At 67.8% G+C, this 113,857-nt stretch carries 98 protein-coding genes and 1 tRNA gene (1 of these 99 only partly in view); 58 read left to right on the top strand and 41 right to left on the bottom strand.

The window, feature by feature from the left end:
* Together msrP and AAC979_RS10940 are read left to right on the top strand one after the other, a co-directional pair.
* The gene (gene msrP, locus AAC979_RS10945) at window positions 1-999 is read left to right on the top strand and encodes a protein-methionine-sulfoxide reductase catalytic subunit MsrP (protein WP_371346853.1); all 999 of its coding nucleotides are present in this window, start codon (window positions 1-3) and stop codon (window positions 997-999) included.
* A gap of 341 nt (window positions 1,000-1,340) precedes the next feature.
* On the top strand, window positions 1,341-1,850 hold the full coding sequence (locus AAC979_RS10940) for a DUF2380 domain-containing protein (RefSeq protein WP_371346852.1): 510 nt from the start codon (window positions 1,341-1,343) through the stop codon (window positions 1,848-1,850).
* A 19-nt stretch (window positions 1,851-1,869) separates the two neighbouring features.
* On the opposite strand, the gene AAC979_RS10935 is transcribed toward AAC979_RS10940, so the two are convergent.
* Both AAC979_RS10935 and trxB read right to left on the bottom strand, forming a co-directional pair.
* Entirely contained in the window at window positions 1,870-2,769 is a 900-nt protein-coding gene (locus AAC979_RS10935; RefSeq protein ID WP_371349041.1) for a LysR family transcriptional regulator, read from the bottom strand.
* Window positions 2,770-2,816: 47 nt separating this feature from the next.
* Window positions 2,817-3,797 (bottom strand): thioredoxin-disulfide reductase, encoded by a 981-nt coding sequence (gene trxB / locus AAC979_RS10930; RefSeq protein ID WP_371346851.1) that lies wholly within the window; start codon window positions 3,795-3,797, stop codon window positions 2,817-2,819.
* Between the two features lie 250 nt (window positions 3,798-4,047).
* Here trxB and AAC979_RS10925 point away from each other — a divergent pair, with 250 nt between their 5' ends.
* Genes AAC979_RS10925 through AAC979_RS10910 form a run of 4 tightly spaced genes read left to right on the top strand, consistent with a single transcriptional unit; the run spans window position 4,048 to window position 7,113 of the window.
* Complete coding sequence (locus tag AAC979_RS10925; RefSeq protein WP_371346850.1) at window positions 4,048-4,524, top strand: Lrp/AsnC family transcriptional regulator; 477 nt, start codon at window positions 4,048-4,050, stop codon at window positions 4,522-4,524.
* Window positions 4,521-5,417, top strand: coding sequence for a glycosyltransferase family 8 protein (locus AAC979_RS10920; protein WP_371346849.1), 897 nt, complete (start codon window positions 4,521-4,523; stop codon window positions 5,415-5,417). Before AAC979_RS10925 ends, AAC979_RS10920 begins: the two co-directional genes overlap by 4 nt.
* Before the next feature lie 2 nt (window positions 5,418-5,419).
* Window positions 5,420-6,058 (top strand): methyltransferase domain-containing protein, encoded by a 639-nt coding sequence (locus AAC979_RS10915; RefSeq protein WP_371346848.1) that lies wholly within the window; start codon window positions 5,420-5,422, stop codon window positions 6,056-6,058.
* On the top strand, window positions 6,055-7,113 hold the full coding sequence (locus AAC979_RS10910; RefSeq protein ID WP_371346847.1) for an ELM1/GtrOC1 family putative glycosyltransferase: 1,059 nt from the start codon (window positions 6,055-6,057) through the stop codon (window positions 7,111-7,113). Before AAC979_RS10915 ends, AAC979_RS10910 begins: the two co-directional genes overlap by 4 nt.
* On the opposite strand, the gene AAC979_RS10905 is transcribed toward AAC979_RS10910, so the two are convergent.
* The 8 genes from AAC979_RS10905 to carA form a co-directional block, all read right to left on the bottom strand.
* Window positions 7,086-8,162, bottom strand: coding sequence for a glycosyltransferase family 4 protein (locus tag AAC979_RS10905; protein ID WP_371346846.1), 1,077 nt, complete (start codon window positions 8,160-8,162; stop codon window positions 7,086-7,088). The genes AAC979_RS10910 and AAC979_RS10905 overlap by 28 nt on opposite strands.
* A gap of 18 nt (window positions 8,163-8,180) precedes the next feature.
* Window positions 8,181-8,654: a transcription elongation factor GreA gene (greA, locus tag AAC979_RS10900; RefSeq protein WP_371346845.1), complete on the bottom strand. Its 474-nt coding sequence runs from the start codon at window positions 8,652-8,654 to the stop codon at window positions 8,181-8,183.
* A 146-nt stretch (window positions 8,655-8,800) separates the two neighbouring features.
* On the bottom strand, window positions 8,801-12,121 hold the full coding sequence (gene carB, locus AAC979_RS10895) for a carbamoyl-phosphate synthase large subunit (protein ID WP_371346844.1): 3,321 nt from the start codon (window positions 12,119-12,121) through the stop codon (window positions 8,801-8,803).
* A gap of 191 nt (window positions 12,122-12,312) precedes the next feature.
* A complete protein-coding gene (locus tag AAC979_RS10890; protein ID WP_371346843.1) occupies window positions 12,313-12,810 on the bottom strand; it encodes a cupin in 498 nt (165 codons plus the stop codon).
* A 77-nt stretch (window positions 12,811-12,887) separates the two neighbouring features.
* Window positions 12,888-14,390, bottom strand: coding sequence for a UdgX family uracil-DNA binding protein (locus AAC979_RS10885; RefSeq protein ID WP_371346842.1), 1,503 nt, complete (start codon window positions 14,388-14,390; stop codon window positions 12,888-12,890).
* The gene (locus AAC979_RS10880; RefSeq protein ID WP_371346841.1) at window positions 14,387-15,601 is read right to left on the bottom strand and encodes a putative DNA modification/repair radical SAM protein; all 1,215 of its coding nucleotides are present in this window, start codon (window positions 15,599-15,601) and stop codon (window positions 14,387-14,389) included. Before AAC979_RS10880 ends, AAC979_RS10885 begins: the two co-directional genes overlap by 4 nt.
* 115 nt (window positions 15,602-15,716) lie before the next feature.
* The gene (locus AAC979_RS10875; RefSeq protein WP_371346840.1) at window positions 15,717-16,151 is read right to left on the bottom strand and encodes a hypothetical protein; all 435 of its coding nucleotides are present in this window, start codon (window positions 16,149-16,151) and stop codon (window positions 15,717-15,719) included.
* 169 nt (window positions 16,152-16,320) lie between these two features.
* Window positions 16,321-17,523 carry a glutamine-hydrolyzing carbamoyl-phosphate synthase small subunit gene (carA, locus tag AAC979_RS10870; protein WP_371346839.1) on the bottom strand — a complete coding sequence of 401 codons (1,203 nt, stop codon included), beginning with the start codon at window positions 17,521-17,523 and terminating at the stop codon, window positions 16,321-16,323.
* A 252-nt stretch (window positions 17,524-17,775) separates the two neighbouring features.
* Here carA and AAC979_RS10865 point away from each other — a divergent pair, with 252 nt between their 5' ends.
* From AAC979_RS10865 to rpoD, 5 genes are all read left to right on the top strand, one after another.
* A complete protein-coding gene (locus AAC979_RS10865) occupies window positions 17,776-18,231 on the top strand; it encodes a GatB/YqeY domain-containing protein (RefSeq protein WP_371346838.1) in 456 nt (151 codons plus the stop codon).
* A 39-nt stretch (window positions 18,232-18,270) separates the two neighbouring features.
* Window positions 18,271-18,987, top strand: coding sequence for an AzlC family ABC transporter permease (locus tag AAC979_RS10860; protein ID WP_371346837.1), 717 nt, complete (start codon window positions 18,271-18,273; stop codon window positions 18,985-18,987).
* A complete protein-coding gene (locus AAC979_RS10855; protein ID WP_371346836.1) occupies window positions 18,984-19,292 on the top strand; it encodes an AzlD family protein in 309 nt (102 codons plus the stop codon). The genes AAC979_RS10860 and AAC979_RS10855 overlap by 4 nt, the downstream gene beginning before the upstream one ends.
* A 106-nt stretch (window positions 19,293-19,398) precedes the next feature.
* On the top strand, window positions 19,399-21,342 hold the full coding sequence (dnaG, locus tag AAC979_RS10850) for a DNA primase (protein WP_371346835.1): 1,944 nt from the start codon (window positions 19,399-19,401) through the stop codon (window positions 21,340-21,342).
* A 175-nt stretch (window positions 21,343-21,517) separates the two neighbouring features.
* Window positions 21,518-23,518, top strand: coding sequence for an RNA polymerase sigma factor RpoD (rpoD, locus tag AAC979_RS10845; protein ID WP_371346834.1), 2,001 nt, complete (start codon window positions 21,518-21,520; stop codon window positions 23,516-23,518).
* A 57-nt stretch (window positions 23,519-23,575) separates the two neighbouring features.
* Here rpoD and AAC979_RS10840 read toward each other — a convergent pair whose 3' ends face one another.
* Window positions 23,576-23,839, bottom strand: coding sequence for a DUF2798 domain-containing protein (locus tag AAC979_RS10840; protein WP_371346833.1), 264 nt, complete (start codon window positions 23,837-23,839; stop codon window positions 23,576-23,578).
* Window positions 23,840-24,076: 237 nt separating this feature from the next.
* On the opposite strand from AAC979_RS10840, the gene AAC979_RS10835 reads away from it, so the two are divergent.
* Window positions 24,077-25,330 (top strand): glycosyl hydrolase 108 family protein, encoded by a 1,254-nt coding sequence (locus AAC979_RS10835; protein WP_371346832.1) that lies wholly within the window; start codon window positions 24,077-24,079, stop codon window positions 25,328-25,330.
* Between the two features lie 30 nt (window positions 25,331-25,360).
* On the opposite strand, the gene AAC979_RS10830 is transcribed toward AAC979_RS10835, so the two are convergent.
* The 3 genes from AAC979_RS10830 to AAC979_RS10820 form a co-directional block, all read right to left on the bottom strand.
* A complete protein-coding gene (locus AAC979_RS10830; RefSeq protein ID WP_371346831.1) occupies window positions 25,361-25,492 on the bottom strand; it encodes a hypothetical protein in 132 nt (43 codons plus the stop codon).
* 90 nt (window positions 25,493-25,582) lie between these two features.
* On the bottom strand, window positions 25,583-25,762 hold the full coding sequence (locus tag AAC979_RS10825) for a DUF1328 domain-containing protein (protein WP_371346830.1): 180 nt from the start codon (window positions 25,760-25,762) through the stop codon (window positions 25,583-25,585).
* A 71-nt stretch (window positions 25,763-25,833) separates the two neighbouring features.
* A complete protein-coding gene (locus AAC979_RS10820; RefSeq protein WP_371346829.1) occupies window positions 25,834-27,231 on the bottom strand; it encodes an MFS transporter in 1,398 nt (465 codons plus the stop codon).
* Window positions 27,232-27,329: 98 nt separating this feature from the next.
* Here AAC979_RS10820 and AAC979_RS10815 point away from each other — a divergent pair, with 98 nt between their 5' ends.
* Entirely contained in the window at window positions 27,330-28,244 is a 915-nt protein-coding gene (locus tag AAC979_RS10815) for an aldose 1-epimerase family protein (RefSeq protein WP_371346828.1), read from the top strand.
* A 20-nt stretch (window positions 28,245-28,264) separates the two neighbouring features.
* On the opposite strand, the gene otsA is transcribed toward AAC979_RS10815, so the two are convergent.
* From otsA to otsB, 3 genes are read right to left on the bottom strand one after another with little or no spacing between them, the layout of a single operon-like run.
* Window positions 28,265-29,686, bottom strand: coding sequence for an alpha,alpha-trehalose-phosphate synthase (UDP-forming) (otsA, locus tag AAC979_RS10810; protein WP_371346827.1), 1,422 nt, complete (start codon window positions 29,684-29,686; stop codon window positions 28,265-28,267).
* Entirely contained in the window at window positions 29,671-31,467 is a 1,797-nt protein-coding gene (locus AAC979_RS10805; protein WP_371346826.1) for a glycoside hydrolase family 15 protein, read from the bottom strand. Before AAC979_RS10805 ends, otsA begins: the two co-directional genes overlap by 16 nt.
* Window positions 31,464-32,234, bottom strand: coding sequence for a trehalose-phosphatase (otsB, locus tag AAC979_RS10800; protein ID WP_371346825.1), 771 nt, complete (start codon window positions 32,232-32,234; stop codon window positions 31,464-31,466). The genes AAC979_RS10805 and otsB overlap by 4 nt, the downstream gene beginning before the upstream one ends.
* A 286-nt stretch (window positions 32,235-32,520) precedes the next feature.
* Here otsB and ettA point away from each other — a divergent pair, with 286 nt between their 5' ends.
* Entirely contained in the window at window positions 32,521-34,173 is a 1,653-nt protein-coding gene (gene ettA / locus AAC979_RS10795; protein WP_371346824.1) for an energy-dependent translational throttle protein EttA, read from the top strand.
* Between the two features lie 25 nt (window positions 34,174-34,198).
* Window positions 34,199-34,966: a trans-aconitate 2-methyltransferase gene (tam, locus tag AAC979_RS10790; protein ID WP_371346823.1), complete on the top strand. Its 768-nt coding sequence runs from the start codon at window positions 34,199-34,201 to the stop codon at window positions 34,964-34,966.
* A 63-nt stretch (window positions 34,967-35,029) separates the two neighbouring features.
* Here the strand turns inward: tam and AAC979_RS10785 are convergent, their stop codons facing one another.
* Window positions 35,030-35,410, bottom strand: a complete 381-nt coding sequence (locus AAC979_RS10785) for a hypothetical protein (protein WP_371346822.1) — start codon at window positions 35,408-35,410, stop codon at window positions 35,030-35,032.
* A 211-nt stretch (window positions 35,411-35,621) separates the two neighbouring features.
* On the opposite strand from AAC979_RS10785, the gene AAC979_RS10780 reads away from it, so the two are divergent.
* Window positions 35,622-36,860 (top strand): lytic murein transglycosylase, encoded by a 1,239-nt coding sequence (locus AAC979_RS10780; protein ID WP_371346821.1) that lies wholly within the window; start codon window positions 35,622-35,624, stop codon window positions 36,858-36,860.
* Window positions 36,861-36,863: 3 nt separating this feature from the next.
* On the opposite strand, the gene prmB is transcribed toward AAC979_RS10780, so the two are convergent.
* Window positions 36,864-37,805 (bottom strand): 50S ribosomal protein L3 N(5)-glutamine methyltransferase, encoded by a 942-nt coding sequence (prmB, locus tag AAC979_RS10775; protein WP_371346820.1) that lies wholly within the window; start codon window positions 37,803-37,805, stop codon window positions 36,864-36,866.
* 132 nt (window positions 37,806-37,937) lie between these two features.
* Here prmB and AAC979_RS10770 point away from each other — a divergent pair, with 132 nt between their 5' ends.
* Window positions 37,938-38,222, top strand: coding sequence for a hypothetical protein (locus tag AAC979_RS10770; protein WP_371346819.1), 285 nt, complete (start codon window positions 37,938-37,940; stop codon window positions 38,220-38,222).
* Between the two features lie 7 nt (window positions 38,223-38,229).
* Here the strand turns inward: AAC979_RS10770 and AAC979_RS10765 are convergent, their stop codons facing one another.
* The 4 genes from AAC979_RS10765 to AAC979_RS10750 all read right to left on the bottom strand — a co-directional run bounded on the left by AAC979_RS10765 (window position 38,230) and on the right by AAC979_RS10750 (window position 41,693).
* Window positions 38,230-39,078 carry an SGNH/GDSL hydrolase family protein gene (locus AAC979_RS10765; protein WP_371346818.1) on the bottom strand — a complete coding sequence of 283 codons (849 nt, stop codon included), beginning with the start codon at window positions 39,076-39,078 and terminating at the stop codon, window positions 38,230-38,232.
* Window positions 39,079-39,840: an SGNH/GDSL hydrolase family protein gene (locus AAC979_RS10760; RefSeq protein WP_371346817.1), complete on the bottom strand. Its 762-nt coding sequence runs from the start codon at window positions 39,838-39,840 to the stop codon at window positions 39,079-39,081.
* Between the two features lie 71 nt (window positions 39,841-39,911).
* Window positions 39,912-41,084 (bottom strand): OpgC family protein, encoded by a 1,173-nt coding sequence (locus AAC979_RS10755; protein WP_371349040.1) that lies wholly within the window; start codon window positions 41,082-41,084, stop codon window positions 39,912-39,914.
* 30 nt (window positions 41,085-41,114) lie between these two features.
* Entirely contained in the window at window positions 41,115-41,693 is a 579-nt protein-coding gene (locus AAC979_RS10750) for an HdeD family acid-resistance protein (RefSeq protein WP_244375884.1), read from the bottom strand.
* 136 nt (window positions 41,694-41,829) lie between these two features.
* Between AAC979_RS10750 and AAC979_RS10745 the strand changes: the two genes are divergently transcribed.
* Window positions 41,830-42,453 carry an MOSC domain-containing protein gene (locus AAC979_RS10745; protein WP_371346816.1) on the top strand — a complete coding sequence of 208 codons (624 nt, stop codon included), beginning with the start codon at window positions 41,830-41,832 and terminating at the stop codon, window positions 42,451-42,453.
* Between the two features lie 61 nt (window positions 42,454-42,514).
* On the opposite strand, the gene AAC979_RS10740 is transcribed toward AAC979_RS10745, so the two are convergent.
* Window positions 42,515-43,702: a L,D-transpeptidase family protein gene (locus AAC979_RS10740; RefSeq protein ID WP_371346815.1), complete on the bottom strand. Its 1,188-nt coding sequence runs from the start codon at window positions 43,700-43,702 to the stop codon at window positions 42,515-42,517.
* A gap of 161 nt (window positions 43,703-43,863) precedes the next feature.
* A complete protein-coding gene (gene tsaA / locus AAC979_RS10735) occupies window positions 43,864-44,433 on the bottom strand; it encodes a tRNA (N6-threonylcarbamoyladenosine(37)-N6)-methyltransferase TrmO (protein ID WP_371346814.1) in 570 nt (189 codons plus the stop codon).
* Window positions 44,434-44,506: 73 nt separating this feature from the next.
* On the opposite strand from tsaA, the gene AAC979_RS10730 reads away from it, so the two are divergent.
* Genes AAC979_RS10730 through AAC979_RS10705 form a run of 6 tightly spaced genes read left to right on the top strand, consistent with a single transcriptional unit; the run spans window position 44,507 to window position 51,551 of the window.
* A complete protein-coding gene (locus tag AAC979_RS10730) occupies window positions 44,507-45,505 on the top strand; it encodes an ArsR/SmtB family transcription factor (protein ID WP_371346813.1) in 999 nt (332 codons plus the stop codon).
* Window positions 45,505-46,443: a methylenetetrahydrofolate reductase [NAD(P)H] gene (metF, locus tag AAC979_RS10725; protein ID WP_371346812.1), complete on the top strand. Its 939-nt coding sequence runs from the start codon at window positions 45,505-45,507 to the stop codon at window positions 46,441-46,443. Before AAC979_RS10730 ends, metF begins: the two co-directional genes overlap by 1 nt.
* 51 nt (window positions 46,444-46,494) lie before the next feature.
* Entirely contained in the window at window positions 46,495-46,698 is a 204-nt protein-coding gene (locus tag AAC979_RS10720; RefSeq protein WP_371349122.1) for a hypothetical protein, read from the top strand.
* On the top strand, window positions 46,607-46,996 hold the full coding sequence (locus AAC979_RS10715) for a DUF559 domain-containing protein (RefSeq protein ID WP_371349039.1): 390 nt from the start codon (window positions 46,607-46,609) through the stop codon (window positions 46,994-46,996). Before AAC979_RS10720 ends, AAC979_RS10715 begins: the two co-directional genes overlap by 92 nt.
* Window positions 46,997-47,001: 5 nt before the next feature.
* Window positions 47,002-50,736, top strand: a complete 3,735-nt coding sequence (gene metH, locus AAC979_RS10710; protein ID WP_371346811.1) for a methionine synthase — start codon at window positions 47,002-47,004, stop codon at window positions 50,734-50,736.
* A 5-nt stretch (window positions 50,737-50,741) separates the two neighbouring features.
* A complete protein-coding gene (locus tag AAC979_RS10705) occupies window positions 50,742-51,551 on the top strand; it encodes an LssY C-terminal domain-containing protein (protein WP_371346810.1) in 810 nt (269 codons plus the stop codon).
* Between the two features lie 88 nt (window positions 51,552-51,639).
* On the opposite strand, the gene AAC979_RS10700 is transcribed toward AAC979_RS10705, so the two are convergent.
* Window positions 51,640-52,404 carry an outer membrane protein gene (locus tag AAC979_RS10700; protein ID WP_371346809.1) on the bottom strand — a complete coding sequence of 255 codons (765 nt, stop codon included), beginning with the start codon at window positions 52,402-52,404 and terminating at the stop codon, window positions 51,640-51,642.
* A gap of 151 nt (window positions 52,405-52,555) precedes the next feature.
* Window positions 52,556-53,824, bottom strand: a complete 1,269-nt coding sequence (locus AAC979_RS10695) for an amidase (RefSeq protein WP_371346808.1) — start codon at window positions 53,822-53,824, stop codon at window positions 52,556-52,558.
* Window positions 53,825-53,982: 158 nt separating this feature from the next.
* On the opposite strand from AAC979_RS10695, the gene pdxY reads away from it, so the two are divergent.
* The 8 genes from pdxY to AAC979_RS10655 all read left to right on the top strand — a co-directional run bounded on the left by pdxY (window position 53,983) and on the right by AAC979_RS10655 (window position 62,775).
* Entirely contained in the window at window positions 53,983-54,831 is an 849-nt protein-coding gene (pdxY, locus tag AAC979_RS10690) for a pyridoxal kinase PdxY (RefSeq protein ID WP_371346807.1), read from the top strand.
* Between the two features lie 4 nt (window positions 54,832-54,835).
* On the top strand, window positions 54,836-55,732 hold the full coding sequence (locus tag AAC979_RS10685) for a PhzF family phenazine biosynthesis protein (RefSeq protein WP_371346806.1): 897 nt from the start codon (window positions 54,836-54,838) through the stop codon (window positions 55,730-55,732).
* Window positions 55,725-56,489 carry an NUDIX hydrolase gene (locus AAC979_RS10680; protein ID WP_371346805.1) on the top strand — a complete coding sequence of 255 codons (765 nt, stop codon included), beginning with the start codon at window positions 55,725-55,727 and terminating at the stop codon, window positions 56,487-56,489. The genes AAC979_RS10685 and AAC979_RS10680 overlap by 8 nt, the downstream gene beginning before the upstream one ends.
* Window positions 56,490-56,607: 118 nt before the next feature.
* Window positions 56,608-57,648: a BMP family protein gene (locus AAC979_RS10675; protein WP_371346804.1), complete on the top strand. Its 1,041-nt coding sequence runs from the start codon at window positions 56,608-56,610 to the stop codon at window positions 57,646-57,648.
* Window positions 57,649-57,854: 206 nt separating this feature from the next.
* Window positions 57,855-59,417: an ABC transporter ATP-binding protein gene (locus AAC979_RS10670; protein WP_371346803.1), complete on the top strand. Its 1,563-nt coding sequence runs from the start codon at window positions 57,855-57,857 to the stop codon at window positions 59,415-59,417.
* A gap of 37 nt (window positions 59,418-59,454) precedes the next feature.
* Window positions 59,455-60,522: an ABC transporter permease gene (locus AAC979_RS10665; protein ID WP_371346802.1), complete on the top strand. Its 1,068-nt coding sequence runs from the start codon at window positions 59,455-59,457 to the stop codon at window positions 60,520-60,522.
* Entirely contained in the window at window positions 60,522-61,466 is a 945-nt protein-coding gene (locus AAC979_RS10660; RefSeq protein ID WP_371346801.1) for an ABC transporter permease, read from the top strand. The genes AAC979_RS10665 and AAC979_RS10660 overlap by 1 nt, the downstream gene beginning before the upstream one ends.
* 13 nt (window positions 61,467-61,479) lie before the next feature.
* On the top strand, window positions 61,480-62,775 hold the full coding sequence (locus AAC979_RS10655; protein WP_371346800.1) for an amidohydrolase family protein: 1,296 nt from the start codon (window positions 61,480-61,482) through the stop codon (window positions 62,773-62,775).
* A gap of 10 nt (window positions 62,776-62,785) precedes the next feature.
* On the opposite strand, the gene AAC979_RS10650 is transcribed toward AAC979_RS10655, so the two are convergent.
* A complete protein-coding gene (locus AAC979_RS10650; RefSeq protein WP_371346799.1) occupies window positions 62,786-63,622 on the bottom strand; it encodes an MBL fold metallo-hydrolase in 837 nt (278 codons plus the stop codon).
* A gap of 228 nt (window positions 63,623-63,850) precedes the next feature.
* On the bottom strand, window positions 63,851-64,486 hold the full coding sequence (locus AAC979_RS10645; RefSeq protein WP_371346798.1) for an MBL fold metallo-hydrolase: 636 nt from the start codon (window positions 64,484-64,486) through the stop codon (window positions 63,851-63,853).
* A gap of 102 nt (window positions 64,487-64,588) precedes the next feature.
* Here AAC979_RS10645 and lepA point away from each other — a divergent pair, with 102 nt between their 5' ends.
* Both lepA and AAC979_RS10635 read left to right on the top strand, forming a co-directional pair.
* On the top strand, window positions 64,589-66,394 hold the full coding sequence (gene lepA, locus AAC979_RS10640; RefSeq protein WP_371346797.1) for a translation elongation factor 4: 1,806 nt from the start codon (window positions 64,589-64,591) through the stop codon (window positions 66,392-66,394).
* A gap of 72 nt (window positions 66,395-66,466) precedes the next feature.
* Window positions 66,467-66,661: a YegP family protein gene (locus AAC979_RS10635; RefSeq protein ID WP_371346796.1), complete on the top strand. Its 195-nt coding sequence runs from the start codon at window positions 66,467-66,469 to the stop codon at window positions 66,659-66,661.
* A 58-nt stretch (window positions 66,662-66,719) separates the two neighbouring features.
* On the opposite strand, the gene AAC979_RS10630 is transcribed toward AAC979_RS10635, so the two are convergent.
* Window positions 66,720-67,103 carry a PRC-barrel domain-containing protein gene (locus AAC979_RS10630; protein WP_371346795.1) on the bottom strand — a complete coding sequence of 128 codons (384 nt, stop codon included), beginning with the start codon at window positions 67,101-67,103 and terminating at the stop codon, window positions 66,720-66,722.
* Window positions 67,104-67,269: 166 nt separating this feature from the next.
* Between AAC979_RS10630 and AAC979_RS10625 the strand changes: the two genes are divergently transcribed.
* Together AAC979_RS10625 and mepA are read left to right on the top strand one after the other, a co-directional pair.
* Window positions 67,270-68,283: a L,D-transpeptidase gene (locus AAC979_RS10625; RefSeq protein ID WP_371346794.1), complete on the top strand. Its 1,014-nt coding sequence runs from the start codon at window positions 67,270-67,272 to the stop codon at window positions 68,281-68,283.
* Window positions 68,280-69,182: a penicillin-insensitive murein endopeptidase gene (gene mepA, locus AAC979_RS10620; RefSeq protein WP_371346793.1), complete on the top strand. Its 903-nt coding sequence runs from the start codon at window positions 68,280-68,282 to the stop codon at window positions 69,180-69,182. Before AAC979_RS10625 ends, mepA begins: the two co-directional genes overlap by 4 nt.
* Window positions 69,183-69,298: 116 nt before the next feature.
* Here the strand turns inward: mepA and AAC979_RS10615 are convergent, their stop codons facing one another.
* From AAC979_RS10615 to AAC979_RS10605, 3 genes are all read right to left on the bottom strand, one after another.
* Window positions 69,299-70,939 carry a GMC family oxidoreductase gene (locus AAC979_RS10615; RefSeq protein ID WP_371346792.1) on the bottom strand — a complete coding sequence of 547 codons (1,641 nt, stop codon included), beginning with the start codon at window positions 70,937-70,939 and terminating at the stop codon, window positions 69,299-69,301.
* Between the two features lie 253 nt (window positions 70,940-71,192).
* The gene (locus AAC979_RS10610) at window positions 71,193-72,005 is read right to left on the bottom strand and encodes a lytic transglycosylase domain-containing protein (RefSeq protein WP_371346791.1); all 813 of its coding nucleotides are present in this window, start codon (window positions 72,003-72,005) and stop codon (window positions 71,193-71,195) included.
* Window positions 72,006-72,066: 61 nt separating this feature from the next.
* The gene (locus tag AAC979_RS10605; protein ID WP_371346790.1) at window positions 72,067-72,810 is read right to left on the bottom strand and encodes a DUF3750 domain-containing protein; all 744 of its coding nucleotides are present in this window, start codon (window positions 72,808-72,810) and stop codon (window positions 72,067-72,069) included.
* 170 nt (window positions 72,811-72,980) lie between these two features.
* Here AAC979_RS10605 and AAC979_RS10600 point away from each other — a divergent pair, with 170 nt between their 5' ends.
* Window positions 72,981-74,363 carry a malonyl-CoA decarboxylase gene (locus tag AAC979_RS10600; protein WP_371346789.1) on the top strand — a complete coding sequence of 461 codons (1,383 nt, stop codon included), beginning with the start codon at window positions 72,981-72,983 and terminating at the stop codon, window positions 74,361-74,363.
* A gap of 98 nt (window positions 74,364-74,461) precedes the next feature.
* Window positions 74,462-75,703: a class I SAM-dependent methyltransferase gene (locus tag AAC979_RS10595; protein WP_371346788.1), complete on the top strand. Its 1,242-nt coding sequence runs from the start codon at window positions 74,462-74,464 to the stop codon at window positions 75,701-75,703.
* 9 nt (window positions 75,704-75,712) lie between these two features.
* Here AAC979_RS10595 and AAC979_RS10590 read toward each other — a convergent pair whose 3' ends face one another.
* Window positions 75,713-76,999: a hypothetical protein gene (locus AAC979_RS10590; RefSeq protein WP_371346787.1), complete on the bottom strand. Its 1,287-nt coding sequence runs from the start codon at window positions 76,997-76,999 to the stop codon at window positions 75,713-75,715.
* A 290-nt stretch (window positions 77,000-77,289) separates the two neighbouring features.
* Here AAC979_RS10590 and AAC979_RS10585 point away from each other — a divergent pair, with 290 nt between their 5' ends.
* On the top strand, window positions 77,290-79,842 hold the full coding sequence (locus AAC979_RS10585) for an HWE histidine kinase domain-containing protein (RefSeq protein WP_371346786.1): 2,553 nt from the start codon (window positions 77,290-77,292) through the stop codon (window positions 79,840-79,842).
* Between the two features lie 91 nt (window positions 79,843-79,933).
* Here AAC979_RS10585 and AAC979_RS10580 read toward each other — a convergent pair whose 3' ends face one another.
* A complete protein-coding gene (locus AAC979_RS10580; RefSeq protein ID WP_371346785.1) occupies window positions 79,934-80,605 on the bottom strand; it encodes a TetR/AcrR family transcriptional regulator in 672 nt (223 codons plus the stop codon).
* Between the two features lie 126 nt (window positions 80,606-80,731).
* Between AAC979_RS10580 and AAC979_RS10575 the strand changes: the two genes are divergently transcribed.
* From AAC979_RS10575 to AAC979_RS10560, 4 genes are all read left to right on the top strand, one after another.
* Complete coding sequence (locus AAC979_RS10575; RefSeq protein WP_371346784.1) at window positions 80,732-81,907, top strand: HlyD family secretion protein; 1,176 nt, start codon at window positions 80,732-80,734, stop codon at window positions 81,905-81,907.
* Between the two features lie 17 nt (window positions 81,908-81,924).
* Window positions 81,925-83,496 carry a DHA2 family efflux MFS transporter permease subunit gene (locus tag AAC979_RS10570; RefSeq protein WP_371346783.1) on the top strand — a complete coding sequence of 524 codons (1,572 nt, stop codon included), beginning with the start codon at window positions 81,925-81,927 and terminating at the stop codon, window positions 83,494-83,496.
* Window positions 83,497-84,038: 542 nt separating this feature from the next.
* Window positions 84,039-85,604: a 2-isopropylmalate synthase gene (locus AAC979_RS10565; protein ID WP_371346782.1), complete on the top strand. Its 1,566-nt coding sequence runs from the start codon at window positions 84,039-84,041 to the stop codon at window positions 85,602-85,604.
* Between the two features lie 181 nt (window positions 85,605-85,785).
* On the top strand, window positions 85,786-86,532 hold the full coding sequence (locus tag AAC979_RS10560) for a DUF930 domain-containing protein (RefSeq protein ID WP_371346781.1): 747 nt from the start codon (window positions 85,786-85,788) through the stop codon (window positions 86,530-86,532).
* Window positions 86,533-86,622: 90 nt separating this feature from the next.
* Here the strand turns inward: AAC979_RS10560 and AAC979_RS10555 are convergent, their stop codons facing one another.
* The 4 genes from AAC979_RS10555 to pabB form a co-directional block, all read right to left on the bottom strand.
* Window positions 86,623-88,635 carry a DUF6600 domain-containing protein gene (locus tag AAC979_RS10555; protein WP_371346780.1) on the bottom strand — a complete coding sequence of 671 codons (2,013 nt, stop codon included), beginning with the start codon at window positions 88,633-88,635 and terminating at the stop codon, window positions 86,623-86,625.
* 189 nt (window positions 88,636-88,824) lie between these two features.
* The gene (locus AAC979_RS10550) at window positions 88,825-89,613 is read right to left on the bottom strand and encodes an aminotransferase class IV (RefSeq protein WP_371346779.1); all 789 of its coding nucleotides are present in this window, start codon (window positions 89,611-89,613) and stop codon (window positions 88,825-88,827) included.
* On the bottom strand, window positions 89,610-90,194 hold the full coding sequence (locus tag AAC979_RS10545; protein ID WP_371346778.1) for an aminodeoxychorismate/anthranilate synthase component II: 585 nt from the start codon (window positions 90,192-90,194) through the stop codon (window positions 89,610-89,612). Before AAC979_RS10545 ends, AAC979_RS10550 begins: the two co-directional genes overlap by 4 nt.
* Window positions 90,191-91,606: an aminodeoxychorismate synthase component I gene (gene pabB, locus AAC979_RS10540; RefSeq protein ID WP_371346777.1), complete on the bottom strand. Its 1,416-nt coding sequence runs from the start codon at window positions 91,604-91,606 to the stop codon at window positions 90,191-90,193. The genes AAC979_RS10545 and pabB overlap by 4 nt, the downstream gene beginning before the upstream one ends.
* Before the next feature lie 122 nt (window positions 91,607-91,728).
* On the opposite strand from pabB, the gene AAC979_RS10535 reads away from it, so the two are divergent.
* From AAC979_RS10535 to AAC979_RS10500, 8 genes are all read left to right on the top strand, one after another.
* Complete coding sequence (locus AAC979_RS10535; protein ID WP_371346776.1) at window positions 91,729-93,015, top strand: DUF563 domain-containing protein; 1,287 nt, start codon at window positions 91,729-91,731, stop codon at window positions 93,013-93,015.
* 178 nt (window positions 93,016-93,193) lie between these two features.
* Window positions 93,194-94,180 carry a tripartite tricarboxylate transporter substrate binding protein BugD gene (locus AAC979_RS10530; RefSeq protein ID WP_371346775.1) on the top strand — a complete coding sequence of 329 codons (987 nt, stop codon included), beginning with the start codon at window positions 93,194-93,196 and terminating at the stop codon, window positions 94,178-94,180.
* 82 nt (window positions 94,181-94,262) lie between these two features.
* On the top strand, window positions 94,263-94,754 hold the full coding sequence (locus tag AAC979_RS10525) for a tripartite tricarboxylate transporter TctB family protein (protein WP_371346774.1): 492 nt from the start codon (window positions 94,263-94,265) through the stop codon (window positions 94,752-94,754).
* Between the two features lie 12 nt (window positions 94,755-94,766).
* On the top strand, window positions 94,767-96,266 hold the full coding sequence (locus AAC979_RS10520; protein ID WP_371346773.1) for a tripartite tricarboxylate transporter permease: 1,500 nt from the start codon (window positions 94,767-94,769) through the stop codon (window positions 96,264-96,266).
* 114 nt (window positions 96,267-96,380) lie between these two features.
* Window positions 96,381-96,456: transfer RNA gene (locus AAC979_RS10515), tRNA-Lys, on the top strand.
* A 214-nt stretch (window positions 96,457-96,670) separates the two neighbouring features.
* Window positions 96,671-96,883, top strand: coding sequence for a hypothetical protein (locus AAC979_RS10510; protein ID WP_371346772.1), 213 nt, complete (start codon window positions 96,671-96,673; stop codon window positions 96,881-96,883).
* 110 nt (window positions 96,884-96,993) lie between these two features.
* Entirely contained in the window at window positions 96,994-97,236 is a 243-nt protein-coding gene (locus AAC979_RS10505; RefSeq protein WP_371346771.1) for a hypothetical protein, read from the top strand.
* Window positions 97,237-97,282: 46 nt separating this feature from the next.
* Entirely contained in the window at window positions 97,283-98,179 is an 897-nt protein-coding gene (locus AAC979_RS10500) for a transglutaminase N-terminal domain-containing protein (protein ID WP_371346770.1), read from the top strand.
* 67 nt (window positions 98,180-98,246) lie between these two features.
* Here AAC979_RS10500 and AAC979_RS10495 read toward each other — a convergent pair whose 3' ends face one another.
* The gene (locus tag AAC979_RS10495; protein WP_371346769.1) at window positions 98,247-99,344 is read right to left on the bottom strand and encodes an alkene reductase; all 1,098 of its coding nucleotides are present in this window, start codon (window positions 99,342-99,344) and stop codon (window positions 98,247-98,249) included.
* 201 nt (window positions 99,345-99,545) lie between these two features.
* On the opposite strand from AAC979_RS10495, the gene pncB reads away from it, so the two are divergent.
* The 7 genes from pncB (at window position 99,546) to AAC979_RS10460 (ending at window position 110,990) form a co-directional block, all read left to right on the top strand.
* Window positions 99,546-100,838, top strand: a complete 1,293-nt coding sequence (gene pncB, locus AAC979_RS10490) for a nicotinate phosphoribosyltransferase (protein ID WP_371346768.1) — start codon at window positions 99,546-99,548, stop codon at window positions 100,836-100,838.
* A gap of 368 nt (window positions 100,839-101,206) precedes the next feature.
* Window positions 101,207-102,487 carry an SH3 domain-containing protein gene (locus AAC979_RS10485; RefSeq protein ID WP_371346767.1) on the top strand — a complete coding sequence of 427 codons (1,281 nt, stop codon included), beginning with the start codon at window positions 101,207-101,209 and terminating at the stop codon, window positions 102,485-102,487.
* 129 nt (window positions 102,488-102,616) lie between these two features.
* Complete coding sequence (locus tag AAC979_RS10480; protein WP_371346766.1) at window positions 102,617-103,621, top strand: Gfo/Idh/MocA family oxidoreductase; 1,005 nt, start codon at window positions 102,617-102,619, stop codon at window positions 103,619-103,621.
* 11 nt (window positions 103,622-103,632) lie between these two features.
* A complete protein-coding gene (locus AAC979_RS10475; protein ID WP_371346765.1) occupies window positions 103,633-104,787 on the top strand; it encodes a DegT/DnrJ/EryC1/StrS family aminotransferase in 1,155 nt (384 codons plus the stop codon).
* Window positions 104,788-104,875: 88 nt separating this feature from the next.
* Complete coding sequence (gene murJ, locus AAC979_RS10470) at window positions 104,876-106,411, top strand: murein biosynthesis integral membrane protein MurJ (protein WP_371346764.1); 1,536 nt, start codon at window positions 104,876-104,878, stop codon at window positions 106,409-106,411.
* Window positions 106,412-106,565: 154 nt separating this feature from the next.
* The gene (locus AAC979_RS10465) at window positions 106,566-107,798 is read left to right on the top strand and encodes an efflux RND transporter periplasmic adaptor subunit (protein ID WP_371346763.1); all 1,233 of its coding nucleotides are present in this window, start codon (window positions 106,566-106,568) and stop codon (window positions 107,796-107,798) included.
* Window positions 107,799-107,813: 15 nt separating this feature from the next.
* The gene (locus AAC979_RS10460) at window positions 107,814-110,990 is read left to right on the top strand and encodes an efflux RND transporter permease subunit (RefSeq protein ID WP_371346762.1); all 3,177 of its coding nucleotides are present in this window, start codon (window positions 107,814-107,816) and stop codon (window positions 110,988-110,990) included.
* A 544-nt stretch (window positions 110,991-111,534) separates the two neighbouring features.
* Here the strand turns inward: AAC979_RS10460 and AAC979_RS10455 are convergent.
* A protein-coding gene (locus AAC979_RS10455) for an apolipoprotein acyltransferase (protein WP_371346761.1) crosses the window boundary here: on the bottom strand, window positions 111,535-113,857 show its final stretch. It continues 3,338 nt past the right edge of the window; only the last 2,323 of its 5,661 coding nucleotides appear in the window; its start codon lies beyond the right edge, outside the window — the gene reads right to left on this strand; the stop codon is at window positions 111,535-111,537.

The raw sequence follows: 113,857 nt of genomic DNA, 5'->3' as shown, positions 1-113,857 counted from the left end.
ATGCACATACGCCGTCGCCGGTCCTGGGAACTGCCGGAGAGCGCCGTTACCCCTGAAGCCACCTATCTCTCCCGCCGCCATCTGCTCGGCGCCGGGGTGGGGCTTCTGGGCGTCGCCGGTCTGTCCGCCGCGCTGGCGCCATTCGCCGACGCCGCCCCGGCCCCGGGCGATCCCGCCAACGACCCTACGCGCGACCTTTACCCCGCGAAGAAGAACCCGGCCTTCACCGCTGGCGACCGGCCGATCACGCCGGAGGAGATTTCCGGCAATTACAATAATTTCTACGAGTTCGGCTCGGAGCGCTCGGCCTACCAGATCGCCGATGTGGCGGCGCGCATGCCGCGCCGGCCGTGGACGGTGAAGATCGACGGGATGGTGGAGCAGCCGCGCGAGGTCGGCATTGACGATCTCATCCGCGCCATGGCGCTGGAAGAGCGCATCTACCGCCACCGCTGCGTCGAGGCGTGGTCGATGACCGTGCCGTGGACGGGCTTCCCGGTGAAGGACCTCGTGGCCTATGCCAAGCCGCTCTCCGGCGCCAAATATGTGCGCTTCGAGACCTTCATGAACCCGGAAGTGGCGCTCGGGCAGCGGCGCTTCATCTATCCCTGGCCCTATATCGACGGGCTGACCATGGCCGAGGCCAATAATGACCTCGCCTTCCTTGTCACCGGCATCTACGGCAAGCCGGCACCGAACCAGTATGGCGCCCCGCTGCGGCTCGCTTTGCCGTGGAAGTACGGCTTCAAATCGGTGAAGTCGATCGTGCGCATCTCCTTCGTGGCGGAGCGGCCAGTCGGGCTGTGGGAGCAGGTGCAGGGCCGGGAATATGGCTTCTGGGCCAATGTGAACCCGCAAGTGCCGCATCCGCGCTGGAGCCAGGCCTCCGAGCGCGACATCGGCACCGGCGAGCGGCGGCCGACGCTGCTCTACAACGGCTATGCCGAGCAGGTCGCGGGTCTCTACAAGGGAATGTCGGGCGAGAAGCTGTTCATGTGAGGCGCGGAGGCGCGCCACCGTCCGAAAGAAAAATGGCCGGGTCCCAAAAGGGCCCGGCCAAAGTTTTCGCTGCAAAGCAGCGAACCTTCCAGAGGGGAACAGCCGAAACGCGAGGCGCCTCGGCGTCTGTCTCCATATGCTCACATCACGGGCATTCTGCAATAATGTATGCCTGCATAGAAGGCATGCGGAATTGCATGGGCGGTTTCGTACGTTTGTCATTGCCCGCGAATTGGGCGATTGCCTTACCTCCACGAGTCGGCCGGTATCGTGGAGAATGCAGGAATTGCGAGGCTTTGCGGCGCCCGGCGCCGCGGGGCCGCCCTGCTGGGAGACGCGCCATGACCGCCCGTTTTCGCCTCACACCGTGCCGGCTGCTCCTGCTCATGGGTGCGGCAGCGGGCCTTTCCACCCCCGCCCGCGCCGAGCCGGCGCCTTTGGCGATCGCCGATATCGGCTTTACCGATTCCTCCGGCGAGCCGGCCGACCAGCGTGCCGCGCATGAGCGGCGGCGTCTGGCGCTGACCGCGGATCTGCGCGGCGATCTCGGCCGCGCCGGCTGGGTCCGCAGCCTGCCGCTCATCTGCGACGGACCGTGCCGGCTCGATGCCCAGGGCGTCGAGGAACTGCGCCGGCGGGCGCGGGGGGAGGGCGCCAGCTTCCTGCTGGTGGGCAGCGTGCACAAGATGAGCACGCTGGTGCTGTCAATGCGGGTGGCGGTGCTCGATGCCGCGACGGGCAAGCTGGTGCTGGAGCGGCTGCTCAGCTTTCGCGGCGACAATGACGAGGGCTGGCGCCATGCCGGCGACTATGTCGCCCGCGAGGTGGCGCAGGCCCTGCCGCTGCCCTGACGGGGGCGTGGCGCGGCCTTCAGAAGCTCCAGCGCTGCGCCTTGGCGACGAGGAAGTCGCGGAACACCTGGATGCGGGCCACGGAACGCATTTCCTGCGGGTAGACGAAATAGGCTTCCAGCGTCGGCGTGGTGCGCTCGGGGAAGAGCTGCACCAGCGTGGCGGAATCCTCCAGCAGATAGTCCGGCACGATGCCGATGCCGACGCCGCGCTCGACGGCGCGCTTGAGGCCGAGCACGTTGTTGACGGAGAGCGAGGGCACGCGGCTTTCCTGGTCGTCCTCCAGCCCCGCCCGCTCCAGCCAGTTCAGGCCCTGGAAATAGGAGGGAATGGGCCCGCCGAGCAGGATGATGCGGTGCTTGTCCTTGTCGAGTTCATCCAGCGTGCGCGGATGCCCGTTGCGCTTGAGATATTCCGCCGAGGCGAAGGCATGGAAATGCACGGTGAACAGCTTGCGCTGGATCAGGTCCGGCTGCACCGGCTGGCGCAGGCGGATGGCGACATCCGCCTCGCGCATGGCGAGGTCGAGCTCGTCATCGGTGAGGATGAGGGTGATGCGGATATCGGGATAGAGTTCGAGGAACTCGCCGATCCGCGCCGTCAGCCAATGGGTGCCGAGGCCCATTGTGGTGGTGACGCGCAGCTCGCCATTCGGCTTCTCGCGCGAATCCGTGAGCTTGGCCCGCGCCGCTTCCAGCTTCATGAACACTTCATGCGCGGTGCGGTACAGCAGGTCGCCCTGCTCGGTCAGGATCAGCCCGCGCGCATGGCGGTGGAACAGCGGGATGTTGAGTTCCTGCTCCAGCGCCGAGACCTGCCGGCTCACCGCCGACTGTGACAGGCCGAGCGCTTCACCTGCATGGGTGAAGGAGCCGGCTTCCGCCGCGACGTGGAACACTTTCAGCTTGTCCCAGTCCATGTCACGGGCGCGATTGGCCTTGTTGTCCATCCGGCGGAGGCCCTCGTTCATTCGGCGGCGTGAGCGAGCGGCTCGCGGGCGGCGAGGAAGCGCTCGGCTTCCAGCGCCGCCATGCAGCCCATGCCGGCGGCGGTCACCGCCTGGCGGAAGATATCGTCGGCGACATCGCCGGCGGCGAACACGCCTTCCACCGAGGTCTGGGTGGAATGCGGCGCGGTCCAGACATAGCCGCTCGGCTTCAGGGTGAGCTGGCCCTGCACGAGATCAGTTGCCGGGGCATGGCCGATGGCGATGAACACACCATCGGCCGGCCGCTCGGACAGCGCGCCGCTGACCGTGTCCTTGAGCACCACGCCGGTGACGCGGGGCGGCTCGTGCTCGCCCTTCACCTCATGCAGCGCGGCGTTCCACACCACTTCCACCTTGGGATGGGCGAAGAGCCGCTCCTGCAGGATCTTCTCGGCGCGGAAGCTGTCGCGCCGGTGCACCACCGTGACCTTGGAGGCGAAATTGGTCAGGAACAGCGCTTCCTCGACTGCGGTATTGCCGCCGCCGATCACCATCACTTCCTTGCCGCGATAGAAAAAGCCGTCGCAGGTGGCGCAGGCGGAAACGCCGTGGCCGCGATAGGCCTGCTCGGAATCGAGGTCGAGCCAGCGCGCCTGGGCGCCGGTGGCGAGGATGACGGTCTCGGCGATCCACACCGCGCCGGAATCGGTCTCGGCACGGAACGGACGGGAGGACAGGTCAAGCCGCGTCACCAGATCATTGACGATGCGCGTGCCCATCTTCTCGGCCTGCGCCTGCATCTGCTCCATCAGCCACGGCCCCTGGATCGGGTCGGCGAAGCCGGGATAGTTCTCGACATCGGTGGTGATGGTGAGTTGGCCACCGGGCTGGATGCCCTGGATCAGCACCGGTTCGAGCATGGCGCGGGCCGCGTAGACGGCAGCGGTATAGCCTGCCGGGCCCGATCCGATGATCAGGACCTTGACGTGGGTGGCCGGGCGGGCGGAAAGGGCCGACATGGCAGGCTCACTCGGGTTGCGGCGACGGGGAGGCGGGCCGGCGTGACGGGAAAACGCGGCCGCGCATGAGCCCGGTGCAAGGGCCGCAGCGTCAGCCATGCGAAAATGTAGGAGCTGACCTTGGCAACCGCAAGGCAGGGGCCTCCTATCCATTAGTTTTCCAGAAGGAAGATTGCGCGGGGCCCGCGCGCAAGATAATTGCTCTGGCCGGCGCCGCCACTCGCGCGGCCGCCGCAAACGGAGATACCCCTTGGTTCGCCGCATCGACGCGATCGACTGGAACATCCTTCGCGAGCTTCAGGGCGATGGCCGCATCACCAATGTGGAGCTTTCCCAGCGGGTCGGTATTTCCGCCCCGCCCTGCCTGCGGCGCGTGCGCGCGCTGGAGGAGGAGGGCATCATCAAGGGCTACCGCGCGCTGCTCGACGAGAAGAAGCTCGGCTTCGACCTGATGGCGTTCGCCATGGTGCATCTGATCAGCCAGGCCGAGGCCGACCTTTCCGCCTTCGCCGCGCAGGTCGAGCGCTGGCCGCTGGTGCGCTCCTGCTGGATGCTTTCGGGCGAGACCGATTTCATCCTGCTCTGCGTCGCGCCGGACCTTCGCACCTTCCAGAATTTCGTGCTGGAACTCACCGGCGCGCCGAATGTGCGCAATGTGAAGACCGCGCTCACGCTCACGCAGTCAAAGGACGCTGCGGTGGTGCCGATGGAAGGGGACGTTCCTTGATCGTCGCCACCGCTACCGATACCGCCTATGTCGAACTGACCGCCGTGCTGCTGGCCTCGCTCGCCGACAAGGCGGGCCCGGAGGTGAGTGCGGTCTGCGTGTTCTGCGACCGCGTCTCGCCACAGGACAAGCAGCGTCTCGCCGCCTCCTATGGCCGGCCGGATCTGCGCTTCATCGACATTGACGACGACATGGTCCGCCATTTCGCCACCGGGCCGGTGAATAATCATCTCTCGCGCACCGCCTATGCCCGCATCCTCATGCCGCTGACGCTGGCCGAGGCGACGGGGCGGCTGCTCTATCTCGATTGCGACACGCTGGTCGCCGCTTCGCTGGCGCCGCTGGCCACCCTGCCGATGGAGGGTTTCGCGCTGGCGGCGGTGGACGATATCGCTCGGCTGGTGCCGCAGCGTCATATCACCCGCAACCGTGCCATCGGCCTGCCCGACGAGATGCGCTATTTCAACAGCGGCGTGCTGCTGATCGACCTCGACGCCTGGCGGCGGGAGCGCCTTACCGAGCGCACGCTGGATTTCATCGCGTCGCGGCCGAGCCTGCCGATGATGGACCAGGACGCGCTCAACGGCGCGCTGCGCGGGGCGTGGCTGGCGCTGGATGAGAGCTGGAACCTGCACCAGCGGCTGGAAAAGGGCGTCTACAAGGCCGATCCCGCCATCTGGGAAGATGCGAAGATCATCCACTTCATCGGCCAGGTGAAGCCCAATTACACCGACTGCAACCACCCCCGGCGCGACCTGTTCATGGCGTATCGGGCCCACACACCCTTTGCCAACGCGCCGCTGAAGACGAAGCTCGGCCGCAAGGTGGAAAAGCGCGCGCGCAAGCTGCGGCGGTTCTTCGGCAAACTCAAGCGCCGCCTTTTCGGAGCCTAGGGATGGCACACAGCCTCGTCGACGAATATGCCAAGCTCCATGCGCGCCACCGCTACGGCGCCACCGCGCGGCACGCGCTGGCCGACATGCTGCCGCACATTCTGGCGCTGAAACCCGCCTCGCTGATTGATTTCGGCTGCGGGCAGAGCAACCTTGCCTTCCTCATCGCCGCCAAAGCGGGGATCGGCGAGATCCACCGCTACGACCCCGCCATTCCCGCCATATCCACCTTGCCCACCAAGCGGGTGGAACTGGCGGTCAATGTCGATGTGATGGAGCACATACCGGACGAGGAAATCGACGCGGTGCTGGCCTCCATCGCCGCCAGCGCGCGCGACGCGCTGTTCGTCATCGACACCGGCCCGGCCAAGATGCTGCTTTCCGACGGGCGCAACGCGCATGTCTCGCAGCATGGCGCCGACTGGTGGCTGGCGCGGCTGAAGCCGCATTTCCCTGCCATTCGCGAAATGCCGATCCATCGCCGCGCCCGAATCGCCTTCAAGACCTGGGACGGCGAGGTGACGGGGATTGCCGGCCTCATGGTGCGGGCGCGCGAGCGGGTGATCTACCGCACGCAGAAGCTGACGCGCACCGCGCATCGCAAGCTGTTCGGCACCAAGCCGCGCGGGGGCGCCCGGTGAAGCTGCTGGTCCTGCGCGACAAGAAGCCGGGGCATTTCAACCAAGCGGAAGGTGTCGCGCTGGCGATCGGGCGGCTGGCGCCTACCGAGGTGACGCGGCTCGATATCCGCCCCACCTGGTTCGCCCATGACGATGTGCGCAAATTCATCATGCGCCGCTATGGCCGCGATGCCGGCAAATGGCTGCGCTCCATGTATGCCATCACGCCTGAGAGCCTCGACAAGCCCGATGTCATCGTCGGTTCCGGCCGGCCGACCATCGCCGCCGGCATTCTGCTGAGCCGGTTCTTCGGCGGCGTGCCCTTCGTCTATTCCGGCGGCATTGGCGGCTATGACACGCGCGAGGTCAGCCTGATGATCGTCGCCTCGCCGCGCGCCGCCGGCAATCCGCGCTCCGCCTGGGCGCCGATTCCCTCCATCGTCGATCCCGCCGACTATCCCGCCCCGCGACGGCTTTCGACTCTTGCCGGCCTGAAGGGCGCGGAAATCGCGCTGTTGGTTGGCGGCACCGCCTATCGCAAGGAATGGCCGGAGAATGAATGGGACGCGCTGGTCCGCCTCGTGCGGGAGGTGGCGCGCGACCACGGCGTGCGCTGGCGGGTGACCACCTCGCGCCGCACGCCGGACGCGGTGGGCGCGCGCCTCGCGGCACTGGCGGGGGAGGGCGTGCTCGCCGAATTCATCGACTACCGCACCGCCGGGCCGGGCTCGGTGCGGGCGCTGTTCGGCGCCGATGCGGTGGCGGTGACGGAAGATTCGATGAGCATGCTGGTGGAAGGGCTCACGGCGCAGCGGCCGGTGATCGGCCTGCGCTCGGCCAAGGTGCATGACGGCTATGCCAGCGAGGCGATTTCCGCCTGGGCGGCGAAGAGCTGGGCCGCGCCGTCCTTCGCGCCGAGCCTTGCCATACTGCCGCTTGGCACGGTGAATGCGGAGCAGTTCGCCCGCACCCTGGTCGCGCTGGAACCGCCGACGCTGGATGTGCGCGGGGAGATCGCCCGTATCATCGCCCCGGTGCTCCGGCTGGCTCAGAACCGCGACCAGACCTCGTCATAGACGGCATTGATCCGCCGCGCCTCGGTCTCGATCGAGTGGTTCTCCACGACATGGCGGCGGGAAGCCTCGGCCATCGCCGCGCGGTCGGCGTCGTCCCGCTGCACGAAAGCGCTTACCGCGTCGGCCATGGCGGCGACATCGCCCGGCGGAATGATCGCGCCGGTGCGGCCCTCGACCACCAGTTCCTCGAAGGCGCCCACACGTGTGGCGACCACGGGCACGCCGCAGGCCATTGCCTCCAGCGGGGTGACGCCAAAACCCTCCCAGCGCTGAGGGGCGACATAGAGATCGAGCGCGCGGTACCAGTGGGCAATGTCCGAGGTGGCGACCTCGCCGGGAAAGAGGATGCGGTCCGCAAGGCCGGCCTTTTCCACCTTGGCGCGCTGCTCGGCGAAGAAGGCGGTATGCGCGCCCGTCGCCCGCCCCAGCACCACGCCGCCCCAGCCGGGATGGTCGGGCAGAACGCGGATCAGCGCATCGACAAACACGTCGGTGCCCTTCTGCGCGCGGATGCGGCCGAAGCAGCCGATCATGTTGAGGTCGTCGGGCAGGCCCACGTCGCGCCGTGCCGCCGCCTTGTCGGGCGCGGGGGAGAAGCTGCCCATGTCGATGCCGTGGTGGATGACGGTCGAGGGGCGCTGGAGATAGCCGGCGGTCTTGCCCGATGTCGAAATCACCGCATCCATGCGGGAGATGAGGAAGCGGCTCCAGCGTGTGTGCCAGCGCTGCGAGGCGGAGGTGAAGACCAGCGCCAGCTTCATCCGCAGCACATCGCGCAGCACGACGCCGCCGAGCATTTCGACATTGCGGCGGGCGTGCCAGATACGGCAGGGCCGGCGCGCCGGGCGACCCCAGAAATGGCGGAACATGCCGAGGCCGATGCGCGGCACATGCGCCGCGAGGCCCGGACCGAAGGCGGCGATGCCGACCTCGCGTGCCTGATAGGGAAGCACACGCTCCAGGGTGGAGGTGACACCGGAGAGGCGGCGCTTGAAATTCGGTGCCACGACTTCGAGCCGTGCCGGTTCGATCGCCGCCTTCTCCGTCATGTCAGGCCCTGTCCGGGATCAGGCGAAGCGGACGGCGGCGATCTCGTAGGAGCGGGCGCCCTTGGGCGTCACCACTTCCACCGACGTGCCGAGCTTCTTGCCGATCAGCGCACGGGCCATGGGCGAGGAGATGGAGATACGCCCGGCCTTGGCGTCGGCTTCCATGTCGCCGACGATCTGCCACACGCGCTCTTCCTCGGTGTCCTCGTCGATCAGCTTCACGGTGGCGCCGAACATCACGGTGTCGCCGGTGAGCTTGGCCACGTCGATGATCTCGGCGCGCGACAGCTTGTCCTCAAGCTCGGCGATCCGGCCCTCGTTCAGCGCCTGCTGCTCCTTGGCGGCGTGGTACTCCGCATTCTCGGACAGGTCGCCATGGGCGCGCGCTTCCGAGATCGCCTCGATGATGCGGGGACGATCCACCTGCTGGCGCCGCTTGAGTTCCTCTTCCAGTGCGGCATGGCCGCCGGCGGTCATCGGAATCTTATCCATTGGTCTGTTCTCGACCTCCCAAAAGCAAAGGAAGCCCCCGCGGGCGTTTCATCGGGGCCATCTGCCCCAATGAAACGCCCGCGCGGGCTTGGTCCGGTCTGCCGTGAACCCGAGGCGCCGCGAGGCGCCGTCAGGCCCGGTCCGGGTTAGAAGTAGTCCTGCAGGGCGCGCACTTCCAGATCGCCGCCAATATAGGCCTTGATTCCGCGCGCCGCCGCGATCGCTCCTGATAGCGTGGTGTAGTACGGCACTTTATGCAAGAGGGCCGCGCGGCGCAGCGAACGCGAGTCCGCGAGCGCCTGCGCGCCCTCGGTCGTGTTGAAGACGAGCTGCACCTCGCCATTCTTGATGGAATCGACGATATGCGGCCGGCCTTCCAGCACCTTGTTGATCTTGGTGCTGGGCACCCCGTTCTCGGCAAGGAAGCGCTGGGTGCCCGACGTGGCGATCACCTTGAAGCCGAGCGAGACAAGAAGCCGCGCCGTCTCCAGGATGCGCGCCTTGTCAGCCTCGCGCACCGAAATGAACACAGTGCCGGAGGTCGGCACCTTGGTGCCGCCGCCGAGCTGGCTCTTGGCGAAGGCGACGGCAAAGGAGCTGTCGAGCCCCATCACCTCGCCGGTGGAGCGCATCTCCGGGCCGAGCACCGTGTCGACGCCGGGGAAGCGGGCGAAGGGGAACACCGCTTCCTTCACCGCCACATGGTCGCCCTTGAACGGGGTCAGCCCGAAGGAGGCAAGCGCCTCGCCCGCCATGACGCGGGCGGCGATCTTGGCGATCGGCTGGCCCACCACCTTGGCGACGAAGGGCACGGTGCGCGAGGCTCGCGGGTTGACCTCCAGCACATAGATGGTGCCGTCCTTGATGGCGTATTGCACGTTCATCAGGCCGCCGACTTCCAGCGCCAGCGCCATCTTGCGGGTCTGGGCTTCCAGCTCGGCGATCATCTCCGCGCTCAGCGAATAGGGCGGCAGCGAGCAGGCCGAGTCGCCGGAATGGATGCCGGCCTCCTCGATATGCTCCATGATGCCGCAGATGAAGGTGTCGCGGCCGTCGGCGAGGCAGTCGACATCGACTTCGATCGCATCGGAGAGGTAGCGGTCGAACAGCAGCGGGTTCTTGCCCAGCAGCGTGTTGATCTGCCCGGTCTTGTCGTTGGGGTAGCGCGCCTTGATGTCGTTCGGCACCAGCCCCGGCAGCGTCTCCAGGAGGTAGTCGCCGAGCTGGCTCTCCTCATGGATGATCTGCATCGCCCGCCCGCCCAGCACATAGGAGGGGCGCACCACGAGGGGATAGCCGAGCTCGGCCGTCACCAGCCGCGCCTGTTCCACGGAATAAGCGATGCCGTTGGCCGGCTGGCGCAGCTTCAGCTTGTCGAGCAGGCTCTTGAAGCGGTCGCGGTCCTCGGCGAGGTCGATTGCCTCCGGCGAGGTGCCGAGGATCGGGATTTCCGCCTCTTCCAGCGCGCGGGCGAGCTTGAGCGGGGTCTGGCCGCCGAACTGGACGATGACGCCGTGCAGCGTGCCGGCGGAGCGCTCACGCTCCAGTATCTCGATCACGTCTTCTGCGGTCAGCGGCTCGAAATAGAGCCGGTCGGAGGTGTCGTAGTCGGTCGACACCGTCTCCGGGTTGCAGTTGACCATGATGGTCTCATAGCCGGCATCCTTCAGCGCGAAGGCGGCGTGGCAGCAGCAATAGTCGAACTCGATGCCCTGGCCGATGCGGTTCGGCCCGCCGCCGAGAATGGCGACCTTCTTGGCGTTCGAGGGCCGCGACTCGTCCGCCGGGCTGCCGGCGAAGGGCATCTCGTAGGAGGAGTACATATAGGCGGTGGGCGCGGCGAACTCGGCGGCGCAGGTGTCGATGCGCTTATAGACCGGCCGCACGTCCAGCGCCCGGCGCCGCGCCGCCACCTCCGCCTCGGTGAGGCGGGCGAGGCCGGCGAGGCGCGAATCCGAGAAGCCCATGGCCTTCAGCCGGCGGAAGGCGCCCGCCGTCGTCGGCAGGCCGTGCGCGCGCACCTTGGCCTCGGTGTCGACGATCTCGCGGATCTGTTCGAGGAACCACGGGTCGATCTTGCAGCCGGCATGAATGGCGGCGTCGTCGAGGCCGAGGCGCATGGCCTGCGCCACCTTCAGCAGACGGTCCGGCGTGGGGGTGCCGAGCGCGGCGCGCACCGCGTTCTTGTCGTCGCCGAGGCCGAGGCCCTCGATCTCGATCTCGTCGAGCCCGGTCAGGCCGGTTTCCAGCGAGCGCAGCGCCTTCTGCAGCGATTCCTGGAAGGTGCGGCCGATCGCCATCGCCTCGCCGACCGACTTCATCGAGGTGGTCAGGGTCGGCTCGGCGCCTGGGAACTTCTCGAAGGCGAAGCGCGGAATCTTGGTGACGACATAGTCGATGGTCGGCTCGAACGAGGCCGGGGTCGCGCCGCCGGTGATGTCGTTGGCGATCTCGTCCAGCGTGTAGCCGACGGCGAGGCGCGCGGCGACCTTGGCGATGGGGAAGCCCGTCGCCTTGGAGGCGAGCGCCGAGGAGCGCGAGACGCGCGGATTCATCTCGATGACGATCATCCGCCCGGTTTCCGGGTCGATCGCGAACTGCACGTTGGAGCCGCCGGTCTCGACGCCGATCTCGCGCAGCACGGCGAGCGAGGCGTCGCGCATGCGCTGATATTCCTTGTCGGTCAGCGTCAGCGCCGGGGCGACGGTGATGGAGTCGCCGGTATGGACGCCCATCGGGTCGATGTTCTCGATGGAGCAGACGATGATGCAGTTGTCCGCCTTGTCGCGGACGACCTCCATCTCATACTCCTTCCAGCCCAGCACGCTCTCTTCCACCAGCACCTCATTGGTGGGGGAGGCGTCGATGCCGCGCTCGATGATCTCGATATATTCGGACTTGTTGTAGGCGATGCCGCCGCCGAGCCCGCCCATGGTGAAGGAGGGGCGGATGATGGCGGGAAGGCCGACCTCTTCCAGCGCTTCCAGCGCCTGCGGCAGGGTCTTGATCTGGCGCGAGCGCGGCGTGTCGAGGCCGATCTTGGTCATCGCGTCGCGGAACAGCTCGCGGTCCTCGGCCTTGTCGATGGCCTCGGCGGTGGCGCCGATCATCTCGACATCATACTCATCGAGCACGCCCATCTTGCGCAGCGACAGCGCGCAGTTCAGCGCGGTCTGCCCGCCCATGGTCGGCAGCAGGGCGAAGCCGCCGGGGATCGCGTGGCGTTCCTTGGCGATGATCTTGGCGACGATCTCCGGCGTGATCGGTTCGATATAGGTGGCGTCGGCCAGGTCCGGGTCGGTCATGATCGTCGCCGGATTGGAATTGACCAGCACGACGCGATAGCCCTCGGCCTTCAGCGTCTTGCACGCCTGGGTGCCGGAGTAATCGAACTCGCAGGCTTGCCCGATGACGATGGGGCCAGCGCCGATGATGAGGATGGTGGAGATATCTGTGCGTTTCGGCATCGGATCCCGTGCGGCTCGCGCATTGGTCCGGGCGCACGAAAAAGGACGCGCTGTGCGACGCGTCCTTGGGCGGACCCGGATTGAACTTTCTGGGCGAGGTCACGCCCCGCAATTGGGGGCTTCCCTTAAACCAGATTCCCTCGGGGGGGAAGGGTTGAGTCGGGAGGTAGCCCTGCGCGCCGCGCGCAGCCCTATCCCTTCCACAGACGGGTGAGCGCGCCCTGCGGCCCGCCTACGGGATCGCCGGGCGGCAGTGGCACCTGCGTGACGGCGTCCAGCGCGCGGTGCAGCCCGGCCGCGTCCGGCCGCTCGATGTCATAGTCCTGCCCCGGCGGGTAGGCGCCGACGATGACGAGATCGGGGCTGGCGGCGATCCGCTTGTGGCCGGTGCCGGCGGGCAGCACCAGCACGTCGCCGGCCGCCAACTCCAGTTCTGCCCCGCCTTCGCCGCCAATGAGAAGACGCGCCGAGCCGCGGGCGAGCGCCAGCGTCTCATGCGCGGTGGAATGAAAGTGATGGAAGTCGAACACTCCATCGCGCCAGCGGCATTCCCAGCCGGTCGCGTTGATGTGCGCTTCGATCCGCTCGGCATCAGCGGGGAGGGCGGCGCGGTAGATCAGGACCGGAAGCGTCGGATTGTTCGGCACGCCGCCGGACGGCGGGAACAGGTGGGCTTCGGGAAGGGGCATCGCTCTCTCCGCGTCGGCGGCCAGCGCCGGACCGTGCCGGTTTCAACCCTGCGTGCCGGCGGTGGTTCCCGCCTGTTTCACGCCGCTCCCGCCAGCGCCTTTGCCGCTGCCAGATCAGCGACGAAGGCGGCATAGGCCGCGTTGCGGGCGCTCGCATCCCGTAGGCGCAGCAGATAGGAGGGGTGGAAGGTGAGGTAGCCGTCATGCGCGCCCAAGCGGTGGGGGCCGCGTTCGCGCGTCACCGCCAACGCCGTGCCGGTCAGCGCCAGTGCCGCCGTCCCGCCGAGCGCGACGACGAGGCGCGGGCGGACGAAATCCAGCTCCTTCTCCAGCCACCAGCGATAATGCTTCACCTCGCCGGCGGTCGGCTTCTGGTGCAGGCGGCGTTTGCCGCGCGGCACGAATTTGAAGTGCTTCACCGCATTGGTGAGATAGACCGCCTCCCGCGTGAGGCCGGCCTCGGCCATAGCCTTCATCAGCAATTGCCCCGCCGGACCGACAAAGGGGTGGCCTTCCTCGTCCTCCTGGTCGCCCGGCTGCTCGCCCACCAAGGCGAGGCGAGGGTGGAGCGGCCCTTGGCCCAGGACGGCGCGGGTGCCGCCGGTGAGGAAAGCGGGCGAGGCGGCGATAAGGGCGTTCAATTCCTTGAGGCTACCTGGTGCCTGCTGCGCCATCGCCGCCACCGCCTTTTGCGGGTCGCGCTTGCGCGGCGCGGCGGCCTCGCGCGCCAGCATGTCGGCGACGCGGGCGGGGGCGCTTTCGAGCAGCCCGGGAATGAGGCGGGCCTCAGGCAGATTGGGCCAATATTTCTTCGGCATCTCGGTCCGCATCATCGACGGGTTGGCGCGGGCCGGGTTGAAGGCGCTGGCGTAATAGGCAAGCCAGCCTTTCTCGAAGCCGTCGCCCTCCGGCAAGGTGGGCCGGCTTGCGGGCGGGCCGAAGGCGAGCGTGTGCTCCTTCCAGCCCACCGTGCCATGCGGGGTGAGGATGGCCCAGTCCATGGCGGGAAAGCGGGTGCGGAAGAACGGCGCGGCGGCCTCCAGAATAAAATGCTCCGGCTCGAACCAGGCGACGAAACGCTCCCGCCCGTCCTCAATGCCCAGCGCCTTGAAGCGCACGAAGGCGTGCATCTTGTGGATGTCGCGGCGCACCGCCTTCGCCATCCGCCCGAGACGATGCACCAGCGGGTCCGCCGGATTGTCGGCCAGTTGCCGCTCGCCGTGCGTCACGCGCCAGATCAGCGTGTAGAGCAGGGCGAAGCGCGCGGGATCGTTGTGGCAGAGCACGAGATCGGCCAGCGTCGCGACCGCGCGGGGCAGGGAGAGGGCCGGCGCTTCGTCGGGCGCGATCCCCGGCGCCTCGGCTGGCGTGGTCCCCGGCGCTGGGCTACCGAAAAGGTCGCCGCCGCCTTCCAGCACCGGCTCGCCCGGCGCCGCCATCCGCCAGACGGCGTGCGCCGGCGGTATCTCCGCCGCCACCAGCGCCCGCACGGCGGCGCGGAATCCGGCGCGGTCGGCGCCGAAGCGCAGCACCACCTCGCGGATGTCGCCCGGCGCGCTGCTCGCCTCCGCCACGCTCACGCGAACAGCTCCAATTGCCGCGCCGGCGGAGCGAGACGGGCGCGCAGGTCCGCTCGGTCGGTGAACTTCAGCGGGTGATGGTCGGCGGTGATGAGGAAGGCGCGCGCCCGTCTCACTCCCGTACTGACGCGGGCGATGTCGTCGAGCGTCAGCCTTGTCTGGCGTCGCGCCCGCAGGATGCGCTCGACCGCCCGGGCGCCGAGGCCGGGCACGCGCAGCAGCGCCTCGCGGTCGGCGGCGTTCACGTCCACCGGGAACTGCTCGCGGTGCTTGAGCGCCCAGGCGAGTTTGGGGTCGATGTCGAGATCGAGCATGCCGCCCGCACCGCCCGCGGCGATTTCCTCGACGGAGAAGCCATAGAAGCGTAGCAGCCAGTCCGCCTGGTAGAGCCGGTGCTCGCGGCGCAGCGGCGCGGCTTTCACCGGCAGCACGCGGCTGGCCTCGGGAATGGGACTGAAGGCGGAGTAATAGACCCGCTTGAGGCCATAGCCGCCATAAAGGCCGGCGCTCGTTTCCAGCACCGCCGCGTCGGTGGTGGCGTCGGCCCCGACGATCATCTGCGTGCTCTGCCCGGCGGGGGCGAAGCGGCGCTTTTCCGCGCGTGCCTCGGTGATGCGCTCATGCATCTGGCCCATTGTCGCCTTGATGCCCGGCGCATCTTTTTCCGGCGCCAGCTCCTTCAGGCTGATGGCGGAGGCGAGTTCAATGTTGACCGAAAGCCGGTCTGCCCACAGTCCTGCCTGCTCCACCAGCCAGGGACTGGCCTCGGGAATGGCCTTGAGATGGATATAGCCGGCGAAGCCATGCTCCTGCCGCAGCCGCCGGGCGACGAGCATCATCTGCTCCATCGTGTAATCGGGCGAGCGGATGATGCCGGAGGAGAGGAACAGCCCCTCGATATAGTTGCGCTTGTAGAAGCCGAGAGTGATGGCCACCACCTCCTCGACCGAGAACCGCGCCCGCCGCACATTGGAGGAGCGCCGGTTGATGCAATAGGCGCAGTCGAAAAGGCAGTAATTGGTCAGCAGGATTTTCAGCAGCGACACGCAGCGCCCGTCCGGCGTGTAGGAATGGCAGATGCCCATGCCGGTGGTTGAGCCGATGCCGTCCTTCTCCGCCTTGCGCCCGCGCGCGCCCGAGGAGGCGCAGGAGGCATCATATTTGGCGGCGTCGGCGAGGATGCCGAGCTTGCTCTTCAGGGTATCGTCCACGTGGAATTCCTCCCACGTTCACTTTATGTTCCTGATTTGATCGTATCAACCCGCTGAAAATACCGTCGGCTGCTCCGCCCCGCCGGAGTGGGGCGGCGCGCCTGGGCGAGCGGGCTCACTTCGCCTTTTTGAACAGACCGCAGGACACCGCGTTCCAGGTCGGCAGCGCGTCGACCCAGCACAGTTCGAGCTTGTCGTCGACAAGGCGGCCCTGCACCGTCCCGCTGTCGCCGGACATCAGGATTTCGCGGTTGTCGAAGCGGATGACACCGACCAGCGCTTCGCTCTTGCCCTGCGGCCCGGTGGCGCGGCCGTGGAAGGCGCGGCCTTCCTGCGCGTCAATGGTGTAGACGAAGGCCTGGGCGGGCGTGCCGAAGGTCGGCTTGGGCAGGTCGTCGAAATATTTGTTGCTGGTGCCGACGCGGGCGGCGGCGAAGTCCTCGTCGGCGAGCTGCCAGGTGCCGGTGAGGTCGGGCGGGCTGTCGGCGCGGGCCGCGCCCATGGCGAGGACGGAAAGGCTGAGCGAGGCGAGGAGGAGGGCGGTCTTCATGGCGGGCTCCCGAACGCGGCGGCCCTTTGGCGCGTCGCCATCCGGCCCCGCGCGGCGCGGGCAGGGACGCCGCCGGGCTCCCGCGCCGCCCGCATGGTGACAGGCCCTGATGCCAGCGCAATGACCCTCAACGGCGCGACGGCCGGTGAGGGTCAGCGCGGGCGGCGCGTCACGCCGCCTTGTTCTTGGCGATCAGCTCGACGAAGCGGTCGAACAGGTAATGGCTGTCCTGCGGGCCGGGGCTGGCTTCCGGGTGGTACTGCACCGAGAACACCGGCTTGTCGGTCAGCGCGATGCCGGCATTGGAGCCGTCGAACAGCGAGACATGGGTTTCGGTGGCGCTGGCCGGCAGGCTGTCGCGGTCGACGGCGAAGCCGTGATTCATCGAGGTGATCTCGACCTTGCCGGTGGTCATGTCCTTCACCGGATGATTCGCCCCATGGTGGCCCTGATGCATCTTCACCGTGCGCCCGCCGACGGCGAGGCCGATCATCTGGTGGCCGAGGCAGATGCCGAAGGTCGGCACGCCGCGCTCGATGATGTCGCGGATCACCGGCACCGCATATTCCCCCGTCGCCGCCGGGTCGCCGGGGCCGTTGGACAGGAACACGCCGTCCGGCTGCAGCGCCATGATCTCCTCCGCCGTGGCGGTGGCGGGCACCACCGTCACCTTGCAGCCGGCGCGGGCGAGCAGGCGCAGAATGTTGCGCTTGATGCCGTAGTCGACGGCGACGACATGGTGTGCCGGGGCGGTCTGCTGGCCATAGCCGTGCGGCCAGGTCCAGGTGGTTTCGTCCCAGGTGAAGCGCTGGGCGGTGGTGACCATCGGCACCAGGTCCATGCCCTCCAGCCCCGGCCAGGCGGCGGCTTCCTGCTTCAGCGCGGGGAGGTCGAACTTTCCGTTCGGCGCATGGGCGATCACCGCGTTCGGCATGCCGCCGTCGCGGATCAGCGCGGTGAGCGCGCGGGTGTCGATGCCGGAAATGGCGATGATGCCGCGCGCCTTCAGCCAGGCGTCGAAATGCCGTGTGGCGCGGTAATTCGACGGATCGGTGATGGCGGAATGCAGCACCACGCCGCGCACGCCGGAGGCGCCGGCCATGGAGATGGTCTCGACATCTTCCTCATTGGTGCCGACATTGCCGATATGCGGAAAGGTGAAGGTGATGATCTGCCCGGCATAGGACGGATCGGTCAGCACTTCCTGATAGCCGGTCATGGCGGTGTTGAAGCAGACTTCGCCCACCGCGTGCCCCGTGGCGCCGAGGCCGAAGCCTTCGAGGACCGTGCCATCGGCCAGGACGAGGACGGCGGTCGCGACCGGCTCGGCCCACACGTCATCGCCGGAGTGCTGTTCAGCGCTACCGTTCATTGATCTTGTTCCCTGTCATCGTGTGCCCTAATTAGTCCGTTGCCGCGCCGGATGCCAGTCTTCACGCTGCGTATCTGGCCCACGAATTGCGGATGGCTGCGCCCGGTTCCGGCGCGCGGCGCCTGTCGTGGAGGGGCGGCAACCGCCGGAGGGGGCCAAAACCCCGCGGGTGATCATCCATTGGCGCGTGCGGCGTACGGCCCCGAATCGGGCGCCGACGCCGGCTCGCGGATTGCAGGAAGGCTGGCCAACGTGCTGCGCGACGACATCAACACCTCGCTGAAAGAGGCCATGAAGGCCCAGGACAAGCGCCGCCTCGGCACGCTGCGTCTCGTCAATGCCGCGATCAAGGACCGCGACATCGAGGCGCGCGGCCATGGCAAGGACCCGCTGTCCGACGATGAAGTGCTCGGCTTGCTCACCAAGATGATCAAGCAGCGCGAGGAATCGGCGAAGGTCTATGAGGAGGCCGGCCGCGCCGACCTCGCCACGCAGGAGCGTGAGGAGACCGCGATCATCCAGTCCTTCCTGCCGGTGCAGATGACCGAAGCGGAGGCGCAGGCCGCCATCGCCGCCGTCATCGCCGAGATCGGCGCGCATGGGCTCAAGGACATGGGCCGCACCATGGCGGCGCTGAAGGAGCGCCATACCGGCGTGATGGATTTCGCCAAGGCCAGCGGCACGGTCAAGGCGCTGCTCACCGCCTGATCCGCCCCCGCGGCCGATTTTCCCCTGCCCGGTGGTGCCATGTCCTCAGCCTCCCAAGCGCCGGCCACGCTGACATGGGCCGGGTGCTGGCGCGGGGCGCGGGTGATTCTGCCCGTGCTGCCGCCCGTCTTCGTGTTCGGTATCGCCTTCGGCATTGCCGCGCGCGGCGCGGGGCTGGAAGGCTGGCTGGCGGCGTTCATGAGCGCGGTGGTGTTCGCCGGCGCGGCGCAGTTCGCCGTGCTCGACCTGTGGACGGCGCCGGTGCCATGGCTGCCGCTTCTCGTCGCCACCTTCGCCATTAATGCCCGCCACATCCTGCTCGGCGCCTCTCTGCGCGCACTATGCCGGGGACTCCCGAGCTGGAAGGTCTATGGCGCGATGACGCTGCTGAGCGATCTCAACTGGGCGGCGCTGATCGCCGCCGAGCGCAAGGGCGAGCGCGATCTCGGCTATCTCGTCGGCGGCGGGCTGCTGATGTGGGCGTGCTGGGTGGCGGCGACCGTCATCGGCGCAGTCGCCGGCGGGCTGACCCTGGACGATGTGAAGACCTATGCGCTCGACCTCGTGCTGGTAGCGTTCTTCGCCACCACTCTGGTCGGGCTGCGGCGCGGGCGGGTGGACGATCTGCCCTGGCTGGTGGCCGGCGCGGCTGCCATGGGCGCGGTCTGGTTCCTGCCGCCGAACTGGCATGTGATGGTGGGCGGGCTCGCCGGGGGACTGGCCGGCCTCATCCGAGACGAGCTGAAGCGCTCATGAACACCTCGCAGGCGCTGCTCGTCGTCTTCGCCATGGCGCTCGTCACCTATGCGACGCGGGCAGGCGGCATTTTCCTCGTCGGCTTCGTGCCGATGTCGGCCCGCACCGAGAACTTCCTGCGCTATCTCGCCGGCGCGGTGCTGGTGGCGCTGGTGGTGCCGGCGACGGTGCGCGGCGGACCGGAGGGCTATGTCGCGGTCGGCGTCGCCATCCTTGCCCGGCTCGTGCTGCGCAGGGCGCTGCCGGCCATCGCGCTCGGCATTCTCGCGGCGGCGCTGTGGCGCGCCTATATGGGAGCGAGCTGAGGCTGGGGACAGCGGGGACGGCGCCGCCCGTGGGCACGGTTCTTGCCGCAGTGCCCGCTGATGCTGCTAGGCTTTCCGGCCGCCCTAACGGTTGAGTTCACCCTCCATGCGCTTTCCGCCCTCGTTCCTCGACGAGATACGTGCCCGCCTCCCGCTGTCGGAGGTGGTGGGAAAGCGCGTGCAATTGAAGAAGCAGGGGCGGGAATGGCGTGGTCTGTCGCCGTTCAACCCCGAGAAGACCCCGTCCTTCTATGTCAACGACCAGAAGGGCTTCTATCACTGCTTCTCCTCCGGCAAGCATGGCGACCAGTTCGACTTCCTGATGGAGGTCGAGGGGCTGCCCTTTCCGGAGGCGGTGGAGCGGCTCGCCTCCATGGCCGGCGTGCCGATGCCGGTGCAGTCGCGCGAGGAGGAAAAGCGCGAGAGCCGGCGCAAGACGCTGCACGAGGTGATGGAACTCGCGGCGCAATATTTCGAGGCGACGCTGCAGGGCCGGGCCGGCGCCAAGGGGCGCGGCTATCTCGCCGATCGCGGCCTCGGCCCGGCGGTGCAGAAGCGCTTCCGCATCGGCTACGCCCCGCCGGATCGCTTCGCGCTGAAAGAGGCGCTGGGCGGGCGCGGCGTCCCCGTCGAGGATATGGTCGAGGCCGGGCTGCTGATTTCGGCCGAGGACATCGCCATCCCCTATGACCGCTTCCGCGACCGGGTGATGTTTCCCATCACCGATCTGCGCGGGCGCGTCGTCGCCTTTGGCGGGCGGGCGCTGGAGAAGGACGTGCCGGCGAAATACCTCAACTCGCCGGAGACCCCGCTCTTCCACAAGGGCGCGCTGCTCTACAACGCCTTCAACGCCCGCACGGCGGCGCATAACGGCGCCGCCGTCATCGCGGCGGAAGGCTATGTCGACGTGATCGCCCTGGTCGAGGCCGGCTTTGCCGGCGCGGTGGCCCCGCTCGGCACCGCGCTGACCGAGGAGCAACTGGCGCTGCTGTGGAAGATGGCGCCGGAACCGGTGCTGCTGTTCGACGGCGACAAGGCCGGCCGGCGCGCCGCCTTCCGCGCGATGGACCTCGCGCTGCCGCATCTCAAGCCCGGCATGAGCCTTTCCTTCGGCCTGCTGCCCGAGGGACAGGACCCCGACGATCTGGTGCGCGCCGGGGGGCGCGAGGCGGTGGACGCGGTGCTGGCGCAGGCCCGCCCGCTGGCGGACGTGCTGTGGGCGCGCGAGATCGAGGGTGCGAGCGTCGACACGCCGGAACGCCGGGCGGCGCTGGAAGCGCGGATCGGCGAGATCGTGAAGGTCATCGCCGACGAGACGGTGCGCAAGCACTACCGCGCCGAGCTGATGGACCGCTTCCGCCGGCTGTTCGCCCCCGTCGCTGGGGTGGGCGAGGGCGGGCGCCGCTCGGCCAATGACTATTCCGGCTATGCCGGCCGCTTCGCCGGCAAGGGTGGGCGCCGTCCGGGCGCGGGGCGCGGCCTGCCGGGGCGGGCGGCGGCGGGGGAGGCGATGCGCCGCTCGGCGCTGGTGCGCGGCGCGGCGGCGGAAATGCCGCGCAACGAGGCACTGCTGCTGTTCGCGCTGATCAATCATCCCTGGCTGATCGACCAGTGCGCCGAGGAACTCGCCGCGCTGTCACTGCAGAACAAGGAGGCGGCGGAACTGCGCCGCGCGCTGCTCGACGCCCATATCGAGGGCGAGACCGAAGCCTCCGAGCGCCTGGCCGCGCGGCTGGAGGCGCAAGGCCTGGCGCCGCTGGTGGAAAGGCTTGGGCGCATGGCGGTGGCGCGGCACGACTGGCCGGCCTTCTCCGATGCCGGGCGGACCGATGTGGAGCTGTGGTGGCACCAGCGGCTGGTCTTGCACCGGCGCGGCCATGCCCTATCTAAGGAACTGAAAGAAGCCGAGAAACGTCTGGCAGAAGAGCCCACGGACATGAATTGGGCGCGCTTTCTCGACGTACAAAGTCAGCTTGCGGCACTTGACGGAACCGAAGCTTTGGTAGAGGGGTTCGGCGCCGCCTCGGGTCGACCGGGGCGGTCGATGTAAGGTCCCTTCGGGCTGCTCGCCCGCGCGTCTCTCGGTCGCGTGGTGCGTGTAGCCCTGTTTGCGTCTCTCGCCGGCCAACGCGGGGGACGCCGGGTTGAACGATCGAAGGGCGGCACCGCGAGGACGCCGTCGCACGCCGGGGCGCGAGCCTTCGGCGCTTGAGGAGCACAAACGCATGGCGAAGCAGGCAGCGGAAGCGACGGAAGCCCCCGAGAAGGACGGCGACACCCCGGACAGCCCGTTGCTGGACCTTTCGGACGCTGGCGTCCGGAAGATGATCAAGCTCGCCAAGAAGCGCGGCTATGTGACCTATGACGAGCTGAACGAGGTTCTGCCCTCCGAGCAGAACACCTCCGACCAGATCGAAGACATTTACGCGATGCTCAATGAGATGGGCATCAATGTCGTCGAGGCGGAAGAGGCGGAAGCCGAGGCCGAGGGCGAGGAAGCCGCCCCCGAGGCCGCCGAGGAGGAGGAAGAGAGCGGCGGCGAACTGGCCGAAACCGGCTCGCGCACCGTCATCCGTTCCGAGACCAAGTCCGAGCCGGGCGAGCGCACCGACGATCCCGTGCGCATGTATCTGCGCGAGATGGGCTCGGTGGAGCTGCTGTCGCGCGAGGGCGAAATCGCCATCGCCAAGCGCATCGAGGCCGGCCGCGAGGCGATGATCGCCGGCCTGTGCGAAAGCCCGCTGACCTTCCAGGCCATCATCATCTGGCGCGACGAACTCGTCGAAGGCAAGGTGCTGCTGCGCGACATCATCGACCTTGAGGCCACCTATGCCGGTCCCGAGGCGAAGAACGGCCCCATCGTCGAGGGCGGCTCGCTCGCTCCCGAGGCGGAGGAAGAGCGCGAGCCCACCATCGGCGAGAGCATCGCGGCCGATGACGATGACGACATGGAGAATTCCCTGTCGCTGGCGGCGATGGAGGCCGAGATCAAGCCGAAGGTGCTGGAAACCTTCGACCGCATCGCCGACGCCTATAAGAAGCTGCGCCGTCTGCAGGACCAGAATGTCGAGTCCAAGCTGAAGAATGAGAGCCTCTCGCCCTCGCAGGACCGCAAATACAAGAGCCTGAAGGACGCGCTGATCCTCGACGTGAAGTCGCTGTCGCTCAATCAGGCGCGCATCGACAACCTCGTCGAGCAGCTCTACGACATCAACAAGCGCCTCGTCTCGCTGGAAGGCCGGCTGATGCGCCTCGCCGAGAGCTTCGGCGTGTCGCGCGAGGATTTCCTGCGCCAGTATCAGGGGTCCGAGCTCGACCCGAAATGGGTCGCCCGGGTGAAGAACCTGACCTCGCGCGGCTGGAAGGGCTTCGTCGGGCAGGAACTCGACGGCATCAAGGATCTGCGTTCGGAAATCCACGCCCTCGCCACCGAGACCGGGCTGGAGATCCAGGAATTCCGCAAGATCGTGCAGATGGTGCAGAAGGGCGAGAAGGAAGCCCGGCAGGCGAAGAAGGAAATGGTGGAGGCCAATCTGCGCCTCGTCATCTCCATCGCCAAGAAGTACACCAATCGCGGCCTGCAGTTCCTCGACCTCATTCAGGAAGGCAATATCGGCCTGATGAAGGCGGTCGACAAGTTCGAGTACCGCCGCGGCTACAAGTTCTCGACCTATGCCACCTGGTGGATCCGGCAGGCGATCACCCGCTCGATCGCCGACCAGGCCCGCACCATCCGCATTCCCGTGCACATGATCGAGACGATCAACAAGATCGTCCGCACCTCGCGCCAGATGCTGCACGAGATCGGCCGCGAGCCGACCCCGGAGGAGCTGGCCGAAAAGCTCGGCATGCCGCTGGAAAAGGTGCGCAAGGTGCTGAAGATCGCCAAGGAGCCGATCTCGCTGGAGACGCCCATCGGCGACGAGGAAGACAGCCATCTCGGCGACTTCATCGAGGACAAGAACGCCATCCTGCCGATCGACGCGGCGATCCAGTCCAATCTGCGCGAGACGACGACCCGCGTGCTGGCCTCGCTCACCCCGCGCGAGGAGCGCGTGCTGCGCATGCGCTTCGGCATCGGCATGAACACCGACCACACGCTGGAAGAGGTCGGCCAGCAGTTCTCGGTCACCCGCGAGCGTATCCGCCAGATCGAGGCGAAGGCGCTGCGCAAGCTCAAGCACCCCTCGCGCTCGCGCAAGCTGCGCAGCTTCCTCGACAATTGAGCGCCCCCGGCGCGATGTTACGGAAAAGGCGGCCCGCGGGCCGCCTTTTCTTTTGGCTCAGTGTCCCGGCGCTTCGACCATGAGGCCGACGATGCGCCGGACGACCGGCAGCACGAGCAGCAGGGTGGGGAACGCCACTAGCCAGGACAGCGCCCACGCCGTCGGCCACATGGCGAGGAAATCCGGGCCGGGGCCGAGACTGCGCAGCGTGGCGATGGCCGAGACCACGAAGGTCATCAGCACCGAGAGCACCAGCGGCATGACGAGGCCGGCATAGCGTGCCGGCAGCTTGCGGAAGAGGGGAGAGGCCATGCGGGCCATCCTTCTGGATGGTCGCGGCGGGTCCGGTGCCCACGCATCCGGCCGGCCGTGACCGGGTGGATGCGTTGCCTGACGTCGGACGCTTACGGCCGGCACGGGCCGACGCTCTCTTCTTAGCGGGAAGATGGCGGCCGCGCCAGCGGGTTTGCCGCCCCTCGTCCGCTCCACAACCGACGATACAATCTTGACAAGAACAGAGGTATTAAAGCACTCTTAGGTTGTGCCACGGAGGCTGTCATGAATCCGCTGATTGTGCTTGCCGGCGCGTTGCTACCCGAAATTCTCAAGCTCGGGCTCGGGTCGAAATCGGCCCCGGTGGCCGAGGCCGTCGCCAAGGCGTTCGAAAAGGTGACGGGGACCGAAGACCCGGCACAGGCCGAGGCCAAGATCGAGGCCGATCCCAAGCTCGCCAACGAATTGCGGCTGGAACTGGCGCGGATCGCGGCCGAGGCCGAGGAAAAGCAACGTCAGGCCGATCTTGAGGCGCAGCGGCTGGCCATCGAGCAGGCGAGCCGGGCCGCCGCGCAGGAACTGGCGCATCGCGAGCGCGACGACAAGGATCGCGAGAGCGCGCGCGGCATGTTCGTGGCGCTGGCCAGCGCGCGCAATCCGCTCGCCTGGGCCCCGATCCTCATCTCCATCATAATCGTCGTCGGTTTCTTCTGGGTGCTTTGGTACCTGATCAGCCCGATTCCGGAGGGAACAAGCTCGCCCTTCACCCGGGACAGCCCGCTGCTGCAGATCATCAACATCGTGATCGGTGGCCTCGTCTCGGCCTTCGCCACGGTGGTGAGCTATTATCTCGGCTCCTCGGCGTCGTCGCGCGCCAAGGACACGGCCTCGTTCGAGATTCAGGAGCGTCTCGCTTCACAGACCGGCGAAGCGCTGCGGTCGCAGCGGGCGGGCAAGCCACCAGCGGTGGCCGGCGAGCCGGCCAAAGCGCCGCCCGCGCCGCTCAAGGCGGCCAAGTTCCAGCGCTGCGCCGACATCGTGTTCGCGGCGGAAGGCGGCTTCGTCGATCACCCCCGCGACCCCGGCGGGGCGACCAATCTCGGCATCACCATCGGCACGCTGCGCGATTGGCGCGGCGAGGAAGTGACCGTCGAGGATGTGCGCAACCTCACCAAGGAAGAGGCGCGCGAAATCTACCGGGTCCGCTACTGGAACCCGCTGAACGGCGACGCGCTGCCGCCCGGTGTGGATCTTGTCGTCTATGATTTCGGGGTGAATGCCGGCCCGGTGCGTGCGGCGAAGATGCTGCAAAAGCTGGTCGGCGCGAAGGAGGACGGCGCCATCGGCGCGGTCACCCTCGCGGCGGTGGGAACGCGCGATCCGGCCGATCTCATCCGCGCCTTTTCGGCGCGGCGGCTCGACTATTACCGTGCGCTCAGCACCTGGGACACCTTCGGCAAGGGCTGGACCAACCGCACGCTTGCCGTGGAGAAGGAAGCCTTGCGGCTTGCCGGGGAGGCATTCCAGGCGGCGGCGTGAGGCGACAAGCCCGCGCGCCGCCGCGCCCGGTCACTCGCCCGGGATCGGGTGGTTCTGCCGGCGCACCGCCTTGGTGGAGGCTTCCACATAGGCCAGCGTGACGGCGAAGCCGCTGAAGGCGATAACGGTGGCGGCGACGAAGAAGAGGGTTTCGGTCGGCATGGCATCCTCCTGGGGTGTTTTCCCGGAGGCTAGCCGCCGGCGCCACGGCGCGCGTTGCGGTATGTCAATGCATCGTCATCTGGCGCGGCGTCACAGCGTCGATACCGCCTGATCGACCAGTAGGGCGAAGCCGATCAGCAGCAGGAAGCCGAGGAAGAACAGCCCGAACAGCACGAGGGAAATCCTGCGCGCCAGTTGCGACACGCCGGTCATGCCGATGGCGCCGGCGATCATCGAGATCACCAGGAAGATGACGGCGTATTTGATCATGCGGCCTATTCCGTGACGGCGGTGGCGGACGCGGTATCAACGCACGGACGGCGCGGCGGTTCCGGCTCGGCTCAGGCGCCGTCGGAACGCCCGTCCTGTGCGGCGGGGAAATCCTTGTCGGTCTCCGCCGTCCCCTCGGTCTCCGCCGCCGGGGGCGGCGTCGCGGCCGGCGCTGTCGGCCTGGGCGCGGCTCTCGCCGGCCCGGGCGACGCCGCCCGGCGCCAGCGCCGCAGAGGGTTGAGCGGAATGTCGGCGGCGTCCTTTTCCGGGCGCGGCACCGTGCCGGTCGCCGCCGAGGCGATGGGTTCGCTCTTGCTCTCCACCTGCCGCCCCCTCTCGCGCAGCAGGATGCGCCAGAGCACGAAGATCAGCAGCAGCCCATAGGCGCCGGCAGTGAAGAAGAACAGCGCCCCCGGCCCGTAATTCTGCATGCCGAGCGAGGCCAGCGCCGGTCCCACAACCGAGCCGACGCCATAGAGCAGGAGCAGCCCCGCCGCCGTCTCCACCGCCTCGGAGGGGGCGGTACGGTCATAGGCATGGGCGGCGGCGAGCGAATAGGCCGGCAGCGACAGGGCACCATAGACCATGCCGAGCAGGCTGAGGCCGAGCAGACCGAATGGCAGCGCGCCCAGCGCCAGGCCCGCCAGCAGCGCGCCCACCAGCAGCGCGGCGAGGATGCGCCGGCGGTCCATGCGGTCGGAAAGATAGCCGATCGGCCATTGCGCCAGCGCCCCGGCCACCACCACGGCGCTCATGAAGGTCGCGGCGCCGTCGGAGGTGAGCCCGCGCCCGATGCCGAAGATCGGCCCCAGCGACCAGAGCGAGCCATTGGTGAGGCCGATGGCGAAGCAGCCGGCCATCGCCACGGGCGCCGCCTTGAACAGGCGCGGCAGGCGGATGCGCGCGGTTTCGATCGGCGCTGGCTGGGTGCTGGAGCCGATCGCCACCGGCAGCGTCGCCAGCGAGAACAGGATGGCGGCGATGGCGAAGAGATCGAAGGCCCGCACGGGGTAGAGCGTGATCATCATCTGCCCGGCGGTGAGCGCGGCGTAGTCGACGATGACATAGGCGCTCATGACAAAGCCGCGCGTCTGGTTGGTGGCGCGGTCGTTGAGCCAGGATTCGATGACGAGATAGAGCCCGGCGAAGCAGAAGCCGGTGAGGGTGCGCAGCACGAACCAGGTGATCGGCTCGATGAACAGCGGATGCGCCATCATCGCCGCCACAACGCCCGAGGTGAGGGCGGCGAAGGCGCGGATATGCCCGGTGCGGCGCACCAGATGCGGCACGGCGAGGCAGCCGACCACGAAGCCGAGATAATAGCTCGACCCCAATATGCCGAGATTGATGGCGCTGAAGCCCTCAAAGGCGCCGCGCAGCGGCAGCAGCGTGTTCTGCAGGCCGCTCCCGGTAACCAGAAAGAACACGCCGAGCAGGAGCGCGGCGACAGGGCCGAGAGTCTGGGCCATGATGGAAACCGGATGATGAGGGGTGGCGGGTGCGCGGAAGCCTTGTTCCGCAAGGTCCGTTAGACCTGATCTTTGGCGAAGTCGAGACGGGGATTGGTATGAGCGAGAGCGCGGTACGGCTGAAATCGGCGTTCCTTGAGGTCGATATCTCGCCTCAGGGCGCGGAAATGACCGGCTTGAGGGACCGGCACGGGCACGACCTGTTGTGGAATGGCGACCCGGCCTTCTGGACCGGGCGCGCGCCGCTGCTGTTTCCCATTGTCGGGCGGTTGCCCAACGACCAGCTCGTGCATGACGGCAAGGTCTACCCGATGGCGCAGCACGGCTTCGCCCGGCGCCGCGCCTTCACACTGGAAGAGGCGAGCGAGCAGGCGGCCCGCCTCGCGCTGCATGAGGACGAGGAGACGCTGCGGCAATACCCGTTCCCGTTCTCGCTCACCGTCACCTACCGGCTGGAAGAGGCGACGCTTACCATCGAGGCCGAGGTCGCGAACACGGGGCCGGGCGTGCTGCCGGCGAGCGTCGGCTTTCACCCCGCCTTCCGCTGGCCGCTGCCCTATGGCGGCAGCCGCGCCGACCACCGGCTGGTGTTCGAGAAGGCGGAGGCCGAGGCGATCCACCGCCCGGTCGGCGGGTTGCTATCGGCCGCCACCGAGCCCAACCCGGCGGTCGACGCGATCCTGGAGCCGACCGACGCCCTGTTCGAGCGCGACGCGCTGATCTTCCTTGATCTGCGCTCGCACCATGTGCGCTTCGGCGTGCCGGGGGAGCCGGGGCTGGAAGTCGCCTTCCCCGACATGCCGCATCTCGGCATCTGGTCGAAGCCCGGCGCGCCATTCCTGTGCATCGAACCCTGGGCCGGCTATGCCTCACCCGAGGACGGGCCGGCCGAATTCATCGACAAGCCGGGCCTGTCGCTGCTCGCGCCCGGCGCGCGCAAGCGCTTCGCCATGTCGGTGCGCTGGCTGCCCGATGTCGGCCGGCTGATCGGCCCGCACGAGGTGGACGGGTAGAAACGGCCGGAGCGGGGGGCTCACAGCGTTCGTGCGGCTCCCCGCGCATCCGCAGCCGGGCCGAACTGGTCGGTGACGTTGGTCAGTTCGTCGATGAAGCGTTGGCACCAATGGTGGATGGTGTTGGTCTCCACCGTGTCCATATTGGTGCGCCAGCGCGTGCGGCGCTCCTCCAGCGGCATGGTCAGCGCCCGGTCCATCGCCGCCGCCATGCCCTCGATATCGTAGGGGTTGACCAGCAGCGAGCCCTTCAATTCGTCCGCCGCGCCCGCGAAGCGCGAGAGCACCAGCACGCCGGGGTCTTCCGGGTCCTGCGCCGCGACATATTCCTTGGCGACGAGATTCATGCCGTCGCGCAAGGGCGTCACCAGCCCGATGCGGGCGCGGCGGTAGATGGCGGCCAGCGTCGCGCGCTGGAACGGCCGGTTGAGATAGCGCAGCGGCACCCAGTCGAACTCGGCGAATTCGCCATTGATGGCCCCGCCCAGCTCCTCCAGCTCGCGGCGCAGCGCCTGATACTCCGCCACCTCGCTGCGCGAGAGCGGCGCGACCTGCATCATCGTGACCTGGGACCGGTGTTCGGGATAGCTGCGCAGCAATTCGCCGAAAGCGGCGAATTTGCCCGGCAGTCCCTTGGAATAGTCCAGCCGGTCGACGCCGACCGCCAGCGCCCGGCCGGCGAGGCTCTCATTCAGCCGTCGCTCCTCCTCGCTGCCGACGGATTTTTTCGCGTCCCGGACAAAGGCGTCGGCGTCGATGCCGATCGGGTAGGCGGCGACGCGGAAGCGCCGGTCCCGCAGCCCCACCGTGCCGCCGGGGGCGATCCAGCCACGAATTTCCGAGGAGATATAGGTCAGCAGCGCGCGGACATCGTTCTCGGTCTGCAGCCCCACGAGATCGTAGCGGGAGAGGTCGTCCACCAACGCCGCATGCGAGGGCAGGCTGAGATAGACCTCGGGCGTCGGCCACGGAATGTGATGGAAATAGCCGATCCGCCCCTCGAAGCCGAGCTTGCGCAACTCCGCCGCCAGCGGGATGAAATGGTAGTCGTGCACCCAGACGATATCGTCAGGCTTGAGCAGCGGCATCAGCGCGCGGGCGAAATGCGCGTTCACCCGCCGGTAGCCCTCCCAATCGGCCTTGCGGAAGGACAGCAGGCCGAGCCGGTAATGGCATAGCGGCCACAGCGTGCCATTGGCATAGCCGGCATAATGGGCGCGCTGGTCGTCGGGGTCGAGATCGAGCAGCGCATAGCTGACGCGGCCGGAACGAAACACTTTGGGCGCGTCCGGCGGGTTGACCTCGGTTTCCCCGCTCCAGCCGAACCAGAGCCCGCCGCGCTGGCTCAGCGCCTCGCGCAGCGCCACCGCCAGCCCGCCCGCCTTGGCGGCGCGCTCCTTGGGCGACGCCACCCGGTTCGAGACGATTACGAGCCGCGCCAAAAGGCTTCCTCCCATGTCTTCGACAGACGCATGGCCGTGTCGATCAGTCCGACCATGGAATAGGTCTGCGGAATGTTGCCCCACAGTTCCAGGGTCTGGTTGTCGATGTCTTCCGACAGAAGCCCGGCCGGGTTGCGCCGGGCGAGCAGGCTGGTGAACATCTCCCGTGCCTCGTCGCGGCGGCCGATCAAATCGAGCGCGCCGGCGTACCAGAACGAGCAGATGGTGAAGGAGGTTTCCGGCAGGCCGAAATCGTCCTCGCCGGCATAGCGCATGAGATAGCCATTGCGCTTGAGTTCGCGACCGATCGTCTCCACCGTGGCGATGTAGCGCGGGTCGTCCGGCCGCACGAAGCCGAGTTCGGCCAGCAGCAGCAGGCTGGCGTCAAGCTGGCCGTCTTCCTCGGCATCGACGAAGCTGCCCAGCTTCTCGTCCCAGGCGAAGGCGAGAATGCGGGCGCGGATCTCATTGGCGCGCTGGCTCCAATAGTCGGCGCGCTCCGGCAGTTCCAGCACCCGGGCGATGCGGGCGAGGCGATCGCAGGCGGCCCAGCCCATCACCGCCGAGAAAGTGTGCAGCCGGCGCTTGCCGCGCAGTTCCCACAGCCCGGCATCCGGCTCGAAAGCGAAATCCACCGCCCGCGCCCCGACGCCTTCCAGCAGTTCGAACAGCGCGCGGTCGCCACGCTTGGGCAGCCGCTCGTCGAAGAACATCTGCGCCGCCGCCAGCACGACATGGCCGTAGCCGTCATTCTGCACCTGCTCGCCGGCCTGATTGCCGACGCGCACCGGCCCCATGCCCTGAAAGCCCGCCAGCGCCGGGGCGAAGCGCTCTTCCAGCGGCGTGCCGGGCACGATGGAATAGACCGGCGCCAGCCGGCCCGACGGCTCGGAGGCGATCACCGTGGTGAGGTAGCGGATATAGTCTTCCATGGTGCGGGTGGCGCCGAGCATGTTCAGTGCCCGCACGGTGAAATAGGAATCGCGCAGCCAGCAGTGGCGATAGTCCCAGTTGCGGATGGAGTGCGGCGCCTCGGGGATCGAGGTGGTGAGCGCGGCGACGATGCCGCCGGTTTCCTCGAAGGCGCAGAGCTTGAGCGAGATCGCGGCGCGGATCACCGCATCCTGCCACTCATAGGGAATGGAGAGGTAGCGCACCCATTCGTGCCAGTAGTCGCGCGTCTTTTCCTCGAAGCCGCGGGTGGTGTCGGCAATGCTGGCGGGGAAAGGCTCGTCCGGCCCCAGCACCAGCGTCGCCGGCTTGCTGAGCACGAAGGGGCGTTCCTCCATGACGTAGACGATGGGCAGGTCGGTGGTGGCACGCAGCGTCACGTCGTCGCCGGTGAAGCGCATATGGTTGGAGCCACGCACCGGCGTGGGGCGCTGTTCGCCCCAGTTGAAATGCGGGCGCAGGCGCAGCGTAACCCGGCACATGCCGGCGATCGGCTCGATGCGCCGCACCAGCGTGGCCGGGCGGTAGATGCGGTCATAGAGTTTGAAGCGCGGGGCGAAGTCGACAATGCGCAGCTTGGCGCCCTGGTCGTTCTCCAGAATGGTTTCAATGATGGCGGTGTTGGTCTGGTAGCGGCGCGTCGCCTTCACCTGGCCTTCCAGAACCACGTCGAAGAAGCCGGCCTCCGGCTCGGTGCCGCCGAGCAGCGAGGAGAACACCGGATCGCCGTCTATGCGCGGCCAGCAGCACCAGCAGATGCGCCCGTTGCGGTCGATCAGCGCGGCGATGGTGCCGTTGCCGATGGCGGCCAGATCGAGATTGGTGCTCACGAATCCACGCGCTCCAGTGCCTTGGGAAGGTCGGTCAGCCAGCGTCGCACCGCGCTGGGCGAGGCGAGCCTGTAGTCGGCCTGATCGGTCGGGCGGGGCCCGACGGCGAATGCCAGCCCGCCGGCGGCGCGCACCGCGCGGAAGCCGTCCTCGTCGGTCACATCATCGCCGAGAAACACCGGCCGGCGACCGCTGAACAGCGCCGAGTTCATCAGCTCCGCCACCGCCGTGCCCTTGTTGCGCCCAGCCTGGCGGACCTCGATGACATATTTGCCCTTGAGGAACTCGACCCCGTCATCAATGCCGGTGCCGAGCGCGATCACCCGGTCCATGATCGCCTCGCCGAACTGCGGCACGGCGCGGAAATGCACGGCGAGCGACAGCGGCTTGTGCTCGACGAACACGCCGGGCCAGGTCGCCAGCACCTCGTCCAGCGCCTGCTCCAGCGGCTTGCGCCATTTCGGCAGCGGTATCGGCACCGCGGGCGCGTCCGGGGCGAGGCGCACCTCCGCCCCGTGCTGGCCGGAGGCGGCAAGGCGGGCGGGAGCGAAACGGCGGTCCATCCAGTCGATGGTGCGGCCCGACACCAGCGCCACCGCGCCCTCGAGCGTGTGCTGAAGCCGGGCCAGAAGCTCCGGCAGGTCGCGGGGAATGTCCACGCCCTCGGGATGGTCGGCGTGCTCGATCAGGGTGCCGTCAATATCGAGGAAGAGAGCCCAGTCAGGGCGGGGAAGCAAGGAGAGGGGATCGCTCGGTTCTATCGCCATACTGTCGGTATATCCGCCCGGTTCCGGCATTCAGAGGTAAAATGATGGGCGCCTGCCGCCGGGGTAGGGGCTGGCAGCCGTCAACGCGCGAGAGCCGGAGGCGTTCCAATACCTCGTTGAAAAAGCCGCGCGTCCGAAGCCGGCAGCGGCGGCGGCAAAGGGCAACTGCGCGCGTGACGGCCTTGCCGCTCAACGGCGCGCGGTTTACATAGCGCGCAACCCGCACCTTATGACGCCGCGGCAGCGCGGCATGTTCCCGGCTCGCCCGCACGCGCAGGATTTGGACATGGCTTATCAGTTTATCTACCACATGCACGGCATGACCAAGGCCTATCCGGGCGGCAAGAAGGTGCTCGACAATGTGCACCTGTCCTTCTACCCCGACGCCAAGATCGGCATTCTCGGGCCCAACGGCTCGGGTAAGTCCACCCTGCTGAAGATCATGGCCGGGCTCGACAAGGACTTTTCCGGCGAGGCCTGGGTCGCGGAAGGCGCCCGCGTCGGCTACCTGCCGCAGGAGCCGCTGCTCGACCCCAACCTCTCCGTGCGCGAGAACGTGATGCTCGGCGTCGCCAAGCAGAAGGCGATCCTTGAGCGCTACAACGAACTCGCCATGAACTATTCCGAGGAGACCGCGGACGAGATGACCGCGCTCCAGGACGAGATCGAAGGCCAGGGCCTGTGGGATCTCGACAGCAAGATCGACCAGGCGATGGACGCGCTCGGCTGCCCTGAAGAGGGATCGGACGTTTCCCGGCTCTCGGGCGGTGAGCGCCGCCGCGTGGCGCTGTGCCAGCTGCTGCTGTCGCAGCCGGAACTGCTGCTGCTGGACGAACCGACCAACCATCTCGACGCCGAGACCACCAACTGGCTGGAAGGCCATCTGCGCAACTATCCCGGCGCGATCCTAATCGTCACCCATGACCGCTACTTCCTCGACAATGTGACGGGCTGGATCCTCGAACTCGACCGCGGCCGCGGCATTCCCTATGAGGGCAACTATTCCTCCTGGCTGGCGCAGAAGGCCAAGCGCATGGCGCAGGAGAATCGCGAGGACGAGGCCCGCCAGCGTGCGATCGCCTCCGAGGCCGAGTGGATGGGGGCCTCCCCGAAGGCCCGTCAGGCCAAGAACAAGGCCCGTATCCAGCGCTATGACGAGCTGGTACGGAAGGCGTCGGAGAAGGCGCCGACCACCGCCCAGATCGTCATTCCGGTGTCGGAGCGACTCGGCAACAACGTCATCGAGTTCAACGGCCTCACCAAGTCTTTCGGCGACAAGCTGCTGATCGAGAACCTGTCCTTCAAGCTGCCGCCGGGCGGCATCGTCGGCGTCATCGGCCCGAACGGCGCCGGCAAGACCACGCTGTTCCGCATGATCAACGGGCTAGAGACGCCGGATTCCGGCTCCATCACCGTCGGCGACAGCGTGCAACTCGGCTATGTCGACCAGAACCGCGACGCGCTCGACGACAAGAAGACCGTGTGGGAGGAAATCTCCGGCGGCAATGAGGTGCTCTATCTCGGCAAGCGCGAAATCAATTCGCGCGCCTATTGCGGCGCCTTCAACTTCAAGGGCGGCGACCAGCAGAAGAAGGTCGGCATGCTCTCGGGCGGTGAGCGCAACCGCGTGCATCTCGCCCGCATCCTGCAGCAGGGCGCCAATGTGCTGCTGCTGGACGAACCGACCAACGACCTCGACGTGGAAACCCTGCGCGCGCTGGAAGAAGCGCTGGAAGACTTCGCCGGCTGCGCGGTCATCATCTCGCATGACCGCTTCTTCCTCGACCGTATCGCCACCCATATGCTCGCCTTTGAGGGCGAGGGCCATGTCGAGTGGTTCGAGGGCAATTTCCACGACTATGAGGAAGACAAGAAGCGCCGCCTCGGCGTCGACGAGATCGTCCCGCACCGGATGAAGCACAAGAAGCTGATGCGCTGACGCCATGACCGGACGGAGGGCGGCGATGACCGAAGACTGGAACCCCGCCCTCTACCTTACCTTCGAGGATGAGCGCACCCGCCCGCCGCGCGACCTGCTGGCGCGGGTGCCGCTTTCCCATCCGCGCCGCGTGATCGACCTTGGCTGCGGGCCGGGCAATTCGACGGAATTGCTGGCGCAGCGCTGGCCACAGGCCGAGGTGATCGGCGTCGACAATTCCCCCGCCATGATCGAGCAGGCCCGCGCCCGCCTGCCGGGCCTCCGCTTCGAACTGGCGGACCTCGCCTCCTGGGCGCCGCCCGAAGACACGGACCTGCTCTTCGCCAATGCCGTGTTCCAGTGGGTGCCGGACCATCTCGATGTGCTGGCGCGGCTGCTCGACCAGTTGCCGCCGGGCGGCGTGCTGGCGGTGCAGATGCCGGACAATGTCAACGAGCCCTCGCATCTCCTGATGGAGGAAGCCGCCACTGCCGGGCCCTGGGCGGACCGCATCGCCGGCGCGGCGCGCGATGTTCTGCCCGCCGTCGGGGCCTATTACGACCGGCTCGCGCCGCTCGCCCGCCAGGTCGATATCTGGCACACGCTGTACAACCACCCGCTGGCGGGGCCGGCGGCCATTGCCGACTGGTTCCGCTCCACCGGCCTGCGGCCCTATCTCGCCCCGCTGGACGCGGCGGAGCGGGAGGCGTTTCTCGCCGACTACACCGCGCGGCTGGCCAGGGCCTACCCCGCGCGTGTCGACGGAAAGGTGCTGCTGCGCTTTCCCCGGCTGTTCATCGTCGCGGTGCGCTGACGCCCGGTGCGGCGCGAAGGGCAGACGGCGAGGCGGACCGCCGGCGACGTGCCGGCCGGCCGCTCAGATGCCGGACTTCAGGGTGAAAGTCACGACCGCGTCCGGCGGACGCGACGGCGAGGTGAAGTCCTCCCAGAACCGGCCCCTGAGATTGCCCGAGGCGTCGCTGACCATCACGAAGTTGTTCTTGCCATTGGTGGTGAAGCTGAAGCCGCTGCCGGCGTCGCGGTGCACGTTCACTTCGACGCATGAGGTCTTGTAGCAATAGACGATGCGGTCGCCGTCGGTGAATTGAAGCCGGCTTATGTTCTGCGGGTCGCGCTTGTCCTTCAACGCGCCCTGCCACACCCAGCGGCCCTGAAAATGTTCCATGCCGGTTTCGATGGTCGGCTTGGCTTGCGCGGCCGCGCTTTGCAGGCCGGCAATCTGCACGGCCGCCATCATGCCCGCGCCGGCAAGCGCCGCGCACCACAAACTCGTCTTCTTCATGGTCCGATCCCGGTGTGTCGCATGCCCTCGACTGGCATCATGGTAGGGTAAGGGCGCTTCCGCCTTTTGCAAAGCCCTGCGGTGACTGCCCGATCAGACGGCTTCACATCGGGTCGGATCGCGCTCCAAGGTTCACAGGCGGGGGCGATACGGGTTATCTCAAGCCATGATGTTCCCTGCGCTTCGTCGCCCCCTTGTCGCCGCCGCCCTGGTGCTGGGCCTCCTCCTTGCCGCGCGCCCGGCCCTCGCCGATGCCGGTTTCGACCGCTGGCTCGCCGCGCAATGGCCGGCGGCGCAGGCCATGGGCATTTCCCGCGCCACCTTCGAGCGCGAGACCGCCGGGCTTGAGCCCGATTACGGCCTGCCCGACCTCGCGCTTCCCGGCAAGCCGAAGGCGCCCGACCGGCAGGCGGAGTTCGTGCAGACCCCGGCCGCCTATCTCTCCGACAAGGCGATCGCCAGCTATGCCACGCGCGGGCGCAAGCTGGCGGCGCAGTACCGCGCGCAGCTCGCGGCGCTGGAGCGGCAGTTCGGCGTTCCGGGCTCGATCCTGCTCGCCATCTGGGCGCGCGAGACTTCCTATGGCGGCGCCAAGCTGAACCATGACGCGCTGCGGGTGCTGGCGACGCAGGCCTATGTCGGGCGCCGCAAGGAGGAATTCCGCGCCGAATTCCTCGCCGCGCTGAAAATCCTCGACGAGGGCCATGTCAGCCGCGCCGGCATGAAAAGCTCCTGGGCCGGGGCGATGGGGCTGACCCAGTTCATGCCCACCGGCTATCTCGCCTATGGCGTCGATCTCGACGGCGACGGCACCGCCAATATCTGGACCGACGTGCCGGAGGCGCTGGCCGCCACGGCGAGCCTGCTGAAGCAGAAGGGCTGGCAGGCCGGAAAACGCTGGGCCTATGAGATCACCGTGCCGGCCGGCTTCGACTGCACGCTGGCCGAGCCGGAGACGCGGCTGAGCATCGGCGAATGGCTGAAGCGTGGGGTAAGGATCGCCGACGGGCGGCGCGTGCCGCCCTCCGCGCTGAAGGACGAGGCCTCCATCATCATGCCGGCCGGGCCCTATGGCCCGGCCTTCCTCACGCCGGCCAACTATTTCGTGCTGAAAAGCTACAATTTCGCCGACCTCTACGTCCTCTATGTCGGCCACCTCGCCGACCGCATCGAGGACGACAGGCCCTTCGCTCGCGACTGGGCGGAGATCGCGCTGGTGAAGACGCGCGATCTCGAATTCATGCAGAAGGTGCTGACGCGGGAGGGCTTCTACGCCGACAAGATCGACGGCAAGGCCGGTATGAAGACCCGCGCCGCGCTCGGCGCCTATCAGAAGGCCAACGGTCTCGCCGTCGACTGCTGGCCCGACGCCGCCGTGCTGGCGCATATGCGACGCGGCGGCTGACCCTCAGCGCGGCATGCGGTTGATGACGCGCAGATCCGCATTGACCGTGAGATCGGCGGCGGAGAGCCAGAACACCTCGCCCTCGCTGGCCTCGGTGTCGAGCCAGAGGAAGGGCAGATGCGGATATTCCGCCTGCAGGATTTCCTTGCCCGTCCCGAATTCGCAGATGATGCCGCCGCCGGGCGACAGATGCGCCGGTGCCTCGGCGAGGATGCGGCGCACGATGTCAAGCCCGTCCGGCCCGCCGGCAAAGGCGAGGCTGGGCTCATGGCGGTATTCCGCCGGCAGCGCGGCCATCGCCGCTTCATCGACATAGGGCGGGTTGGTGATGATGAGGTCGTAGACCTCACCCTCGATCGGGCCGAACAGGTCGCCCTCCAGCAGCCGCACCCGCTCTTCCAGCCCGTGTTCGGCGACATTCTCCGCCGCCAGCGCCAGCGCGTCGGGGGAGAGGTCTACGGCGTCGACCTGCGCGTTGGGAAAGGTCATGGCGGCGAGAATGGCGAGGCAGCCCGAGCCGGTGCACAGGTCCAGCACGCGGCCGACCGTTTCCGGCTGGGGAACGAGCGAATAGTCGCCGCCGGTGAACAGTTCGCCCGCCATCAGTTCGCCGATGAAGGAGCGCGGCACGATGGCGCGCTTGTCCGAGCGGAACGGCACGCCGCCAATATAGGTGCGGCCGAGCAGATAGGCGGCGGGCTGGCGGGTGGTGCAGCGCTGCTCGATAAGGTTGGTGAGGCGCAGGCGCTCCTCATGGGTCAGCCGCGCGTCGAGCCAGGGGGCGAGGTCGTCCACCGGCAGGTGCAGCCCTTCCAGCACCATGAAGGCGGCCTCGTCCAGCGCTTGCGTCGTGCCATGGCCGAAGCTCACGCCGGCCTCGGTGAAGCGGCTCACGGCATAGCGCACGAAATCCCTGACCGTCTTCAGATCGTCCGTTGCCGTCATCGCGCGTCTCCCGGTTGCGCGCAAGGGTCAGCACGGCAGGGCGCCGATTGCAAGCCGGGTGGCACTTCCGGGACTTGTCATCCCCCTGTGACGGGAGGATAGGAAGGAGAGATTTTCGCACGAGGACAATCCATGGCCGATGCGCCGGACGACGAAATCACCCTGGTCATCGACCGCTCGGTCGCCGTCGTGCTGTTCGAGTTCCTCTCGCGTACGGTGGACGATGCCGATGGCGAGGCCATGGCCGACTTCATTGACGACGAGGCCGAGATCCCCGCGCTCTGGGCGCTGCTCGCCGGGCTGGAGAGCGTGCTGACCGAACCGATGGCGGAAGATTATGAGCGTCGCGTGATCAAGGCGCGCGAGGCGGTGATGAAGCGCTTCGGCGGCGCTTTTTCCGACAAGGGCGACGACTGAGCGGGCGTTACCGCGCCGCGCCCGCCACCGCCGGGGTCGCTCTCGTCGCCCCCGCCGGCGCCGCGCCGGAACCGCCGCCCACGCTCATATCGGCGGAGCGCTGCTGCGATTCCACATTGGCCACCACCGCGCGGCCGAGATCGCGGGCGAAGCAGTCATAGCCCCAGTCGTTCATGTGGAACTTGTCCTTCCAGAGGAAGGAGTCGAAGCCCATCGACGCCGTCTCGTGCCAGTCGCGCATCAGCGCGAAGCGGTGATAGACCGCCACGCCTTCCTCCGCCCCCACCTCGTTCATCAATCGCACCATCGGCCCGCTATCGGCATCGGCCAGCACGCGCGGCGCATATTGCGGATCGACCAGCACCAGATCGGCGCCGATCGCCTTCACCCGGGCGATGGCCTCGTGCAGGAGGTCGTCGGCGGAGGCAAGGCCGTTGTCGCGGAACAGCGCGTTGACCCCGGACTGCCAGATCACCAGCGTCGGTTTCAGCGCCGCCACATCGGTGTCGAAGCGCGCCAGCATTTCCGGCGCGTCCTGGCCGTTCACGCCGCGGTTGACCACGCTGATGTCGGCGGCGGGGAAGCGCGCGCGCAGCGTCGCCTCCAGCCGGCTCGGATAGGTCGCCTGCGGCGAACTGGCGCCCGCCCCGGCGGTGGAGGAAGAGCCGATGGCGACGATCACCACCTTGCCGCCGGCCCGCAGCGCGGCGGCGGTGCGGGTGAGCGGAACGTTGAGCCGGGTCAGCGTCTTGCTGGTGGGGCAACTGGCCGGGATCACGCTCTGGGCAAGTACCGGAGCGGCCGGGGTCAGCAGGGCGGCGGAAAGGGCGAGGGGGGCGAGACGGCGCAGGGGCATTCAGCGGGAACCAAGTGTTCGCAGGTCGACGCCATCGACGATCAGGCCGACCAGAAGCCGGCCGATGCAGCGATGCACCTCGTCAAACAGCGTGGGGGAGGGGCGGGAGGCGTCGAGATCGAAAATGCCGTCGTCTTCCCAGAACCGCATGATGGCATAGCGGTCGAAGAACGGCACGCCTTCGAGCCGCGCCGTCCAGCGCAGCGCATTGGTATAGGGGCCGATATCGAAGGCGAGGGCAGTGCGCGGGCTGTATTGCGGGCTGATCAGGACGACATCGGCCCCGGCCGCATGGGCGAGGCGGATGCCGCTGCCGACCGCGTCGGAAAAGGCGGAGGTCTCGGCGCCCAGAATGGCGTCGAAGGTGCCGGTCTGCCAGATCATCAGCGCCGGCTTCGTCTCCGCCAGCATCTCTGGCAGGTCGTCGAGCATCGCCTCGGCGGTGGCGCGCGGCGCGCTGCGGGTGGCGACCACGATGCCGCCCTCGGGATAACGGGCGCGCAGCGTCTCCTCGATATAGCTGGGAAAGCTGCGGCGGGCGACGGTCTTGCCCGCGCTGTCCTTGGTCGCGCTGTCCTTGGCCGCGCTGTCCTTGCCCGCCTCGTCCGTGCCGGCGCGCTTGGCGGTGCTGGCGGAGTTCACGACCAGGATCGTGGTCGGCTCCTTCTTCTCCAGCGAGCGGGCGAGGCGCGGCAGGGCGAAGCCCGCGCGGGTAAGCGCCGAGGGTGCCGCGCATGGCTTCCCGCCCTCGGCGGCAGCCACGACGGCGCCATCCAAGCCCAGGACGCTTGCGAAGACAAAACCCCAGATCCAGCGTTTCACGTCGAACCGCGCTAGCCAGCCTTCTTGCGCGCCATCCTCTCGCGCTCGACGCGAGCATACCACGACAGCAAAGCCGAGAGACCTACCATTAAGGCGATGCCGGACACGCTCATGGTCAGTTGCATGAGGATCGTGCCGGAGACTTCGTTGAGCACGAAATGTGCGGCAAAAGAAAGGAAGACGCCGAAGCAGAACACTTCCAGCGAGTGCTGGCCGCACATGATCATGGGTTTGAGCACATCCCAGCGCAGAAAGCCGGCATTGACCGGTATCAACCTGACGACCACCACGGCCAGCGCGAGGAAGTGCAGGAAGCGCAGCACGGAAAGGTCGGTCTTGCTGATGGGGTAGATGATGTCACCGATTACCGGCGGCACGAAACCTTCCATCGGCGGCCAGTACCAACTCGTCACCACCGCCAGCGACAGAGCGAGATAGAGCACGGAGAGCACGAGAACCACCCGGGCGTGCACCAGCCCCGCCAGCCGGTCGCTGCCGCCCAGCCCGCACCAGCCGCCGAACACGAACATGAGCTGCCAGGCGAAGGGGTTGAAGAACCACATCCGGTCGTCCGGATAGCCCGGCAGGTTGAAGCCGAGGAACTGCACGGCGAGCCAGAGCAGGAAGGAGGCGAAGAGCGTGGCGTCGGGCCAGCGCTTCAGCGCCCACAGGATCGGCGGGAAGGTGGCGAGCAGCACGATATAGAGCGGCAGCACGTCCATATTGGCGGGGCGGAACTTCAGCAGCAGCGCCTGCACCAGCGCCACATCCGGCTCGGCGAGGAACTGCAGCGCGCCCATCTCCTCGGCATAGAGCGGGTTCTCGAAGCTGCCGACGACATAGGAGATTTCGGCGAGATAGATGACGAAGAGGAAGATGAAGGCGATGTAGAGCTGCCAGGCCCGCCGCAGGATGCGCGCGGAGGTCACGATCATGCCGCTGGAATCGAGCTGCCGGCCATAGACCATCGCGGCGGTGTAGCCGGAGATGAAGACGAAGATCTCGGTCGCGTCGGAGAAGCCGAAATTGCGGTTGGTGATCCAGTTGCCGACATTGTTGGGCACATGGTTCAGGAAGATGAACCACAGCGCCAGCCCGCGGAACAGGTCGAGCCGCAGATCGCGCCCGGAGACGGTGGGAGGCGGGGCCGGCCGTTCGGCCGGCTCCGCAGGCGTGGTCGCCATGGCGGCGGGCGGTGCCGTCACCCTTGCGCGCTACTTCTTCAGGCCGAAGCCGAGGAACAGCACGGCGATGCCGTTGAACACCAGGTCGATGCCGAGCAGCAGGCCGAGCACCCACAGGCCGCTCACCGGCCAGCCGGCGATGATTTCGATGCCGAGCAGAATGGCGATAACGGCGGAAAAGGCGATCCAGCCCCAGCCCTCGGCCGGACGCAGGCGGAAGGCGGCGACCAGACGGAACACGCCGCCGACAATCAGCGACACGCCGAGGAACAGGGTGAGGAACTCGGCCGCCACCATCGGCACGAAGATGCAGACGAGGCCGGCGGCAAGGAACAGCAGCCCGTCGAGCAGCCAGAAGGCGAAGGCGCCCCAGGTCTTGACCTGGAAGGCGTGGATCACCTGCGCGCCGCCGGAAATGGCCATCATCACGCCGATATAGAGCACGGAGACGACGGTGCTGAGCACGAGATTGCCGAGCGCGATGGCGCCGGCCATGACCATCAACAGGCCGAGCGCGACGAACCAGCCCCATTTGGCGCGCAGTTCGGAAAGGTGCCCGGCGACCATGCCGCCCGGCGTCGGCGAGAGGGAACCCGATTGCGAAGACATGTGGTCTATCCTCATTCTTGCCCGCCACGCCGGCAGCGCGGTAACGCGATCCCGCCTCCCGGAGTTCCAGCGACTCGTGTTGAACGAGCGCCCTAACGTATAGGCTGGCACTGTCCTGTCGTCATGGAAGAACCGGATGCCCTCCCGCTCCCCCGCGCCGCCGGCGCCTGACCTGTTCGGCGCGCCCGTCGCGCGGCCTGGTCGCCGCCTTACCGCGCAACTCGCCCAGACGCTGATCGCCGATGGGCCGGGCTTCGCCACCCGCGCGGTGGCGGAAATCGCGGTCACGCTCGAGGGCATCGAGGGCGATCGCCATGCCGGCTTTGCCCGCCGGGCCGATGCGCGCGTGCCCTGGTATCCGCGCGGCGCGCCGATCCGCAACAGCCGGCAGGTCTCGCTGGTGGCGCCCGACGAACTCGCCGAGATCGCCCGCCGGCTCGGTGTGCCGGCGGTGGAGCCGGAATGGATCGGCGCCAATCTGGTGATCGCCGGCGTGCCGGATCTCACCGGCCTGCCGCCGGGCACGCGGCTGCATTTCACGGGCGGCGCGGCGCTGGTGGTGGAGGGAGCGAACGCACCCTGCCGCCATGCCGGCGCGGCGATCGCGGCGGCGACCGGCCATGAGGAGGCGGAACTCGGTTTCGCCAAGGTGGCGAAAGGGCTGCGCGGGCTGGTCGCCTGGGTGGAGCGGGCCGGCGCGCTCACGGCCGGCACCGAGGTGAGCGTGCGCGTTCCGCCCCAGCGCCTCTGGGGCGGTTAAATGAAAAAGGCCGGATCGCGGGGGCGATCCGGCCTTCTTGAACGGGTGGCGTTCCGTCGCTTTAGCGGACGGCGAAGCCGGTCTCGGCGACAGGCGCGGCGGCGGTGGGGGGCACGCCGCCGGCATTGGCGGTGGCGGGCGGGTTGCCCGGCAGCACCACGACCTTGGTGCCGACCTTCACCTTGTCATACAGCGCTTCCACATCCTCGTTCAGCATGCGGATGCAGCCCGACGACATGAACTGGCCGATGGTGGAGGGCTGGTTGGTGCCGTGGATACGGTAGATCGTGCCGCCGAGATACATGGTACGCGCGCCGAGCGGGTTGCCCGGGCCGCCGGCCATGAAGCGCGGCAGATAGGGCTGGCGCTCGATCATTTCCGCCGGCGGGCGCCAATCGGCCCATTCGGCCTTGCGGCTGATCTTCTCCGTGCCGGCCCAGGTGAAGCCTTCGCGGCCGACGCCGATGCCGTAGCGCTCGGCCTTGCCGCCGGGCAGCACGTAATAGAGGTAGGTGTTCGGGGTGTCGATGACGATGGTGCCCGGGGGCTCCTTGGTCACATAGTCCACCACCTGGCGCTTCAGATTGGCCGGCAGTTCCTTGGGCGGGCCTTCTTCCGGCTGGTCCTCGGGCGGCAGCATGGCGACGCTGGAGCCGTTGGCGCCATAGGTGTTGGAGCCATTGTTTGCCGCCGGCTGGCCATAGGCTGGGGGCTGGCCATAATTCTGCTGGCCGTAGCCGGGCTGGCCATAGGCGGCCTGTGCGGGCGCGGGCTGCGCAGCGGTGGCAGGGTTGCCATAGGGCGAGGCCATGCCGGCCGGCGGCTGGCCGGAATAGGCGCCCGGCGGATAGCCATTGGGCTGGCTGGCGGGGTTGGCATAGGGCGCTGTCGCGACCGGGGGAACACCCGGCGCCGCCGGGGCATAGGGATCGCGCACGCCGGGAGGCGTGGTGCCATAGGCCGCCTGCGGCTGCTGGCCATAGGCGCCGGGCTGGCCATAGGCCCCCTGCTGACCATAGGCGCCCGCCGGCGCGCCCGCGCCGCCCGTGGCTGTCGTCCCATAGGGGTCATAGGCGGCGGGCACCTCGACATTCTCATTCGCGCGGCTGCCGGCCGCGTCATAGGCCGAACCACCCTGCGCGGCAGGGTCCTGGCCGTCAGCGGGGTAATACTGGGCTGCGGCGGTGCCGACCGATGCCAGGACCGACAAGGCGACAGCGGGAACGAAACCGAGGCGAACGACCATCATCTAGCCTTAAGCGAATCTGTCGGCGCGGAACTGCGCCCCTAATGTTCTGCCGAGGGACATGACGCAGGATCAAGGCAGGTTCAAGACCACAAGTTCTCACGTTCACGCGGGTTCCGCGCTGCCATGCGCGTAGCGCGGGGCTGATGCAGCCGCGCCACAGCTCACGCTGGGTCAGAAGGCCCTTCGCCGTCACGGTCGCGGTGCCAGCCGACGGTTGCGTCGGGGTGGCAGTCGGTCGAGGCGAAATAGGGCTTGATGTCGAGGAGCGGCGTGCCGTCGAGGCAATCCGGGCCGATCACGGTCAGCGTACCGCTTTCGATGCCGAGGAGCCTCACCGCACTCAGCGCGATCGGGTTGGGCCGCGCCGGGCTGCGCAGGGCGAAGGTGCCATGGGCGGTGCCGGAGCGGCGCGGCACCTGCACGGCGAGGTTTCGCGGCGCCCGGTCCATGTAATAGAGCAGCCACAGATGGGTGGTGCCTTCCAGCCCCTGCAGCGCCGGGCGGAAGGGCGGGTCGATCTCGACGGTGCACACCGCCTGCCGGGTCATCGCCTCGCCGGCATTCTTCGGGCAGTCGGCGCGCTGCGTCCACGGGGTGCGGATGCGGCCTATGAAATAGACGCCCGCATCGGGCTGCGCCGGCAGTTCCACCGTCACCTCGCCCGGGCGTACACCGAAAGCGCCGGCGGCGCCGGTCGTCCCGCACGCGGTGTCGTCATTCTCAACGCTCATGATGCGGCGCGGCCCCTTGCGTTGGGTCGGGATAAGACATAAACATATCTTTATATCTTTCTTGGAGGTCTCTTTGTCCGCTTCCCCGCTCGGTTTCGCGTTGCTGCTCGATGGCCTCAAGGCGGCCGGCGAGGATACGCGGCTGCGCCTGCTGGCGCTGATCGGCGAGGGCGAACTGACCGTTTCCGAGCTTACCGAGATTCTGGGCCAGTCGCAGCCGCGAATCTCGCGCCATCTCAAGCTGCTGGCGGAAGCCGGGCTGGTCGAGCGCTTCCGCGAGGCGAGCTGGGTGTTCTACCGCCGAGCGGTGGACACGCCCGGCGCCGCGCTCACCGATGCGCTGCTGGACCTCATGGCCCCCGATGACGAGGTGCTGCTGCGCGACCGCGAGCGGCTGGAGGCGGTGCGTGCCGCCCGCGCCGCCCATGCGCAGGCCTATTTCCGTGCCCATGCGCATGAATGGGACGCCATCCGCCGCCTGCACGCGCCGGAGGAACAGGTGGAAGCGGCCATCCGTCAGGCGCTGGCGGGCGGGCGCATCGGCAGCCTGCTCGATCTCGGCACCGGCACCGGCCGCATTCTCGAACTGTTCGCCGACGAGATGGAGCGCGGCGTCGGCATCGACCTCTCCGCCGAAATGCTGGCGGTGGCGCGGGCCAATCTCGACCGCGCCGGCGTGCGCAACGCCACGGTGCGTCAGGGCGACATTTACAGCCTCGCTTTGCCGCGCGACGCCTTCGACGTGGTGATCGTGCACCAGGTGCTGCATTTCCTTGAGGACGCACCGCGCGCCATCAAGGAAGCCGCACGGGTGCTGCGCCCCGGCGGGCGGCTGCTCGTGGTCGATTTCGACCCGCACGACCTCGAATTCCTGCGCGAACAGCACGCTCATCGCCGGCTCGGCTTCGCGCCGGAAATCATGGAAAGCTGGCTCGCCCAGGCCGGGCTCGTGCCGCAATCCCATCGCCTGCTGGCGCCGAAAGGCGACGGCCGGCTCACCGTCTCGCTCTGGCTGGCCCGCGATCCGCGTGCGGTGCGCGCCGAAGCCCAACACGACAAGGAGGTCGCCTGATGTCGTCGGATGTCGAGCGCCGCAGCCGCCGCGCCGGCGGGCGGCCCATTTCGGTCTCGTTCGAGTTTTTCCCGCCGAAGACGCCGGAAATGGAGACCACGCTGTGGAACTCCATCACCCGTCTCGCCCCGCTGGCGCCGAAATTCGTCTCGGTGACCTATGGCGCCGGCGGCTCCACCCGTGAGCGCACCCATGCCACGGTGGAGCGCATCGTGCAGGAAACCCGCCTCGCGCCGGCGGCGCATCTCACCTGCGTCTCCGCCACCAGGGGCGAGGTCGACGAGGTGGTGCGCGGCTATTGGGACGCCGGGGTCCGCCACATCGTGGCGCTGCGCGGCGACCCGCCGGGCGGGGTCGGCCATCACTATGAGCCGCACCCGGACGGCTACCGCACCACGGCGGAACTGGTCGCCGGCATCCGCCGCATCGCCAATTTCGAAGTGTCGGTCTCGGCCTATCCCGAGAAGCACCCGGAAAGCGCCTCGCTCGACACCGATCTCGACATTCTCGCTGCCAAGGTGGAGGCCGGGGCGACCCGCGCCATCACCCAGTGCTTCTTCGACAACGACCTCTACTTCGCCTATCTCGACAAGGTGCGGGCGCGCGGCATCGACGTGCCGATCGTGCCGGGCATCCTTCCCGTCTCGAATTTCAAGCAGGCGAAGAACTTCTCGGAGAAGACCGGCACCTTCATGCCGGACTGGCTGGCGGCGCGCTTCGAAGGGCTCGACAATGACCCCGAGACCCGCAAGCTGATCGCCGCCGCGGTCGCGGCCGAGCAGGTGTTCGATCTCGTCGATCGCGGCGTCACCGAGTTCCATTTCTACACGCTCAACCGCGCCGATCTCGTCTATGCGGTCTGCCACCTGCTGGGCATCCGCCCGCCGCAGGAGGTCAATGGCGCGAGCGGGCATGGCAACGGGGCGGCGGCGGCCTGAGAATTTCGCGTCGGGATGCCATATAGAAGGGGCGTTTCACGGAGACAGTCGATGAGCGAGCCGGAGGACGACATCGTCGCCGAAGCGAGGGCCCTGCAACGCGAGGTTCAGGCTTGCTTCATGGCTCTCGACCGCCGGTTCGACGCCTTAGAGGTTCGGTTTGATGGGCTCGCTGAGAAACTCGACGCAGCGATCGCTGAGGCCGAGAAGCGCCACGATACGTTTCGAAAGGCCCACGCAATCGGCGCCATTTAACCTCTCCCCGTGGGGGAGAGGTTGGCGTGCAGCGCCGATCGACCGATACATCGTCGATTTCCTCTGCGTCGATGCGAAGCTTGTAGTCGAACTCGACGGCGGACCGCATGCCGCCGAGCGAGACGTGCAAAGGACGCGGGTGATCGAGGCCTGTGGCTATCTGGTCATCCGTTTCTGGAATAACGACGTGCCGATGAACATTGACGGGGTTGTTGTGCGCATTCTCGAAGCCTTGCGCGCAGCGGCCCCTCACCCCAACCCTCTCCCCGACGGCGAGAGGGAGCAAGAGCGACGGTGACTCTCATGACCTTGGCCACCTCCGACACCCTCGACGCCCTGCATCAGGCCGCGCGCGAGCGCATCCTTGTGCTCGACGGCGCCATGGGCACGATGATCCAGCAATTGAAGCTGGACGAGGCGGGCTATCGCGGCGAACGGTTCAAGGCATGGAACCGCGACCTCAAGGGCAATAACGACCTGCTCAACCTCACGGCTCCCGAGGCGGTGCGCGACATCCACCTCGCCTATTTCCTCGCCGGGGCGGACATCGTCGAGACCAACACCTTCTCCGGCACCACCATCGCCATGGCCGATTACGGCATGGAGAGCCTCGTCTACGAAATCAATTTCGAGGGTGCCAAGCTCGCCAAGGATGCCGCGCGCCTTGCGGAGCAGAAGGACGGCCGCCGCCGCTTTGTCGCCGGCGCCATCGGGCCGACCAACCGCACCGCCTCGATCTCGCCGGACGTGAACGATCCCGGCTTCCGCGCCACCTCCTTCGACGAACTCGCCACCGCCTATGGTGAGCAGGCCGCCGCGCTGCTGGACGGCGGGGCCGACCTGCTGCTGATCGAGACCATTTTCGACACGCTGAACGCCAAGGCGGCGGTGTTCGCCATCGAGCGGCTGTTCGAAGAGCGCGGCATCCGCGTGCCTGTCATGATCTCCGGCACCATCACCGATCTGTCCGGCCGCACTTTGTCCGGCCAGACGCCGGCGGCGTTCTGGAATTCGCTGCGCCATGCCCAGCCCTTCTCCATCGGGCTGAACTGCGCGCTGGGTGCCAAGGAGATGCGCGCCCATATCGACGAGCTGTCGCGCCTCGCCGATACGCTGGTCTGCGCCTACCCCAATGCCGGCCTGCCGAACGAATTCGGTCTCTATGACGAGAGCCCGGCGGCGATGGCGAAGCTGGTCGGCGAATTCGCCGCCTCCGGCCTCGTCAACATCGTCGGCGGCTGCTGCGGCACCACGCCGGACCATATCCGCGCCATTGCCGAGGCGGTGGCCCCGCACGCGCCGCGCATCGTCCCTGACATCGAGCCGATGCTGCGGCTGTCGGGGCTGGAGCCGTTCGAGCTCACCCCGATCATCCCCTTCGTCAATGTCGGCGAGCGCACCAACGTCACCGGCTCGGCCCGCTTCCGCAAGCTGATCACCAATGGCGATTATACGGCGGCCCTCGCCGTGGCGCGCGACCAGGTGGAGAACGGCGCGCAGGTCATCGACATCAACATGGATGAGGGCCTGCTCGATTCCGAGAAGGCCATGGTGACCTTCCTCAATTTGCTCGCCGCCGAGCCGGACATCGCCCGCGTGCCGGTCATGGTCGACAGCTCCAAATGGAGCGTCATCGAGGCCGGGCTGAAGTGCATTCAGGGCAAGGGCATCGTCAATTCCATCTCGATGAAGGAAGGCGAGGAGGCGTTCCGCCACCATGCCCGCCTCGTGCGCGCCTATGGCGCCGCCGTGGTGGTGATGGCCTTCGACGAGAAGGGGCAGGCCGACACGTTCGAGCGCAAGATCGAGATCTGTTCGCGCGCCTACCGCATTCTGGTGGACGAGGTCGGGTTCCCGCCCGAGGACATCATCTTCGATCCCAACATCTTCGCGGTGGCGACCGGCATCGAGGAGCACGCCGGCTATGGCGTCGCCTTCATCGAGGCGACCCGCGCCATCCGCCAGCAATTGCCGCACGCCCACATCTCCGGCGGCGTGTCGAACCTGTCCTTCTCGTTCCGCGGCAATGAGCAGGTGCGCGAGGCGATGCACGCCGTGTTCCTGTACCACGCCATCGCGGCGGGCATGGACATGGGCATCGTCAATGCCGGCCAGCTCGCGCCCTATTCCGAGATCGAGCCGGAACTGCGCGAGGCCTGCGAGGACGTGGTGCTTAACCGCCGCGAGGACGCCACCGAGCGCCTGCTGGCGCTGGCGGAGCGCTTCAAGGGCGGCGGGCGCGAGAAGAAGGAGGCCGATCTCACCTGGCGGACCTGGGCCGTGGAGAAGCGGCTGGAGCACGCGCTGGTCAACGGCATCACCGATTTCGTCGAGGTGGACACGGAAGAGGCGCGTCAGTCGGTCGCCCGGCCGCTGCACGTCATCGAAGGCCCGCTGATGGCCGGCATGAACGTGGTCGGCGACCTGTTCGGCTCCGGCAAGATGTTCCTGCCGCAGGTGGTGAAGTCCGCCCGGGTGATGAAGCAGGCGGTGGCCTATCTCATGCCCTTCATGGAGCAGGAGAAGATCGACAACGGCACGACCGGGGATTCCTCCGCCGGCAAGGTGCTGATGGCGACCGTGAAGGGCGATGTGCACGACATCGGCAAGAACATCGTCGGCGTCGTGCTCCAGTGCAACAATTACGAGGTGATCGACCTCGGCGTCATGGTGCCGGCGGCGAAGATCCTTGAAGTCGCCAAGGCGGAGAAGGTGGACGTGATCGGCCTGTCCGGCCTCATCACCCCCTCGCTGGACGAGATGGTGCATGTCGCCGCCGAGATGGAGCGAGAAGGCTTCGAGGTGCCGCTGCTGATTGGCGGCGCCACGACCTCGCGCGTCCACACGGCGGTGAAGATCGCCCCGCAATATGTGCGCGGGCAGGCGGTCTATGTGACCGATGCCAGCCGCGCGGTGGGCGTCGTTTCCAATTTGCTCAACGACAATACCCGCGCCGATTATGTCGCCAGCCTGCGCGCCGAATACGCCAAGGTGGCGGACGCCCATGCCAAGAGCGACCGCAACAAGGTACGGGTGAAACTGGCCGATGCCCGCGCCAACCGGCTGGCGCTCGACTTCGCCAGCTATCAGGCGCCGGTGCCGACTTTCCTCGGCACAAGGGTGTTCAGCGATTACGACCTCGCCGAACTGGTGCCCTATATCGACTGGACGCCGTTCTTCCAGTCCTGGGAACTGACCGGCCAGTACCCGCGCATTCTCGAGGACGAGAAGGTGGGGGTCGCGGCACGGGCGCTCTTTGACGACGCCCGCGCGATGCTGGACCGGATCGTCGCGGAGAAATGGCTGACCGCCCGCGCCGTGGTCGGCTTCTGGCCGGCGGGGGCGGTGGGCGACGACATCGTCCTGTTCGCGGACGACAGCCGCTCGGCCGAACGCGCCACGCTGCACACGCTGCGCCAGCAGATGGCCAAGCGCGAGGGCCGCACCAATCTGGCGCTGGCCGATTTCATCGCCCCGACCTCGACCGGCGTGCCCGATTATATCGGTGGTTTCTGCGTCTCCACCGGCTTTGGCGAGCAGGAGCGCTCCGACGCCTTCAAGGCGGCGCATGACGACTATTCCGCGATTCTTCTCAAGGCCTTGGCGGACCGTCTTGCAGAGGCGTTCGCAGAGCGCATGCATGAGCGGGTGCGCAAGGAATTCTGGGCTTATGCGCCGGATGAAAATCTTGAGAATGAGAATCTGATTCAAGAAGCCTATCGCGGCATCCGCCCCGCGCCGGGCTATCCCGCACAGCCCGACCACACGGAAAAGGCGATTCTTTTCAATCTGCTCGACGCCACCGCTGAGATCGGAGTCGAGCTGACGGAGAGCTTCGCCATGTGGCCGGGCGCGGCGGTCTCGGGGCTGTATTTCGCCCATCCCGAGGCATCGTATTTCGGCGTCGGCCGCATCGAGCGCGACCAGGTCGAGGACTATGCCGCGCGCAAGGGCATGAGCGTGGAGGAGGCCGAGCGCTGGCTGGCGCCGGTGCTCAATTATGACCCGCTCAGCCTCAGGTCGCAGGCGGCGGAGTAGGGACGATGAGCGTGCTGGATGGCGAGACGCGCAAGGTGCTGATGTGGGCGCTGGTCGCCCTCGTCATCTGGGCCGCGCTCGCCTATGTCATGTTGCCGCGCCTGTGGACGCATCACGAGCACCAGCCCGGCATCAAGCGCATGCCGATGGTGACGCAGACCAAGCAGGGCATTCCCGGCGACCCCATTGATGTCGGGCTGGTCGGGACGCAGGAGGATATCCTCCACGCCATGAACGCCGCCGGCTGGCTGCCGGCGGACCCGATCACGCTGAAATCGAGCCTCGCCATTGTCGGCTCGGTGCTGCTGCGCCGGCCCGACCCGCAGGCGCCGGTGAGCCCGCTCTATTATGACGGGCGGGTGGAAGACCTCGCCTTCGAGAAGGAGATCGGCCGCAGCGCCGACACGCGCGACCATGTGCGCTTCTGGAAGGTGCTGGACAGCGGCAAGGAGCGCGCCCCGGTGTGGCTCGGCTCCGCCACCTATGACAAGGGCGTCGGGCTCAGTCATTACACCGGCGCCGTCACCCATCACATCGGGCCGAATGTCGATGCGGTGCGTGACCTGCTGATCGACGACCTGAAGGCCGCCGGCATGGTCCGCACGGTCTATCAGGTCACGGGGCTCGGCCCGACACTGTTTGGCCGCAATGGCGGCGGCGACCGCTATTACACCGATGGCGAAGTCACCTTCGCCCGGCTCACCACCAATGGCGAAAAGAACCCCAATCCGCCCACCATCGTCGCTTCGCCCCCCGGCGTGGGGGTGAAGAACGCGGTGTGGAGCGCCGCCGCCTCTCTGCTCGGCGTGGAGTGAGACGGCGCCGCCTTCGGCGGTGGCGGCAAAGCAAAAAGCCCCGGACGTTCCCGTCCGGGGCCTTGTGGCAGGCGAAAGGCGGCGGTGATCAGAACTTGTAGTTCACGCCAGCCTTGAGGGTCTGCATCGACATGTCGATCTTGGTGTTCGCCGCGCTGTCCCAGTTGATGTCGCCGAGGTCGATATAGAGATACTCGGCCTTCACGGTCCAGTTGTCGGTGATGGCGTATTCCACGCCGCCGCCCAGCGTCCAGCCCCACAGCGTGTCGGAGCGCGAGGCGCCGCCGAAGCCGCTATAGGCACCGTCCGTATAGGCCGTCCAGCTCTCGTTCACCTTCACATTGCCCCAGGCGAGACCGCCGGTGATGTAGGGGAGGAAACGGTCCATGGAATAGCCGACGCGGGCGCGCACGGTGCCGAAGGACTCGATCTTGGTGTCGATCGAACCGAATTCCTGCAGCGTCGGGACGCCGGCGTCGAAGGCGGTGTAGTTGAGCTGGTCGGTCATCGAGCCGAAGTTGAAATCGGCTTCGGCACCGAGCACGACATTATTGGCGAGCTGGTAGTTGTAGCCGACCTGCACGCCGCCGAACCAGCCGGACGGGTTGGAGCCGCCATTGGCGACCGCCGAGTCGAAGCCGCTGTAGTAGTACAGCAGGTAGTTGTTCCACGGGGCCGAGCCGTCGCCCCAGCCATAACCGAAATTGCCGCCGACATAGGCGCCCGTCCAGGTGAAGACCGGCACATAGGCGACGGGCGCCGCCTTGACGGGATAGGAGAGATCGGCCGCGAAGGCAGGGGCGGCGAGGGCCGCGCCGGCGACGGTGCCGAGAAGGAGAGACTTGATACGCATGAGGAGCGCCCCCAAAGAAAAATGGAATGCGGGCACCCTAGTCCTGCGTACTTAACAAAGGCTGTGCCCGCGTCGTTAACAAACCATTTTCTGCGGCTCAAACGGCGTCAACTTTTCGTCAGGGCGCAGGCGCTTGGGCCGGAAACGCGTCTCACGCGGCGACGATGGCCCGCTCCAGGAACCGGCCGATCTGCATCAGCTCGCGGTCGCGACCGAAACGCCCGACCAGTTGCACGCCGATCGGCAGACCGGTGGCGCCGGTGAGGCCGGTGATGTTGAGGCATGGCCCGCCGGTGAGCGTCCACAGCCGGTTGAAGGCCGGCGAGCCGGTGCTGGCGTAGCCTTCCGGCGCCTCGCCCGTCACCGAGAAGGTGAGCAGTGCGTCATAATCGGCATAAAGATCGGCCAGCGCGTGGCGGGCGCGCCGGGCAGTGCGCCGGGCGGCGTCATACTGCTCCGGAGTGAGCGCATTGGCGCCGTCGAGATAGGTCGCCAGCGTCGGCGAGAGCGCGGCGCGGTGGCGGTCCCATTCATCGGCGAAGGCGAGGCTGGCCTCGTAGCCCTGCACATGGCCATGGGCCTCGTCCGCCGCCTCGATCACCTCCGGCAGGTCGAGCACGGTGACGCGCGCCCCGGCCTTGCCCGCGGCTGCAGCGGCGCTTTCCAGCGCGGCATGGGCGTCGGCGGCGGCGAGAGACGCCCGCGCCGTCTTCACCAGCGCGATGCGCGGGGCCGGCATGTCGTCGGTCAGGGCGAAATCGCGCCCGGTCAGCGCCCCGGCGGCGAAGGCGACATCCGCGACATGGGCGCCGAACAGGCCGATCGTGTCGAGCGACCAGGAGAACGGCTTCAGCCCGAGAACGGGGAGCAGCTTGAAGGAAGGCTTGTAGCCGGTAACCCCGCAGAAGGAGGCGGGCCGGATGATCGAGCCGCCGGTCTGTGTGCCGAGGGTGATCGGCAGCATCCCTGCCGCCACCGCCGCCGCCGAGCCGGCGGACGAGCCGCCCGGCGTATGGGTGAGGCGACGCGGGTTGCGCGTGACGCTCGGGTGCAGGAAGGCGAATTCCGTCGTCACCAGCTTGCCGGCGATCAGCCCGCCAGCCCGCGCCGCCATGCGCACGATGGCGGCATCGCTGGGCGGACGATAGCCGGCGAATAGTTTCGAGCCGCGCTCGGTGGGAAAGTCCACCGTGTCGAGAATGTCCTTCACCCCCACCGGCAGGCCGGCGAGCGGCGTCTGCGCCAGGCCGGGCCGGGCGGCATCCTGCAGCAACCCCGGCAGGTCGAGGCTGGCGAAAGCCCGCACCTCGTCCTCATGGGCGCGGATCGCCTCGGCGCAGCGTTCGGCGACATCGAGCGGGGAGAGGCGTCCGGCATGGACGGCCTGGGCGAGGGCGGCAGCGGAGAGCATCTCTGTCATGGCTTTAAGCCTCTCGCATGGGTGCGGATTCGGGACAAGGGGCGAGGCGCCCGGCACACATCGATTCCGCTTATGGATGGCCGCGCGGAATTTCGTTTGAGCGCTTGCCTTCGCGGCGCTAAGCGCGGATCGTCAGCACATGTCGGGGGCGCGTACGCATGAATATTCTGTCGATCCAGTCCTGGGTGGCCTATGGGCATGTCGGGAACGCCTCCGCCATGTTCCCCATGCAACGGCTCGGCCATGAGGTGTGGGGCCTGCACACGGTGCAGTTCTCCAACCATACCGGCTATGGCGCCTGGCGCGGCGAAGTCTTCGGCGCCGGGCTGATCCGCGAACTCGTGGGCGGGCTTGAGGATCGCAATGTCCTGCCGCGCTGCGACGGGGTGCTGTCCGGCTATATGGGCGCGGCCGAGATCGGGGACGCCATTCTCGACACGGTCGGCCGGGTGAAGGCGGCCAATGCGGAGGCCCATTATTGCTGCGATCCGGTCATCGGCGATGTCGGGCGCGGCGTGTTCGTCCGGCCGGGAATCCCTGAATTCATGCGCGAGCGGGCGGTGCCGGCGGCCGACCTCATCACCCCGAACCAGTTCGAACTCGACTATCTCTCCGGCCGCTCCTCGCGCACGCTGGTGGAGGCGTCGGCGGCCTGCGACGCGGTGCACGCCACCGGGCCGCGCGTCATCATGGTCACCAGCCTGCACACCGAGGACACGCCGGAGGATTCCATCGACCTTCTGGCCTCCGGCCCGGACGGGCGCTTCCGCCTGCGCACCCCCAAGCTGGATATTTCGGTGAACGGGGCAGGCGATGCCATCGCCGCGCTGTTCTTCGTGCACTGGAAGACGACGCACTCCGCCGCCGAGGCGCTCGCCAAGGCGGCGTCTTCCGCCTACGGGCTGCTCGCCCGCACCGCGGCGGCGGGCTCGCGCGAAATCCTCACCGTCGCCGCCCAGGACGAATTCGTCACCCCGTCCCGCCTCTTCACCCCGGAGAAGATCTGACCCCATGTCCCGCCGCTTCGTTGTGCTCGACGTCTTCACCGACCGGACGCTCTCCGGCAATCCGCTGGCCGTCGTGCTCGATACGGAGGGGCTCGACGGCAATCACATGCAGGCGATCACCCGCGAGTTCAATCTCTCGGAGACGGTGTTCATCCTGCCGCCGCAGGACGCGGACAGCCGGGCGCGGCTGCGCATCTTCACCACCAGCCACGAATTGCCCTTCGCCGGCCATCCGACCGTGGGAGCGGCGGTACTGCTCGCCCTGCGCGGCGGGGTGACGACCAGCGACGATTTCGTGCTGGAGGAGAATGTCGGGCCGGTGGCCTGCCATGTCGCGGTGCGCGGCGAGCGCTCCGGCAGCGCCACCTTCACCGTGCCGCGCATTCCGGAAATCCTCGATGCCGCGCCGATGAGCCGGGAAGCCTGCGCCCAGGCGCTCGGCCTCGACACGTCCGACATCGGCTTCGACGGCTATGGCCCTGTCATCGCCTCGGCCGGCGTGCCCTTTGTCTGCGTGCCGCTGGCCTCGCGCTCGGCGCTGGCGCGCATCAGCCCCAGCGCGGCGCGGCTGATTTCCACCTTCGGCGGCGGCGCCGATTCCGTCTATGTGTTCTGCCGCGACGAGGATGGCGAGGGTGATTTCCGCGCCCGCATGTTCGCCGCCAATATGGGCATTGACGAGGACCCGGCCACCGGCTCGGCAGCGGCGGCGCTGGCGGCGGCGCTGCTGGCGGGCGAACAGCCGGCGGAGGGTTTCCATGCCTATGACATCCTCCAGGGCGTCGAGATGGGGCGCCCCAGCCTGGTGCGGCTCGGCCTGAAGGTGGAAGCCGGCGCGCTGACCGCCGTCACCATTGGCGGCGGGGCGGTCATCGTCTCCGAAGGCGTGCTGCATGTCTGAGAGCCCGGCGGCGCGGTGGGCGGCGCCCGACACGCTGGGCGTGCTGGCGCTCGATCAGGTCGAGGCGCGGCTGGCGCCCGCCCCGCTGGTGTTTCCGCCCGAGGAACGGGCGGCGATCGACGCCTATTTCGCCGCCCGCAAGGCGGCCAATCCGGCGCTGTGGAACGGGCGCGCGCTGCTGCTCGCCGCGCATCGCTTCGAGGGGCGGCGGCTCGTCGCCGACTATGCCGAAGCCGATTATGCCGCGCTGCTCTGGCTGCTCGCGGGCGAGAGGGATCACCCGTTCCTGCGCGCCTCCTTCGCCATGGGGGCGCTGCGCGGGGCCGATGGCGGCTTCGTCCTGGTCCGCATGGCGGCATGGACGGCCAATGCCGGGCGCATCTATTTCGCCGCCGGCACGCCGGACACTTCCGACATCACCGGCGATGGGCGGGTCGATCTCGCCGGCAGCGTGCTGCGCGAACTCACCGAGGAAACCGGGCTGGAACCGGGCGAGGTCACGCTCGCCCCGGGCTGGACGGCGCTGCACGATGCGCGCCGGCTGGCGCTGCTGCGCGAGGTGCGCGCAGGCGATGAGGCGGAGGCGCTCGCCGCCCGCATCCGCCGCTTCGGCGCGCGCGAGACGCGGCCGGAATTTGACGAGGTTCTGGTGGTGCGGGGGCCGCAGGATCTCGCGGCGGGCATGTCGCCGCTGATCCGCCGCTACCTGCTGGAGGCCTGGAAGCGGGAGATGGGATCAGCACCGGGGACAGGGTAGAATGGGGCCGTGACTTTTCGGACCAAACAGTTCGAAAATGGCACGGCGCTCGCATAAGCGGGGCCATCGCGGCGCCGCGCCAGGGCCGGCCGCCGGTGTTTTTCGGGGAGATCAGGAAATGCTGCGCAAGTCGTCTGAGAGCCTGCCGCTTTTTTCATCGGGCGTGCTCGATCGGCGGCAGTTGCTCGCCCTTGGTGCCGCGGCGGTCGCGCTGACCGCGACCGGTCACGGGGCCTTCGCTGCCGGCAAGGCCAAGCCGATCAAGGTGGCCGCCATCTATACCGTGCCGGTCGAGCAACAATGGGTCTCGCGCATCCACAAGGCGCTCAAAGCCGCCGAGGCGCGCGGGGACATCACCTATAAATTCTCCGAGAACGTCGCCAACACCGATTATGAGCGGGTGATGCGCCAGTACTCGGAAGAGGGCGCCGACCTCGTGGTCGGCGAGGTGTTCGCGGTGGAGCGCCCGGCCCGCAAGGTGGCGGCGGATTACCCCAAGACCGCCTACCTCATGGGCTCGTCCTTCGGCCCGACCAAGCCGAACTTCTCGGTGTTCGACAATTTCATCCATGAGCCGTCCTTCCTCACCGGCATGGTGGCAGGCAAGACGACCAAGTCGAACATCATCGGCCTCGTCGGCGGCTACGCGATTCCCGAAGTGAACCGGCTGATGCAGGCCTTCATGGAAGGCGCGGTCTCGGTGAACCCGAACGTCAAGTTCATCGTCACCTTCATCAATTCCTGGTACGACCCGCCCAAGGCCAAGGAGGCCGCCTTCGCCCAGATCGACAAGGGCGCGGACGTGCTCTACGCCGAGCGCTTCGGCGTCTCCGACGCCGCCAAGGAGCGCGGCGTCAAGGCGATCGGCAACGTCATCGACACGTCGAGCCAGTATCCCGGCACGATCATCGCCTCCGCCCTGTGGCAGATGGAGCCGACCATCGACAAGGCGATCAAGGAAGTGACGGAGGGCACCTTCGTCGCCGCCGATTACGGCCCCTACAGCTACATGGCCGAAGGTGGCGCCAGCCTCGCCCCGCTCGACCCCAAGCTGGTGCCGCCCGAGGTCATCGAGATGGTGCTGGTGAAGGAAAAGGAGATCAAGGACGGTCTCTTCCGCGTCAACGTCAACGACGCCGAGCCCAAATCCACGCTCTGACATTCGTCGGCGTCGCGCCCTTCCCGCCATCGTCATCCCGGACGGCCGCAAGGCCGATCCGGGATCGCCCGGCTGCCCTCTTCCTCCCTCATCCCCGGGCTTGACCCGGGGATTTAGGGGGCCGGGTGGGCACCACCACTGGGTGCCCGGGTCATGCCCGGGCATGAGGGCCCGTCAGTAGGGCCGCTTTCTCACATGGACGTTCCATGCACCGCGATTCTCGGCATCCCGATCCCCGCCCGCTCGTCCTTTCGCTCAATGGCATCACCAAGCGGTTCGGACCGCTGGTGGCGAACGACCATATCGACCTCGACGTGCGCGCGGGGGAGATCGTGGCGCTGCTGGGCGAGAACGGGGCCGGCAAGACGACACTGATGAGCATCCTTTTCGGCCATTACATCGCCGATGAGGGCAGCGTCTCGATCGCCGGCGCCGACGGGCAGCTCGTCCCGCTGCCGGGCGGTTCGGCGCAGGCGGCGCTGGCGGCGGGCATCGGCATGGTGCACCAGCATTTCGCCCTGGCCGAAAACCTGACAGGTTTCGAGAACATCGTGCTCGGCACCCAGTCGCTGTGGAGCTTCAAGCTGCGCGGGCGTGGCGCGCGGGCGAAGATCGCCCGGCTGATGGAAGAGAGCGGCCTCACTGTCGATCTCGACGTGCCGGTGGCGCGGCTCTCGGTCGGCGAGCAGCAGCGCATCGAAATCCTCAAAGCCCTCTACCGCGACGTGCGCGTGCTGATCCTCGACGAGCCGACCGCCGTGCTGACCCCGCAGGAGGCGGACAGCCTCGCCGCCACGGTGCGGGCGCTGGCGGGGAAGGGGCTGGCGGTCATTTTCATCAGCCACAAGCTGCACGAGGTTCTGGCGCTGTGCGAGCGGGTGGTGGTGCTGCGCGGCGGCGCCAAGGTCGCCGACCGCCCGACCGCCGGGGCGGACCGCGCGACCTTGGCCGAACTCATGGTCGGCCGCGCCATCCCCGCGCGCGAGCGCCCGCCGTCGACACCCGGCGCACCGGTGCTGAGCCTGAGCGGCGTCAGCGTCGGCGCTCCCTCGGCGCGCGACCGGCTGGAAGGGGCCGATCTTGAGGTGTGCGCCGGCGAGATCGTCGGCATCGCGGGCGTCTCCGGCAATGGGCAGGGCGCGCTGGCGGCGCTGGTCGCCGGGCTCGCCGCACCCCGTGCCGGCGAGGCGCGGCTCGACGGGCAGCCGCTCGCCGGCGCCGATCCGGCCGGGCGTGTCGCCGCCGGGGTCGGCCGCATTCCTGAGGACCGCCATCGCGATGGCACCATCGGCGCGCTGAGCGTGGCGGAGAATTTCGTGCTGGAGACCATCGCCGCCCCCGAGAACCAGCGCGCCGGGCTGATCCGCCGCGCCGCCATCCGCGCCCGCGCCAAGGAGGCGATCGCGGCCTATGACGTGCGCTGCCCCGGTCCCGACGCGGCGATCCGCGCGCTGTCGGGCGGCAACATGCAGAAAGTGGTGCTGGCCCGCGTGCTGGAGCGCGCGCCGCGCCTCGTGCTGGCGCATCAGCCGACGCGCGGGCTCGACATCGGCGCCACCACGGATGTGCACCGCCGGCTGATCGCCGCGCGCGGGCGCGGGGCGGCGGTGCTGCTGATCTCCGAGGATCTCGACGAGTTGTTCGCCATCTCCGACCGCATCGCCGTGGTCCATGCCGGCCACCTCTCGCCGGCGCTGGATGCCGCCGGGCTCGATATCCGCACCGTCGGGCTGATGATGGCCGGCCATGGCGCGGGAGAGGCGGCGTGATGACCACAAGAATGACGGCCCTTCCCGGAGCCCGCGCATGATCCGCTTCGTGCCCCGTGCCCGCACCCCGCTCTGGCTCACCCTTGCCGTCTCCGTCAGTGCCGGGCTGGCGGCGCTGGCGCTGACCGCCATTCCGCTGGCGCTCACCGGCGCCCCTGTCTTCACCGCCTTCGCGCTGATGGCGCAGGGCGCGGCCGGCAACGGCTTCGCGCTGGCGGAGACGCTGACGCGGGCGACCCCGCTCATCTTCACCGGCCTCGCCGCCGCCGTCGCCTTCCGCGCCAAGCTGTGGAACATCGGCGCCGAGGGCCAGCTCTATGCCGGGGCGCTCGCCACCGTGGCGCTGGGCGCGGGGCTGATCGAGGCGCCGTCCTATGTGCTGGTGCCGCTGGTGCTGATCGGCGCCGCGCTCGCCGGGGCGGTGCTGCTGCTGGTGCCGGTGCTGTTCAAGACCCGCTTCGGCGCCGATGAGGTGGTGGTGACGCTGCTGCTCAATTTCATCGTGCTGCTCTTCGTGCAGATGATGCTGGAAGGGCCGATGAAGGACGAGATGGCGCTCGGCTGGCCGCAATCGGCACCGGTGCTGGACGAGGCGACGCTGCCCAAGCTGGTCGCCGGCTGGCGGCTGCATTGGGGGCTGGTGCTCGCCATCCTTGCCGCCGTCGCGCTGCACATCTTCATCACCCGCACCGTCTGGGGCTTCCGCCTGCGCGCGGTGGGCGAGAATGCCCGCGCCGCCCGCTATGCCGGCCTGCCCGTGGGCAAGGCGATGGCCCTGGTCGGCCTGCTCTCCGGCGGCCTCGCCGGCCTTGCCGGGGCGAGCGAAGTGGCGGGGCTCAAGGGCTATCTCACCGCCGATCTCTCCCCCGGCTTCGGCTATGCCGGCATCGTGGTGGCGACGCTGGCGAACCTTTCTCCGCTCGGTGTCATTCCCGCCGCCATCTTCGTCGCCGGCGTGTTCGTCGGGGCGGATTCGATGAGCCGGGCCATCGGCGTCTCCAATTATCTCGCCGATCTCGTCGTCGCCTTCGCCCTGCTCAGCGTGCTGGTGGGCGGCCTGCTGACGCGCTTTCGCATCGTTTTCGTCCGCCGGGGGACCGCCTGATGTGGGAGGCGCTGGACATTCTCACCCAGGCCAATTTCTGGGCCGCGACGCTGCGCATCGCCACGCCGCTGATCTTCGGCGTGCTTGGCGCGCTGCTGTGCGAGCGGGCCGGGGTGCTCAATCTCGGCATTGAGGGCATCTTCGTCGCCGGCGCCATGTCCGGCTGGCTGGCGGTCTATCTCGGCCTGCCGCTTTGGGGCGGGGTTCTGGTCGCGGCCGGGGTAGGGGCGGCGTTCGGCCTGCTGCACGGCGTGCTCACCGTGCCGCTCGGCCTGTCGCAGCACGTCACCGGCATCGGGGTGACGCTTCTGGCTACCTCCATGGCCTATTTCGGCTACCGCGTCGCCTTTCCCAATGTGGCGACGCCGCCGCGCATCGAACCCTTCGCGCCGCTCCACGTGCCGGTGCTGGGCGACCTGCCATTCATCGGGCCGATCCTCGGCCAGCAGACCGGCTTCACCGTGCTGGCCTTCGCCTGCGTCGGCGGGCTCGCCTTCGTGCTCGCGCGCACGCCGCTCGGCCTCGCGCTGCGGGCGGTGGGCGACAATCCGGAGGCGGTGGAGGCGCAGGGGCTGTCCGTGGTCGGGCTGCGCATCGGCGCGGTCATGGCCGGTTCGGCGCTGATGGCGCTGGGCGGGGCGTTTCTCACCCTTTCCGCCTTCAACGCCTTCTATTTCGGCATGATCAACGGGCGCGGCTGGGTGTGCATCGCGCTCACCGTCTTCGCCTCCTGGCGGCCGGGCAAGGCGCTGCTGGGCGCGTTGCTGTTCGGCGCGCTCGACGCCTACCAGCTGCGGGTGCAGACCATTGCCGGCGGCGTGGTGCCGAGCCAGATCTTCCTCATGCTGCCCTATATCTTCTCCATCGCCGCGCTGGTGCTGGTCGCCCGCCGCGCGGATTATCCCCGCGCGCTGATGAAGCCCTATTTCAAGGGCCAAAGGTGAGTCTGGAGTTCCCATGAGCATCGACCTTCTCGTCAAGAATGCCCGCCTGCCGGACGGGCGTGCCGGCATGGACATCGCCTGCGAAGGCGGCCGCATCACCGCCGTCGAGCCGGGCATCGAGGCCGAGGCCGGGCGGATCATCGAGGCGGATGGCCGGCTGGTCACGCCGCCTTTTGTCGACGCGCATTTCCACATGGACGCGACGCTCTCGCTCGGCCTGCCGCGGCTCAACACGTCCGGCACGCTGCTGGAAGGCATCGCGCTGTGGGGCGAATTGAAGCCGCTGCTGACGCATGACGCGGTGATCGAGCGGGCGTTGCGCTATTGCGATCTCGCGGTGAGCCAGGGCCTGCTCGCCATCCGCAGCCATGTCGACATTTGCGACGACCGGCTGCTGGCGGTCGAGGCGCTGCTCGACGTGAAGGAGCGGGTGAAGGACTATATCGACCTTCAGCTCGTTGCCTTCCCGCAGGATGGCTATTACCGCTCCCCCAACGCGGCGGAGAACCTCAACCGCGCGCTCGACATGGGCGTCGATGTCGTCGGCGGCATCCCGCATTTCGAGCGCAGCATGGCCGATGGTGCCGCCTCGCTCAAAGCGCTATGCGAGATCGCCGCCGCGCGCGGGCTTCGGGTCGATATCCATTGCGACGAGAGCGACGATCCGCTGTCACGCCATATCGAAACGCTGGCCTATGAGACGCAGCGCCTGGGGCTGCAGGGGCGGGTGGCGGGCTCGCACCTCACCTCCATGCACTCCATGGACAATTACTATGTCTCCAAGCTCATTCCGCTGATCGCGGAATCCGGCGTGCACGCCATCGCCAACCCGCTGATCAACATCACCTTGCAGGGAAGGCACGACACCTACCCGAAGCGCCGCGGCATGACCCGTGTGCCGGAGCTGCGCGCGGCGGGGGTGAATGTCGCCTTCGGCCATGACTGCGTGATGGACCCCTGGTACTCGCTCGGTTCCGGCGACATGCTTGATGTGGCGCATATGGCGCTGCATGTCGGGCAGATGACCTCGCGCGAGGCCATGACCTGGTGCCTGGAGGCGGTCACCACCAACCCGGCGGCGATCATGGGGCTTGAGGGCTACGGCATCGCGCCCGGCTGCAACGCCGATTTCGTGCTGCTGCAGGCGGCCGATGCGATCGAGGCGATACGGCTCAAGGCGGTGCGGATGTTCGTGGTGCGTCGCGGCCGGGTGATCGCCGAGGGCATGCCGCGTGTCAGCGTGCTCGATCTGCCGGGCCGGCCGGGGCTGGTCGACCCGGCGGCCTATGCGCCGGTGGCGGCGGGCTGACGCCGGCCATTTACCCGCCCGGCGGCAGCACGATCACCGTCGGCTTCCTCGGCAGCGTCGCGCGCGAGAGCACCAGTTCCGGGCTCTCGCGCCGCTCGACCGCATAGTCCCGACCGGCGAAGCGGGTGAGGAAGTGGTTCAGCGTGCCCTCGTTGAAATAATGCATGGGGATGATGACGGGGGCTTCCAGCGCTTTCAGCACCTCGATCATGCCGTCAATGTCGAGCGTGTAGCTGCCATCGACCGGTGCCAGCACCACGTCGAGCCGGCCGAGCGCGCCGATATCCTCTTCCGTCAGCGTGTGGTGCAGATGGCCGAGATGGGCGATGCACAGATCGGCGGCGCGGAAGACGAAGATCGAATTGCCGTTGCGGATCGTCTCGCCTTTCCAGTCGCGGATATTGGTCGGCAGGTTGCCGACCCAGAGGTCGCCAATGTCGAGGTCGTAGCGCGCCGGCTCGCGATCCTCGCGCCAGCCCTTGAGTACAAATTCGATGCCCGGATCGGGGTTCAGCGAATAATGGGTGGAATGCGCCCGGTTCATGGTGGCGACGCGCGGCACCACGGAAGGGCGGACATAGTCGTTATAGTCGGTCGCCGCCGTCACGCCGCCGGCGGTCTCGATCAGGAAGGTGGAGTGGCCGATATAGGTCAGCCCGACCTCGCGCGGCGCCACATAGGCGGCGGGCAGCACGCGCGGGGCGATCCGCTGCAGGAACGGGTTCTCCGCCACCAGCTTGGGGCAGCGCTCGGCCTGGGCGTGGGCGGGGCTTGCGGCGACGAGCGCGGCGAGGCCGAGGAGCAGGGCGGAACCGGCAAGGCGGATACGCGGCAGGGGGCACGGCATAAGCGGGGCTCCGGGCTGGCATCCCCGGCATCATCCGCCCTCCCTTGCGTCAGGGCGAGTCACAGTTTCGTGGCGGGAGGGTCAGACGCACCGTCATCCCGGACGCGCCCTAGGCGCGATCCGGGATCGCCCGCCAATCGCCGAGCGGTCCCGGCTCTGCGCTGCGCTCCGGCCGGGATGACGGCTGGAGGGACGGCCGGCTCTGACGGTCCTCTCCGCCGCCGCCGCTCAGCGCAGGAACGGGTTGGTGCGCTTTTCCAGCGCGATATTGGTGGCGCTGCCATGGCCGGGCAGCACGGTGAAGGCATCGCCCAGCGGCAGGATCTTCTCCTTGATGCCCTTGATGAGCAGCGGCCCGTCGCCATAGGGAAAATCGGTGCGCCCCACCGAGCGCTGGAACAGCGTGTCGCCGACAATGGCGAGCTTGTTCTCCCGGCTGACCAGCACGATATGGCCCGGCGTGTGGCCGGGCACATGCAGCACCTCGAACACCACGCCGCCAATATCGACGCTGTCGCCTTCCGCCAGCCAGCGGTCGGGCGTCACGGCGCGGCCGGGAATGCCGGTGCGCACGCCATCGGCGGGCAGATTGTCGAGCAGGAACTTGTCGCCTTCATGCGGGCCTTCCACCGGAATCTTCAGCGTTTCCGCCAGTTCCGCCGCGCCGGCGGCGTGGTCGATATGGCCGTGGGTGAGCACGATCTTCTCGGCCGTGACCTCCAGTTCCTCCAAGGCGGCGAGGATGCGCGGCAGGTCGCCGCCCGGGTCGATCACCGCGCCCTGCTTGCTGGTCTCGTCCCAGACGATGGAGCAGTTCTGCTGGAACGGGGTGACGGGAACGAGGGCGACCTTGAGTTCGGGCATGGGGGCTCCTTGGCGACAGGCGGCGCGAATGTGGTCGAACACGCCCCGCCGCGCAAGGCGCCGCCTTGTGGCGTAACGGCGCCAATGCTATCTGCGCCCGCCATGAGCACCCAGCCGATTGCCAACATCCGCAACTTCTCCATCGTCGCCCATATCGACCATGGGAAGTCGACCCTTGCCGACCGCCTGATCCAGATCACCGGCGGATTGTCGGAACGCGAGATGTCCGAGCAGGTGCTCGACAATATGGAGATCGAGCGCGAGCGCGGCATCACCATCAAGGCGCAGACCGTGCGCCTGTCCTACAGGGCCAAGGATGGGCAGGACTATGTGCTCAACCTCATCGACACGCCCGGCCATGTCGACTTCGCCTATGAGGTGAACCGCTCGCTCGCCGCCGTCGAGGGCTCGCTCTTGGTGGTCGACGCCTCGCAGGGCGTCGAGGCGCAGACGCTGGCGAACGTCTACCAGGCCATCGACAATAACCACGAGATCGTGCCGGTCCTCAACAAGGTCGACCTGCCGGCCGCCGAGCCGGACAAGGTGAAGGCGCAGATCGAGGACGTGATCGGGCTCGACGCTTCCGACGCCATCCTCATCTCGGCCAAGACCGGCATCGGCATTCCCGACGTGCTGGAAGCCATCGTCACCCGCCTGCCGCCGCCCAAGGGCGACCGCGAGGCGCCGCTCAAGGCGCTGCTGGTCGATAGCTGGTATGATGTCTATCTCGGCGTCGTGGTGCTGGTGCGCATCGTCGACGGCGTGATGAAGAAGGGCCAGCGCATCAAGATGATGCAGACCGGCGCCGTCTACGAGGTCGACCGCGTCGGCGTGTTCACGCCCAAGCTCACCGTGATGTCCGAACTCGGCACTGGCGAGATCGGCTTCCTCACCGGCTCGATCAAGGAAGTGGCCGATACCCGCGTCGGCGACACCATCACCGAGGAAAAGCGGCCCACCGCCGAGGCGCTGCCGGGCTTCAAGCCGGCGCAGCCGGTGGTGTTCTGCGGCCTGTTCCCGGTCGACGCCGCCGATTTCGAGGATCTGCGCGCCGCCATGGGCAAGCTGCGCCTCAACGACGCCAGCTTCTCCTTCGAGATGGAGACCTCGGCCGCGCTCGGCTTCGGCTTCCGCTGCGGGTTCCTCGGGCTGCTGCATCTGGAGATCATCCAGGAGCGTCTGGAGCGCGAGTTCAATCTCGACCTCATCGCCACCGCCCCCTCGGTCATCTACGAGATCGAGATGAACGACGGCAGCGTGCTGGAACTGCACAACCCCGCCGACATGCCGGACGTGGTGAAGATCAAGGAAATCCGCGAGCCGTGGATCCGCGCCACCATCCTCACGCCGGACGACTATCTCGGCTCGGTGATCAAGCTGTGCCAGGACCGGCGCGGCAGCCAGATCGAGCTGACCTATGTCGGCGCGCGCGCCATGCTGACCTATGACCTGCCGCTCAACGAAGTGGTGTTCGATTTCTACGACCGGCTGAAGTCGATCTCCAAGGGCTACGCCTCCTTCGACTACCACATCACCGATTACCGCGTCGGCGATCTCGTGAAGATGTCGATCCTGGTCAATGCCGAGCCGGTGGACGCCCTCTCCATGCTGGTGCACCGCACCCGCGCCGAATATCGCGGCCGCGCCATGTGCGAGAAGCTGAAGGACCTGATCCCGCAGCATCTGTTCCAGATTCCGATCCAGGCCTCGATCGGCGCCAAGATCATCGCCCGCGAAACCATCCGCGCGCTGCGCAAGGACGTGACCGCCAAGTGCTATGGCGGCGACATCACCCGCAAGCGCAAGCTTCTGGAAAAGCAGAAGGAAGGCAAGAAGAAGATGCGCCAGTTCGGCCGCGTCGAGATTCCGCAGGAAGCCTTCATCGCCGCGCTGAAGGTCGACGACTGAGCCCCGTGCTACCCAAGCGCCGGCTTTCGTGATGTGATCGCATTCCCTCAACCACCGCAGGGGAGGCGGCCCATGGCCTATAAATTCGAAGTCTACAAGGACAAGGCGGGCGAGTTCCGGTTCCGGTTCCGGGCCTCGAACGGCGAGGCGATGTTCTCGTCCGAGGGCTACAGCGCAAAGGCGTCCGCCCTCGCCGCCATCGACTCGATCAAGAAGAACGCGCCCGGCGCCGAGACCGTCGACATGACCAAGGACGCCGGGGCCTGAGCACGCGAAAACGGCCGGGCGAGGGCCCGGCCGTCTCCTGTCCGCGTGCGCCATCGCGTCAGATCACGTAAGGCGGCACGTCGTAATAATCATCGACCTTGCGGCCCCAGTCGCGGTCCTTCCACGACCGCTCGTCGGAATGGGCGTGGTGCGGCGCGCCGCGCAACTGCTCCTCGGTGATGTCGACGACATAGCCGTCGAGCGATTCATCATATTTGAGCAGCGACCACGGCAGCGGGTAATAGTCCTCGCCGAAGCCGAGAAAGCCGCCGAAGCTCATCACCGCATAGGCGGTCTGGCCGGTCAGCTTGTCGATCATCACCCGCTCGATGGTGCCGATGCGCTCGCCATCGGGCCGGTAGACGGCCGTTCCTTCCACCTTGTCGCTGCCGATCAGCGTGCGGGTTTCGCGCGCTTCGACATTCTGCTGCGTCGTCTGCATGTTGGCCTCCCATTGTTGACAGTCTCGCGGGATCAACGGCTTGGGCCCCGCGCGGGTTCCCGTCGCGGAAGGTCCGGCGCCAGGGCGATCCGACCAGAAATCGCCGGTTGGCGCCGCCCGCCTGTGCCCGATATCGTGCGCGCCGCAGGCGAGAGGGAGAATCACCATGACCGAGGGGACGGGCGATTGGCGCGGCGATCGCCGGGCGGTGCTGCGGGCCGGCGCGGCGCTCCTGCTGGCGGCGGCGGGCGGGCTGCCGGCGCAGGCGCAGCAGGTGGCGGAAACCGAGGTCGACAAGCTGAAGCCCGGCCAGTTCGCCTGGTATCCCGACCGGGCGCCGGAAGGCTTCGTCGCCATCATCGTCTCGCTGCCGGACCAGCGCTGCTATGTCTATCGCAACGGCATCCGCATCGGCGTCTCCACCGTCTCGACCGGCCGGGAAGGGCACGAAACCCCGGCCGGGGTGTTCATCATCCTTGAGAAGGATGTCGACCACCATTCCTCGCTCTATGACGATGCCTCCATGCCCTATACGGAAATGCTCACCTGGTCCGGGGTGGCGCTGCATGCCGGCGGGCTGCCGGGCTATCCGTCCTCGCATGGCTGCGTGCACCTGCCGCTCGAATTCGCCAAGCTGCTCTTCTCCATCACCCATTACGGCACGCCGGTCATCATCGCCGATTCGCATTCCGAGCCGGTGGACGTGCTGCATCCCGGCCTCGTGCTGCCGGCCGATGCCACGGCGGCGATCGCCAAGGCCGACCCGAAGAACAGCAATGGCACGCCGGACACCGAGGCCGCGCCCGACCCGGCGCAGGATGCGGTGACGATGATCGTCAGCCAGGCCGACATGGCGCTGACCGTGCTGAAGGACGGCGCGGTGGCCTTTACCTCCCCGGTGACGATCCGCGACCCGCAAACGCCGGTCGGCAATGTGGTCTATGTGCTGAAGAATGTCGGCGGCGAGGTGTCGTGGACGGCGCTGTCCTTCGAGGGCTATGGCGCCGCCGGCGGCAAGGCGGCCAGCGCCATCGACCGGGTGACGGTGGCGGCGAGCGCCAACCAGCAATTGGCCAAGCTGCTGGTGCCGGGCTCCACCCTGTTCGTCACCGAGCTTTCCGCCAAGCCGGAGACGCGCTCGGACAAGGATTTCGTCATCCTGTCGCAGGCGGGGACATGAGCGCCCGCGCGCGGCGGCGGGCGAGCCTCGCCGCTCTCGCGCTCAGCCTGATGGCGGGCGTGGCGGGCGCGCAGAGCCCGTCTCCCGGCCAGCTCGACAGCCTGCCGGCCAAGCAGGTGTTCGGCGCACAGAAGGCGCCGGCGCCGCTCGCCGCCCGCTCCATCGGCTTCTATTCGAAGGGCTGCCTTGCCGGCGCGCAGGCGCTGCCGGTCAATGGCGCCACCTGGCAGGCGATGCGGCTGTCGCGCAACCGCAACTGGGGCCATCCCAACCTCATCGCCTTTCTCGAACGCTTTTCCGCCACCGTGCCGCAGGTCTCGCAATGGCCGGGCATTCTGGTGGGCGATCTCTCGCAGCCGCGCGGCGGGCCGATGCTCACCGGCCATGCCTCGCACCAGATCGGGCTCGACGCCGATATCTGGCTCACCCCGATGCCGAAGCGCGCATTCACCCGCGAGGAGCGCGAGAAGATCTCCGCCACCATGATCGTGCGCAAGGACCGGCGCGACGTGGACGCCGCGGTGTGGACGCCCTCGCACATCGCGGTGATCAAGGCGGCGGCGCAGGACCCGGAGGTCGAGCGTGTGCTGGTCAATGCCGCGATCAAGAAGGCGCTATGCCGGGATGCTACCGGCGACCGTTCCTGGCTGCAGAAGGTGCGGCCCTATTGGGGGCACGACTACCACATGCATGTGCGGCTTTCCTGCCCCGAGGGGGCGAAGGACTGCCGGCCGCAGGACCCGGTGACGCCGGGCGAGGGCTGCGGCTCTGAACTCGACTGGTGGTTCTCCGACGCCAATCTCAACCCCAAGCCGCCGGCGACGCCGCCCAAGCCCAAGCCGCCCATGCTGGTGAAAGACCTGCCCCCGGCCTGCCGCGAGGTGGTGCTGGCGCCCTGAGGCTCTTGTGGGTCGTCATCCCGGCCGAAGGCGAAGCCGCAGAGCCGGGATCGCGGCCCAATGCGTCACCCGATCCCGGCTCGGCCGTGCGGCCGTCCGGGACGACGATGGGACGGTTACGCCCGTCCGTCCGCCAATATCATCCCCGCCGCCTTCTCCGCGATCATGATGGTCGGCGAATTGGTGTTGCCGGAGACGATGGTCGGCATGATTGAGGCATCGGCGACGCGCAGGCCGCGCACGCCGAACACGCGCAGCCGCGCATCCACCACCGCCAGCGGGTCGGAGGGCAGGCCCATCTTCGCCGTGCCAACGGGGTGGAAGATGGTGGTGCCGATATCGCCGGCAGCGCGGGCCAGCGCCTCCTCGCTGTCGTCCACGGCGGGGCCGGGCAGGAACTCCTCCGGCGTGAACGGCGCCAGCGCCTTTTGGCCGACGATGCGCCGGCCGGTGCGCAGGCTGTCGGCGGCGACGCGCCGGTCCTCCTCGGTGGCGAGATAGTTCGGCTGTATGCGCGGCGGTGTGGCGCTGTCGGCGCTCGCCAGCGTCAGCGTGCCCCGGCTGGTGGGGCGCAGATTGCACACGCTCATGGTGAAGGCGGGGAAATTGTGCAGCGGCTCGCCGAACTTCCCGAGCGAGAGCGGCTGGACGTGGAATTCGAGGTCGGCGCTCTCTTTCTCGGCGCGCGAGCGGGTGAAGATGCCGAGCTGCGAGGGGGCCATGGTCAGCGGCCCGCGCTGGAACAGCGCGAAGTCGAGCCCCATCTTCGCCCGGCCGAACAGCGAATGGTACTGCTCGTTCAGCGTCGGCACGTCGGAGACCTTGTAGATCATCCTGAGTTGCAGATGGTCCTGCAGATTGGCCCCGACGCCCGGCAGCGCGTGCGCCACGGCGATTCCATGATGCGTCAGTTCCTCGCCCGGCCCGATGCCGGAGAGCTTGAGCAGATGCGGCGAGCCGATGGCGCCGGCGGCGAGGATCACCTCGCCTTGCGCCCGCGCCACCTTGGTGACCCCGTTCTGGCGGTAGACGACGCCGGCGGCGCGCCCGTCCTCGATCAGCACGCGCTCGGTGTGGCAGGAGGTTTCCAGCCGCAGATTGGGGCGGGAGAGAACGGGTTTGAGGAAGCCGCGCGCCGCGCTCCAGCGAAAGCCGCGCTTCTGGTTCACCTGGAAATAGGACGAGCCTTCATTGTCGCCGGTGTTGAAATCCGGAATCGGCGGAATGCCGGCCTGCTCGGCCGCCACCCGCACCGTGTCGAGCAGCTTCCAGGTGAGCCGCGGCGCTTCCACCCGCCACTCGCCGCCGCCGCCATGGAATTCGGCCGCGCCGAGATAATGGTCCTCGTGCCGCTTGAACACGGGGAGCACGTCCTCCCAGCCCCAGCCGTCGAGCCCGAGCTGGCGCCAATGGTCGTAATCGGCGGCCTGGCCGCGCATATAGATCATGGCGTTGATGGCCGAGGAGCCGCCAATGGTCTTGCCGCGCGGATAGTTCAGCGCCCGCCCGTTCAGCCCGGCCTCGGCCTCGGTCCTGAAGCACCAGTCGGCGCGGGGATTGCCGATGGCGAAGAGATAGCCGACCGGAATGTGGAACCAGATCCAGTTGTCGCGCCCGCCGGCCTCCAGCACCAGCACCCGGTTCTTCGGGTCGGCGGAAAGCCGGTTCGCCAGCACGCAGCCGGCCGAGCCGGCGCCGACCACGATGTAGTCATAGGTTTCGGCGGAAGCGGGGAGGGCGTCGGTCACGGCAGGCACCTGGCAGTCTCACGGGGGGACTGCGATAAAGCCGCCGGCCTTTCCGCGCGGCAAGCCGAAATCCCGCGCAAGGGCTGTTCGCTTATGGGCGGTGGTGGGCGTGGACGGTTCGGGACGATGGCGCGCGTCGGGCTCGTTCACCGTCATCCCGGACGCCGCGCAGCGGCGAGCCGGGATCGTCCGCCGTCCGGTTTTCCCGCGATCCCGGCGCTTCGGCTTCGCCTGCGGCCGGGATGACGCTCTTCTGTCCCTGTTACTTCAGCTTGCTGGCGAACAGGCCGATGGTCTTCACATAGACCTCCGCCTTGTTCCAGCCGAGCAGTGCCTGGTAGTTCGGCTCGCCCGGCCCCCAGCCGGCGCCGGGGCGCCAGCCATAGCCGCGCAGATAATTGGCGGTGGAAGCCAGCACGTCCGGGGCGCTGCGCACGAGGTCGGCGCGGCCATCGCCGTCGAAATCGACCGCGTATTTCACATAAGACGAGGCGAGGAACTGGGTCTGGCCGATCTCGCCGGCCCAGGCGCCGCGCATCTCGTCCAAAGTGAGGTCGCCATGCTGGTAGATGCGCAGCGCGTCGAGCAGTTGCGCGGTGAAGAAATCGGAACGCCGGCAGTCATAGGACAGGGTGGCGAGCGAGCGCAGGATCGGCATCTTGCCCTGGTTGACGCCGTAATCGGTCTCCAGCCCCCAGATCGCCACCAGCACCTCGCCGGGCACGCCGTAGCGCTGTTCGATGCGGGCGAGGGTGGAGGCGTATTGCTTCAGCTTCTTCTTGCCGGTGGCGATGCGCCCGGCACTGATACGGTTGGCGGCGAACTGCTCGAAGCTCATCTTGAAATGCTTCTGGTTGCGGTCGAGCCGGATCACCGTCGTGTCGTAGGTCACGCCGTCGAGCGCGCTCAGCGCCCTGGGGGAAATGCCCTGCGCCTGCGCCTCGCGCTTGAAGGCCGGCAGCCAGGCGGAAAAGCCCGAGGCATCATTGCCGCAGGGCGCGGCCTGCGCCGGGGCGAGGGCGAGGGGAAGAAGACACAGTGCGGCGAATCCGCCGCGCCAGAACTGTCTGAACATGCCTGCGCTCCTTATCCATGCCCGGCGCCGCGCGGGGTGTCGACGGCCCGCCGGCGCACCCTCAAATGCCGATACGGCCGAAACCCGGCAGCTTGATGCCCGGCCGGCGCAGGTCAAGCCCGGCGACGGCGCCGAGCAGATTGACCTCGATGCCTTCCACCCACGCCACCGTCAACCCGAGATAGCCGTCGAGAGTCACCCTGAGGCCGGTGCGCGAAGGGGCGAGACCGAACCAGCCGCCATCGACCGGATAGTCCTTGCCGATGGCGGTCGGGGGAAGGGCGATGCCGAGTTCCGGCACCTGCCCGATGACATGGGCGATGAAGCTGTTGGAGTTCGGCCCCGGCCAGACATGGTAGTCGCCGGCCTTGCCATAGGGATAGGAGGCGACCGCCGCCCGCAGCTTCGGAATCAGCCGCTCGGCCTCCGCGCCAGTGGCCTCGAACACGATTTCCGGGTCGTTGCCATACCAGCGCCCGTCCGGGGCGTAGCCATTATGGCGGATCGGCCGGCCCCAGCCGACCTTGTCGTAGCGCTCATAGGCGCCCGCGCCCGGCCCCTTGAAGACGAGCCAGCTATGCACCGCGAAGATGCCGCGCCAGCGCCCGACCCGGGCGGCATAGATGCGCACCAAGGCGTCCGGATGCGCGTCCGCCGGCGGCAGCGTGCCGGTGCTCGACCAGTCGGCGGTGCGCCAGCTACGGCTCCAGTCGGCCGTCTGCCACTGCACCAGCGCATGCGCGCCGAGCGGCAGGATGAAGAGCAGCAGGAAACCGAGGAGCATGACACGGAGGGCTTTCAGCATGGAGCGCTAACATGTCGCCGCCATTGACGAAATTAAAGCCCCGGCGCCCCCCGCGCGCGAAAACGTGTCCGCTTGCGCGGCGTTTGCCGGCGCCGCGCGGGCCGGGCCGTCTTGCGCCCGTCGTGCCGCAAGGGTCAGATGGTGGGCTCGAAAGTGAGGGACGGAGACGGATGGACAGCGGCAACGGCTTCCTCAGTGATCTTCTCGGCACCATCTCGGTGCGGGGGCGGGCGCTGCTGGACCTTGGCCGCGAGCGCCGTCCGGCCGGCGAGGCGCGCGCCGCCGGCGTGGCGGAACTGTGCGAGCGCCTGCTGTCCGGGCAGGGGGAAGCCTCCGGCGTCGCGTTGGCGCAGGAGATTCTCGCCGCCTATGCCCGGCTGCGCAGCGGCGAGCGTATCGCCTTCTTCGAAGGGCTGGCCACCGATTTCGGCCCCGACGCCGCCCGCCTCGACGCCGCGCTCGCCGCCCATTCGGCGAAGCCCGGCGCGCACAGCGTGGCGGAACTTCATGCCGCCAGCGAGCCGCGCCGGCAGGAACTCATCCGCCGCCTGAACCTCGCTCCCGGCGCCACCGCCCGGCTGGTGGCGATGCGCGCCGACCTGCTCGGCTTTCTCGCCCGTCGCCGCGATCTCGCCGAGATTGACCGCGACTTCGTTCATCTCTTTGCTTCCTGGTTCAATCGGGGGTTCCTCGTGCTGCGCCGGATCGACTGGTCGACGCCCGCCAATGTCCTGGAAAAGATCATCCGCTACGAGGCGGTGCATGAAATCCGCGACTGGAACGATCTGCGCGCCCGCGTCGATAGCCCTGACCGGCGCTGCTACGCCTTCTTCCATCCCGCGCTGGTCGACGAGCCGCTGATCTTCGTCGAGGTGGCGCTGACGCGCGAGGCACCGGCCGCCATCGCGCCGATCCTCGACACGGCGCGCACGCCGCTGGCGCCGGAGAGCGCGCGCACCGCCGTGTTCTATTCCATCTCCAACTGCCAGACCGGGCTCGGCGGTGTGAGCTTCGGCAATTTCCTCATCAAGCAGGTGGTGGCGGAAATCTCCCGCGAGTTTCCCAATCTGAAGGAGTTCGTCACCCTCTCGCCGGTGCCGGGCTTCCGCGCCTTTGTCGACGCCCAGCTCGCTGATCCGGCCTCGGCCGTGCTGACCGCCGAGGACCGCGCCGCGCTTGCCGCCCACGCGGGAGAGGCGGCGCCCGACGCGGCCGGGCAGGCGGCGCTGCGCCCGGCGATCGAGGCGCTGGCGGCGCATTATTTCCTGATCGCCCGCTCGTCCAAGGGCAAGCCGCTCGATCCGGTGGCGCGCTTTCATCTCGGCAATGGCGCCCGGCTGGAGCGGATCAACCCGTTCGGCGATCTCTCCCCGCGCGGCATGGGGCAGTCCTACGGGCTGATGGTGAACTACCGCTACATCGCCGAGGACATCGAGAAGAACCACGAAGCATTCTTCGACCGCGGCACCATCGTGGCGAGCGGAGCGGTGCGCCGGCTGGTCCGCACCGAGGAGGCGCCGAAGCCCCCCGCCCGGCGCGAGGCGGCGGGCTGAGCGGTCCATCGCCCGCCCGCGCTTGACAGGGCGGGGGCCCTTATGCCCGATGCCGCAAGGCGGACCGGCGGGGGCTCGCCGTGCAGGCGGAGCGTTCCATGCGGTTTCTACCCCATCTCCTCAAGCGGTTCGTCCATAAGGGCCAGCTGACGGTCATCGAGCCCAATGGCACGCGCACCGTCTTCGGCAGCGGCGAGGACGGGCCGAATGTGGTGATGCGGCTGAAGGACGAGAAGCTCGACCGCGAGCTGTTCTTCAACCCAGAGCTGGTGTCGGCCGAGGCCTATATGGACGGAAGGCTGACCTTCGAGGACGGCTCCACCGTCTATGATTTCCTCATGCTGTTCTCGGTCAACCGGCGCGGCCTCGCCTCGCATCCGGTGCAGCAGGCGTTGCGGCGTTCCTGGCGGGCGCTCAAGCGCTGGCACCAGTCGAATCCGCTGGGCCGCTCGGCCAGCAATGCCCAGAGCCATTACGACCACCCGCCGGAATTCTACCGGCTGTGGCTCGATTCGCGCATGATCTATTCCTGCGCCTATTTCCCCACCCCCGACGCCTCGCTGGAAGAGGCCCAGGAAGCCAAGCTTCGCCACATCGCCGCCAAGCTGAAGCTGGAACCCGGCATGCGGGTGGCGGAGATCGGCTCGGGCTGGGGCGCGCTCGCCATCTATCTCGCCGAGCTCGGCGTGCATGTCACCGCCATCAACGTCGCCACCGAGCAGCTTGCCGAATCGAAGAAGCGCGCCGAGGCGGCCGGCGTCGCCGACCGCATCACCTTCTTCGAGCGCGACTATCGCGAACTCACCGGCCGCTTCGACCGCATCGTCTCCGTCGGCATGATGGAGCATGTCGGCGTCAATCATTTCGACGACTATTTCAACACCATCAAGCGGTTGCTGGCGCCGGGCGGCTTTGCCATGATCCACGCCATCGGCCGCATGTCGCCGCCCGGCTCGACCGCGCCCTTCATCCGCAAATACATCTTCCCCGGTGGCTATGTGCCGGCCATGTCGGAAGTGTTCACCTCGCTGGAGCGGGTCGGGCTGTGGACGGCCGACTGCGAAATCCTGCGCCTGCATTATTACTGGACCATCCGCCACTGGCGGCAGAACTTCGAGGCCAAGCGCGGCGAGGTGGTGGCGATGATGGGCGAGCGCTTCGCCCGCATGTGGGAGTTCTACCTCGTGGCGGTGGAACTCGGCTTCCTGCACGGCTCGAACATGGTGTTCCAGTTGCTGCTGTCCAATGAGCGCGACGACGTGCCTGTCATCCGCGACTTCATTACCGATGGCGAGCGGGCGCTGGCGGCGCGCCCGGTTCAGGAGCTGCCGCCTCAGTAGCTCTGGGGTTCAGTAGCTCTTGAGCCCGTCCCGGCTCAGCACCGCCAGCGCGGTGCTCCGGCCGTCCAGGGCGATGTCGGCTTCCCATTCGCCGCAGCGCACCCGCCTTGTGCTGCGGGCGGTCTCGTCCTGCCAGGGGTCGATCGCCATCACCACGCAGGAGCCGTCATCAAGTTCGACGGTGCGGACCAGCGGCTGGCGTTCGCGCCAGGCGACATGGGCCGGGGTGTCGAGGACGAGCCGGCCACGGCCGATCTTCTCCGACAGCGCCGCCACGCGCTGCAGCGAGCGGACATAGCGCGGAAGCTGACGGTAGGGCGGGCGCGCGGTTTTCAGTTGCGGTTCCCAGCCCCACAGCACCACGCCCTTGGCGCCGCTGAAATAGGGGATGATCGCCATCGCCTCGGCGAGATAGCCGGGCACCTCCTGCCCGCTCAGTTTCTCATTGGAAATGTGGAACTGCAGCCATTCATAGGCATAGACCGGGCGGTCGCCGAAGGGGCGGGTCCGCAGGTAGTTCTCCTCGACATTGGCGGCCATGTAGAACACCGAGTCGGGCTGGTCGAAGAACAGGTAGATGCTGGAAATGTAGAAATCGACATAGGGGTCGATATACTCCCAGAGCTGCGCATCGGTGCGGTGCGAACCGTCGATCTGCGCCGCGTCCTTGCCGGCGATGCCCCAATAGTCGCGCCGGAATGGCTGCACGCCGTAAAGCCCGACCACGGCGTCGGGATAGCGCTCCTTGGTCCAGAGCAGCGGTAGCCAGAACCATTCCGCCCATTTCTTGTAATAGGCTTCCTCGAACGCCGCCAGCGAGGTCGCGCCGGAGGCAAGGCGGGCCGCCGTATCCCCATGCGCCTTCTCGATGTTCTCGACGAAGGGGAATTCGATGTCCTGGACGTAGATTCCGCTGGGCTTGCCGTTCTCGATGGCGCGGCGGACCACCAGCTCGAAATTGGGCGGCATGTCCCAGGGGTTGGCGCTCGGCCCGTCCTTCGCCGGGTTGATGTCCCGGCGCGGCTTGCCCCAATAATCGGAATAGGTGTTGACCAGCGTCACCGGCTCGAAGCCATGGGCCAGGGCCTGGCGGGTATTTTCCCCCCGAGAACCGTCGCCGACATTCCAGAACGCCTTCAGCCCGCCGCGCATCTGGAAGCGGGGAATGCCGTCCCAGCTCAGCGTGTCGGCGGCGGGCGCTTGCGCCGCCGCGCCGCGCGGCGACAGAAGCGGCGCTGCTGCCAGCGCAAGCGCCAGCATCGGGACCGCCGCTCGGACCATGCCGGGGAATCGCATCGCCACCTCCTCCTCGCCTGATGCGCGCCTCTGACCGGAAGAATCGAGCCATTTGATGATCGCGCGCAAGAGGCGGGGGCCGGCGCAGAGAAACGGGAACCCGGCGGGGGGTATCGCGTTCTCCGTAGCTACCAATCGTGAGTGAATTGAAAAGCCCAGCATGTCGCGCGCCCTTTGCCGTCTTTCGCCCCGCCCGCGGCTTCGCCGCTCCGGCCTTGTGTCCCCGGCGGCGGGTGCCGGCGTCCCCGGTTCCGGCGGCCCGGCCATGAGCCCGAGGGGCGGGGCGCGTCATGTCGGCGGGTGAGCGGGTCGACCTGTCCAATTGCGATCGCGAGCCGATCCATATCCCCGGCAGCGTGCAGTGCCATGGCTGCCTGATCGCCTGCGACCCGCAGGGCGGGGTGGTGCGGCGCCATTCCAGCAACGCGGCCGAGATGCTGGCGCTGACGGGGCCGCTCATCGGCCGCGATCTCGGCGAATTGCTCGGCGCGTCGGCGGCGGCGCGCATCCGCGAGGCGCTGGCTCGCGGCACCGACCCCTCGTCCCCGGCGCTGCTGTTCAATGTCGAACTCGCCTCCGGCGGGCGCTTCGACGTGTCGGCCCATGTCTTCAACGGCGCCAGCCTCATCGAATTCGAGGTCGCCTCGGCCGAGGATGGGCCGGCGCTCGACCTCGCCCGCTCCATGTTCGCCCGCGTGCGCGGCGAGAAGGACATCGACAGGCTGCTCGAACACTCGACCCGGCTGGTCCGCAGCCTGCTCGGCTATGACCGGGTGATGATCTACCAGTTCGCCGAGGACGGCGCCGGACAGGTGGTGAGCGAGGACAAGCGCGAGGATCTGGAGAGCTTCCTGCACCAGTGGTTCCCGGCCAGCGACATTCCCCAGCAGGCGCGCACCCTCTATGTCCGCAACATCGTCCGCGTCATCGGCGACGCCAATGGCGAGCGCTGCCCGCTGGTGCCGGAGGAGCACCCGCTCGACGACCCGCTGGACCTGTCCTTCGCGCATCTGCGCTCGGTGTCGCCGATCCATCTCGAATATCTCCGCAATATGGGGGTCGCCGCCTCCATGTCGATTTCCGTCATCGTCGATGGCCAGCTCTGGGGGCTGGTGGCGTGCCACCATTACGCGCCGCGCGTGCTGCCGATGGCGGAGCGGGTGGCGGCGGAGATGTTCGGCGCCTTCTTCGCCCTGCATCTGCAGGCGCTGAAGCAGAAGCGCACGCTCGATGTCGCCACCATGGCGCGCCGGGCGCTCGACCGCGTGCTGCGCCTCGCCTCGCAGGAGGAGGATATTGGCGAATTGCTGCGCACCAATCTCGCCGACTTCGCCAAGCTGATGCCCTGCGACGGCATCGGCCTGTGGCTCGGCGGGCAGTGGAGCGCGGAAGGCGCGGTGCCGCCGGCTGCCGAGATACCCGGCCTTGCCAATTTCATCGGCGAGCGGGCCGAGGGCAAGGTGTGGGCGAGCCATGAACTGTCGACCGTCTGGCCGCGCGCGGAAGCGTTCTGCGCCGAGGCGTCCGGCGTGCTGGCGCTGCCGCTGTCGCAACTGCCGCGCGACTATCTGCTGTTCTTCCGCAAGGAGATCGTCCACACGCTCGACTGGGCCGGCCGGCCGGAAAAGACCTATGAGACCGGCCCCCTCGGGGATCGGCTGACCCCGCGCAAGAGCTTCGCCATCTGGAAGGAGACAGTGCGCGGCAAGGCGAGTCCGTGGACCGATGCCGACCGCGAAATCGCCGAGGCGGCGCGCTCCACCCTGGTGGAAATCGTGCTGCGCCATAATGAGCTGATGGCGGATGAGCGCGACAAGGCCGACACCCGCCAGCGCCTGCTCAATGAGGAGCTGAACCACCGGGTGAAGAATATTCTCGCGGTGATCAAGTCGCTGGTGGAGCATTCCCTGCGCGACGGCCGCAGCACGCAGGATTATGTCGAGAGCCTGCGGGGGCGGGTGCAGGCGCTGGCCATCGCCCATGATCAGGTGGTGCGCGGGGCGGGCGGCGGCTCGCTCGGCGATCTGCTGCGCGCCGAACTCTCGCCCTATGGCGGCGATGGCAGCCGGCTGAGCTTGAGCGGGCCCACCGTCTGGCTCGATGCCCGCGCCTTCTCGGTCATGGCACTGGTGCTGCATGAACTCTCCACCAACGCCGCCAAATATGGCGCGCTCTCGCGCCTTGGCGGGCGGCTGGAGGTGACGTGGCGCATCGAGCCCAACGGCGACTGCGCGGTGGTGTGGCGCGAACAGGGCGGGCCGGAGGTGGTGGCCAGCCGCCGGCGCGGCTTCGGCATGGCGCTGATCGAGCGCAGCGTGCCCTATGATCTCGGCGGCACCAGCCGGCTGGAATTCGCTCCCGCCGGGCTGGTGGCGCATCTGTGCCTGCCGTCCCGCCATGTCTCCACCTCGTCCGGCAAGGACGGGGAGGGGGCGGAGGGCGAAGCCGGCGCCGGGGCGCAGGCGCAGGCCGCCTCACTTGCCGAACTCGGCGTGCTGCTGGTGGAAGACCAGATGCTCATCGCCATGGATGTGGAGATGATGCTGAATGATGCCGGCATCGACAATGTGGTGACGGCGCCTTCCGCCGCCGAGGCGCTGCGCCGGCTGCAGGATTTCACGCCCGATGTGGCGGTGCTGGATGTCAATCTCGGCGCCGGCACCTCGGCCCCAGTGGCGCAGGAACTGCAGCGGCTCGGCGTCCCCTTCCTCTTCGCCACCGGCTATGGCGACCGCTCGATGATCCCGGCCGGCTGCGAGGACATTCCGGTGCTGCCCAAACCTTATGAGAGCGAGCCGCTGATCAAGTCGCTGCGGGAAATCCTCGAACGCAAGGCCGCCTGAGGCCGTCGCGGGCCGGGCGGCGCCGAGCGCGTTTTCGAGCGAAGCGGATACCGGTTCGCGTGAAGAAAACGCGACCCAACAGTCAAATGATCTAGCGGCGCGGTGGCCGCGTCCCGCTCCGCTGCGCGCCGTAATAGGCAAGGAACACCCGCACGGCGCGTTCCACCGTCGCCGCGATTTCCGCCGGGGAGGGCGGCGCGTTGACGCCGAACAGCAGACCCTTCACCTGGTTGCTCTGGCACAGGTTGAAGAAGGCATAGGCGGCGGCGAGATCGTCGTCGATGGCGAGCCGGCCGAGATCGGCCTGCTGGCGCAGCAGATTGGCGAGGCGCTGCCCGCCCTGGCAGGGGCCGGCCTCGAAGAAGGTGCGGCCGACACGGGGAAACCGCTCCGCCACCGACATCACCATGCGCACCAGCCGGATATGGTCGGGCTGCACCATCATGGTCATGAAGGAGATGCCGATCCGGCGCAGCAGGCTCTCGACATCGTCGATGCTGGGGTCGAACTCGAAAAGCTGCTCGGCCGAACGGGCGCGGTCATTGTGCACCAGCGCCTCGAACAGTTCTTCCTTGCTGGAGAAATAGACATAGATCGTCGCCTTGGAGACGCTGGCCGCCTTGGCCACCTCATCCATGCTGGCGGCGTCGAAGCCCTTTTCGAAAAACACCTTCCGCGCCCCGTCGATGATGTCGCGGCGCTTGGACGATTCCGGTTCCGAGCGCGCGGGCGCGGCGGCGGTGTCGATGTCGGTCATGCTCATGGCTACCCTCAGCCTCCTGATAGGGCGCGCGGAACGCTGTTGTCAAAGGACTTGACTAAACTGTTTAGTTTGATATGTAAAGCTGCATATGAACTAAACGGTTTAGTTACGTTACGGAGGGCGGTCATGGCGCAGGCCGAGATCAAGGCAGTGCCGGATGCGGAGATGGAGCGGGTGCCGGCCGGCGAGCCGATCCCGATCACTTCGCGCAAGCCGGCGCCCGAGGTGGCGGCGCCGCCGGCGCCGGCCGACACGGCCCCGACGCAGCCGCCGCGCTCACGCAGGAAGCTGGTGGTGGGGGCGGTTCTGCTCGCCCTGTTGGCGGGCGGGGGCTATTACGGCGCGAACTGGTGGCAGGTGGGGCGGTTCATGGTCTCCACCGACGACGCCTATGTCGGCGCCGACACCTCGATCCTCGCCGCCAAGGTCGGTGGCCATGTCGTCGCTTTCGATGTCGACACCAATCAGCCGGTGAAGGCGGGTGATGTCATCGCCCGCATCGACGATGGCGACTATCGGCTCGCGCTCAAGGCGGCGGAAGACAAGATCGCCACCCAGCAGGCGACCATCGCCCGCTATGGCCAGCAGATGGACGCCGCGCGGGCGGAGGTCGATCAGGCGCAGGCGGAGCTCACCTCGGAAAATGCCGAGCTGCAGCGCGCCGAACTCGAACTCAACCGCCAGACCCAGTTGATGAAGGACCAGTTCTCCAGCCGGGCGACGCTGGAAACGGCACGCGCCGACCGCGACAAGGCGCAGGCCGCCGTCGATGCCGCCAAGGCCAAGGTGATCTCCGCGCAGGCCAATGTCGCGGTGCTCGACGCCCAGCGTACCGAGGCCATGCGTACGCTCGACGAATTGGAGACCGCCCGCGACCAGGCCCAGCGCGATCTCGACTTCACCGTCGTCAAGGCGCCCTTCGACGGCGTGGTCGGCAATCGCGCGGTGCAGGTGGGGCAATTGGTGCAGGCCGGCACGCGCATCGCCGCACTGGTGCCGATGGCGCAGGTCTATGTCGACGCCAATTTCAAGGAGACCCAGCTCGGCCGGCTGCATCCGGGCCAGAAGGTCGATGTCGAGGTGGACGCCTATCCCGACGAGACCTTCCATGGCCGCGTGGTCAGCGTCGCCCCGGCCTCCGGCTCGGTGTTCAGCCTGCTGCCGCCGGAGAACGCCACCGGCAATTTCACCAAGATCGTCCAGCGCGTCCCGGTGCGGATCGAGCTGGATGAGGCCGCCCGCGACAAGGCGGAACTGCGCCCGGGCATGTCGGTGGTCGCCACCGTCGACACCCGCGGCTGAGCCTTCAGGAGGCGCGCATGTCCGACATCACAGCCACGCCCGGAGCCGCGCCCCGCGCCGCCTCCAGCGAGGGACGGCGCATGTTCGCCTTCCTGTGCATGGTGTTCGGCATGTTCATGGCGATACTGGACATCCAGATCGTCTCCGCCTCGCTCTCGGAGATCCAGGCCGGGCTCGCCGCCTCCTCCGACGAAATCTCCTGGGTGCAGACCAGCTACCTCATCGCCGAGGTGGTGATGATCCCGCTGTCGGGCTTCCTGTCGCGGGCGCTGTCGACGCGCTGGCTGTTCGCCGCCTCGGCGGTGGGCTTCACGGTGATGAGCTTCATGTGCGCCACCGCGACCTCGATCGACCAGATGATCGTCTACCGCGCGCTGCAGGGCTTTCTCGGCGGCGGCATGATCCCCACCGTGTTCGCCGCCGCCTATTCCGTGTTCCCGCGCGAGAAGCAGGGCGTGGTGGCGCCGCTGATCGGCCTGGTGGCGACGCTGGCGCCGACCATCGGCCCGACCATTGGTGGCTATCTCACCGACCTGTTCTCCTGGCACTGGCTGTTTCTGGTCAACATCGTGCCCGGCATCTTCGTCATCATCACCACGGTGACGCTGGTGGACTTCGACGAGCCCGACCTCGCTCTGCTCGACCGCTTCGACTGGTGGGGGCTCCTCTTCATGGCCGGCTTCCTCGGCAGCCTCGAATTCGTGCTGGAGGAGGGGCCGACCAATGACTGGTTCGAGGATGAGTGGATCGCCATCTTCGCCGTGCTCGGCGCGGTGTCGGCGGTGGCGTTCTTCGCCCGCGTCTTCATGGCCCGCGAGCCGGTGGTCGATCTGCGCGCCTTCGCCAACCGCAACTTCGCCGTCGGCTCGGCCTTCAGCTTCGTGGTCGGTATCGGGCTTTACGGGCTGACCTATCTCTACCCGCTCTATCTCGCCCGGGTGCGCGGCTATTCGGCGCTGATGATCGGCGAGACCATGTTCGTCTCCGGCCTCGCCATGTTCCTGTGCGCGCCGATCGCCGGCCGGCTGATGGGCAAGGTCGATCCGCGCGCGATGATCGGCTTCGGCTTCGCCGCCTTCGCGGTGGGAACGTGGCAGGTGACGGGGCTGACTGCCGACTGGGACTTCTGGGAGCTGCTGGTGCCGCAGATCCTGCGCGGCGTTGGCATCATGATGGCGATGATCCCGATCAACAACATCTCGCTCGGCACCCTGCCGCCCGACCAGCTCAAGAACGCCTCCGGCCTGTTCAACCTGATGCGCAATCTCGGCGGCGCGGTGGGGCTCGCCCTCATCAACACCGTGCTCAACGACCGCTGGGATCTCCACCTCGCCCGCCTGCACGAGAATGTGCAATGGGCGAATGCGGCGGCGGTGGAGCGGCTCGATTCCATGACCCGCGCTTTGTCCGCCATGGGCTCGGATGCCGGGACGGCGGCGCTGAAGCGTATGGCCGGGCAGGTGCGCATCCAGGCCGAGGTCATGGCGTTTTCCGACGTGTTCCTCGTGCTCACCGTGCTGTTCGTCGTGCTGTTCTTCGCCGCACCGCTGCTGCGCCGGCCGACCCACAAGGTGGAAGGGGGACACTGAATCACCGCTTTCCCGCCGGTCCCGGCCTGTCCGGGCGCGGTGGGGAGGAATGTCATGCCGGGCCGGGCCGGATCGCCACGCTTCGCGGAGCGGTCGCCCCCCCCATTCCGCCGGCACGGAGACCCGGTCGCCGGCCCGGCATGACGCCCTTTTTCGCCGAGGCCCGTGGCGCGCAGTCTTGCCCGCACACTTGCCCGCACAGTTGCCCGCGCCCTTTGCCCGCGCCCTTTGCCGTGCTCCCTTGCCGTTTTCCCCGCGCTCGGCTATGACCTTGCGCCAGAGCAACCTCGCGAGAGCCGAGCCGTGACGACTTCGTCCGCCCGCCGTTCTTCCGCGACCCCGACCGCGCTGCGGTTTGCGGGGAAGGCTCTTCTTGCGTCCGGGCTCCTTCTTCTTAGCCGCCCCTGAGGGCCGGCCGGGCTTCGCGCCTGGGCGCTCAGGGGATGACGCCTCCCGCCACACTGTCAGAATTGCACCGGACGATGCCGCGAGGGCCAGAAGGCCCTGCCGCTCCCGGTGCCGGAGCCGAGAAGGAAGCCCACATGTCCAACCCTCATGACCGCGTCGTCATTTTCGACACCACGCTGCGCGACGGCGAGCAGTGCCCCGGCGCCTCGATGACGCTGGAAGAGAAGCTGGAAGTCGCCGATCTCCTCGACACGATGGGCGTCGACGTGATCGAGGCCGGCTTCCCCATCGCCTCCAATGGCGATTTCGAGAGCGTCGCCGAGATCGCCCGCCGCACCAGGCGCGCGGTCATCGCCGGCCTCGCCCGCGCCATTCCCGCTGACATCGCCCGCGCCGGCGAGGCGGTGAAGTTCGCCCAGCGCCCGCGCATCCACACCTTCGTCTCCACCTCGCCGATCCATCTCGAACACCAGATGCGCAAGACGCAGGATCAGGTGATCGACATCATCACCGCCACGGTGACGCAGGCGCGCAACCTGGTCGACGACATCGAATGGTCGGCGATGGACGCCACCCGCACCCCCATCGACTATCTCTCGCGCTGCGTGGAGACGGCGGTGAAGGCCGGCGCCACCACCATCAATCTGCCGGACACGGTGGGCTATGCCACCCCGTCGGAATATGAGGCGATGTTCCGCCAGGTGCGCGCCTATATCCTCGACCGCGTGCCCAATGGCGAGCAGATCATCTTCTCCGCCCATTGCCATGACGATCTCGGCCTCGCGGTGGCCAATTCGCTGGCGGCGCTGGCCGGCGGCGCGCGGCAGATCGAATGCACCATCAACGGCCTCGGCGAGCGCGCCGGCAATGCGGCGCTGGAAGAGGTGGTCATGGCCATCCGCACCCGCGGCGACGTGCTGCCCTTCGCCACCGGCATCGAGAGCACCATGCTGACCCGCGCCTCCAAGCTGGTCTCGGCCGTGACCTCCTTCCCGGTGCAGTACAACAAGGCCATCGTCGGCCGGAATGCCTTCGCCCATGAGAGCGGCATCCATCAGGACGGCATGCTCAAGAACAACACCACCTATGAGATCATGACCCCCGACAGCGTCGGCGTGTCCAAGACCTCGCTGGTGATGGGCAAGCATTCCGGCCGCGCCGCCTTCCGCGACAAGCTGAAGGCGCTGGGCTACGAGCTGGGCGAGAACGCTTTGAACGACGCCTTCAGCCGCTTCAAGGAACTCGCCGACCGCAAGAAGGTGGTCTATGACGAGGACATCGAGGCGCTGGTCGATCACGAGATCGCCGCCGCCCATGACCGCATGAAGCTGGTCTCGCTCAGCGTCATCGCCGGCAGCCACGGCCCGCAGCGCGCCACCATGAAGATGAAGGTGGACGGTATCCTCGTCACCGAGGAATGCGAGGGCAACGGCCCGGTGGATGCGGTGTTCAACTGCATCAAGGCCATCGTCCCGCATGAGGCGAAGCTGGCGCTCTATCAGGTTCACGCCGTGACCGAGGGCACGGATGCGCAGGCGGAAGTCTCGGTGCGGCTGGAGGATGGCGACAAGGCGGTGACCGGGCGCGGTTCCGACCCCGACACGCTGGTCGCCTCGGCGCAGGCCTATATCATCGCGCTCAACAAGCTGGCGACCAAGCGCGGCAGCCTGAACGCGCAGGCGCAGCCGGCGGCGGAATAGTCCGTTCCGCGCGACGCGCACGCCCTGAAACGACGAGAGCCCCGGCCGATGGCCGGGGCTTTTTTGATTCGACGGCGCGTGCCTGTCGCGGCGGCACGCGCGGTGGCGGCCATAATGCTGCCGGGCGCATCGGGGATGGCTTTGGCGACCACCGGAGGCTCCCCGTGCCGGCCCATCCCGCATGATCGCCGTCTCGTCCCTGCCGGGCGCCGTCCACGGTCTGCTGGAAGCTGAAGAGCGCCGCCCGCCGCCGGCCCGCTCCGCCGCCGAGGCCGCGCGGCTTGCCGCCTCTGCGCTGCTGCATCTCGGCGTGCTGGCGGCCCTTGTACTGGTGGGGGCCAGGAGTCTTCCCGAGCCGGCGGACGTGCCGGCGCTGGAAACCGAGATCATCAGTTCCCGCGATTTCGCGGCGCTGCGTGCCGTCCCGGCGCCAGTCGTTTCCCCAGCCCCCGTACCGTCATCGCCCTCGGCGGAAGCCCTGCCGCGCGCGGGCGGGGCGTTGCCTCAGGCGCATGCGTCGCCCGCAAAGTCTGCCGCACCGGAGATGATATGCCCCGCGCGCATGCTCTCGGAACAGGCGCTGGACAGTCCGCGCAGCCGGGGCCTGCGCCGCGAACTGGCGCGGCTGGGCGAAGAGGATCGCCTCGCCCAGATCTGCGATCTCGAAGCGATGGAGCAGATCCACGCCTGGCGCCCGGACTTCCAGCCCGACCGTCTGGTCGATTACGCCTCGGGCGATACAGCGCTGGAGGGTGCGGTGTTCACTGCCAAGGGCGGCGCCTTCCGCAGCCAGCGCCACTGGTACGAGGTGTCGTACCGCTGCGCACTCGACCCGTCGCTGCGCAAGGTGGTGGGCTTCGCCTTCCATGTCGGCGCGGCGATCCCGCGCGAGGACTGGGACAGCTTTAATCTTCCGACGCTGCATTGAGGGGACGCGCCGGTCCGGGCACCTCGCAGCGCAGCCGCCTCTCACGAACAGAGCCCCGGCGTCGCCGGAGCTCTGTAGGTTTAGCCGAAGCTACTGGGCGCCGGGCGGGATGGGGGGCTGGCCCGGCTTGCCGCCGCCGCCACCCTGTCCGCCGCCGCCGCCGCCACCGCCTCCGCCGGGCGGACGCGGCTGACCCTGTGGCGGGCGCGCCGGCTGGTTTGGCGCCGGCCGGGCCTGCTGGGGAGCCGCCTGCGGCGGCTGCTGGCGCTGCTGCCTCTGTTGCTGACGCTGTTCCTGCTGCGCCTCCTGCTTCTGCTGACGCTCCTGCTGGTTCTGCTGCCTTTGTTGCTGGCGTTGTTGCTGCTGCGCCTCCTGCTTCTGCTGACGCTCCTGCTGGCGGGCGCGCTGCTGTTCCTGCTGGGCGTCCTGCTTCTGCTGGCGTTCCTGCTGGCGGGCGCGCTGCTGCTCCTGCTGGGCCTCCTGCTTCTGCTGGCGTTCCTGCTGGCGGGCGCGCTGCTGTTCCTGCTGGGCCTCCTGCTTCTGCTGGCGCTCCTGCTGGCGGGCGCGCTGCTGCTCCTGCTGCGCCTCCTGCTTCTGCTGACGCTCCTGCTGCTGACGCTCGATCATCTCCTGATTGCGCCGGGCCCGGTCGGCATTGCTCTGCGGCTGCGCGGGGCCGGGGCGCGCCGCCGCCGGCGGCTGGCCGGGCACCGGAGACGGCGTCGCGGGCGGATTTTGCGCCGTGCCGGGCGCGCCGGGGCGCCCGGGGGTCGCGTTGCCACCGGGGGTGTTCGGCCCCCCGGGACGCGCCGGAGCCGCATCGGGGCCTCCCGGAGCGCCTTGAGTGGCGCCGGGCGCCGCCGGTCCACCGGGACGGCCCGGCCCCATGCCGGGACCGCCGGGGCGCGGGCCGGGCTGGTTCTCCACCCGGTCCACCACACGCTGCGCCTTGGCGCGCTGCTGCTCGCGCAGCTTTTCATAGACGGCGCGGCGCTGCTGCAGCGCCTCGCGCTGCTGGCGCTGCAGGGCATCGGCGCGGGCCTCGGCCTGCTGGCGCTCCTCCCGGATCCGGTCGGCCCGCTCGCGTTCAAGCTCGCGCACCTGCCGGCGGAAGCGGTCGGGGTCGTCGAAGCGGCGTTCGCGCAGGTCGCGGCGGCGGTCGGGGTCGAGCACGTTGAGCAGCGCCGCCGAGGGAGCGAGCCAGCCCGGCACGTCACTGTCCTCGCGCACATATTGCCGGATCAGCGGCCGGCGGTCCGGCTCGATCTCGCGCACATAGCGCGGCGGCGGGCCGCGCCGGTCGCTGAAATCGAGGCGCGGCGCGAAGATGCCGAGACGCCCGCCATTGCCGTCGAAGAACACGTCGTCGCGATTGTCGACATAATAGACCTCGCGCGTCACCAGCCGTTCGCGGACCGGCGCGTCATAGACGCGGTAGCCGAAGCCGCGATTGACGTAATAGCCGTCATTCCAGCTCGGCTCATACACGTCCGGCGCGGCGGCGATATAGACGCTGATCTGCGGGATCGGCGCGATATGGACGGCGATGTCCTCCTCCGCCATGTAGCGGTCCTCGACGAACACCCAGCTTTCCGCCACCGGCGGGGCGTAATGGTCCGGCCGGCCGGTGGCGAAGCCGGCGCGGTCCGGCGCGATCGGCGCCCAGCCGGTGCGCCCGCCGCCGCGCCGCCACGTCACCCAGGCCGGCGCCCAGGTGTCGCCCGGCACCCAGAACCAGCCATAGGCGGGGTCATAGCCCCAGCGGCCATAATGATAGGTCGCCCAGCCGAAGGGCTCATAGGATTCCCAGTACCAGCCATATTGCTCGGTCCACACCCAGCGCCCTTCCTGATAGGGGCGCCAGCCCGGGCCGACATCGCTGGGAATGAAGACATAGTCGTAATCGGGATGCGCCACCCAGGTGCCGAAGCGGCCGAGCTGGTCATAGAACAGGTTCACGTCCATCGTCGCGGCGCCGCCCTGCGGGCCGGCCTGCGCCAGCCGTATCGGCGCGTTCTGCGCGAAGGCGGGCAGTGTGGCGACGCCGGCGAGAAGGCTCGCGCCAATCCCGGCGGCGAGCAGGGGGCGGGTCAGGCGAAGCATGGGCACCTCCGGCAGCTTTGCGGTGGTCTTCAACGCCGCCGCCGCCGGAAGGTTTCAAATAATTGCGGCGTGTCTGGGCCGGTTCGCCGGCGCAAAACGCTCCCAGTCAAGAAAGCGTCAAAAATATGATGACGCCATGTCTCGCGTCCTCTACCGCGAACGCAAGAAGTCGCAAGGTGAGCGTCGTGCTTATTTTTCGGCGATAGTTTGTCGCCAGATAATATCCTGCAGGTTGCGTAGGGTGTCGTGCGCCTCGCCCAGTTCAACGCCGTCCAGCGCCGTCACCGGGCGGAGGAAGCGCACGGAATTGGTGAGGAACACCGCGTCCGCCCCGGTGAGCGCCGCCGGCGCTAGCGGCCGCTCTTCCACCGCGAGCCCGAGCGCGGGGGCGGCCTCGATCACCAGCGCCCGCATGATGCCGGGCAGGCAGCCTTCGCTGAGCGAGGGCGTCACCAGCCGCCCGGCGATGAGCGCGAACACATTGGCGATGGTGGTGCAGGCGACGCGGCCTTGCGTGTTGAGCAGCAACGCGTCGTCCACCCCGGCGTGCGCCGCCTCGCGCGCGGCGAGGATATGGTCGAGATAGCCCAGCGTCTTGAGGTTGGCGGTGGGCGAGAATTCATTGCGCCGGCCGGAGGCGGTGATCAGCCGCGCCGGCTGGCCGAGGAGGGCAGGGGACCAGGGCGCGCGCGTCACCACGACAGTCGGCGCCCCCGCGCTCGTCGGCCACAGGCCGCGCGCCGCCGTGCCGCGCGTCACCGTGGTGCGCAGAATGGCCGGCTCCGCGGTCAGGGCCGCGTCCAGCGCCGCCTCGACCGTTGCCGCCTCAAGGGCGATGCCGATCCGCCGCGCCGCCGCCACCAGCCGGCCGACATGGCGCGCGCGGGCGAAAATGCTCCCGTCCAGCGCCAGCGCGGTGTCGAACACGCCGTCGCCCAGGGTGAAGCCGCGATCCTCGACGCTAACGACGCCGCTCACGCCGCGCTCTCCCGCGCCCGCGCCAGCCTGAGAAAATTCGCCATCAGCTCATAACCGTTCGGGGTCAGCACCGATTCCGGATGGAACTGCACGCCATAGGTCGGGTGGGTGCGGTGGGCGAGGCCCATGATCTCGCCATCCTCGCTCCAGGCGGTGGCGATCAGCGGGGCGTCCGCGTCCAGCTCCACCGCCAGCGAATGGTAGCGCCCCGCCGGCAGTGGCGCGGGCAGGCCGGCGAACACATCCGTGCCGGCGTGGCGCAGCAGCGAGGCGCGCCCGTGCATCGGCTCCTTCGCCCGCACGACGCGCCCGCCAAATGCCTGGCCGATGCACTGATGGCCGAGGCAGATGCCGAGAATTGGCAGCTTGCCCGACAGCGTCCGCACCGCTTCCAGCGAGATGCCGGCCTCGTTGGGCGAACAGGGGCCGGGCGAGATCACCAGCGCCTCCGGCGCCCGCGCCTCGATGGCGGCGAGGTCCAGCGCGTCGTTGCGCGCCACCTCCACCTCCTCGCCGAGTTCGGTCAGGTAGCGCGCGACGTTGAAGACGAAGCTGTCGTAATTGTCGATCAGCAGGATCACGGCGCCGCCCCCTCGGTGAAGGCGCGGAACAGCCGCTCCGCCTTGGTCAGGCTTTCCGCATGCTCGGCGGCGGGGTCGGAGAGGGTGGTGATGCCGCCGCCGACGCCGAAGCTGGCGCGCCCATCCTCCACCGTCACGGTGCGGATGGCGATGTTGAAATCCATCGCGCCATCGAAGCCGATATAGCCGATGGAGCCGCAATAGACCCCGCGCGGCCGGCCTTCCAGTTCGTGGATGATCTCCATGGCGCGGATTTTCGGCGCCCCGGTGATCGAGCCGCCGGGGAAGGAGGCGGCCATCAGGTCGAGGCCGTCGCGCCCCTCCTTCAGCGCGCCGGTGACGACGGAGACGAGGTGGTGGACATTGGCATAAGTCTCCAGCCCGCACAGGCGCGGCACCTTCACCGTGCCGGGCCGGCACACGCGCGAGAGATCGTTGCGCAGCAGATCGACGATCATCACATTCTCGGCGCGGTCCTTCTCGCTGGCGGCGAGCGCACGGCCGCGAAAGGCGTCGAGCGTCGGCTCCACCGAGCGCGGCAGCGTGCCCTTGATCGGGCGCGTCTCCACTTCCTCCCCGACGAGCTTCACGAAGCGCTCCGGCGAGGAGGAGGCGATGATCCGGTCCTCATTGACGATCAGCGCGGCGAAGGTCGCCGGGTTGGCGCGGCGAAGCTGGTCGTAGAGCGCGAAGGGGTCGACGGGGCCGATCTCCGCCTCGAAGCGCTGGGTGAAATTGGCCTGGAAGATATCGCCGGCGCGGATGTAGTCGATCACCTGCGCCACCGCGCGGCGGTAGCCTTCCGCATCGAAATTGGACCGCCAGCCGCGCGCGCGCACCGGCGCGCCCAATGGGGCTTCCGGCGTCGCCAGCCGGGCGCTGGTCTCCTGGAGCCGCTCGCGGGCGCGGCGGGCGCGGGCGGCGGGGTCGGTTTCCGGCCAGCCGGTGGAAATGAGGAAGGCCCGTTCCGCCACCACATCGAAAGCGGCAACCACATCGTAAAAGCCGAGGTCGATTTCCGGTTCTTCGCCCGCTTCCGCCTGCGGGGTGGGGAAGCGGTCGAACAGCCGGCCGGCCTCATAGGCGATATAGCCCGCCGCACCGGCCTGAAAGCCGGCCTCGCCCGGCAGGCGCGGCTGGGCATAGGCTTTGAGCCGGGCGCGCAGCGCCTCCAGCGGCGGGCCCGGGATGCGCTCGCCATCCCAGCGCGCCGTTCCGCCTTCGCTGCGGAAGCGGCCGAACGGTTCGGCCATGACATAGGACCAGCGCCCGAGGACGGGGTGGCGCATGGCGCTGTCGAGGAAAGTGAGGCCCGGCCCCGGCGCGCCCGCAGGACGGCCAAGCCGGCGCGCGGCCTGCCACGGCTCCTGCCAGGCGATTTCGACGACGAGGGGCGGCGGCTGCTGAATCATGCCGCGAATATGGAACGTCGCGGCGCGGGTTCCTAGAGTGCCGTTGCGCGTCCGGCCTAGGCCGGGGCGCTGCTGACACGCGCCACGGCCGAGGGTATCTTCATGCCGTGTCACGGGAAGATGTGCATTCCACGACCGTTGATGGGCCAGGCGACAGCGTCAGAGGCTGGTTGAGTATGATTGATGCCAAATATTTCGCTGCCAAGGCCGCCGATTTCTATTCCGCATTGATCTATAGGTTCTCTAAATTTATCCGTCTGATCGCCAATGCATTGCGTGGACATGTACGGATGGTGAGGACCGAGCGGATGCGGGAAAAATATCCCGACTGTGTCGGCCACTCAAAATCGGAAGAATACAAGCGGGTAAAACCGCTCATTTTCGATCGGAACGACTATATCAAAAAATCGGAATCGATGTTCCACACGCCGGTTGTGCAGTCGCCGGAGGCGTGGGTGCATGAGATCGAGGGGGGGTATGTGGCCCATGAGGGGTTGGTCATCACCCTGGATGGAAGCCTTATTGCCGAGTGCGTTGTCAACAGGCACAGGACGCTGACCTTCGGGCTGATCGTGCCGATCTCGCCGACATTTAATCTGTCATTCTATAATTATGCCGAAGCGGAAAAGACGATTGAGGGACGGGCCGCGATCCTCTCTCAATGCGGAGATGAGAATTACGGCCATTGGCTCGTCGAGTCGCTGCCACGGCTCCTGCTGATCGAAAGAGCGTATGATATATCAGCATTAAAAATAATTCTGATTGATAGAAACGACAAAATCAATAACGTCTATGTTCAAAGCTTGGCGTTTCTCGGGGTGAACCCTGCCAATATTGTTTGGTATAAAGATCTGGCGAGGGTCGACAGGGTCATATATGCGAGCCCCGTGACCATTCATCCCTGGATAAAGTCAAGAATTTGCGTTGAAGCTCTTGAGCGCATTGCGCAGGCCGTCGCAAGCGATGGGATGTCACAGCATAAGAAAATTTATATTTCACGCAATGTGGATTCGCCCAATCGAAAAATGATGAACGACGCCGAGATTATCGAGATCGTGCGGCGCCGTGGGTATGAGATTGTAAATTGCGGCAATCTCACTTTTGAAGAGCAGGTGCGAATGTTCTCAGGTGCCACGCATATCGTCGGCAATCTGGGGGCAGGCTTCACGAATTTGGCGTTTTCGCCGCGAGGTGTGCGGATTCTGGCGTTGATGTCCCCGCTCATGGAGGATGATTTCTTCTACGACCTGGTGTCGTTGAAGGAGGGGCATTATTGGGCGATCCATGGCGACGGGTGCGGCCTCCGGCAGGATTACCGCGATGATTTCACCATAAACCCCGAGCGGTTTTCCGTGATTTTCGCGCAGTTCGATACGGATTCCTCGCCGAGCATGGCGTTCGACGCCTGACCGGCTGGGGCCAGACGGCACAGCGGCGGCAGCGCGGCGTACCCCAGGAACCAAAGTGCTAGGCGGTCCCACTTGACGCTGGGTTGCGCGGGTGGTGGCCTAACCGCCCAACAAGAAGGCGCCCGCCCAACGGGTAGCCTTGCAGTCAAACGGGCTCAACAAGTCTCTGGAGGGACGCATGACCACATTCAAGGGGGCGGCCGCCGCGCTGGCGGCGCTGGCATTCGCGGCGCTGCCCATCGCCTCGGCGCAGGCGCAGGATTATCCCAACCGTCCGGTGACGATGGTGGTGCCGTTCTCGGCCGGCGGGCCGACCGACACGGTGGCGCGGCTGATCGCCGAATCCATGTCACGCACTCTCGGCCAGCAGGTGGTGGTGGAGAATGTCGGCGGCGCCGGCGGCACGCGCGGCGCCGGCCAGGTGGCGAAGGCCACCCCCGACGGCTACACCATTCTTCTGCACCATATCGGCCAGGCGACCGCCGCCACGCTCTACCGCAAGCTGCCCTACAATGTGCTGACCGATTTCGAGGAAGTCGGCCTCGTCACCGACGTGCCGATGACCGTCATTGGCAAATCGACGCTGGAGCCGAAGGACGCGGCCGAGCTGATCGCCTATGTGAAGGCGAACAAGGACGCGGTGATCTATGGCAATGCCGGCGTCGGCTCGGCCTCGCATCTGTGCGGCATGCTGTTCATGTCGGCGCTGGGCACACAGATGACCACGGTGCCCTATCAGGGCACGGGCCCGGCGATGAACGACCTCGTCGGCGGGCAGATCGACCTGATGTGCGACCAGACCACCAACACGACAGGCCAGATCAAGGCCGGCAAGGTGAAGGCCTATGGCGTCACCACCAAGGCCCCGGTGAAGTCGCTGCCGGAGATTCCCACCCTCGATTCCGCCGGCCTGCCCGGCTTCGAAGTGGCGGTGTGGCACGGGCTCTACGCGCCCAAGGGCACGCCGAAGGCGGAGATCGACAAGCTCAACGCCGCCCTCGTCGCCGCGCTGCAGGACCCGAAGGTCATTTCCCGCTTCGCCGATCTCGGCACCGAGCCGGTGGCGCTGGAGCGCGCGACGCCGGAAGTGCACCAGAAGTTCCTGGAAGCCGAAGTCGCCAAGTGGAAGCCGGTGATCCAGCAGGCCGGCGTGTTCGCCGACTGACGCTCCCTCTTTCGTACCCGCCGGCCCGCCGCCTTGCCGCGGCGGGCCGGTGCCCGCTCCGCCGGTCGCTGGAAACGGTATCATGACACGCTTCATCAAAAGCCCGAAGGAGGTCGCCAGCGGCCTGCTGCTGGTCCTGCTCGCCGCCTTCTTCGCCTGGCAGGCGATGGACCTGCCGATGGGGCGCGCCATCCGCATGGGGCCGGGCTATTTCCCGATGATTCTGGCCGGCCTGCTCGGCTTTCTCGGCCTCATCGTCCTCCTCACTGGCCTCACACTCCAGCCCCTGACGGAGGAGGAAGGGGGGAGGGGCATCGGGCTGCGCCGCTGGCCCTGGCTGGCTTTGGGGCTGGTGACGCTGGCGGTTGTGGTGTTCGGCCTCGGCATCCGCCCCCTCGGCCTGGGGCCGTCCATGGGGCTTGCGGTGTTCCTCTCCGCGCTGGCGAGCCGGCGCTTCTCCCTCCTCACCGGCGCCGTCTCGGCGGTGGTCATGGTGGCGTTTTCCTGGGCGGTGTTCATCAAGGGCCTCGGCCTGCCGCTGCCCATGCTCGGCCCGTGGCTTGGCGGCTACTGAGGGATCAAGTCCATGGAAATCTTCGACAATCTGTCCCTCGGCTTTTCCGTCGCGGTCACTTTCCAGAACATTTTCTACTGCTTCATCGGGGTGCTTCTGGGCACGCTGATCGGCGTGCTGCCGGGCCTCGGGCCGGTGCCGACCATCGCCATGCTGCTGCCGATCACCTTCGGCCTGCCGCCGGTCTCGGCGCTGATCATGCTCTCGGGCATCTATTACGGCGCGCAATATGGCGGCTCGACCACGGCGATCCTGATCAACCTGCCGGGCGAGAGTTCGTCTGTCGTGACCGCCATTGACGGCTACCAGATGGCGCGCCAGGGCCGCGCCGGCGCGGCGCTCGCCACCGCCGCGCTGGGCTCCTTCTTCGCCGGCTCGGTCGCCACCTTCCTCCTCGCCGTCTTCGCGCCGCCCCTCGCCGACCTCGCGCTGAAATTCGGCCCGCCGGAATATTTTTCGCTGATGGTTCTAGGGCTTATTGCCTCCGTCGCGCTGGCGTCGGGCTCGGTGGTGAAGGCGCTGGCCATGGTTGTGCTCGGCATTCTGCTCGGCCTGTCGGGGCAGGATGTCTACACCGGCACCCCGCGCTTCACCTTCGACATGCTGGAACTCGCCGATGGCATCGAGTTCGTCGCTCTCGCCATGGGCGTGTTCGGCATCGGCGAGATCGTGCGCAATCTGGAAGACGAGCACAGCCGCACCGTGCTGGTGCAGAAGGTAAAAGGGCTCTTGCTGACCCGGGACGACCTGAAGCGCATCATCGGCCCGATCCTGCGCGGCACCTTCCTCGGCTCCTTCCTTGGCATCCTGCCGGGCGGCGGGGCGATCCTGTCCTCCTTCTCCGCCTATTCGATCGAGAAGAAGATTTCCCGGCACCCGGAGCGGTTCGGCAAGGGCGCGATCGAGGGCGTCGCCGGGCCGGAATCGGCCAATAATGCCGGCGCGCAGACCTCCTTCATCCCCATGCTGACGCTGGGCATTCCCTCCAACCCTGTCATGGCGCTGATGATCGGCGCGCTTATCATCCAGGGCATCGTGCCGGGGCCGAATGTGGTGAACGAGCAGCCGAACCTGTTCTGGGGCATCATCGCCTCGATGTGGATCGGCAATTTCATGCTGGTGGTGCTGAACCTGCCGCTGATCGGCATCTGGGTGCGGCTGCTCACCGTGCCCTACCACATCCTGTTCCCGCTGATCGTCGGCTTCTGCTGCATCGGCGTCTACAGCGTGAACAACAACGCCATCGACGTGTTCACCATGGCCCTGTTCGGGGTCGTCGGCTACGTGCTGGTCAAGCTCGACTGCGAGCCGGCTCCGCTGCTGCTCGGCTTCATCATCGGCCCGATGCTGGAAGAATATCTGCGCCGCGCCATGCTGATTTCGCGTGGCGACCCCACCGTGTTCTTCACCCGGCCGATCTCCGCGACGATGCTGGGTCTGGCGATCCTCGCGCTGGTGGTGGTGCTGCTGCCTTCCGTGCGCAAGAAGCGCGAGGAGGCGTTCCAGGAATAGGGGCCGGCAATCCGGCGACCTGTGGAAAGATCAGGAAGCTGGTCGCCCCCTATGGACAGGTCCGGAGGTCTTTGCTAAACGACCCCCCGTCCGCAAGGCCACGGTCTGCGGCGGGGGCGCATAGCTCAGTTGGTAGAGCAGCTGACTCTTAATCAGCGGGTCCTAGGTTCGAGCCCTAGTGCGCCCACCACTCCGAAACATCGGAATAGGTGGTCACCAAAGCGAAGCTTGCTTCGCTACCCCATTTTCCTACATGCCGCTTCCGTCTTGCCGGTCGCATATGGACTAAGCGGTCGCTACACCGTCATGTGCCGCCGCTTAGTCGCGAGAAGCGCCGCCGGGCGCCGCGTCACCAATGCCGGTGGGGGCCGTGTGGTCCCGGCCAAAGCGCTCGGGAGGGCGAGATGATCGAGCGGTCTTCCATGCTGTGTGCCCATTGCCAGCGTTGCGGGCGACGCTCCGTGCTCGGGCGCGTCGATGCGGCCACGCTGGCGTCGCCGGCCGATGGCGAGAGCCCGCCGCGCCTGCGCTGCGACATGTGCGGGGGGCGGCAGGTGAAGCTGTTCAATGCCAGCGGCCCGGTGGAAATGCTCGCTTTCCTCAATGGCCGCCTGTAAGGGCGACGGCGCGCGCGCCTTCGTCCGCAGTGTCATCCCGGGGCAGCGGCCGAACGAAATCACCCATTGCGCGTTAGGCCTCGCATCAGCACATCGAGGCGAGGCGAGAGATGGAACATCAGAACAATCAGTATGGCGGGCCCGGCGGTTCGGGCAATCCGCAGCGCCAGCCAGCCGGTCCGTCGACCGGACAGCCCGGCGGCGGTGCCACGTCTTCCACGGGTTCGTCGCAGAGCACGGCGCGCGCGGCCGGGTCGGGGGCCAGTTCTGTGTTTCCGCCGCGGCTTTATTCGTTCCGGGCGCTGGTGGCGATGGGGCTGCTCGGCTTCATAGTGGGGCGCATCTGTCGCTGACCCTTTTTGGCGGCGGCGCGCGCCGCCCCGCCCGGAAACACCGATCATGCAGACCCTGACCGTTCGACACGTTACCCAATACAACTACGCCAATCCCGTGGTCTTCCAGCCGCATCGGCTGATGCTTCGCCCGCGCGACAGCCATGATCTGCGTCTGGTCGACGCCGAACTCATCCTGTCGCCGCATGGCAATGTGCGCTGGATCCACGATGTCTTCGGCAATTCCGTCGCTATCGTCGATTTTGCCGAGCCTGCCAGCCAGTTGCGGATCGAAAGCGTGCTCACGCTCGAACGTTATGGGCTGGGCGGTCTCGTCTTCGAGGTGGAGGAGGAGGCGAAATCCTACCCCTTCGTCTATTCCCCGGACGACCGGATCGACCTTGGCCGCATGCTGGACCCGCATTACCCCGACCCGAACGGGGAGCTGGAGGCCTGGGCCAAGGGGTTCGTCGCCACCCGGCCGACCGACACGATGGCGCTGCTGACTGATATCAACAACAGCATCCATCAGAATTTCGCCTATAATCTGCGGATCGAGGAAGGCACCCAGCCGCCGCTGGAGACTCTGCATTTGGGCACCGGTTCGTGCCGCGACTTCGCGCTGCTGCTGATCGAGACGGCGCGCTCGCTGGGCATCGCCGCCCGCTTCGTCACCGGCTATCTCTATGACCCCGCGTTGGATGGTGGCGATTCCGCCATACTCGGCGCCGGCGCGACCCATGCCTGGGCGGATATTTATCTCCCGGGCGCTGGCTGGGTGGAGTTCGACCCTACCAATGGTACCATCGCCGCCGATAATCTGATCCGCGTCGCGGTCACGCGCGATCCGGCCCAGGCGGTCCCGGTGGGCGGCGGCTTCACCGGGCTGACGGGTGATTATCTCGGCATGAATGTTGAAGTGTCGGTCCGCACGGTGCGGCCGGAAGCGCCGCTCGCCGCCTGAATTTCGGCCTGGCCCACGTAAAAGGCACGCCGGCGTGGCGGGCCTTTCGCGTGTCGGGGCGGCGCTCTCAGGCGCCCACGCTCTCCAGCGTCGGGTAGTCGGTGTAGCCCTTGGCGCCGCCGCCATAGAGATGATCGCGGTCCAGCTCGTTGAAGGCGACGCCGCGCCGCAGCCGTTCCACGGCGTCCGGTGAGGAAATGAACGGCTTGCCGAAGGCGACGAGATCAGCCTTGCCCGCGGCGATCGCCGCCTCGGCCATCTCCTTGTCGTAGCCATTGTTCACCATCCACGCGCCGGTGTAGCGGGCGCGCAGCGCGTCGAAATCGAAGTCGGGAACGATATCGCGCGGTCCGCCCGTGGCGCCCTCGATCACGTGGACATAGACCGGGTGCAGGCTCTCCACTACGTCCATGACATGGTTGAACAGTGCCTGTGGGTCGCTGTCGGTCAGGTCGTTGGCGGGCGTTACGGGCGAGAGGCGCAGGCCGGTGCGCGCGGCGCCGATCTCGCCGATCACCGCCTCAAGCACTTCCTTGAGGAATCGGGTGCGGTTCTCGATCGAGCCGCCATAGGCGTCGGTGCGCTTATTAGCGCCGTCGCGCAGGAACTGGTCGATGAGATAGCCGTTGGCGCCATGAATCTCGACGCCGTCGAAGCCGGCGCGAATGGCGTTTGCCGCCGCCTTGCGGAAATCCTCAACGATGCCGGGAATCTCGTCGAGGCCCAGCGCGCGCGGCTCGTCCACATCGGCGAAGCCGTTGTTCACATAGGTCTTGGTGTTGGCGCGGATGGCCGAGGGGGCGAGCGGGGCGGCGCCATCAGGCTGCAGCGAGCGGTGGGAGACGCGGCCGACATGCCAGAGCTGGACGAAGATATGCCCGCCAGCGGCGTGCACGGCGTCGGTGATCGCCTTCCAGCCCTCGACCTGCGCCTGCGTGAACAGGCCGGGCGTGTCCTGATAGCCCTGCGCGGTGGCGGAGATCTGCGTCGCCTCGGTGATGATGAGGCCGGCAGTGGCGCGCTGGCGATAATACTCCACCGCCAGCGGGGAGGGCACGAGGCCAGCGCCGGCCCGGTTGCGGGTCAGCGGCGCCATAACGACGCGGTTGGCGAGGATGATGTCGCCGAGGCGAAACGTGTCGAAGAGGGATTTCGTGGCAGCCACGATGTGCTCCTGTCGAATGGGGCCCTGCCGTCCAGCAGGGTGTCGGAGCGCAGTTAATCATTGGATCGGAGGTTCCAAGTGCCGAAGGGCACGACCTTCGTTGAGGGCTGCGGTGCGCGTGCGCCGGCGACGGGGCGGCGTGGCCTGCAATTTCAGACGGCATGCTCTAGAAGGGGGAGCCGGGCAAACGGGGCCTACCGCATGATCGACATCGCGACTCGCGTCTATAACCACACCTGGAAGATCGACCCGATCGTCCGCTCGGTGCTCGACACTGATTTCTACAAGCTCCTGATGGCGCAGACGATTTACCGTCGTCACTTCCACACGCGGGTCACTTTCGGAATCATCAACCGCACCAAGACCGTGCGCATCGCCGACTTCGTCGACGAGGGCGAATTGCGCGAGCAACTCGACCATGTGCGCACGCTGCGCCTGACGCGCGGGGAATCGACCTGGCTGCGCGGCAACATGTTCTACGGCAAGCGGCAGATGTTCTCGCCGGACTTCGTCGCCTGGTTCGAGCAGTTCCGCTTCCCCGCCTATCACCTGGAAAAGCGCGACGGGCAGTATGAGCTGACCTTCGAGGGGCCGTGGATCGAGACCACCATGTGGGAAATCCCGGCGCTCGCCATCATCAATGAGCTGCGCTCGCGCGCCGTGCTGCGCAGCATGGGCCGGTTCGAACTGCAGGTGCTTTATGCCCGCGCCATGACCCGCGTGTGGGAGAAGGTTGAGCGTCTGAAGGCGCTGGGCGGCGCTGGCGTGGCCGATTTCGGCACCCGGCGGCGGCATGGCTTCCTGTGGCAGGACTGGTGCGTGCAGGCGATGATGGAGGGGCTGGGCGACCGCTTTCTCGGCACCTCAAACTGCCTGATCGCGCTGCGACGCGAAGTGGAGGCCACGGGCACCAACGCCCATGAACTGCCCATGGTCTATGCCGCGCTGGCCGACACCGATGCCGCGCTGGCGCAGGCTCCCTATGACGTGCTCGCCGACTGGCAGAGCGACTATGAGGGCAATCTCCTCGTCATCCTGCCCGATACGTTCGGCACCACGCATTTTCTGGAAAAGGCGCCGGACTGGGTCGCCCGCTGGACCGGCATCCGAATCGACAGCAAGGACCCGATCGAGGGCGGGGAGGAAGCATTGGCCTGGTGGAAGGCGCGCGGCCAGGACCCGAGACAGAAGCTCGCCATCTTCTCCGACGGTCTCGACATCGGTGATATCGAGCGAATCTACCGTCACTTCCAAGGGCGCATGCGGATGGGTTTCGGCTGGGGCACGCTGCTGACCAATGATTTCCGCGGTTTCGCGCCGCAGGGGCGGCTCGATCCGATCTCCATCGTCTGCAAGGTCATCTCGGCCGATGGGCGGCCCACAGTCAAACTCTCCGACAACCCCACAAAGGCGATGGGAACACCCGAGGACATTGCGCGCTATCGCCGCCTCTTCGCCACGCCCGCCCCCGCAGCGCGGGAGGTGCTGGTGTAGGGCGGCGCCTGCCCGTGCAAGGCGTTGCATCTGCTGGGCTAATTTGGGGAAAGCGGCACATTGCGGCCAAGAGTTGCCGTATTCTTTGTTCATAAGGAAATTTCCGGCATGTGACATTCTTGCATCAAGATGCAATATGCCGGTAAGTTGTCACCCGTCGCATACGAAGGCGGTTTACGGAACTCGGTCGCGGGCCTTCGGGCGCCGGCCCGAATGGAACGGAAGAACGCATGCGAAGTGGTCAGCGCCGCGTCCCAGAGCTGGCCGTCAGTGTCACCGCGCACTGCCGGCCTCGGCACCGTGCAGGCGCTCCTCTCGCCGTTTCCATGTTCCCCCGGTTTTTACTCGTAGCGTAGAGTTCCCGCGCCATGGCAACGACATCGCAGCAGACGCGCGGAAACGGGCTCTCCACCTCGCTTATTTCCGACTTCCGCACCATCGTCAGTTCGCTTGAGCAGGAAAAGGCCGGCCGAGAGGGCGGCGAGCCGGGCGGCGCGGCCTCCGCCGCCGCGCCTGCGGCCGATGACGATCTGCACTCCTTCGGGGATGTCCGCAGCCGCATCGCGGCACTCGGCGATATGAGCGATGTGCTGGCCGCCCGGCCGGCGTCGCGGGCCGAGCCGATGGCGCCGACACGCGCCGATTCGTCGCCGCAGGCGGCCCGCCGGCGCAGCTTCGGCAGCGCGGCGCGCCAGCCCGGCGAATCGGAGGCGCGGCGCAAACGCAGTGCGTCCAAGGACATCATCACCTGGCAGCGCCTCGGCCTGCTGGCGGTGTTCATGGCGGTGGTCGGCGGCGGCGCAGTGCTGCTGCAGTCGCTGGCGGCGCGCGAGGAGGCGAAGGTCGCGCCGGAGGTAATCGGCAATGCGGCGGTGGCGAGCGTCGCGCCCTCCACGCAGGCCGAGACGCCGTCGGCCGTCGCGCTGAAGCCGCTGGAACTGTCCGGCGCCGCAATCCAGGCTTCGGTGCCATCATCGCCCACGCCATCGGTGCTGGCCCATGGCACCGCCGCAGACAATCTGCCGCCGATCCTGCTGAATGCGTCCGGGCGGAGCAGCTCGGCGTCCGAGCCGGCGACGCCGGCCTCCGGCGTGACCGCTTTCGCCGCGCCCGATCCCGTGGCGCCGTCCGCCGCGGCGATCCCCGATGCCGTAGAAGGTGTCCCCGCAGCGGGTGAAGCCGTCGCGAACCCCGCGCCGGAGGCGCCGCCCCCCCCGCGCGCGGCCCTGCCCGAATCGGCCCCGCTGCCGCCGGCCCGCGCGCCCTTGCGCGAGGTGGCCGCCGCCACGCCGCCCGCGCCGGCCGCCGATACGGCGTCTGCCGCCGGCTCGGCTCCCGCCGCCATTCCTGCCGCTGCCGAACCGCTGCCGCCGGGCTTCGGCGGCGATCCGGTCGGCACGGCGGTCACCCGCCGCGCCGTGACCATGCGGGCCGCGCCGAAAAAGGGCGCGGCGGCGATCGGCAATCTTCCGGGGGGTAAGCAGGTGGAACTGGTTACCTGCCAGCAATGGTGCGAGATCGTCGTCGATGGCAAGCGCGCCTTCGTCTATAAGAGCTTCATCGACACGGGCGCCGTGGCGGCGGCCGCGGGCCCTGCGACGGAGGAGGCCGGCGACGCGGTGGAGGCCGAGGCGGGCTCTCCCGAGTGAGGCGGTCGGTAATAGCTTGAAGCAATTAGTGAAGCCCTCGGCGCGGCTTTACGATTCGGCGTCCCTCGCCACGCTTCGGGGCGCGTGTTAGACCCCCGGCACGAAAGTCAGACGGAAGGATGTTCCCGAATGGTGAAGGACCCGAGCGGGGCTTCTAAGCCCGTTCGCGTCGGCGTCGTCGGCGTCGGCATCATGGGTTACAACCATGCCCGCGTGCTGATCGACCTGCCCGGCACCGAGATGGTCGGCGTTGCCGATCCCGATGCGGGGCAGCGCGAGAAAGTGGCCGCACTTCTTGGGTGCCGTGCCTTTGCCAGCCTTGAGGAGCTCGTGGCGAATGGTGCCGAGGCGCTGGTCATTGCCGCTCCCACCCATCTGCACCACGAGGTTTCGCTGCGGGCCATCGAGGCCGGCATGCATGTGCTGGTCGAGAAGCCGATCGCGCCCACCGTCGCCGAGGCCCAGGCCATCGTCGCCGCCGCCCGGGCGAAGGGCGTCGCCCTTGTGGTCGGCCATGTCGAGCGGTTCAACCCGGCGGTGGAGGCGGTGAAGAACGCCATCCGCGATGAGGAAATTCTCTCCATCGGCATTACCCGCGTCGGCCCGTTTCCGCCACGCATGTCGAATGTCGGCGTGGTGATCGACCTCGCCGTGCATGACATCGACCTGATCTGCCATTTCACCGGCTCGCACATCACCGAGGTGCAGCCGCAGGTGAAGGCGGCGGTGGCCGAGCGCGAGGACATCGCGCTGCTGCAGTTCCGCACCGCCAATGGCGTGCTGGCGCACATCAACACCAATTGGCTGACGCCGTTCAAGGCGCGCACCGTGCATGTCGCCACGCGCAAGAAATACGTGATCGGCGATCTGCTCACCCGGCAGGTGACTGAATATTTCGATTACAAGCCGGATGGCAGCTATTCCATGCGCCATCTGCCCGTCGCCTATGCCGAGCCGCTGCGGCTCGAATTGCTGCGATTCCTCGACGCCGTGCGCGGGTCGGCACCGGCGGTGACCGGCGAGGACGGCGTGGCCGCCATCGCTGTGGCCATGCGCTGCCTCGAAGCGCTGGAGCCCGCGCCCACCGATCCCGTGTCCGCCCCGCGCCTTCCGTTGCGCGCTGGCGTGGCCTGAGAGGAACACTGATGAACTCGCATGTGAAGACCGAGCTGGCGCCGATCCCCTTCATCGACATCGCCGCCCAGCGCGCGCGGCTCGGCAGCCGCATTGACGATGCGGTGGCGCGGGTGCTGGCGCATTGCCGTTTCATCAATGGCCCGGAGGTCACCGAGTTCGAGCAGCAACTCGCCCGCTTCGCCGGCGCCAAGCATGCGGTGGCTTGCTCCAGCGGCACGGACGCGCTGGCAATGATCCTGATGGCCTGGGGCGTCACGGCCGGCGACGCGGTGTTCTGCCCAGCCTTCACCTTCTGCGCCACCGCCGAGGTGGTGCCGTGGGTCGGTGCCACACCGGTCTTCGTCGATATTCTCGAAGACACCTTCAACATGGACCCCGCCAGCCTGGAGGCCGCCATCGCGGTTGCCAGGCAGAAGGGGCTGACCCCGAAAGTCGTGGTGCCGGTCGATCTGTTTGGCCAGCCCGCCGACATGGATGCCATCGAAGCGATCGCCAGGGCGCATGGTCTGAAAGTGCTGTGCGATACCGCGCAGGGCTTCGGCGCAACCTGGAACGGGCGGCGCACCGGTTCCTTCGGCGACGCCACCGCCACCAGTTTCTTCCCGGCCAAGCCGCTCGGCTGCTATGGCGACGGCGGTGCGGTGCTGACCGATGACGACGAATTGCTGCCGGTACTCAAGAGCGTGCGCGAGCACGGCCAGGGCGTCGACAAATACGAGAATGTCCGCCTCGGCATGACCGGGCGGCTCGACACCATCCAGGCTGCGGTGCTGCTGGAAAAGCTGTCGATCTTCGAGGACGAGATTGCCGCCCGGCAGGCCGTCGCCGAGCGCTACAATGCCGCTCTGGCCGATGTCTGCGTGGTGCCGGCGGTGGATCCGCGCGCCACCTCCGTGTGGGCGCAGTACACGATCCGGCTGCCGCAGGGCGGGCGCGACGGTCTCGCCGCGGCGCTGCAGAAGGAAGGCGTGCCCACCGCCGTCTATTACCGCATCCCGATGCACCGCCAGCCGGCCTATGCCGCCTATCCCGCCGCCGGCAACGGCCTCCCGGTGTGCGAGAAGCTGGCCGGCGAGGTGATCAGCCTGCCGATGCATCCCTATCTCGACGAGGCGGCGCAGGAGCGCGTGATCGCGGCGGTCCGCCGCGCGCTCGGCGCCTGAGACACGGCAGGGGCTGGCCGGGCGGGGAAGGGGAGGCTAGCTTTCCGCCCGCCCTCCGATTCCGGCAGCCTCTAACCCGTCGGCTCCCATGATACGCAGCATCTTCACGGTCGGCGGCTGGACGCTTCTCTCGCGGCTGACCGGTTTTGTGCGTGACATCGTCATGGCGGCGGTGCTCGGCGCCGGCCCGCTGGCGGATGCCTTCTACATCGCTTTCCGCCTGCCCAATCATTTCCGCTCCATCTTCGCCGAGGGCGCCTTCAACACCGCCTTCATCCCCGCCTATGCCCGGGTGAAGACGGTGGAGGGCGACGCCAAGGCGCGCCGCTTCGCCGACGGCATCCTCACCGGCGTGGTGCTGGTGCAATTGGCCATCCTTGCCATCGCCCTGCTCGCCACCGACTGGGTGGTGGCGACGCTCGCGCCCGGCCTGTCCGATGATCCCGGCCGATTCGCCCTCACGGTCGATTTCACCCGCATTACCTTCCCCTATCTCGGCCTCATCGCGGTGGTGACGCTGGTCGGCGGCGTGCTCAACGCCAATGACCGTTTCTGGGCGGCGGCGGCGGCGTCCATCCTGCTCAATGTCGCCATGGTCGGCACGCTCAGCGTCGCCGGCCTGTTTCCCACCGCCGGCCATGCCGCGGCCTGGGGAGTACTGATCTCCGGTTTCCTCCAGCTCGGTCTGCTGGTGTTCGATGCCGAACGCCACGGTCTCGGTCTGCGCTTCGGCCGGCCGCGGCTCGATCCGGAGACCCGCGCCTTCCTCATCGCCCTCGGCCCGGCGATTATCGGCTCGGCCGGCGTGCAACTGGCGATCTTCGCCGACACCATCATCGCCTCCTTCCTGCCGGAGGGGGCGGTGGCGGCGCTGTTTTATGCCGACCGCATCAACCAGTTGCCGATCGGCGTTGTCGGCATTGCCGCGGGCATCGTGCTGCTGCCGGAAATGTCGCGGCGCATCGCGGCGGAGGATTTCGACGGCGCGCGCTTCGCCCAGTCGCGTGCCATCGAACTGACGCTGCTGCTGGTTCTGCCCTTCCTCGCCGCAGCGCTGACCATCCCGGAGGTCATCATGCGCGGGCTGTTCATGCGCGGCGCCTTTACCCCGGAGGCCGCCCGCGAGGCGGGCGCCACGCTGGCGGCCTATGGCATTGGGCTGGCGCCTTTCGTCGTGGTGCGCGCCTTCATGTCGCCCTTCTATGCTCGCGGCGATACCCGTACCCCGGTGCTGGCGACGCTGGGAGCGGCGGTGGTCAATATCGGCCTCAAGGTGCTGCTGATGGGCTCGCTGGCCCAGGTGGGACTGGCCTTCGCCACCTCGGTCGGGGGCTGGATCACCGTGATCGTGCTCGCCCTGCTGGCGCGCTGGCGCGGCTATGAATGCGGCGATGCCCAATTGCTCCGGGCCGTCCCCCGGCTGGGGCTGATCTTCGTCGCGCTCGCCGCTACTCTGGTCGCCACTGCCTACCTCGCGCCGCGCGGGGTCGGCCTGCTTCCCCATGGCCGCGACGAGGCGCTTCTCGCCCTTTGCGTCGTGGCGGGCGGGCTCGTTTATGCGGTACTGGCTCTGGCGCTGTTCGGGCGCCGCTATCTCGTCGGGCTGCTGCGCGCTCGCCGCTGATCGCGACAACCGTTTACGTTTTATTGCTTACGCGGTGCAGCAAAATTGTGGTACGTCGCAGCGCGTCATGGGTTCCGGGCGGGGTAGCCCATGGCTTGCGACCCCAAAGGGACATTGTCCCGACATGCCCGATGAGCCTTTCCCGGAGATGTCCATGATCACCGCGCTGCCGCGTCTTTCCCTCGTTGCGCTCTCCCTGGCCGCTGTGGCGCTGGCGGGCTGCTCCGAGCAGAATCAGGGGCAGCAGGCGGGCGCACCTCCGCCGCCTACCGTGACGGTCGCCCATCCCACCACGCGCAGCATCACCGATTACGACGAATATGTCGGACGCTTCGCCGCGGTGGATCTGGTGAATGTGTATGCGCGTGTTTCCGGTTATCTCGAGAAGGTGGCGTTCACCGACGGCCAGTTGGTCAAGCAGGGCGACCTGCTGTTCACCATCGACAAACGGCCGTTCCAGGTGGCGCATGACCAGGCCGAGGCCAATCTCGAGCGCGCCCAGGCCGATCTCGATTTCGCCACTTCCGACCTGCAGCGCGCGCAGACGCTGATCGACGACAAGAGCTCCAACGCCATCTCCAAACAGGCCTATGACCAGCGTCTGCAAAGCGAGCGCACGGCGCGCGCCAGCGTGGCGGCGGCAAAGGCGGCGCTGCAGGCGGCGCAGCTCGATCTCGATTTCACCGATCTGAAGGCACCCGTCACCGGTCGTATCGGCGACCGCAAAGTGTCGGTCGGCAATCTCGTCACCGGTGGCTCGGGCGGCACCAACACCAACACGCTGCTTGCCACCATTGTCTCGCTGGACCCGATCTATTTCGAGTTCACCTATGACGAGGCGTCCTATCTGCGCTACCAGCGCATGGCGAAGGAGCTGGGCGGCAAGGGGCTGTCGATCCCGGTCAAGCTCGGGCTGATCGACGAGAAGGGCTTCCCGCATGAGGGCACGCTCGACTTCGTCGACAACCGCATCAGCGAGGATACCGGCACCATCCGCGGCCGCGCCACCTTTGCCAATCCGAACGGCGCCTTCACCCCGGGCATGTTCGGTCGTATCCAGATTCCCTCTTCCGCCCCGCACGAGGCGGTGCTGGTGCCGGATGTGGCCATCGGCACGGAGCAGACCCGCAAATTCGTCTATGTCATGCAGCCTGGCGACAAGCCGCAGGCGCCGCAGATGAAGTATGTCACGCTCGGCCGCGCCTATGACGGCCAGCGCGTCATCAATAGCGGCCTCTCGAAGGACGATCTCGTCGTCGTCAACGGGCTGATGCGCATTCGCCCCGGCGCGCAGGTGGTGGGCAAGATGGAGGCCCCGGCGGCGCCGCCGGCCGGCGCGGGAGCGGCGGCGGACGGCAAGGCTTCCACGACGACCACCGCCAACTGAGCGCGGAGCGGTCCCATGCGATTTTCACATTTCTTCATCGACCGCCCGATCTTCGCCTCGGTGGTCTCCATCGTGGTGATGATCCTCGGCGCGGTCGCCTTCGTTTCGCTACCCGTGGCGCAATATCCCGATATCGCCCCGCCGGTGGTGAATGTCAGCGGCCAATATCCCGGCGCCAGCGCGGAAACGGTGGCCGACACGGTGGTCGCGCCGATCGAGCAGCAGATCAATGGCGTCGAGGGGATGCTCTACATCTCCTCCAACTCCACCGCCGATGGCCGCTTTTCGATCGCTGTGACCTTCGACATCGGCACCGATCTCGATATCGCCCAGGTGCAGGTGCAGAATCGCGTCGCCACCGCGACACCGCGCCTGCCGCAGGACGTGCAGCAGATCGGCGTCACCGTCGCCAAGTCCTCACCGGACATTCTGATGGTGGTCAGCCTGTTCTCGCCGGATGATTCCCGCGACTCGCTGTTCATCTCCAACTACGCCAATCTGCAGATCAAGGACCAGTTACAGCGCGTGCCGGGCGTCGGCTCGATCACCGTGTTCGGCTCGCGCGACTATGCGATGCAGGTGTGGCTGGACCCGCTGAAGCTCCAGTCGCTCAACCTGACGGCGGGCGATGTGACGGCGGCGCTGCAGGCGCAGAATCTGCAGGTCGCCTCCGGCGTGCTCAATGCCCCGCCGGTGCCGAACCAGATGGGCTTCCAGGTCGCCGTGCGCACGCTCGGCCGTCTCTCCACGCCGGAGGAGTTCGGCAATATCGTCGTGCGCGAAACCGGCAACGCGGTGGTGCGGCTGCGCGACGTGGCGCGGATCGACATCGAGGCGCAGGACAATTCCTCGATCTCCTATTTCGATTCCAAGCCTTCGGTTGCGCTCGGCATTTTCCAGTTGCCCGGCTCCAACGCGCTCGCCACCGGCGAGGCGATCGAGGCGGCGATGAAGGACATCGCCAAGGGATTCCCGGCCGGCGTGACCTATTCCACCGCCTATAACCCCACCCAGTTCATCGCCGAATCGGTGCGCGCGGTGGAACACACCATCATGGAAGCCATCGTGCTGGTGGTGATCGTGGTGGTGCTGTTCCTGCAGAGCTGGCGGGCGGCGATCATTCCCATTCTCGCCATTCCGGTCTCGCTGATCGGCACCTTCTTCATCATGAGCCTGTTCGGCTTCTCGCTGAACAATCTGTCGCTGTTCGGACTCGTGCTCGCCATCGGCATTGTGGTGGACGACGCCATCGTCGTGGTGGAGAGCGTGGAGCATAACATCTCCACGGGGCTCTCACCGCGCGATGCCGCCTACAAGACGATGGACGAGGTGGGCGGGGCGCTCGTGGCGATCTCGCTGGTGCTGGCCTCGGTGTTCATTCCCTCGGCCTTCATTACCGGTATCTCCGGCGAGTTCTACCGCCAGTTCGCGCTCACCATTGCCGGCTCGACGCTGATCTCGCTGCTGGTGTCGCTGACGCTCTCCCCGGCGATGTGCGCGCTGCTGCTGAAGCCGCATAAGGGTCCGGACCACAAGCCGGCCTGGTACGCGCGGCCCTTCACCGGCTTTTTCTACTATTTCAACAAGGGCTTCGACGCGGTGTCGGGCGGCTATGGCTGGCTCACCAGCAAGCTGGTGCGCATCGCTGTGGTGGTGCTGCTGGTCTATGCCGCCATCCTCGCCGGCGGTTTCCAGCTTTTCCGCACCACGCCGCAGGGCTTCATCCCGGCGCAGGACCGCGGCTATCTCATCGTCGCGGCGCAGCTTCCCGGCGGCGCGGCGCTCTCGCGCACCAATGAGGTGATGACCAAGGCCGCCAAGGAAGTGCTGGCGACGCCGGGCGTGGCGCATGTGGTGAATATCGTCGGCTTCTCCGGCGCGACCTTCACCAACGCCCCCAATGCCGGCGCCATGTTTGTCATCCTCGGCCCCGCCGCTGAGCGCGCCGAGCATCCCGGCCAGTCGGCAGCCGCGCTGCAGGGCACGCTGTTCGGCAAGCTCGCCTCGGTTCAGGAGGCGCAGATGATCGTCGTCATGCCGCCGCCCGTTTCGGGCATCGGCAATGCCGGCGGCTATCGGATGATGATCGAGGATCGCGGCGGGCGCGGCTACCAGGCGCTGCAGGGCGCGGTCTACGCCATGATGGGCGCGGCCAACCAGACGCCCGGCCTCAAGCAGGTCTATTCGCTGTTCGAGACCTCGACGCCGCAGCTCTTCCTCGATATCGACCGCACCAAGGCGCAGCTTCTCGGCGTCAATATCGCCGATGTGTTCTCGACGCTGCAGACCTATATCGGCTCGTCCTATGTCAACGACTTCAACCTGTTCGGCCGCACCTACCGTGTGCAGGCGCAGGCCGACGCGCCCTATCGCCTGACATCGGACGATCTGTTGCGGCTCCGGGTGAAAAATGCGGAGGGACAACTGGTGCCGCTGGGCTCCTTCACCACGGTGAAGGATATTTCCGGCCCCTACCGCGTGCCGCGCTACAATCTCTACCCGGCGGCGGAACTCGACGGCGACACCATGCCCGGCACCTCGCAGGGGCAGGCGATCCAGAAGATGCAGGAAATCGCCGCGCAGGTACTGCCCGACGGCTTCGCCTATGAATGGACGACACTCGCCTATCAGCAGGTGCGGGCGGGCAACACCGCCATCTTCGCGTTCGCGCTGGGCGTGGTGTTCGTGTTCCTGGTGCTGGCGGCGCAGTATGAGAGCCTCACACTGCCGCTGGCGGTAATCCTCATCGTGCCGATGTGTCTTATCGCGGCGGTGGTCGGCATCCAGATACGCGGGCAGGACAACAACATCCTCAGCCAGGTCGGCTTCATCGTCCTCATCGGCCTGGCGGCGAAGAACGCCATTCTGATTGTCGAATTCGCCAAGCAGTTGGAAGATCGCGGTGAAAACCGCTTCGTCGCCGCCACCGAAGCGGCCAAGCTGCGCCTGCGGCCGATCATCATGACCTCTCTGGCCTTCATCTTCGGTGTGGTGCCCCTTGTCATCGCCACCGGGGCCGGCGCGGAGCTGCGACAGGCGCTGGGCACGGCGGTGTTCTCCGGCATGATCGGCGTGACCTTCTTCGGCCTGCTGTTCACCCCGACCTTCTATGTGGTCTGCCGCTGGATTGCCGGCTTCGGCGAGCGCCGCCGCGCCCGCAAGGCTGAGACGCCGGCTCCCGCGCCGCACTGAGGCGCGGTCCGGCTTCGCACCGGCCGACGCTGAACCCACCCCGCCGCTCTCCGGAGCGGCGGGGTTTTTCTTTGCCGGCGGGGACTTGAGGCGGTGGCGGATCGTGGTGCGGGCTTGTCCCTCGTACGGTACGGCCCCTTGCCGCCCATAGCGTGCTCTCGAGCGAAGTCGATACCGGTTCGCGTGAAGAACACGCGAAAACAACGAATTGGATCATGTCCCCATTTCACTGCTTCGGTGAAATAGGGAGATGATCGAGGCGCGGGCTGACTCGACGGGTGCGGTCGTGAACCCGTCAGGTCCGGCGATGATCGCCAACTCGCGCCCTGCCGGAGCGTATCGCCGGGCGCGCCGCGCGCGTGTCACAGCCACCGCACTGTGGCGGTGGGCGTCCTTGCTTCGTGCCGCTGTCCGAGGGCAGGGGAGGCACGACCTCGCCGGCGGTCTGCGCCCGGCTCCCCATGCGTCTCGCCCCACGGTCCCCCCCAACAAAAAAGCCCCCGCCGGGGCGGGGGCCTTCGTCTGTTCCGTCTGCCAGGCCGCGTCAGTCGAAGCGGCCGGCGGCGTGGGCGAGCAGCGTGTAGACCTTGCCCGTGTCGGAGGTGAGGTACGTCTTCGTCAGTTCCTGCCCGCGCTCGTCGCGCGAGACCTGCTCCAGAAGACGCTCGAACTCGGCGATATAACGGTCGACCGTGTCGCGGAACTCGAGGTCGCGCCGGTACTTGCGGCGGATTTCCTCGAAGGTCTGCTGGCCCTGCATCGTGTAGAGGCGGCGGGTGAAGACGTTGCGCTCACCCTTCTTGTAGCGCTCCCAAAGATCCACCGCGGCCTCGTGGTCGATCATTCGGGCAATGTCCACCGACAGCGAGTCGAGCGACTCGATGGTGTGGTGCACCGGCCGCTCGGGCTGGCCCTGCCGCGGGTCGAAATTGCGCGGCGGGGTCGCCGGAACGCTGCGGGGCATCGGCCCGACCGGCGCAGCGGATTCGCCATCGGAAGCGCGCGCCAGCAGTTCAGACAGCCATCCCCCCTTGTCCGATCCGCCGCCGCGTTCCGGCGAGGGGACGGTGGGGTTGGCGCGGCGCGGCGGCGTGGGGGCCGTAGTGCCGTTGCCGCGCGGCGCCTCGAAATAAGCCGGCGCCTCCGGGCGCGCGGCCGGCTCAGGGCGCGGTGACGGCGCCTGAGGACGGGCCAGCGGCGCCCTCGCGGCAGGCGCCGGCGCGGCGGGCTGCGGCGCGGGGCCCGGCAGCGGAGCCGCCGGGCGCGAACGCGGGCCGCTCTCGACATCCAGGGTGCGGCCGTGGCGCGAGACGATCTCGTTCAGCTCGGCTAGAGCCTTGATCTGCTCGGCGACGGTCCGGCGCATGGCCGAGGCATTGGCCTCGGTTTCCTCCGGCAGTTCCATGATGCCGCGCTTGAGTTCCTCGCGGGTGGTCTCCAGCAGGCGTTGAATGTCGAGCACGGAGGCGCGCAGCGACTGGGCGGTGCCGGAGAAGCCCTGATTGGCCTGGCGCATCAGCGTCTCGACCTCGCGCACGGCCTGTTCATAGGTCTCGTGCAGCGAGGCGAGGGTGCGCTCGCGCTCGGACTCGGTCGCCTCGCGGACTTCCTGCTGCTGGCGCATGATCGCTTCGGTCGAGCTGCTGGCGGCCGCCAGGATCGCCTTGGAGATGGCGCCCACCCGCTCTTCGGCGCGGCCGAAGGTGCTCTCGAGCGTGCTGGTGTACTGGGACAGCCGCTCGTCGAGTTCGGCGGTGCGGCCGCTGACCTGCTCGGCGAGGGCCAGCAGCGCCTCATGCCGGCCGCCCAGCGTGTCGTCGAGGTTCTCATGCGCGCTGCCGAGGGCATTGGCGACGTTGGTGATGAGCGTCGCCTGCTCACTGAAGGAGTGGCTGAGCCGGGCGACATCCTTGAGCACGTCGGTCGACACGGAGCGCAGCGCGCGGATGTGCTCGTCCATGCGCGAGGAGGCAACGGCGCTGGCCTCTTCGACATTGGCCACCGTGCTGCGGAACGCCTCAAGCCGCTCGCTGATGGTCTTCTCGGTATCGGCGAGATTGGTCGCGGAACTGGCCAGCACATCCTGCAACTGGACATTCACATCACCCAGTCGCTCAAGCAGGCCAGTGACATCGCCCTGCAGCGCCTGGTTGGTGGCGGCGATTTCCGCCACAGCCGAGCGGCCGCTGGCGCCGATCGCCTCGATCAGGCCGCTGCCGCGGCCTTCGAGCGACGCTGCGAACTCCTCGGCCAGCCGGGCGAACTCCTCGGACGCCACGGTGGTGACCCGGCGGGCGCTGTCGGTGAGCTGGGCACCCTGGCCGCCGAATTCGTCGACGAGCCGGGCGAATTCCTCGGCGGCGCCGCCAGTGGCCTGACGGACGCTTTCCACCAACTGGTTGCCCCGGCCGTCGAACTCGTCGACGAGGCGGGAGAACTCGCTGGTGGCCAGGGCGGCAGCCTGGCGGGCGCTTTCCACGAGCTGGGCGCCGCGGCCGTCGAATTCGCTGAGCAGCGCGTCGCCGGCGGTGGCGATCTCCTGTGTGACCTGACCGCCGATCTGGCGCAGCGAGGTCGACACCTCGCCGGTGATCATCTTGAGCTGGCCGTTGACGTCACTGCCGACCGACTGCAGCGAGGCGGTGACCTCGCCGCCCGCGGCCTGCAGCGAGGCTGCGACATCGCCGGTGATCTGCTGCAGCGAGGAGACGACATCGCCGCTGATCTGCATAAGCTGATCGGCGCGGCCGGTCGTCGCGGTGTCGAACGCCGAGATGATGGCGTCGGAACGGGCCTCCAGCGTGTTCAGCAACTCGTCGCTGGCGCGCATGATGTCGGAGACGGCGCCGTTGCGGGTGGTGTCGAGC

The sequence above is a fragment of the Ancylobacter sp. IITR112 genome, from assembly GCF_041415945.1.
Classification (GTDB): domain Bacteria; phylum Pseudomonadota; class Alphaproteobacteria; order Rhizobiales; family Xanthobacteraceae; genus Ancylobacter.
Note: the sequence above shows the minus strand (reverse complement) of the source record. Positions and strands in the feature narration are given on the sequence as shown.

Excerpts from the sequence above, each read along its gene's own strand:
- AAC979_RS10830 (WP_371346831.1), bottom strand. The coding sequence starts at position 25,492 with ATGCCGACCGAAACCCTCTTCTTCGTCGCCGCCACCGTTATCGCCTTC.
- AAC979_RS10890 (WP_371346843.1), bottom strand. The coding sequence starts at position 12,810 with ATGCCCCTTCCCGAAGCCCACCTGTTCCCGCCGTCCGGCGGCGTGCCG.
- rpoD (WP_371346834.1), top strand. The coding sequence starts at position 21,518 with ATGGCGAAGCAGGCAGCGGAAGCGACGGAAGCCCCCGAGAAGGACGGC.
- AAC979_RS10695 (WP_371346808.1), bottom strand. The coding sequence starts at position 53,824 with ATGACAGAGATGCTCTCCGCTGCCGCCCTCGCCCAGGCCGTCCATGCC.
- pdxY (WP_371346807.1), top strand. The coding sequence starts at position 53,983 with ATGAATATTCTGTCGATCCAGTCCTGGGTGGCCTATGGGCATGTCGGG.
- AAC979_RS10720 (WP_371349122.1), top strand. The coding sequence starts at position 46,495 with ATGAGCGAGCCGGAGGACGACATCGTCGCCGAAGCGAGGGCCCTGCAA.
- pncB (WP_371346768.1), top strand. The coding sequence starts at position 99,546 with ATGATCGACATCGCGACTCGCGTCTATAACCACACCTGGAAGATCGAC.
- metH (WP_371346811.1), top strand. The coding sequence starts at position 47,002 with ATGACCTTGGCCACCTCCGACACCCTCGACGCCCTGCATCAGGCCGCG.
- AAC979_RS10915 (WP_371346848.1), top strand. The coding sequence starts at position 5,420 with ATGGCACACAGCCTCGTCGACGAATATGCCAAGCTCCATGCGCGCCAC.
- AAC979_RS10630 (WP_371346795.1), bottom strand. The coding sequence starts at position 67,103 with ATGCAGACGACGCAGCAGAATGTCGAAGCGCGCGAAACCCGCACGCTG.
- AAC979_RS10815 (WP_371346828.1), top strand. The coding sequence starts at position 27,330 with ATGAGCGAGAGCGCGGTACGGCTGAAATCGGCGTTCCTTGAGGTCGAT.
- AAC979_RS10595 (WP_371346788.1), top strand. The coding sequence starts at position 74,462 with ATGCGGTTTCTACCCCATCTCCTCAAGCGGTTCGTCCATAAGGGCCAG.
- trxB (WP_371346851.1), bottom strand. The coding sequence starts at position 3,797 with ATGTCGGCCCTTTCCGCCCGCCCGGCCACCCACGTCAAGGTCCTGATC.
- AAC979_RS10675 (WP_371346804.1), top strand. The coding sequence starts at position 56,608 with ATGCTGCGCAAGTCGTCTGAGAGCCTGCCGCTTTTTTCATCGGGCGTG.
- AAC979_RS10700 (WP_371346809.1), bottom strand. The coding sequence starts at position 52,404 with ATGCGTATCAAGTCTCTCCTTCTCGGCACCGTCGCCGGCGCGGCCCTC.
- AAC979_RS10940 (WP_371346852.1), top strand. The coding sequence starts at position 1,341 with ATGACCGCCCGTTTTCGCCTCACACCGTGCCGGCTGCTCCTGCTCATG.
- AAC979_RS10520 (WP_371346773.1), top strand. The coding sequence starts at position 94,767 with ATGGAAATCTTCGACAATCTGTCCCTCGGCTTTTCCGTCGCGGTCACT.
- AAC979_RS10770 (WP_371346819.1), top strand. The coding sequence starts at position 37,938 with ATGGCCGATGCGCCGGACGACGAAATCACCCTGGTCATCGACCGCTCG.
- metF (WP_371346812.1), top strand. The coding sequence starts at position 45,505 with ATGTCGTCGGATGTCGAGCGCCGCAGCCGCCGCGCCGGCGGGCGGCCC.
- AAC979_RS10765 (WP_371346818.1), bottom strand. The coding sequence starts at position 39,078 with ATGCCCCTGCGCCGTCTCGCCCCCCTCGCCCTTTCCGCCGCCCTGCTG.
- carA (WP_371346839.1), bottom strand. The coding sequence starts at position 17,523 with ATGAACGGTAGCGCTGAACAGCACTCCGGCGATGACGTGTGGGCCGAG.
- AAC979_RS10585 (WP_371346786.1), top strand. The coding sequence starts at position 77,290 with ATGTCGGCGGGTGAGCGGGTCGACCTGTCCAATTGCGATCGCGAGCCG.
- AAC979_RS10635 (WP_371346796.1), top strand. The coding sequence starts at position 66,467 with ATGGCCTATAAATTCGAAGTCTACAAGGACAAGGCGGGCGAGTTCCGG.
- lepA (WP_371346797.1), top strand. The coding sequence starts at position 64,589 with ATGAGCACCCAGCCGATTGCCAACATCCGCAACTTCTCCATCGTCGCC.
- AAC979_RS10460 (WP_371346762.1), top strand. The coding sequence starts at position 107,814 with ATGCGATTTTCACATTTCTTCATCGACCGCCCGATCTTCGCCTCGGTG.
- AAC979_RS10935 (WP_371349041.1), bottom strand. The coding sequence starts at position 2,769 with ATGGACTGGGACAAGCTGAAAGTGTTCCACGTCGCGGCGGAAGCCGGC.
- AAC979_RS10825 (WP_371346830.1), bottom strand. The coding sequence starts at position 25,762 with ATGATCAAATACGCCGTCATCTTCCTGGTGATCTCGATGATCGCCGGC.
- mepA (WP_371346793.1), top strand. The coding sequence starts at position 68,280 with ATGAGCGCCCGCGCGCGGCGGCGGGCGAGCCTCGCCGCTCTCGCGCTC.
- AAC979_RS10780 (WP_371346821.1), top strand. The coding sequence starts at position 35,622 with ATGATGTTCCCTGCGCTTCGTCGCCCCCTTGTCGCCGCCGCCCTGGTG.
- AAC979_RS10905 (WP_371346846.1), bottom strand. The coding sequence starts at position 8,162 with ATGACGGAGAAGGCGGCGATCGAACCGGCACGGCTCGAAGTCGTGGCA.
- AAC979_RS10480 (WP_371346766.1), top strand. The coding sequence starts at position 102,617 with ATGGTGAAGGACCCGAGCGGGGCTTCTAAGCCCGTTCGCGTCGGCGTC.
- AAC979_RS10530 (WP_371346775.1), top strand. The coding sequence starts at position 93,194 with ATGACCACATTCAAGGGGGCGGCCGCCGCGCTGGCGGCGCTGGCATTC.
- AAC979_RS10560 (WP_371346781.1), top strand. The coding sequence starts at position 85,786 with ATGATCGCCGTCTCGTCCCTGCCGGGCGCCGTCCACGGTCTGCTGGAA.
- tam (WP_371346823.1), top strand. The coding sequence starts at position 34,199 with ATGACCGAAGACTGGAACCCCGCCCTCTACCTTACCTTCGAGGATGAG.
- AAC979_RS10510 (WP_371346772.1), top strand. The coding sequence starts at position 96,671 with ATGATCGAGCGGTCTTCCATGCTGTGTGCCCATTGCCAGCGTTGCGGG.
- otsB (WP_371346825.1), bottom strand. The coding sequence starts at position 32,234 with ATGGCGATAGAACCGAGCGATCCCCTCTCCTTGCTTCCCCGCCCTGAC.
- AAC979_RS10650 (WP_371346799.1), bottom strand. The coding sequence starts at position 63,622 with ATGCCGTGCCCCCTGCCGCGTATCCGCCTTGCCGGTTCCGCCCTGCTC.
- AAC979_RS10590 (WP_371346787.1), bottom strand. The coding sequence starts at position 76,999 with ATGCGATTCCCCGGCATGGTCCGAGCGGCGGTCCCGATGCTGGCGCTT.
- AAC979_RS10645 (WP_371346798.1), bottom strand. The coding sequence starts at position 64,486 with ATGCCCGAACTCAAGGTCGCCCTCGTTCCCGTCACCCCGTTCCAGCAG.
- AAC979_RS10605 (WP_371346790.1), bottom strand. The coding sequence starts at position 72,810 with ATGCTGAAAGCCCTCCGTGTCATGCTCCTCGGTTTCCTGCTGCTCTTC.
- AAC979_RS10820 (WP_371346829.1), bottom strand. The coding sequence starts at position 27,231 with ATGGCCCAGACTCTCGGCCCTGTCGCCGCGCTCCTGCTCGGCGTGTTC.
- AAC979_RS10660 (WP_371346801.1), top strand. The coding sequence starts at position 60,522 with ATGTGGGAGGCGCTGGACATTCTCACCCAGGCCAATTTCTGGGCCGCG.
- AAC979_RS10665 (WP_371346802.1), top strand. The coding sequence starts at position 59,455 with ATGATCCGCTTCGTGCCCCGTGCCCGCACCCCGCTCTGGCTCACCCTT.
- AAC979_RS10705 (WP_371346810.1), top strand. The coding sequence starts at position 50,742 with ATGAGCGTGCTGGATGGCGAGACGCGCAAGGTGCTGATGTGGGCGCTG.
- AAC979_RS10570 (WP_371346783.1), top strand. The coding sequence starts at position 81,925 with ATGTCCGACATCACAGCCACGCCCGGAGCCGCGCCCCGCGCCGCCTCC.
- AAC979_RS10750 (WP_244375884.1), bottom strand. The coding sequence starts at position 41,693 with ATGTCTTCGCAATCGGGTTCCCTCTCGCCGACGCCGGGCGGCATGGTC.
- AAC979_RS10860 (WP_371346837.1), top strand. The coding sequence starts at position 18,271 with ATGTCCTCAGCCTCCCAAGCGCCGGCCACGCTGACATGGGCCGGGTGC.
- AAC979_RS10785 (WP_371346822.1), bottom strand. The coding sequence starts at position 35,410 with ATGATGGCGGCCGTGCAGATTGCCGGCCTGCAAAGCGCGGCCGCGCAA.
- AAC979_RS10840 (WP_371346833.1), bottom strand. The coding sequence starts at position 23,839 with ATGGCCCGCATGGCCTCTCCCCTCTTCCGCAAGCTGCCGGCACGCTAT.
- pabB (WP_371346777.1), bottom strand. The coding sequence starts at position 91,606 with ATGATTCAGCAGCCGCCGCCCCTCGTCGTCGAAATCGCCTGGCAGGAG.
- AAC979_RS10575 (WP_371346784.1), top strand. The coding sequence starts at position 80,732 with ATGGCGCAGGCCGAGATCAAGGCAGTGCCGGATGCGGAGATGGAGCGG.
- AAC979_RS10670 (WP_371346803.1), top strand. The coding sequence starts at position 57,855 with ATGCACCGCGATTCTCGGCATCCCGATCCCCGCCCGCTCGTCCTTTCG.
- AAC979_RS10715 (WP_371349039.1), top strand. The coding sequence starts at position 46,607 with ATGGGCTCGCTGAGAAACTCGACGCAGCGATCGCTGAGGCCGAGAAGC.
- dnaG (WP_371346835.1), top strand. The coding sequence starts at position 19,399 with ATGCGCTTTCCGCCCTCGTTCCTCGACGAGATACGTGCCCGCCTCCCG.
- AAC979_RS10500 (WP_371346770.1), top strand. The coding sequence starts at position 97,283 with ATGCAGACCCTGACCGTTCGACACGTTACCCAATACAACTACGCCAAT.
- AAC979_RS10465 (WP_371346763.1), top strand. The coding sequence starts at position 106,566 with ATGATCACCGCGCTGCCGCGTCTTTCCCTCGTTGCGCTCTCCCTGGCC.
- AAC979_RS10875 (WP_371346840.1), bottom strand. The coding sequence starts at position 16,151 with ATGAAGACCGCCCTCCTCCTCGCCTCGCTCAGCCTTTCCGTCCTCGCC.
- carB (WP_371346844.1), bottom strand. The coding sequence starts at position 12,121 with ATGCCGAAACGCACAGATATCTCCACCATCCTCATCATCGGCGCTGGC.
- msrP (WP_371346853.1), top strand. The coding sequence starts at position 1 with ATGCACATACGCCGTCGCCGGTCCTGGGAACTGCCGGAGAGCGCCGTT.
- tsaA (WP_371346814.1), bottom strand. The coding sequence starts at position 44,433 with ATGAGCGTTGAGAATGACGACACCGCGTGCGGGACGACCGGCGCCGCC.
- AAC979_RS10740 (WP_371346815.1), bottom strand. The coding sequence starts at position 43,702 with ATGATGGTCGTTCGCCTCGGTTTCGTTCCCGCTGTCGCCTTGTCGGTC.
- AAC979_RS10555 (WP_371346780.1), bottom strand. The coding sequence starts at position 88,635 with ATGCTTCGCCTGACCCGCCCCCTGCTCGCCGCCGGGATTGGCGCGAGC.
- AAC979_RS10475 (WP_371346765.1), top strand. The coding sequence starts at position 103,633 with ATGAACTCGCATGTGAAGACCGAGCTGGCGCCGATCCCCTTCATCGAC.
- AAC979_RS10525 (WP_371346774.1), top strand. The coding sequence starts at position 94,263 with ATGACACGCTTCATCAAAAGCCCGAAGGAGGTCGCCAGCGGCCTGCTG.
- AAC979_RS10505 (WP_371346771.1), top strand. The coding sequence starts at position 96,994 with ATGGAACATCAGAACAATCAGTATGGCGGGCCCGGCGGTTCGGGCAAT.
- AAC979_RS10680 (WP_371346805.1), top strand. The coding sequence starts at position 55,725 with ATGTCTGAGAGCCCGGCGGCGCGGTGGGCGGCGCCCGACACGCTGGGC.
- AAC979_RS10855 (WP_371346836.1), top strand. The coding sequence starts at position 18,984 with ATGAACACCTCGCAGGCGCTGCTCGTCGTCTTCGCCATGGCGCTCGTC.
- AAC979_RS10580 (WP_371346785.1), bottom strand. The coding sequence starts at position 80,605 with ATGAGCATGACCGACATCGACACCGCCGCCGCGCCCGCGCGCTCGGAA.
- AAC979_RS10685 (WP_371346806.1), top strand. The coding sequence starts at position 54,836 with ATGTCCCGCCGCTTCGTTGTGCTCGACGTCTTCACCGACCGGACGCTC.
- prmB (WP_371346820.1), bottom strand. The coding sequence starts at position 37,805 with ATGACGGCAACGGACGATCTGAAGACGGTCAGGGATTTCGTGCGCTAT.
- ettA (WP_371346824.1), top strand. The coding sequence starts at position 32,521 with ATGGCTTATCAGTTTATCTACCACATGCACGGCATGACCAAGGCCTAT.
- AAC979_RS10610 (WP_371346791.1), bottom strand. The coding sequence starts at position 72,005 with ATGTTCAGACAGTTCTGGCGCGGCGGATTCGCCGCACTGTGTCTTCTT.
- AAC979_RS10565 (WP_371346782.1), top strand. The coding sequence starts at position 84,039 with ATGTCCAACCCTCATGACCGCGTCGTCATTTTCGACACCACGCTGCGC.
- greA (WP_371346845.1), bottom strand. The coding sequence starts at position 8,654 with ATGGATAAGATTCCGATGACCGCCGGCGGCCATGCCGCACTGGAAGAG.
- AAC979_RS10655 (WP_371346800.1), top strand. The coding sequence starts at position 61,480 with ATGAGCATCGACCTTCTCGTCAAGAATGCCCGCCTGCCGGACGGGCGT.
- AAC979_RS10745 (WP_371346816.1), top strand. The coding sequence starts at position 41,830 with ATGCCCTCCCGCTCCCCCGCGCCGCCGGCGCCTGACCTGTTCGGCGCG.
- AAC979_RS10600 (WP_371346789.1), top strand. The coding sequence starts at position 72,981 with ATGGACAGCGGCAACGGCTTCCTCAGTGATCTTCTCGGCACCATCTCG.
- AAC979_RS10485 (WP_371346767.1), top strand. The coding sequence starts at position 101,207 with ATGGCAACGACATCGCAGCAGACGCGCGGAAACGGGCTCTCCACCTCG.
- AAC979_RS10755 (WP_371349040.1), bottom strand. The coding sequence starts at position 41,084 with ATGGCGACCACGCCTGCGGAGCCGGCCGAACGGCCGGCCCCGCCTCCC.
- AAC979_RS10625 (WP_371346794.1), top strand. The coding sequence starts at position 67,270 with ATGACCGAGGGGACGGGCGATTGGCGCGGCGATCGCCGGGCGGTGCTG.
- AAC979_RS10835 (WP_371346832.1), top strand. The coding sequence starts at position 24,077 with ATGAATCCGCTGATTGTGCTTGCCGGCGCGTTGCTACCCGAAATTCTC.
- murJ (WP_371346764.1), top strand. The coding sequence starts at position 104,876 with ATGATACGCAGCATCTTCACGGTCGGCGGCTGGACGCTTCTCTCGCGG.